This is a genomic window from Brevinematales bacterium, assembly GCA_026415355.1.
Lineage (GTDB): Bacteria > Spirochaetota > Brevinematia > DTOW01 > DTOW01 > SKYB106.
In genome coordinates this window covers 1-85824 of sequence record JAOAHF010000010.1, presented here as the reverse complement: position 1 = coordinate 85824, position 85824 = coordinate 1, and the positions used below count along the sequence as shown (strand labels likewise).

Here is an 85824-nt window from a genome sequence, read left to right as displayed (position 1 = left end):
GTATCTATCATCTCACGATGAAGTAGCCAATGGTAAAAGGAGACCTGCTGCAGACTTAAAACATAGAGGTTGGGGTAATGGTGAATATGATGCTCAATACCAAACACTCACAGGACTTGCGACTGCTATCTTTGCAAGAGGAATACCTATGATATTTATGGGCGATGAGATACTTGAAGGTTATTATTCTGGAGACCAAGAGTGGTTTAGAGATGATGTTCCGATAAACTGGTCTAAGATAGGGAACCCAAGAGTCACAAATACTTTGAGAGCGGTTAGAGACTTAATAAAGATAAGAAAAGAACGCGTAAATAAACCTTGGTATGTCCCTATAACAATACATCATAACCCGGGCAACAAAGTAATAGGTTTCTCTAGGACACCTGGTGGTAGTGATGATATTTATGTGATAATCAACTATGACAAACAAAACTATTCTTCTTATGATATTCCATTCCCAAGTTCTGGAACTTGGAATTTAATCTATGCATCACCTAGTAGTGCTTATGGAGATATTGAGGATGATATTTATTTGACAGGAAGTGTAAGCTATTCCGGTGGAAATGCTAATATAAAAATACCTCGATACGGTGTTTTGATATACAAAAAGGAGTAATTCTTAAAAACCCTAGTTGAATAACTAAAAGTTTGTTATCCAAAATACTAAAGTGCCAATACTAAGGAAAAATGAAGTAAAAGACTATAATAATAAGGAACCCTTTGTAATATACGACGAAGGAAATTATTACGGAATATTCAAAAAAAAAGAAGGCAAACTAAATAGTAAAAGTATAGTTTCAATACCTGAAAATGTTTTACCTTATGATCTCAGATGGAACTACAAATTGATCTATGATATCCTATCATTTAAAACAAACTACAAATTAAAATTCACTTTTCTAGAAGTAAAAAATAGTAATGGTAAAATTTCTTATGAAGGGGTCTGTTTCATAAATGCAAACATTAGCAAGATAACTTCATCCATAGAAATAGATCTAGAAAAAACCATTTTCAACACAAAAACAATTAGTAATATATCAAGAAAAACACTTAAACACTCAATACTAGGAATAATTCCTCAAGAAATCCAGAAAGTTATAAGAAACACTCAAACACTATACTTACGTACCCACGAAGAAATATCTTATATACCTTTTGAAATACTCTTTGACATTTTCGGAATACTTGTAAAGAGGGTTTTCTCAATAAATAAAAACAGAATAAGTTCAGGTTATAAGAATAAGTTTCTTATTCTATTCAAGGAAGACAAAAGATTTAAATACATACAAGAAGAATCAAATGAAATATACAAAAAGCTCAAAAATAACTTTACTGTTGAAATTTCGAGTGATATAAAAAGTGTAGAAGACCTTGGTGTACTATTTGGTAGTAACGATGTTGTATTTATTTCAGCCCATACTAACAATAGCGGAATTGAAATTGGCGATATTATATTAAACAAAAAAAGTATAAAACATATACATACTCCACCTAAATTTGCTTTTTTTAACAACTGTCACTTTGGAGAAATAGAAGATGTAGTAAGTCACCTAATAAATAGTGGTAGCATAGAGATAATTTACCCTGCTTTCAAAGTACCAGACTCTTGGCAAACTAAGTATTTCTCAACTACTTTTTTTGGAATAATCTCAGAAACCTACGACTTCGACTTATCGTTCTATATAACATCTTTAATATCGAAAAATAAAAACTACTACAATCACCTTCTATACAGGATAGCCTGCTAGAGATATAACAAAAACTACTTTACAATCTTGGATATTATCTTTCTTATTTTAGATGCTTTTTCGAAATTTTCTTTAACAACTTCAATCATCATCTTGTTAGATAGGTAATCTTTGAATTTTTCTTTTATATATATTTTTCTAAAAACTTTAGGTACCCTACCTTCAAAAGTTGCTGGTTTTCGTTTAATTTTATTTCCGAAGAAATCGATACAGTGAATACATCCCATATGTTGGCTTCCAATAACATCTTCAAGTGATGTATTACAATGCGGACACAACATATTGTTTTTCTTCATATTATTTTGCTTCTCAGGTTTATTATCGTTATGCTTCTCAGGTTTATTAGAGGCTATCATATCTATTATGTTTTCAAATGAAAGTATTTCTTCCTCAAATTCTTCGATATCTTCATTATTTCCTCCAAGATTTCTTATAATATTTTTGTTTATCAGGTCGATAATTCCACTTATAAGATTATCAACATTCTCTATATCTAGGCCAAACTTGTTTATACAATATTTACACAAGTGAACATTAACCTTATTTCCATTATTGTGAAGGTTTATACTTATCATACTTTCATTAACACCACATATAGAACACAGCATAAGTCGCCTCACTATATAAATAATAATACATAGTTCAGTAATTTACAACTGTTTTTACTATCAAAGCACAAGGTTACAAAACTCTACTACTAACACTTTCAGCACCTAGCTTTTAGCTATCTTTGTATTAAAGCAAAGTTCCCCATTTCTGCAAGTAGAGAAGCACCGGACTAAAACTTAAGGACTTTTATTGAATATTCACTGTAGTTTTTTTAAAATAAACCAAAAGTGAGGAGGACAATAATGGGAAGGTTATACCTAGCAATCATGATAACATTGGTTACATTTAGTTTCATATATGGGCAGGATGTTTCTGAAGTTATAACTATATCAGATAACGACAATAAATGGTGGACAACCCCTATTAAACATGATAAATTACCAACTTGGCATAATTCAGTAGGTTATGAGATATTCGTTAGGAGTTTTTATGATAGTAATGGGGACGGTATAGGAGATTTTAACGGTATTATCCAAAAGCTTGACTACCTCAAATCTCTAGGTGTAGACTACATTTGGCTCATGCCAATACACCCTTCGAAAGAGTATCATGGATATGATGTAATTGATTACTATGATGTAAATCCCCAGTTTGGAACAATGGCTGATTTTGAAAATCTGATCAAAGAAGCCAAAAAAAGAGGTATAAAAATCATACTTGACTTTGTTTACAACCATACATCAAGACACCACCCTTGGTTTATTGATTCAGCTACAAACGAAAACTCAAAATACAAAGATTGGTATGTTTGGAGCAAAGAGCAACCTGCGGGAGATTGGCCTAATCCAACAGGACAATCAAAACAAAATGTCTGGAATAAATTTGACTTCATAACAAATGCATACAGATACGGATGGTATTTTTACTCAGCATTTAATTTTGGCATACCTGATCTAAATCTTGAAAACACAAATGTTGTAGCTGAACTGAAAAAAATTGCTAAGTTTTGGATCGACAAAGGAGTTGATGGATTTAGATTAGACGCAGCTAGATTTGCAATAGCAAAAGGCCCAGACAAACAGGCAGATACTCAAGAAACAATAGAGTTTTGGAAAGACTTTATGGCATACCTAAAGAAAATCAAACCAGACATATATGTTGTATCAGAGATATTTGCAGGACCTAGTATAGTTGAAAAATACTATCAAAGTGGCAAAACCTTCGATAACGCTTTCAATTTCGAATTCGCAACATCATTCGCTTTACCACCATTAGTTGCTTCAAAATCAAAAGCAGCAATCAACGCGCTAAACGGGTGGTATAATAATAAACAAATACCTATAACATTTCTATCACCATTTTTGTCAAACCACGATACAGGAAGGTTTGGTAGTAAGATAAGGAACGATGATGCAATAAAGATGGCTTTGGCTATGCTATTAACAACACCCGGCGGAATGCCGTTCCTGTACTACGGAGATGAAATAGGTCTACCAGATGATACTAAAGTACTAATAGGTGACGGAGATAGAAGAAGTATAATGCTCTGGGATGACACTAAATTTGGAGGATTTACAACAGGTCCCAGAATATGGCATGCAAGATATAATCCAATCGAAACAAATTACTCAGTAAAAATTCAAGAACAAAATTCCAACTCAATTCTAAATTTCACAAAATCTCTGATTAATCTAAAAAAGAACAAAACAAAAGCATTTTACTCATTCGCTGATTTCAAAGCACTGTCAACCAGTAAAGACACAATATTAGCATACGCCAGGAAATATGATAACGACTACGCAATAGTAGTATACAACCTTAGTAAAAGAGACGAAATACAAACATCATTAGATATACCTTCATTGCCTAACAATATTCGTTTTACTGAAGGATTAAGCTCCCAAGGTAGTGATTTAAAACCAATAGGAGAAACATTATCTCAATCAAAGAAAGTAGATATCAAACTAAAACCTAGAGAAGTAATCGTATTGCTATTCACAATACCTCAGCAGAAAACTCGCTAAAGTTGATACCTATAAAACCATGTTATAATGCTTTACATTACGAATTTAACACTTCCGAAAATAAGCCTTATGAGTAAGTTTTTAGATATACTAAAGTATATGGTTCTATTCATGTTATTCACTAATTTTCATAGTTTTAGCCAAATAGGTATACAATCAAAATACATAGAAGTAGTGATGGATAGTTCAAGCGGGAGATTTTATATATCAACTCTCACGGGAGATCCAGATAATCCAAATGATGACAAAAAAAAGATACTTTTTGATAAAATACCACCTACTACCTACCCATCGCTAATCGTTGATGGAGAGGGATTCGCTGTAGGTATAGACAATGGCTATTTTGAAAACAAACCTGGAATAGCAAAAAACAAACTTACATGGACATGGAGACCAAAAAAGTTTGATAAGATAAAATTAATACAAGTACTAGAAATCGTCACAAACCCATTTACAATGAGAGACGACATGGTAAGAATAAGCTATATTTTAGTAAACGAAGATAATAAAGAAAGAAAAGTTAATGTGAAACTACTCCTAGACACAGTTTTGGGAGAAGGAGATGTCGAACCATTTTATATACCATTTTATGGAAAGATTGACAATGAGACAGTCTTCTATGAAGCTAATATGCCTTATATATGGTACTCTTTTGACTCAATAAAAACACCAAAGGTTAGAACAATGGGAATCGTAAGTGGAATAGGAAATGTCTCAACCCCATCCATGTTAGTATTTGCTAACTGGAGAAAGCTAGATAGAGAAAAAGGGTACTACACACCAGAAGTAGGAAGTAGCCTAGGAGGTGGATTACTCGGAGGAAGAGATTCAGCAGTATGTATATATTTCAAAGAAACGATCATTAAACCACAAGAGTTAATATTATACTCAACTATGTACGGAATGTATGGAGATACATTAAAGAGATTCGACAATTTTTCGGCTTCACTAACAGCACCAGAAGAAGTCTCAAAATTTCCTTTCAATACATCACTATTAATAGAAAATACATCTGGGGTAGATATAAGAAACCTTAAAGTAGAAATTCACTTAAACACCAACTATTTCTATACCACAAACTCTACAACCTTCTTTATAACAAACTTCAAACAAGGAGAATCAATTACTTTTTGTTGGGAAATATTTAAGAAAGATAATGTCACCGATGGAGAATATGAAATAAAAGCAAAAATATCAGGTTTAGCAATATCAACAAACATAGAAGGTGAAATATTTAGAAAGTTCAAAATAGTTGAACACACTAATATCCAGCAAATTGATACAAAAGAACTTGGAATAAAGCAAACTAATATATCTACCAACTTTTTGCAAACAAATGTATTATTAGTAACTAACTTTTTTACAAACTACATAACCAATACAACATACATAACAAACATCTACAATTACGTACCTCTCGATAGTATAGAAAATGTAAAGAATATAATCTATAAACTCAATAAAGAATTAGACTATCTCATAACAACATACTACATATCCACAGATCCCGAAGAAAGAGAAAAAATCAGAGATAGAATAAACCTAATAAGGCAACAAATAGAAGTAGAAAAAGAAAAACTAAAATCTCTAACAGAACTTCGGCGATAACTATATAGCAACATCTTTATAAACTAAACACAAAATTTAAACCTTAAACTTCTTAGTTTAACTTGAAAAGAAGACAATTTCATATTTAAAATGAGTTGAACTTTAGAGAGGATTTTATGGCTAGGTCGGTTAAAAAAGGTCCTTTTGTTGATAAACATCTATACAAGAAAGTTTTGGAGATGATAGAGAGGAAGGATAAAACTCCTATAAAAACTTGGTCAAGAAGGTCAACTATAATACCTGAAATGGTAGGGTTAACAATATCGGTTTACAATGGTAAAACATTCATACCTGTCTATATAACTGATCAAATGGTAGGACATAAACTTGGTGAGTTTTCTCCAACTAGAATATTCAGAGCACACGGTGGTAAAAAAGCAGAATTACAAACCAAATAGGAGGAATCTATGGAAGGTATATGTAGGGCAAAGTATCTAAAGATATCACAAAAAAAGATGGTTAGGTTTATAAGCGTAGTCAGAGGTAGAAGATTAGATTTAGTTTTAGCGTACCTTGAGATGTTACCACACAAAGGAGCTAAGTTTCTTTATAATGCTATAAAGTCTGCATATGCTAACATGGTCTACAAAGGATCAAAAGCTACCTTGAAAGATGCTTTTGTTAAAGATATAAAAGTAAATCAATCATTCAGCATAAAAAGAGTAATACCTAGAGCAAGAGGATCAGCAGATATTATAAAAAGAAGATTTAGTAGTATATATGTAGTAGTATCTGACGAAGTTACAAAGGAGGAATAATATGGGACAAAAAGTTCATCCATTTGGTTTAAGAGTAGGAATATCAGAAAAATGGCTTTCTAATTGGATTGCATCAAGCAGAGAAGAGCAGGTTGAAAATGTGCTACAGGATGCTAAATTGAGAGAATTCATATTGAAGAGGTACAGGTTGTCTGGTATTTCAAAAATAGAAATATCAAGATTCGCATCAAGAATCGATGTTATAATATACACATCTCAACCAGGTATCATAATAGGAAAGAGAGGAACAGAAATAAAATTACTCGAAGAAGAAATACAAAAAAACGTACTCAAAAACTCAGATAAAGAACTAAATGTATCCGTTGTTGAAATAAGAAGACCCGACACAGATGCACAAATAGTTGCAGAAACTATAGCTAAGCAAATTGAGATGAGAATACCTTACAAGAGAGCAATGAGAAGAGCATTACAAAGAGCAGTTGACGCTGGAGTAAAAGGAATAAGAATAAGATGTTCAGGTAGATTAGGTGGGGTCGATGTCGCAAGATCAGAAGAACTAAAATTTGGTACCGTACCACTTAGTACCTTAACCGCAAAAGTCAGGTATGGCTTCGCAGAAGCAAATAGTACTGTAGGAATAGTAGGTGTAAAAGTATGGATATATGAGTAAAGGAGGTGTATTATGCCATTATTAAGTCCTGCAAATCCAAAATGGAGAAAACCACATACTTCTAAATTAAGCGGCGTAGCAACTGATACTCTATTATCTTTTGGTGAATATGGCGTTATAGCACTCGAACCAACCTTCCTAACAGATAAACAAATAGAAACAGTAAGAGTATTACTATCAAGGCAAATGCCAAAAGGTGGTAAATACTGGATAAGAGTATTTCCAGACAGATCTTACACCAAAAGACCACTAGAAACAAGAATGGGTAAGGGTAAAGCAGATGTCGATCATTGGGAAGCAGTAGTCAAAAGAGGTAAAGTTATATTTGAATGGATAGGAACAACAGAAGAAATTTCTAAAAAATTAGCAAAAAGTATTTCTGCTAAAATAGGTATAAAAGTTAAATTAGTTAAAAGAACAGAAATAATATAGGAGAGAGGTCTATGGCTTTCACAAAAAAAATAAAGCAATTATATGTTAACATGTCTATTGAAGAACTAAAAAAAGAGCTTGAAAAATTTGCATCTGAATATAACTCCATGATCATAAACAAATCAATAAAATTACCAGACAACCCTATGAAAATAAGAAGAACTAGAAGACTTATAGCACTCATAAACACAATAATAAGAGAGAAAGAGCTCGGAATAAGGAAGTAATGATAGAATTAGTCGAAATCTCAAAATCTTATTTTGTCAACAAAAAAGCCAAAATACTTTTCCAGGATGTTTCATTTGAAATAAAAGAAGGTGACTTTATATCCCTTACTGGAGAGTCAGGTTGCGGTAAAACAACTCTACTCAAAATAATAGCCGGGGTTGAAAATCCCACATCCGGCTATATAGTTTACGATAACCACAGGCCTAGAATATTCAAAGATTTCTTTATATCCAAGTTTAGAAGTAAAAACATAGGCTTTGTGTTTCAAACATTTGAATTAGTTGATCAAGTATCTGTACTAGATAACGTCTTACTACCTATATACATTTCAAATGAATCTAGGTCAAAATATATCGATAAAGCAAAAGAAATACTTAAGTATGTAGGCATGGAAGAATATATAAACAGCGACGTAAGAATACTATCAGGAGGGCAAAAACAAAGAGTATCTCTAGCAAGAGCACTCATAAAATCACCTAAATACATATTAGCAGATGAACCAACAGCAAATCTTGATGAAAAAAATTCTTTGGAAATAATATCTCTACTTGAGAAAATAAATCAAGAACAAAATATAGGAGTAGTATTTATAACACATAGACAAGATGTTATGAATTACTCCAACAAAATAATATCAATAGTAGATTCAAAAGCAATTATTAAAGAAAATAATAAGCATGAACCTAACAAAAACAATATTTCAAAGGTAAATAGAAAGATTAAACGAAAACAGTTAAATAAACAAATTTAAATTTTTTGATCCAAAGTCCAAGAGCACAAAAATTAAATTATCTTAAACACTTCAAATCACAACAATCTCAGAAAAAAAACCTAAACTATGTAAGTAGCAGATTTTCTTACTCTATTCATTATTGAGTATCCAATACCTTTTTCTTCTAACCTCTCAACAAGTATCAATATAGTATTTTCTTTATCAAATATCCTATAAGCAAAAAATAAATTTCTAGCACAGTCTATTATATCGTTTTTACACCATTCCAATTCTACTATATCCTTAATCCCCCAATATTCAAGTAATTTTCTGAGTTTACTTAAGAATTTAGGGCGTCCTAATAATCCTATTTTACCATTTTTATATTCTTTCACAACCTCATAAACTTTGTTTATATCGTTAACCAAAACAACATGACACTTTGGAGAATAGTGTTTATATTTTTGTCCTGGTGATATAGGTTTATCAACATCACGTTCATCAACATATAGTACCTCAACTGGCTTTTTAAATTGAGCTGATGTTACAAATTCTTCAAGATCTTCTTTTGTTACAAATCCAGGTCTAACAATTAGTATAGTAAATTTCTCCGGAGCTTCTTCAACCTTGACTACAGTTGACTCAATACCTATATGAGTTCTACCACCATCTACAATATATGGTATTTTCCCTGAAAACTCCTCTATAACCGTATTTGGATCAGTAGCACTTGGTTTACCAGATATGTTAGCACTAGGTGCTGCTACAGGTACTTCAGAAAGCTCTATCAGTTTTCTAGCTATTGGGTTATAGGGAATTCTAATACCAACAGTGTCAAGACCAGCAGTAGATATAGCAGATATTACTTCTTTTTTCTTAAGAACTACCGTTATAGGCCCTGGAGTAAAGGTATCCAAAATCTTCTCTTCCACTTCATTAGATACACTTGCATACTTATACACTTCATCCTTCGAATGTAAATGCACTATAAGAGGATTATCATACGGCCTACCTTTTAACTCAAATATTTTCTTAACAGCTTCTGACATAGTAGCGTTAGCTCCAAGTCCATAAACTGTCTCTGTAGGAAAAGCAACTACATCCCCCATTTTTAAGCTATTTGCTGGTTTTCGAAGTAAATACAAATCTTTATCAATTTCGTCAACACTAATTCTTACTATCCTAGTTTCCATAACTACCCTTCCCTACCATTAGAATATTTAGGTAATAAATAATTAGAAACCAAATATAAATTAAAAAACAAGGTAAGAGGAATAAATACCATAACCCAAAAAACACCTAAAAGATATCCAACTAAAACTACTACCCCAAAAAGATAATTCAAAATTATACTTAAAACTCTTGATTTCTTTATCAACATCTTTGTACTCTTTGAAGCCTTTATAAGCATAAAAGGTATAATAATACTCCTAGTTGAAGATAAAATAGTATTATTCTTGCCAAAAAATAAACTGAAATATGGCATTTTCATAAGACCTATATCCTTAGGAGAAATCTCTACAAAACTATCCATCACTGACTCATTCTCATCCGAAAACATCCTAGCAAAATCCTGAAACGAAGCTTTAGGTATATTATAGAATATATGAAACTTTTCAAGAAAGAATTTTCTTTGTTCATCAGGAGCATTTAAAAAATCATTAAAATCTATAGCAGAAAACTTAGTTGTATCAACATTCACTATACCAAAAAGCTTATCCAAATCTTTCAACGACATTTCCGTTAAAATGTAAAATCTTGTATTACTCTGTTCTATTTCATTAGTACTGTAACTATATTCCCTAAATAACACCAAAACATACGGATAAAAACTTTGACTTCCTTCTTTTCTAAGTATAACTAGACCATTTCCACTGTTTACTCCAATAATTCTACCAAATTCACTAACATAAGAAGATAAATCCAAAATCCCAAAAACAACATCATTATATCTAAACCTAATAGTTGACAATTCTCGAAGTGAGTTTGAAATACTTACATCTTCTATTTCGTAATTCCTTATAGTTTTAGTATCTAAACCTAGAGATGTAAGATCATTTATAATTGGATTTAGAATCACTTTAATTCCCACATCCTTAGATTTTTGATAAACTGTTCCCACTACCAGAAACGTATCTAATATTTCTTGTGGTAGCTCCGATTGCCTGTACAACACTTTATCAAAACTCAAAATCTTGTTCTTTGAAACTATGTAATAACTTACCTTATTAAAATCAAAGGAAGATAGATCAACTTTAATTATCATTTTCTTTATCTCATTTATCTCAGAAATTCTGCTACTACTAGGTAAAAATACACCATCATTATACAACTTCTTTGTTATCAAATACCTTATGTAATTTAAGATAATATCAAAATTCCTATTTGATATAACATAAAGCACACCCCAAAAAATTGAAAGAGATACCCAAAACTCCTTATAAACGTAGAGTATCAATAGAGAAACTAACACCGATAACAACATTGAAAAAATAGTAGACTTAACATTAAACCTATCCTGCACAGCAGGATAATCAAATATGTTGTTAGGGGAACTCTTATTTATTACAATACCCTTTCCAGAACCTTTGACTATTATTGAATTAGAGAATATAATGTTAGAAAGTTCATATATTTTGAATTCTTTTTTAGGCAAAGTTACGGCACTCTTACCTACTCTCCTTTGCTCACCAAATACCTTGCTTTCATCAACAACTAAGCTATTAGATTCTATAACTCTCAAATCAAAAGGTACTACATCATCTTTTGAAACTAAAACAGTATCTCCTATATTAACATCAGATTCATAAACAACACACACCTTATTATTTTTTACAACTTTCACCATAGGCGAATGGATCCTTCTAAGAGTTATATCAAACTCTATAAATCTTTTAATTATAAAGTAGTACATAGATACAAACACTAGCAATATTAATACACCAACAATAGTAGCTACTCTATCAACTATAAAAGACAATAAGAAAATACTAACTACAAATCCCCAAAACTCAACCCCCAAAGACAATATTAACCTATAAAGAAAGTAAAAACCAACAGAGCCAGTACTCTTAATTTCAAAATGTTTTTTATGTTGTTCAAGATAATCGTAAAGCTCAGAAATCTTAAGTTGAGAAACTAGCAAATAATTGATATTCATAAATTACATGATTAATAGTATTCATTATCATACCATTATTTCAAATTTAGCAGAAGTTACAAAAAAGCTTAAAAAATATCAATAATTTAACCACAATCATACCATTTTTTAGCAACAAATAAGTTTTTAACAAAATCCAGTAAAGCCTAATAATCTAGTATCATAACACCAACAATAATGAAAGTAATACCTAAATTACTTAATAATTTTAGACTTGTCAGAGGATAAAATATGGATTTATCTCTCATAAAAAAGGGTGTTGTAGAAATAATATCAGAAGAAGAACTGATCAAAAAGATAGAAACAAAAGGTAAATTGAGAGTAAAGTTTGGCGCAGATCCTTCAGCACCAGATTTACATCTAGGACATACTGTACCTCTTATTAAATTAAGACAATTTCAAGAGCTAGGACACACTGTAGTTTTCATAATTGGAGACTTCACAGCAATGGTAGGTGATCCATCTGGAAGAAGTACTACCAGAAAAAGACTTTCAAGAACAGAAGTAATAGAAAATGCTAAAACATATCAAGAACAACTATTTAAAATACTAGATAAATCAAAAACAGAAGTAGTATATAACAGTGAATGGTTTGACAAAATAACATTTGAAGAAATATTAAATCTAACAAGTAGATATACCGTCGCAAGAATGCTCGAAAGAGATGATTTCGAAAAAAGATACAAAAGTGGTATTCCTATATCTATTATGGAATTTTTATATCCTCTCATGCAGGGATATGACTCTATCATGGTAAAAGCAGATGTTGAAATAGGAGGTACTGATCAGAAGTTTAACCTTCTTGTGGGTAGAGAATTACAAGTTGAATATGGATACGAACCACAAGTTGTCATAACGTTACCACTACTAGAAGGAACAGATGGCATAAGAAAAATGAGTAAAAGCTTTGGTAATTATATAGCCATTAACGACAACCCACTTGATATGTTTGGTAAAATTATGTCAATACCAGATACTCTAATATTTAAATATTTTGAACTGCTAACAGATTTACCACCAGAAGAAATTGAAAGGCTCAAAAAACTCATGTCAGAGGGAATGAATCCAAGAGATATAAAAGCAATGCTCGCAAAAAAGATTGTATCCTTCTTCTACGGAAATAAAGTAGCTGAAAATGCCAGTATAGAATTTGATAAAATATTCAAGTACAAAGAAATACCAACTGAAATACAAGAAGAATACATACCTAAAGGTAAATACAAAATAGTTGACCTTGTAGTACAACTTAAACTAGCTCCGTCTAAAAGTGAGGTTAGAAGATTAATACAAGGTGGTGGCCTCTACATCAATAACGAAAGAGTAAAAGACAATGAATATGTATTGGAAGTATCATCAGAGGAAATAATAATCAAAGTAGGTAAAAGAAGATTTGTTAAAATCATACCAAACTAGAATATTGTTTCATCAAAACATATTTTGTTGAAGCGGAAGTATCTATCATTCATATTTCATTATGTTTGTATAGAATCACTCAAAGTCATATTAGTCATATGAAATATGAAGAAATAGATGACATAATAGTTATACAATTACCTAACGCCATGAATATTTCAGAATCAAAAGATTTTAGTAATCTGATGGAGTTTTTGATACAAAAAGGTTTTTCTAAATTTGTAATTGACTTCAGCAAAACAGGATTCATTTCAAGTGCATTTCTAAGCATAATAGTCTCAAATAAAAAAAGACTTTTCGAAACTAACGGTAACATAGTTCTCGCAAATATATCTCAAAACGTAGAAAAAATACTAGAGATAACAGAGTTAATATCATTCTTTAACATATACCCAACTGTCGATGAAGCAATAAATTACTTCAAGACGGCAATTTAACGCATCATACCTAATTATATCTCTAGATTATAGAGAGAAGATCTTTACAAGTTCCGATTATATTACCTTTCCTTTCTTCTTGTAGACTATCGAGAGTATATTAGCAACAATAGAGTAGTATTCAGGAGGTATTTCATCACCTATATCAACTGATGCATAGAGTGCTCGTGCCAACGGTCTATTTTCAACAATCTCAACCCCATTTTCTTCAGCTATCTTTCTTATTCTCAATGCTAGTGAATCAACACCTTTAGCAACAACGGTAGGTGCGTTCATATATGATGGTTCATACTTTAAGGCAACAGCATAATGCGTCGGGTTTGTTATCACTACATCCGCTGTAGGTACTTCACTTAGCGATCTTCTCTGAAGAACCTGTTGTTCTAACTCTCTTATTCTTGCTCTTATCTGTGGATCACCTTCAAATTCCTTTATTTCTTGTTTTAGTTCCCTAGGAGTCATATACAAAGATCTTCTAAAACTCCATCTCTGATATAGGTAATCAAAAATACTGAAAATTAAAAGAGCAACAACAGAAATATTAGCAACCTTAAACGAAAAACCTGCTATATAGAAAAAACCCTGCATTGGTTCATTAAACATTATCTTTTTAAAGTTCTCTATTTCGGAAACTATAACAAAATACAAAGCAACAGAAAGAATAAATATTTTGACAACTGACTTAAATAAATTAAAAAGTGCATCTCTTGAGAAAAAAACTCTCTTGAAATTAGCAGGTATATCAAAAACTCTCCTTAAATTTGGGACAAGCTTCTTCCAAGATAAATTAAATCTAGTTTGCAATCCATGACTTAATATACTTGCCAAAACTGCTAAAAACATAAGCGGTAACAAAAAACCTAAGACTACCCTGACAGAGATAAATAACATATTGTTGAAATTACTTATACTTATTTCTTTCGAACCTATAGTCTCAATGGCAACATTGAATACTTCATATACTCCCCTAAATATATTCATTGCCATAAACGATATAGCCCAGAACATAAGAAGCAAAACTATACCACTAGCTAAATCTTGTGATTGAGGAATGTTCCCTTCTTCTCTTGCTTTTCTCAAGCGATATTCAGTTGGCTCCAGCGTTCTACCTTCATCTTCTTCAGCAAATATCTGAAGATCAATAAATTCTAACCTTCTATAAGTAACATCCATTAATCAATTCCCCTCCCATCTAATTAAATTATCTAATAACTCAAAAGCTCTTTCAAATAAATCTCTATATCTAATAAATGCTCTACTGTACTCTACATCATAAATAGCTAAAATCACACAATTTTTTGATAAGCAGGTAATATTCAATGAATTTATTATACGAATCTATCTGCAAACCAAATTACATCTTTACAAGTAAACAACATCGTATCTAAGGATATAATAGTTTTATTGATTATTATCTCTTCAAATTGAAACATTGAAATAAAATCTTTGATAATCCTAGCGAGTTAGGAGGTTGTTATGCCAAAAGAACATGTGATAGACGAAAAGAATATAAATACTGTTTTAGCAGAAGACATATCTTTTAAAGGTGTTTTGAAGTTTTCAACGTCTCTTATGATAAAAGGTACTTTTGAAGGTGAAATCGATGCTACAGGACATCTAGTTATTGGACCGAAAGCACTTGTAAAAGCACAAATAAAAGCAGCCACAATCACAAATTATGGTGAAATAATAGGCAACGTTGAAGCAACAGAGAAACTTGAAATGATAAGTGGTGCAAAGTTAACTGGAGATATAAAAACACCAGATCTCTACATTGAGTCAGGCTGTATCTTCAACGGTAACTGTTCTATGCCTTCAAAAGCTGCAAATCCCCACCCCAATAAAGTATAAATCACCATGGATTTTAAGAAAAACGCAGTCTTAGTACTTAAAGACGGAACTGTATTCTATGGAAGATTTGTAGGATATGTAGGTACAACCTGGGGGGAAGTTGTATTCAACACCGGAATGACAGGATACCAAGAAATTCTTACTGATCCTTCTTACCATAAGCAAATTGTTGTAATGACATACCCTCATATAGGTAATTATGGAGTTAACGATGAAGATGTCGAATCTGACACTCCAAAAGTAGCTGGGTTCGTAATGAGAGAAATTAGCGAATATCCCAGTAATTCCGAAGCAAAAAAGTCACTAAGAGATTACCTAATAGAACATAAAGTAGTAGCAATTGATAGAGTTGATACAAGGAAATTAACAAGGCACATAAGAAACCATGGTGCTATGATGGCTATAATTTCTGATAAAATAGATCAAATAGACAAACTAAAAGAAGAAGTCAAAAAATTACCTGACATGGTTGGACTCGATCTAACAATACACGTATCAACCAAACAACAGAAAACACTCATAGAGCTACCTTCGTATGATTATAACATAGTAGCACTGGATTATGGAATGAAGTGGAATATTGCAAGACTTTTCGCAGAAAGAAAAGCAAAAGTTACATTCTTACCTTATACTGTTTCTGCTAAAGACGTACTTTCGCTTAAACCTGATGGAATATTTGTATCAAATGGTCCAGGAGATCCAGCAGCAATAACTCATGCAATCAAACTTATAAAAGAACTAATTGGGAAGAAACCAATGTTTGGTATATGTCTAGGACATCAGTTAATATCTCTGGCCTTAGGTGCTAAAACATATAAGCTAAAATTCGGGCATCATGCGATAAATCATCCAGTAAAAAACTTAAAAACAGGTAAGGTTGAAATAACATCTCAAAACCACGGTTTTGCAGTTGATCCTAATACCTTACCAAAAAATGTAGAAGTATCTCATATAAATTTGAACGATCATTCTGTAGAAGGTATTCTATGTGAATCTCAGAACCTAATGGCAGTTCAATACCATCCTGAAGCAGGTCCTGGTCCTCACGATTCAAGATACTTATTCGACGAGTTTTTAAGTATGATACAATAACTATTCTCTACCTATATATTCAAACCTTTCGGTATCTATGTATACGTAATCTCCATTCTTTATAAAACCAGGTACCATTATCTCAATTCCTCCTTCTATTATAGCAGGTTTCCAAACACTTTTATCTGTACCAGAAGAAACATCTCCTGTCTGTTCTACTTTTACTTTTATCTTATCAGGTTTATTAACTGATAAAGCTCTACCTTCATATACGACAACTTCAACCTCATCATTCTCCTTCAAGAAATTACCAAATTTACCTAAAGAAGAAGCACTAACCTCATACTGCTCATAACTCTCCTGATCCATAAAATAAAATGTATCCTGATCTCTATAAGAAAACACACATTTGACTATATGTACATCAGGTATTTCAACTTTATCTGAGGGATTAAACCTTTTATCGTGGTAACTACCTGTTGATAAAACAACATATTTAACATGAACTATAGAACCAAACTGCCCCCCACCACTCTTCTTATCAATCTCAACTACTCTACATACTTCATTATCTACCTTTATGAAATCTCCCTTGTGAACATCTACGATACCCTTTGTATCCAAAGCCATATTCTCCTCCCTTATGCTTAATTAAGTTTATAAAAGATATAACCAATTTTCAACTGACGATGAAATACTTTACCTTAAAAAGTCATATCCCTTTAACATAAAAAGCTACAACTAATATAGAAATTCAACTATTTCTAGAAAACATAAGCTTACATACATAAAAATAAATCCTCAGAAAGGAGGTTTGATATGAAAAGATTGATTTTATTTGCAGCGGTAATTTTAGCCAGTAGCAGTGCATTCGCTTGTTTTGACACATATTTATTCTTCAAAAAGTACTCAATGGTTTATCCTAAGGGTAAGTTTGTAACCGATGCTCTCTTAGAGTATTCTGCTAACACAATAACTTCTCCCGAAAACGATACATTTTTTGCAAACTTAAACTTCTTTTATGGTATTTCCGAAAAATTATCCATTCAATTAGGAATAGGAAGCAAGGAAATCACAAGAAATGAAGTCTTCGAGATAGAAGAAATTGGAATAAGAGGTGTATTCAATATTATCTCCGAACCTTTGTTTAAATCCTCTGACAACTTTACACTAGACATTATACTTGAACATCACCAGGGGATATTCGGTACAGACATGAGCTTTGAGTTTTCACTACCTGGGATAATCTACATTGGAAACTTAATAGGAGTAATACACCCCGTTTTTTCTCTAGAAGATATTGTGAATGAATCGATTGAGTATACCATGGGTGGACACATTGGTCTGTTTTACCTTATAAATAACACAGCACTAGTTGGAATTGGAGCAGAATACCGAAGTTCACAAAACGGTTCAACTTTTGGTTCCAGAATTATTGAAGGAGAGATAGGAGTAAGCTTATTCCTTGGAGCAAAACTTGGTGATAACATGTATCTACAAAACGAATTTGCTAAAGGGCTCGCAAATTCAAGAGATTTCGGATTAGCAGTTACCTTAAAGATTATTCCTTAGATCAAAAAACTAAATAACAAGGGGACCTAAGTCCCCTTGCTAACCCAACTTAAAGACCTAACGACTTTCTCACCTCTTGTAAGCTCTTCTTTGGTAATGGATAGAAACCAACTTTTTCTACAAGATCTTGTCCCTCTTTTGATAGAATCCAAGATATGTATGCTTTAACTTCAGGTCTATTGAGTTGTTCATCAGTTAGATAAATGTACAAATATCTAGAAATTGGATAAAGTCCTTTTAAAGCATTATCCATACTAGGTTCATAAGCTTTTTCACCAGATTTTGGAGAAATACTTAATGCTTTAGCTCCTTTTAGATATCCTATACCACCATAACCTATACCATACTTATCTCTTTTGACTGCATTTAAAACAGAAGCAGTACCTGGCATTTGCTGCGCTAGAGGATCAAAATCTTCGTTACCAAGGACGTGTTCCTTAAAGTAAACATAAGTTCCTGAATTGTTCTCTCTTGAGTAGAGTTTTATAGTTTTGTTTTCCCATCCTAATTCAGACCAATTCTTTATCTTACCAGTAAATATATTCTTAACAGTAGCCATATCCAACTCTTTTATGGGATTAGCACTGTTAACATAAACTGCTATAGCATCTATCGCTACAGGAACTTCAACTAGTTTGCCACCAGCAGATTCAATCTGTTGTTTCTCCTTATCTTTTATTGGTCTTGAAGAATTAGCAAGGTCTGTTGTTCTATTTATCAACGCTGCTATACCGGTACCAGAACCACCACCAGTAACCTGAATAACAACATCCTTATTCTTCTTCATATAAACCTCAGCCCACCTTTGACCAAGGATAACCATAGTATCTGATCCTTTCACAGTTATTGTTTTGCTTTGAGAAAAAACAATAGGTGAAGTAATCAGCATCGCAACAACTAAAATTGATATAAACTTTAAAATTTTCATAGCATCCTCCTTTAAAGTTATATATAATCTTAAAGATTGTTTGTAAAATTAACGTAAAACCGAATTTATGAAAACGTAAAAGCCGATAATTTATTCTTATTTTGTTTTTCTGAAAAAATTCCGAAAATTTAGTTTGACGAGGTGCCATAATGAGTAGAGCCATACTTTACTCCCTATTAGTCATCATATCCATAGCTGCAGTATTTGGTGGTTTGTTCTTGTATTATACATACAAAGAGAACAAAGATTACCAAATAATTAAAAATAGATTTGAGTTTGAGTTATATGAAGACGTGATAAGAGAAGGAACAAAATTCTTAGCAGACTATCCTAGAAGTAAATACTTCAACAATGTTGAATATTTCGTTGCATTTAGTTCTTTGAAAATAGGTAAATCAGAAAGTGCTAAAAGAAGAGTACTAAGCCTTATATCAAGGTTTTTCAATGAAAACAAAAACGATGAAATACTTACAAAATCCATTGAACTCCTAGTTGATATACTAAGAGAAAGAAATGAAAGCATGAATCCAGAAATTGAAGAATACTTAAGAATCTCCCTTCTAAAGGCCACAGACCAAAATGTAAAAAATAACATTCTAACTCAATTGGGATATATATACTTTTACAGGAAGGATTATAACAATGCGCTTATGTACTTTGAAAGAGCAAAAACAGAACTAGCAGAGTTAGGAAAAGCAAGAGTTTATGTTGAACAAGGAGACTACGAATCAGCATTCTATATATACGAAAACTTCATAAAATACAATCCCAACAGTAAATACTACAAATCTGTTTATGATGCTTACATGAAACAGCTTTATGGATACGCATATAAGCTTATGAAAGATAAGGAATACAACCTTTCAGTAAGATATTTTGAAAAAGTACTGAACACATTTCCAAATACTATATACGAAGACTCAAGCCTATATTGGCTTGGCGAAATCAACGCTATACAAAAAAAGTATGATGAGTCAATAAAATTTTTTGACAGAGCAATGAATAACGAACCCAAAAACAAAGATGAAGATGCTTTATTCAAAAAAGGTGTAGTATTGTACTATGCTGGAAAACTTATTGATGCAGTAGCAAACTTCAAAAAGTTTCTTCTAGAATACCCAAACTCTAGACTAGCAGGCGAAGCAAAAAGATGGATCGAAGTCTTAACAAGAGAAATACAATATTCCTACCAAATTGAAGATGATGTTGAATAAACTAACCATATCGGAAAAACTTAGAAAGATACTACTAAATAATGGGAACATAAATAGAATAGAGTTCATAAAGTCAAAATCAGGGCACGAAACCATTAAAAAAAATAATGTGCTAATCCATAGTGCCTATGATCCAGTAAAAGAAGCATATAATATCATACAAAATCTTAGCCTTGATAAATCATCAAAGTATCTGTTTGTAATACTAGGAGTAGGACTTGGATACCATTTAGAAATACTAAAACAAGAATTTCCTGACAGTTTCTTTCTTCCAATAGAACTTGACGACGACATTGCTTTGACATTCACACAAAAACATAACACATTTTTAATCACAAATCATAACAAAAATGATATATATACATTTTTAAACCTTATTGATTTTATGGATGTAAAGGATGTTAAATTCATAAAGTTACCAAGTGTATATAGAATCTACAAAGATGAATACGACAAAACAGGAGAAAATATTGCTAAAATTGTAAAGGCAAAATTTGCAGATTTACTCACAAGAGTGAACTTTGATAAACTATGGGTCAAAAATGTTCTCTTTAACATTCCTAACCTAATCAAGTGGGGTAGTATATCCTACGATATTCTAATGTCAGATCTGTTAGACTTTGTAGGTAAACCTTTTGTAGTAGTAGGAGCAGGCTATTCAGGATTACATCTGTTTAAAGAAATAAAAAAGCATAGAAATAAATTTATTCTAGGAACTGTCGATACTGCACTCAAATCACTCTTAAGCTTTGAAATAATACCAGATATTGTATTTTCACTTGATTCTCAACATGCCAACATAAAAGACTTCTTTGGAGTAAAAACTCAGAACCTAACATTATTTGCTGACATAACAGTATCACCAGAACTCATAAGAAACTTCAAAGGTAGAATATTTTTTACAAAGACATCACACATAGAATACATAGGTGGGCTACATTTAGAAATATCAAACAATATAGTATCTTGGGTTGAAGATACACTTGGTTATCAAATACTTGGACTCGAAAGTGGAGGATCCGTAAGCACAAACTTATTTCACTTAGCTCTACTATTAGATAGTAAACCGATATTCCTAATAGGCGTTGACTTAGGATTTCCTTATATAGTTTCGCACAATATAGGCTCACCTCATCATGAATATTCAGTACTAAAAGGAAACATATTCCATCCAAGTGATACATTTTTTGTTTCATCTGCCTTAAAAGATTATATAAAACTTGAAGGAATAAAAGACGAAGAATGCATAACTCACAAGATAATGGAAACCTACAAACTCTGGTTTGACAGTGCAAGTGACACATCAAATTTTGAAAATGTATTCAATATATCAGATGGACTAAAACTCAAAGGAATTACAAACATGTCAACCAAGGAAGGACAAAAATTCTTCGATTCTTTCTTTCACAATAAACAAAATATAGATACGCAAGTAAATAACTCAAAAACATCACCAATATCAATCAAAAAAGATAAGCTCTACGATAAACTTTACAATCTCCTAAATAAAATTAGCAATCTACTAAGTAATTTTTCAAAACAAGAATTTGAAAATATTACAAATGAATACAGTTTTGTGAAAAACGTAGTAAGCAAATCTATGTTTCCTTTTTACAGAGGACAAAAATCATACGAGGAAGTAGAACAAAGTGTAATAGAAGACATAAAGTACTTAAAAAACATATTAAAATCCCTATTACGAAATTTCCACCTTAATACCTAAAGTATTAAATCACCTTAAACAAAAAAGAGTTAATTTCAATAAATTCTAACTTCTAACTTAAGATTCTCATTCATCATGAAACCAAAATCCTATCCTATTAAAGAGATAAATTCCTACAATGATATCAATGCCAAAAAGGATAAAATAACAATGTTCAAATTTTATCTTCATAAAGAAACACTGAATAAACCTTTTAGATGTATATTACTATATTCTCATTGGATAGGCTAAAATAGATTTAAATCGATGTAGTACAAGCACTTTAGGATATATTTATATACATCTATATCAGCTACTGACAACTCAATTCTTGATTAAGCATATTGATAAATTCTGACATTCTTCTACTACCTATTTCTCCTTTATCTCTCGATCTAACGGATACAGTTTCTTCTTCTTGTTCTTTTTGTCCTACAATAAGCATGTATGGTATTTTTTCATTTTGAGCACGCCTTATTTTAAAACCTAGTTTTTCGTTGTCAATATCTATTTTTACTCTAAAACCTTCACTTTCAAGTAATTCTTTGACTTTTATCCCATATCCAACAAACTTTTCAGAAACTGGCAATATAATAACTTGAATTGGAGCAAACCACAGAGGAAATTTCCCTGCATAATGTTCTATAAGTATCCCAATAAATCTTTCCAAACTACCATAAATTGCTCTGTGTATCATAACTACTCTATGCGGTTTACCATCCTCACCTATATAATTTACATCAAATCTTTCTGGCAAAGCCATATCAAGCTGTATAGTTCCACACTGATGAGTTCTACCTATTGCATCTTTAAGATGAAAATCGATTTTCGGACCGTAAAAAGCACCTTCTCCTTCTCGTATTTCATATTTGACACCTACTTCATCCAGTGCTTCTCTTAAACCCTTGGTTGATACTTCCCACATTTCATCAGTTCCAATATACTTTTCTGGCTTAGTTGAAAGCTCAACAGCATATTCAAAATCAAATTTTTTATACACAACATCAACTAATCTTATAACATTTATAGTCTCAGATTTTATCTGTTGTGGTGTTAAGAATATATGTGCATCATCCTGAGTAAACCCCCTTACTCTAAGAAGCCCATGCAAAACCCCTGCCCTTTCATATCTATGCACATTACCGAATTCAAGAAACTTTAAAGGTAAATCCCTATAAGATCGAACTTCCGATTTAAACACTAAAATACTTCCTGGACAACTCATGGGTTTAACAGCCCAATCAGGTTCTCCATTAAATTCTTCATCTCCAGCAAAAGCAACATACATATTCTCCCTATAATTTTGCCAATGTCCCGATCTTTCCCAAAGTTCTCTTCTCATAATCATAGGAGTCTGAATTTCAACATAACCATTTTTGTAAAGTAAGTTACGCATATATGAAATAAGAGTGTTTTTTATAAACATCCCATTAGGTAACCAAAAAGGTATTGCAGGAGATTCATCAAAAAACATGAATAGCTTAAGTTCTTTACCTAGTTTTCTATGATCTCTTTTTTTTGCTTCTTCAAGCTGCCATATATATCTTTCAAGTTCTTCTTTTGTTCTAAATAAAACTCCATAAACCCTTTGAAGCATTTTATTTCTTTCATCCCCGCGCCAATATGCCCCAGCAACACTTGTTAATTTGAAACTATCTAAAGGTACTAATCCTGTTCTTTCAACATGAGGGCCCCTACACAAATCAATAAACTCCCCTTGCTTGTAAACAGAAACCATATCTTCTTCTATCTCATTTATAAGTTCTACTTTGTAATCTTGTCCCAAACTTGAAAACAATTCTAAAGCATCACGTTTTGAAACAATTTCTCGTTGTAGTTCAAGATCTTCTTTTATTATATTCTTCATCTCCTCTTCAATTTTTGGTAAATCATCATCAGATAATTTTGCATCCATATCTATATCATAATAGAAACCATTTTCTACAGTGGGACCTATTCCTAGCTTTACCTTCCCTCCATACAATCTCTGTATTGCTTGAGCCATGATATGTGCAGTTGTATGTCTAACGAATTCGTAGTAATCTTCAGAAGTTTCATAAATAGGTTCAATACCATCAGTATTATCTATATCAGTTAATAAATCTATATATATACCACCTCTCTTAAAACCAACTATCCTAGAAGAGTCACTAAACTTTGATAACAACTCCTTAGCTTTCATAAATCCTCCCTGAAAGATTAACCACCATGTTATACTTCACTTTATTTTACAACTACATACTAACAAATTAACATTAAACTAAGTTATTAATATTGATAATAGGAATATCTGTCTTTCAAATTATCCTTATGACATCGCTGAAGAAACTAATCTTTCTGACCGAGTACATTTTTTTCATAATACTAAAACAGATTACACTACTCCTAGGATTCAAGTATAGTATAATACTAGGCAGGATTTTAGGAAGATTAGCCTTCAAAGTTGTAAAAAACCTACGAGATGCTAGTTTAAAAAACGCAAACGTAATCTATGGAAGTAACGATAAGAATGTAATTAAAACTCTAAAAAAAGCTTTCGAAAACATAGGTATATTCATTGTCCATTCATTTTTTGTAAATAAAATAAATGAAAATAATTATCACAAATTCGTAGAATTTGAAGGATATAAACATATAGAAGAAGGGCTAAACTATGGTAATGGAGTAATAGTAGTAACAGGACATTTCGGAAACTGGGAATTTCTAGCAGGAGTTCCATCAAGACTTGGATGGGTAAAGCTTGCTGTAGTTATGAATAGACAGATAAACCCCTATACTGAAAGGATGATAGTAGAAACACGGAAAAAAGCAAATATAGAAACAATATACAATCAACCTGAGGAAGTAAAAAAGATAATAACATTTCTTAAATCTGGTTGGATAGTAGGTATGGTAGTTGATCAAGCATACTACTTTGATCCTATATACGTTAAATTTTTTGGTAAGGAAGCACCTACAGCTAGAGGACCTGCTGTCTTTCATCTAAAACTAAAGTCTCCAATAGTAATGGCTAGAAGCATATTTATGAAAGATGGCAAATATATCCTCAAATTCTATCCACCTTTGTTTTTTGATCTGCCTTATAACAATGAAAGTATAAAACAAATAATGGGATACATAAATCAAAAGTTTGAGGAATGGATAAAAGAAGATCCAACACAATGGTTTTCTTGGACACATCCGCGATGGGACGTTGAAGGAATAGTAATAAGAAAGAAAGAAAAATACTAATCAGGTATTAAACTAACTTCACCAAATGAAAACTTTCTAATAGTGTTATTATCCTCAACTATTATTTCTCCAGACCTAGAAACATCAACAAACCTACAACTTATTTCTGTTCCTTCATACTTAAGTATTACTTTTTTACCTATATATCCCATATTCTCCCGCCATCTCATGTATAATTCTTCATAAGACAGCTTTATGTTAGCATCCAAGTTATACAGTATTTTCGATATAATTGAGGTTCTTCTAACCTCGAAACCTAATATTTCATAGATTGAAATCGCATTCGGAATATATCTAGAAGGATTACTGTTAACATTAAGTCCTATACCTATAACCAAAACCTCAACTAATCCTGTTGTATACTCAATTGTACTTTCAGTAAGTATACCGCATAGCTTTTTATCTTCATACATTATGTCATTAGGCCACTTAATGAAAGCATTCCCAATATCAAAATCTTTTAAAGCATCCAAAACCGCAAGCGACGAAGAAATAGTATACTTTATAATTTTCTCAACAGGAATGTTAGGTTTGAAAACTATACTCATAGTAACATCTTTACATTTCTCAGAAAACCATTCTCTATCAAATCTTCCTCTACCTTTTGTTTGATGATCTGATATAATAACTGTTTTATCCTGGATACTATCAGCATTCCTCAAAGCATAGGTATTCGTAGAATCTAGTTCGTCAAACACAACTATTGAAAAACTACTACCTAGCTTAGATTTGATAATTGAAGGATATATCACATCGGGATAAGAATTAAGTTTATACCCTAAATGCTTCATTATTTGTATATCAAAACCTTCATTAACAAGTTTTTTTATATACCTGTTAACCATGACTCTGCTAATTCCGAGCTTAGTTGATATAACATTACCTGAAACAACATCACCCGAAAGCAGCAATTCAACTACTCTATCCTTTAAGTTTTGCCTCACCTGAATAAGTATATTATTCAGAATTACTATTTTTCTACTTGTTATCGACAAAAAACGTATACAAAGAATACAAACACTCATGATTAAGAATAACTAAAACAAAAAATTTTTACCCCTATCTTTCTCAAACATTATAAAATCTAATATGCCTACCACCAAACTCATATCTACCTCACCCCACTTCTCTTGAAATGACTTATAACCTGCTCAAACCTGTAATTCCTCTCATACTCTTATCACACCTTCTAACAATCTCTGTCAACTCAACAACCCTTGACTTACTCCTCTTTAATCACTACTATCACAACAACCTTGATGTATCCTTTGACCTTCCTAATCTCCATTTTCCCTAGCACCTTCATCTTAATCAGTATGTTATACTCAATACCTGTCCCAAATTATCACCTCACACCAGCCTACATCAAAAAACTCATCCCTATCCAAAGTATCTTCTCATTAATCACATCTCTAACTCCCCCAATCTCTTCAAACGGCAGTGTATGTTCGAGATGTTGATGTCTATCCCAAGCTTTATCTATAACCTACCTTGCTCGCATATACAAAAACCTCCACAGTGTCATAAAAACAAAACAATCAAAGAATCCTCATCTCAAACCATTCTTTCTATCTCGCTTTATATTCGCTTGGTACTCTCCAGAAAAAATATCATTTCTGACCCCAAGATACATCATCTTAAATATGCTTTCACAAACTCATTCCCCATACCTAATCTCTAAAAACATACAGAATCCTCCAAACACCCTCATTATACAGATTGACAAATGGCATGCGATTTATTTATTTTATATTATGTTATGGATGAAAACATCATAGAAGTTGAAATAGAAGACATAGTAATGACAAATGCAGGATTTGCAATGATATTTTACGATAAAACTAGCAACAGAGTTTTACCCATATTCATAGGCCCATTTGAAGCAAATGGAATAATAATGAAACTTCAAGGTGCAAAATTTCCAAGACCTCTAACTTATGATTTGATAAAGAATATGCTAGATAGTTTAGGGGCATACGTCGAAAAAGTTATCATAAATGACTTAAGAGATAGAACATTTTATGCAACACTTTACATAAATTTTCAAGGAAACATAATAGAACTAGACTCAAGACCAAGCGATGCCGTTGCAATAGCAGTAAGATACAACTCTCCTATATATGTAGCGCAACATGTTATGGATATCTCTTCAGTAAGTAGATCTGAATACATGAATCAAGGATATGAGAACACAATTTCCCAAGAACTCATGACTCCAAAAACAACAAATGAATCAACCACAAGTAAAACCATAAAATCCCAAAAGAAAGACAAAAAAGAAGTACTACTTGAAGAATTACAAAAAGAATTAGAAAAAGCAGTCGCTGAAGAAAGGTATGAAGATGCGGCAAGAATAAGAGATGAAATAAACAAACTAAACCAAAGCACAGAAAACGAATAACCTACGTTTTTATTTCAATAAAAAATTCTGTTCCTTTACCTAACTCAGAATTAAAGTACAATCTCCCATTGTGGTTTATAACTATCGTTTCAACTATAGAAAGTCCAAGACCACTACCCGACTTCTTAGTAGTTATATAAGGTTTGAGAATTTTATCCTTCATATCATCTGGTATTCCAACACCATAATCTCTAACACTTATGATAAATCTATCAGCTTCTCTTAAAAACTTAACTGTTATTTTATTAGATATTCCCTCAGATGCTTCAATACCATTCTTTATAAGATTTATAAGACATTGTTTAAGTTGATCAAAATCGGCGTAAATATTATCATCACCTTCTATTACATACTCTATCTCTACACCTTGGTTAGAGAATAGACTTTTAACATTCTCAATAAGAGATACAAACCTAAAAGCAACAGGAGCAGGTTGAGGTATTTTAGCAAAATTTGATAATTGTGTTATCAAATTATCAATCCTATCAACCTCCTCAAGTATGATCAGTAAACTAGCTACAACTCTATCCTTGAAATCATCTACATCTTGATTCGCAAGAATTCGCTGAATTGAAAGTTTTATAGGTGTTAACGGATTCTTTATTTCATGAGCAACTTTTCTAGCAATATCCTTCCACAATTCCATTTTCTCAATTTTGCTAACTCTATACTGAGCTTCAAGTAGTCTCAAACTCATTTTGTTAAACTCCTTTATCAAATCCTTTATCTCATCGAAAGCCCATCTATCAGAAACTTTATACTCTAGATTACCTTCAGAAATTTTATTCATACCTTCAATTAAGTTTGATATACCTATGGTTATATACTCCGCAAACAAATAGGCAACAAGAACTGAAACAAAAAGAGAAGGTATATTCAAAAGAAGTAGTATAATAAAAAAGTAATTTCGAAATATATCATAAAACAAAAATTCACTATTACTTGAAATCTGTAGTATTTTGGATAATCCCCTTTTTAAGCTATATATCTCTTTATCGACCTCTTCGTAAGAGATAATATAATAATCACCATCTCTGGAAAACACAAAAGCATATTCCTTATCATCAATAACAACTACACTCTTACCAGTTTGTGGGGAAGATTTTTTTAAATCTTCCACTATAGCATTTACAACATTATCATCTGATTTCTCAGCAATACTAATTCTCAATACTTTAGTATTCATAAAAGATCTTCGTTCTCGTAATGAAATATCAAGCCTGTTAAATATATCCTTATAAAACACAGAAATCTCCGTAAGTAATCTTCTAGATATTTCAGAAATCCTTTCACCCTCCCTTGATTCATTAATAGTTTTCAAAGCATCTATTATAGATATAAAAATGCTAGATAGTATTATACTGGATATAGCACTAGCTATTATGAATAGAAAGATAATTCTTAATCTTATTCTTGAACCAAGTTTTGACTTCAAGTAATCCCTAAACGACTTACCAAGAAGTATCAGTGATACCAAAGAAGAAAAAACAATTGCTCCAACAACCAAGAAATTCGAAACCCTATTAACAGAACCAAACGACAAGTTATAAGTCCAATCAGAAATAAGCACAGTGAGGAAAGTACCTACTAACAAAAACGATGTAAAAAATATAATTTTTTGCACCATACGTCACCTTATTTTGAAAGTTTCAGAATTAGCCACAGGAGTTTCATAATTACCCAACCCAACTATTGATGTTATTATATTAAGTGGAGGTTTTAAGTTAAGATATATAATCTTTGCCCTAAGAGATATAAAAAACTCCGTATCATCATACACTTGACTAAAATCTGGATTATCCTTAAGGCTGTTAAGATCTATTCTAACAAGCAATGGAAAAAACATATCAACTAACTCGTCAAGATTTGCGTAAGATTTAAAAATGAAAGGGTTAGAAATAGTATACCTTCCACTCACAATATCGTAAGATACCTTATACCGTGTAATTATATTCGTAATCACTGTCTGTATGTTAAGAATCCTAAAATCCTTCCTAACAAACTTAACTTCAAAAACAAGATCAATGTCTAAGTTTCTCTTCAGAACACGCTCAATACTCTTAGGAAGGCCACCCTCTATGAATATCAAAGTAAAAATACCTTGAGAAGTATCATCAAAAACTACTTTAGGCTTTGAAAGCTCAAAACCTACTGCATAAAAGCATTGAAGTATTAAAACTACTAGAAGACATAAAAGTCTCATCTAAGATGAGATATAATTGATTTCGAAAACTTAATTCAAATTTACCAAACTTTCTCAACAAAACTCATAATTCACAAACAAACTCTTTCAAAACCCCAACCTTCTTAGTTTGCTATTTACGCTATTATAATATACTCTAAAGCTGAAAAAACTTCGTAGAAATAGTAAGGATTTCTAATTCTCCTTAATAGTTAAAAATTCAAACACAAAGAAGCTTGAGTATTCAAACTTTCTGAATAAACTCATATTTTTTCTACTTATTCCGAAGTTTAGATTTGGTGGTACATTATGGCTATATTATCAAGCTTTCATGGAATTGAGGTTGGTAGGAAGAGTCTTTTAGCACACTCAGATGCTCTCAAAACTACAGGTCATAATATTTCAAACTTAAACAATCCTGAATACTCAAGACAAATTATACATCTCAAAGCTTTTCACCCGATATATGATCCATCCTGGAATAGAGAAACTACCCCAGGGCAACTAGGAACAGGAGTTGCAGTTGAAGATATAGTAAGAGCTCGAGATCAATTTTTGGATGATAGGATAATGTTTGAGAATGGGGGCTTGGGGTTTTGGGAGGCCAGAAGAAAATTCTTGTATCAACTACAACTAATTTACAACGAACCCGAAGGCCCTAACATAAGAACAACACTTGATGAGTATTGGGATGCTTTACAAAAAGTCGCTATGGATCCTACAGAGGTATCATCAAGAGTTGTCTTAGTTGAAAAAGCAAAATCACTAGCAAGCCAAATAAGACACGAATATAACTCAATAATAAAACTCAGAGAGCAAGCAAACGACCTCATAAAACAAAAGATAAACGAAATAAATGGATATGCAAAAGAAATAGCAACCTTAAATAACCAAATACAAAAATTAGAAGCATTAGGTGATAATCCTAACGATCTTTACGATAGAAGAGATGCTCTCGTTGAAAAACTTTCAAAAATAATGAATATAAAAGTAGGTAGAAGTGACAAGAATGAATTTATGATTATGGTAGGTAGCGAAATACTAATACAAGGGGAAAATTATCACGAACTAATAGGTATTCCAAATGCCCAAAATAAAGGATTCGTTGACATATATATTGGTTCACCTGATAGAAGATTGAAGATATCAGATGGAGAATTGTTTGGGCTGGTATTTGCAAGAGACATAGATTTAGTTTCAGACATGAAAAGACTAAATGCCTTTACTATAAACTTAATAGAATCTGTGAATGAAATACATAAAGATGGTTTTGGACTTGACGGAACTACCGGACTTGATTTTTGGATTAAGGCACCCATAACTCCTGACATAAGAGGCAACTACGATTCAAACGAAGACGGCATATTTGATAAAACTGCTATATTTAAAATAACAGGTACAAACAAACTTAATCCAGATGACTTTATAAACTCAGCTGGTGTTATTAACTTCGGACCAAACACATCTGGAGGGCCTAACATTACTGTTGAATATAACGAAAACGACACTGTAAAAAGCATCATAGAAAAGATAAACAACTCAGGAGCACATGTAGTAGCATATTTGAATCACAGAGGTGAACTTACAATCAAGGCAAGAATGTCTGAAGATACTGAATATCCAGATTTTGTTATAAGATACATAAGTGACAGTGGTAACTTCCTAGTTGGTTTTGCAGGGATATTACACCAAAGCGGGGAACTAGGAGCATATGACTGGAATAATATCGAACAAATAGCTCAAATAAGAGGAGACATAAATTATTATTCAGTAGCACCTTTAGATGAGCCAGCTCTTTGGATAGATGTAAATCCATTAATATACAAAGACCCTAGATTAGTAGGAGCAGCAAGTGGAAAAGATCTAAATGGAGATAGGATACTAGATACAACAAACGGACCTGGAGATAATTCTAACATACTCCTAATAGCAAGCCTAAGAGATAAAAAAGTAATGCTTGAAAGAGATTCAACTTTTCTTGAATACCTTAAATTCGTGGTCGGAGACATTGGAACAAGAAGTAAAATATCCGAAGTTGCTACTAAAAAACAATCACTAGTAATAGAAAATTTACAAAAACTAAGAGAAGCAGTATCTGGAGTCAACCTAGATGAAGAACTTACAAAACTAATATCCTACCAAAGAGCATATGAAGCAAGTGCTAGATACATAACATACTTAGATTCTATGTTAGACACTATAATAAATAGAATGGGAATTGTTAGGTAAATCCTTAAGAATTTATTTTCTCTTTTATCTTTTTACCTAACTCTGCAACCTCATTTTTCATTTTCTCTGGCAAGAAATCATAATATGCTAGAGTCATAGTAAATCTACCCACTCCTTTTGTTATAGAACTCAAGGCAGAAGCATATCTTATCATTTCAGACATAGGCACAAACGCGCTTATTATAACAGTACCATCTTCTTTTCTATCAATGCTACTTATCCTACCCCTTCTAGAGTTAAGATCTTCTGTTATAGCTCCCATATAACTTTCTTCGACAATTATTTTAGCATCCATTATAGGTTCAAGTATAGCAGGATTACCATTTTCAAGAGCAATCTTCATAGCATGCCAACCCGCTATCTGAAAAGAAATATCAGAAGAATCAACTTCGTGATAGGAGCCTTCGTAAAGTATAACTCTCACATCAACAACAGGATATTTACCTAAAACTCCTTCTTCCATAGCACTTAAGACACCCTTTTCAACTGAAGGTATAAACTGTTTTGGAATGTGTCCACCTCTTATCTGATCAACAAACTCAAATCCTTTACCTCTTTCCAAAGGCTCAACTCTTATGAATACTTCACCATATTGACCATGTCCACCTGTCTGTTTTTTATGCTTATAATGAGCTTCAACAGTTTTTGTAATAGTCTCTCTATAGGGTATTTTAGGAGTATCTAAACTAAAATCTATTTTATATCGTTCCTTGAGTATTTCAACATATATATTAAACTGATTTTCCCCCTGACAATGCACCTCTAGCTCCTTCGAAAAATCATTAAACTTGACAATAAATGATGGATCCTCTTCAGAAAACCTACCCAAAAGCTCAGCCAATTTATCCTCATCACCTCTATTTTTACCTATTACAGAAGTGAAGAATATAGGGTTAGGCAGAGCAAGATGTTTTAACTTCACATCAATCTTGTCAGAAACCAAAGTATAACCAATTTTCACTCCTTCAATTTTTGGAACTGCAAATATGTCACCAGCTCTAACCTCACTAATTTCCTCAAGAGACTTACCAAAACATAGGTAGATATGTTGAAATTTTACACTAGAAGATGTTTCAGAAATATAAAATTCACTGCCTCCTTTAACGCTACCAGTCCATACCTTGAAATAAACTATCTTTCCAGTATAGGGATCAATCCTAATTTTAAAAGGTGTAAGAATTGTAGTATTTTCTGTAGAGATATCTTGATTCATCTCTTTACCGTTTTTAATCACAACAAGTTCTTTATGTATATCAGGGGAAGGAAATTCTTCAACAACTATATCAAGTATGTTTAAAACACCAATATTATTAAGAGCAGAACAAGCAAATATCGGTATAATTTTCCCTTTTGAAATACAATCTCTAAGTCCACTTATTATCTCATCCTCAGACAATTCTTCACCAGACAAATATTTTTCCATAAATGCTTCATCTATGTCTGAAATATCTTCAAATATTTCATCACGATACTTACTGACAATCTCTTCATATTCCTTAGGTATATCTTGCTTTTTAAAGTTTCTACCATCATCGGTATATACAAGTAAATGCTTATGAATAACATCTATAGTACCTACAAAATTACCACCTTCAAAGTACGGTATCTCAACAGGAACAGCAATTTTACCTATCTTTGCTTTTATCTTATTTACTATATCATCGAAGTTACCAGTCATAGTATCAACCTTGTTTATTACTACAGATTTTGCCACATGTAACTCATCCACAGAATGCCATATTCTGTCAGTTTCAATAGTTATTCCTCTTTCAGCATCAACTACAAGTACTACATTCTCAACTACTTCAAGAGCCATCTCCATCTCACCTATGAAATCCACAAACCCCGGTGTATCAATAAAGTTTACTTTCTTACCTTTATATTCAACATATGAATATATACTCCTTATAGTCATCTTTCTCTTTATCTCCTCAGGATCAAAATCCATAACCGACGTACCTTTGTCCACACTACCTTTCTCACTAGTTTTACCTGTAACATAAAAAACACTATCAAGAAATGTAGTTTTACCACTCCTATGTTCACCTATGACTGCTATGTTTATAATATCCTTGGTATCATATACCTTCATACACTCCTCCTCCAAACCTAAACCATTATAAAAACAGTTCCTAACATTTTCAATAAATGTTTTACTGAATTTTGGTCAGCGTTTAATATTCCTTGAGAAGAGTATTCTAAATACTTTATCCCCATACCATAACCTCCTTCTCAACATCCAACTCTTCCAACAACCCCCTTACAAACTGATACCTTTCCACCAGCTCATTTTCTTCCCCTTCCTGTTGCTGGAATAAATCCCAGATATCCTCAAAATCCTAGACAAAATGATTGAAAGTACTATTTTTGTTATCTTTTCCAGATCTTAGGTGAAATGTCAAATAGAAAATCCAGGATAACTAAACACTCTTTATGGCATCAATAGGTTTCATATTAGACGCATGCCTTGAAGGTATCAAAGAAATCACTGCAGACACAAAAACTCCAAGCACTATAGCTCCAAGAATACTACTTCCTGTTATCATCCATTTGATAACATTATCCATAGGAAAATTCATATTCGAAAGAGATGAACTAAAATCAATACCCCATATTGATAAAGGTACATTTATGAGTACACCCACAATAACTCCACCTAAAGTACCAATAGTACCTAAAATAGTACCCTCAAGAGTAAATAGAGCAAGTATTTCAATTTTCTTGAAACCCATAGCTTTAAGAATACCTATCTCTCGCCTCCTCTCAAGGATTACCATCATCATTATACTCATTATAATAAAGGCTCCTAAAAGCGTAATAATAAAGTATATAATGTTGTATATACCTAGAACCTGATCTAACATTCCAGCCATACTACCGGAACTCTTCCAATCAACTGCTCTGAGATAACTAAACTCTTCATTCTTTGAGAAGAAATTATTCATCCTATCTGCAACTTCCTTAGCACGATTGTAGTTTTTAAGTATTACAATTATCTCCTGAACCATATCGTAAGCACCCAAAACATCTTTAGCATCCTCAAGAGAAATCATAAAAATGTTGCTATCTAAAGCATTAAGACCAGTACTAAATATACCAACAACCCTAAATCTAGGAATCCTTATACCTAAATCACTTCCCTGAAGCATTAAAGAAAAACTATCACCAACTTTTATCCCTAAAACCTCAGCCATCTTTTTACCAATTATTATTTCTCTATACTTAATACCATTCTCCTCAACAACCTTACCACTCAAATACCTACCATCAACAATACTCTTATGCAACATAATAAGGTCTTTTTCTTTCTGAATATCTCCAGCAAAACATATCCCAACTTTGTTATTACCATTAAACTCTATTAGAACAGGAAATCTAAACCTACCAGTAGCAATAACCAAATCTTCACCAACAATACTAGACACTAAATCCATTACCTTATCAGGGTTATTAATAGTATAATAAACTGGCATATAATCTAAATTTTCAAAATATTCCTTAGCAGCAATCCTAATATGACCAGTATCATTTTTAGTAGAATTTTTTATAATATTATCCATCATACCATCAATAAGCCCCTGTAAAACTACAACAGCCATAATAGCAATACCAACAGATAAACACGCTAAAATAGATCTACGACTGTTTCTCCTAATATTCCTAAAAGCCATCTTCAAAATCATACCTAACCCCCAAGTACAATAGCTATCCTAGTTTATATTATAAACTAGTTTACTTCTAAAACAAAAACTAAAATGAGTTACAAGTATATACTACCAAGCTATTTTGATTTAAAAGTTGAGAAACAAAAATGAAAGATTAATACTTTCTATTATGGTTATTAAGATTGCTTTTAGGAATGCATTAAAACACATTAAGAGGAATTTACTTATAATAGTAACAATAGTAGTAGGAGTAGTTGTATACATAACTATGGACTCTTTGTATAATGGTATTGATAGAATGTTTGTTGAAGGAGTTGTAAACTTTTCTGACAGTTCAATAACAATATACCCTGAAGAATATGACAAAAACCGGAAAGGTTTTCCAATAAGCAAAGGAGTAAAAAGTTTTAGTGAAGTAGAAAATATTATCAGAAATGAACTTAGGTTAAAAGAAATAACTTACAGAACTCAATTCTTGTGCGAAGTTATATTTGGTAATAAATCTAAATACATCGTTGGTATTGCCATAGAACCTGAAAAAGATAAAAAAGTCTTCAAGATAATTGAAAAGATCAAAGGCGAATATTTAAAAAACAAAAGAGAAATACTCATAGGAGGGTTTCTTGCAAAGTCACTAGGTGTCGGAATAGGTGATTACGTAACAATTTCCACTAAGACAGTTGAGGGTATATACAATGCTATGGAATTCAAGATTGTAGGAATAGTCGAAACGGGAAACGCACTAGTAGATGAATCTAGTGTTTTGATATCATACGAATCCGCTAATGAACTACTTAATCTGGGAGACATTAAAACCTCATTACATGTAAAAGTCGAATGGCATAAAGGAGAATGGATATCATCGTACACTCAAAAAGTAGAAAAAATAGCAAGTAAACTGAGAACAAAACTTAAAGGATACACAGTGTATACATTCAAAGATCTTCATGGATACTTTCTTGAGTTAATGAAACAAGGGGGAGTAGATCACTATTTTTTAATGGCTATAATACTCATAATAGCTGGCGTTGGAATTTCAAACACTATAATTATGTCAATATACGAAAGAAACAAAGAAATAGGTATATTGATGACAATAGGAATAAATCCTCGTAAGATAAGATCTATTTTTGTGACAGAAGGTATAATAATAGGTACTATTGGCGGTGTAATAGGTCTGATTTTTGGAGTATTGTTTAACTTGCTACTAGTTAATTACGGACTTGATCTTTCAATATTTGGAGGAAGCGGAACAGAATGGGGGATACCTACATGGGGGGTCATATATGGTGTCTGGAATACCTGGAGTTTGGTAATATGCTTTGTATTTGTATTACTAATATCTCTCATATCATCATACCTACCATCAAGACACATATCTAAACTAAAAGTTGTAGAATGTCTCAAATTTCAATAGGGCAATCATACAAACTTCAAACAATCTATAACCTTTAGTTTGGAAGCATACCTTGAAGGAATATAAGAAGAAATAATAGCCACAAGAAAAGAAAATAGAAAACCAATAACAAAAGCCCATATATTCCATTCACCATATAATACTCCCCAAACCGGCATACCTAGATTAGAAGGATCTAAATCTCTATACATTGAAGATACATCCCAACCTATATATATCATAAAGACATCAGCTACAAAACCTAATACAAGCCCCAAAAAACCACCCAAAATCCCAATCATAGTACCCTCTAACAGAAAGAGTCTTCTTACCATCTTAGGTTTCATACCCATAGCCATCAACATACCTATTTCTTTAACTCTTTCATAAACCGACATTAAAACACCATTAGCAATACCAACTCCAGCAATTACAAGAACCAAAAACGTTATTAAGTAAGACGTTATCCTCTTCTGCTCCATAAGAAGTAAAAAATCTCCATAAATATCCTTAATTGTATAAACTCTGTATTCACCTATTTTACTTTTTATTTCTTTCGAAACCATATCAAGCTTATTCAAATAAGAAGCAACACTTTCCCCTTTGTTCCAATTAACTTTCACATGTAACGATGTTTTACTGTTCCTAAGATTCAGTAGCTTATTAGCAGAACTATATGAAATAATAATTCCAGATTCATTTAAAGTAGTACTAGGAGAATTAACTAATCCAACAACCTTAAAATCCAAAGCATTATAACCCCCTCCAACTGTCTTAGCACTTATAGTTAAGTAGTCTCCAATTTTAATTCCTAGTTTTTTGGCAAGTATGCTACCCATCAAAACTTCTCCCTCAACATTGGAAAGATAATTGCCTATTATGTGTTTATTTATTTCAAAAACCTGTGTATCAATAAAAGGATTTACCACAGTACCCACTACATACTTAGACTTACTACCAAAAATTATCTCTCCAAGAAATTGTGTCCTATACACTACTCCCTCAACTCCTTCAACAGATAAAATAACGTCTTCTATACTATCATAATCCTTTATACCTTTATCAATAGGATATCCCCTACGATTCTCATCATATTCCTTAGAATACACGACTATTGAACTATCAGAAAACTTTACTATACTTTCAACTAACAATCTATCTATACCATTAAAAAGAGAATCCATTACTATATAAAACATGATTCCAACAGCAACAGTAACAACACTAATCAAAGTTCTTCTTTTATGTCTTAAAATATTCCTAAAAGCCATTTTTAAAATCATCTTCACCTCCTTTCATCAGAAACAATCTGTCCATCTTTCAGTAATATAACTCTCTTTGCGTGCCTTTCAATTTTTGGATCATGCGTTGAAAATATAAAAGTCGTACCTTCGATTTCATTCATCCTCTTCATAATTTCAATTATCTCCTCAGCAGTAACAGAATCTAAGTTAGCTGTTGGCTCATCAGCAAGCACAACTAAGGGTTTCTTAATCAAAGCTCTTGCTATTGCAACTCTCTGTTCCTGCCCACCAGAAATCTCTCTAGGATACCTATTTCCCATACCCCTTAATCCTACCATATCTATGAGTTTCATAACTCTTTCCTCCTTTTCAGACGGGGACAAACTATTGTCAATAGTCAAAGGTAACTCAATATTTTCCTTAACTGTTAATACAGGAATAAGGTTGTAAGATTGAAATACAAAACCGATGTTCTTCTTTCTATATTCTGAAAGAAAGTTTTCATCTGCTTTTGTAAGCACAGTACCATTGAAAATAACTTCACCACTAGTAGGAGTATCTAAACATCCTACAATATTAAGAAGAGTAGTCTTACCACTACCCGAAGGCCCCATAATAGCAATAAATTCTCCTCTTTCTATTTCAAGATTTATGTTCCTAAGAGCTAAGATTTTAACACTATCTTTACCATCACCTTTATGATATTCCTTTACTACATCTTTAAGCACTATTAAACTCATAATACACCTCCTCTATCTCACAAAAATTCAAACATAAAAATCATAAACTCTTAACCTCTTTATAGACTTTTACTATCCTCTCCACATTATCCAAGTAATTCTCTAACGCTCTCTTGCCTCTATCAGTAATAACTATTTCAGTTTTTGGCTTAGAGTTATCAAAAAATTTCTTAACATTAATATACCCTACTTCCTCTAAGTTCCTTATCTGTACAGATAAATTACCAGAAGAAAGTTTAGTAATATCCTTAAGCTCATTAAACGACAACTTTTTTTCAGGACTGACCGCTAAAGCAATCATAATAACAAGTCTTGCCTTCTCGTGTATGTTCTTGTCTAAATCAAAATTCATCTAACCCCCTTCCTCTTTGCCCTAACTGTAGTAAGAAGAAAAAATAAAATAAAACCCCAACCAAAAACAATCCCAACCCATAAGAAAACCTCAATATTTCTGTATACAATAAAAAAGGTACTCACAGCACTAGTAAGAATGATATAATAAGATATCAACTCTAGCTCTAGATTATAAAAAACAACACCATAAACCAAATAAAGAAGTCCAATTCCAACTCCAATAACAGGTAAAAGATACTGAGATAATCCATTTAAACTGAAGTATAACGAGAAAAAAACAATCAAAATAAAAATAATCACAAAAAATTTCAAAACCCCTACCCCTAAGATCCTATAAAAAAACGACGTAGGAGAAAAATTAGGATCCGCAACCTTCCAACTAAAAATCTTTACAATCCCTGCAATCAAAGAAATAAAAACTAAACCTAAAACTACTGAATACGTTACAACATTATCATCCAACTCTAAACCACTAACTTTAATTAAGTAAATACCCCAAAACACCAACAAAATCAACACACCAAAAACCAACGACAAATACCTCACAGCCTTAGATAACACAAACCTATCAACAACTTCCTTATCTCTATAAACCATATCCTTTATAATCCGTAACTCCTCCATTATGTCTCTTATATCCTTGTCCTCCATAACATCAATTCCCTCCAGTTTATATTATAAACTGGTTTATAACAGAAATACAACATCCTGAGTTCGTTTAAGAGCTAAGCGTCCTCTGTAAAACATCATCTGAATATTTTGTACTCAGATCTATCCAAACAAATCCAAAAGTTCACTACAAAAGAATATCTCATAAAACATGAAGGTATATGCCCGAAAGGTTAAATTCCTGTCACAAGATAAGGTATAGAACGTGTGAGGCTCTACAACTCTACTCCTACCTTCAGAGACACATACGGATAGGAGCTAAAGAGTTGGCTTAGTCCAAAAAAATACCCACCCTCAATAGACAGATCCACTTCCTTCCAATACAATGAAATTCTAGGTGACAGCGTGATCCCCGAGACACATGAAAATAAAACCTCTCTGTAATTACCAAATATTCCACCCAAGGACACAGGAATATTGAAAGTTATTATAGGGGTTGTTGGAACAGAGACAGATGCAGCTATTGAAAAATCCACAGAGATCCCTCTGAAGTCGTATGATACACACATCCTAGGAGAAACAGTTATCAAGTCTGTAGAGCTAAAGTAATAAAATAGCACCCTTACCTCATCGTACATTTCCACTCCGTCCCATAGAGTGTTTCTCAACTCCAATGAAAAGTTATCAACATCAAAATATCCTCCAACTTCAATACCAATCCTTTCGCTGTAGAGTAGTCTTCCAAAATTAACACCAACACCATAGTAATTTATTATCCTCGCTTCCAACCCAAAGCTATTTACCTTTTCGCCCACTACGACCTCCGTCTTAACCCTTGACATAGAGCTATCATTTATGAACCTATCATAATATCTATCCATCAGTGACAACGAGATGTAACCATCTAGTCCAAATCCTACATTAAGTGGCAGCACTACTACTACAAGGTAAGCCAAAACCCTATGCATAAGCTACCTTCCTTTTTTCATCTTTTCCTTGACAACCTCACTGAACCTTCTAAATCCTTCCGGTACCTCAAATTCCCTATCACTCAGTTTCTGCTTTTGTATAGCCATTATCTCTACATTCACCAATCTTTCTCCCCTCTGGTTATACACCACTATTTTCAAAGGAGCGATAGAACTTTTGTAAAGGTAATGGGCAGAAGCAGACACTAGAAAGCCTTCATTTCCGATCCTCTGAACTCCGATGAAAGGATTAAGAGCTATTTTTAAATCTCTGGTACCTATTGCTTCTACTCTAAAGTCCTTATCACTATATACAAACCTCTTAGCATCGAAACCAAGATACTTTTCGTCACCACCTTCACTGAGTAATATTGGTTTTTCTTCTACGTTCTTTATCATTACATCCAACGGCATTTCCATGTAGTATTTCTCGTCAACGAACACAAAAATACTCCTTCTGGCACTGAAATCAACTATTGGATACCCATTCGTGCCAGAGATCTGTTTCTCAGGTACCATTTTCATCTTACTGCCCTTTATGAATATCTTCACAGTATTGTCCATATCTTTCGAGAGAAATCTGCCAACCGCTATCCCCTCAAACTCTTCCGAAAACACGAGTGACACAGCAGTAAACAAGAGAAACAAACTAGCCAAAAACCTCCTCATATTACACCTCCCTATATTTTCCTATCTCTTATTTTCTTACCTAAAAGAACAAAACTAGTTATAAAGAATACAATAAAGAACACTGATAGAACCACAATCTCAACTACCATATCAGAAACGCCCAATTGTTTGAGAACACCTAGGCGATATACTCTGGTTCCGTAGTAAGGTGGGAAAATATATACCACTGGTCTTAGCCACGAAGGCATCGCTTCCATGGGTATGATAACATTACCGAATAGTATAGGCAAAACCGAAATCACTACTCCTGCCCTTATACCTTCATAGTCCTTCGAAGCAATACCTATCAATATCCCTATAGACACTGAAGCCAAGAGAAAAATCAGGGTTCCAGGCAATACAGTCCATATTCCATCATTTACGTTTATCTTGAAAAGAGGAACTGAAACCGAATACATAAGAACCATACTTATGAAAACAGCTAGCGTAAAAACAGCAAGATACGAAACTACTATCTCCAAGGAACTATACTTACCGAAGGTTATCTTTTGCCTGTTTGTGATAATCACCATAGCAACACCTACAACCGACATTATGAATGTCAAAACGGTTATAATACCTGAGACAATGTAATCCCCAAAGACAATATTTTCTATTCCCACAGCAGTTGTTATTTCAACAGGTAGGGGAGAACTCTCACTCTGTTTTGCGATCCCCATAAAAGTATTCATCAGCGTTGACACTACAACCCCAGAGACTATCATACTACTCTTGTCTAGCTTTATCCTTATCTTCTCGGAAATCTGATAAGAAGGGTCATCCACCTTTACAAGCATTTCCTTTGTGAAGTTTTCGGGGAAAACTATAACTCCCAAAACCTCCCCTTTCCTAACCATTTCCATAGCCTCTTCCTCAGTATCAACTTTAACTATCCTGATAATATTCCTATCTATCTTATCCAAGAATTGTTGAGACACTGAAACCTCACCCATGAAAGGTAGTTCCATACCAGTATCTTTATCCACCACAGCCAACGGTACATCCCTCACTCCATCCCCAAATATCAGGCCAATTATACCTATAACCACCGCCGGTACCAAAACCAGCACAACCAAAAACTTCCTGTTCTTCTCAAAAATCTCCCTCAAAAATTTCATACAACCTCCCCCATAATCTCAGAATATATACTACTCCTTTTCATATTCCTCCTCTAAAACTTCATCTCTAACCCTAAAGACGAGTATATAAGATTATAACCAATAATACCAAAAAAACCACCGATGTCTTTGTAGAAGAACCTAACGTCAAGGTAGAAGTCTACATTCTGGAACAGATTCTTCGTGACACCAAGGTAGGCTATAAATCCCTCTTTCTCGATATTTTCGATCAAAGATAAGCTAGCACTAGTCACAATATCATGTAGATAGGACAATTGTAACATCAAATACTGTCTTGAAACAAAAGGATAGGTTTTATGCCTAGTCAGCAAAATAGGTAAGACTCCTTCTGTATCAAGAGAGTTGAAATAATATTCACACCGGGTAACCAACCTTTCAAAGAACGAATAATCCAGCCCTAAAGCAAACTCAAAGTATCTATTTTTAGGTTCTTCATGATAGTTATACAAAAACTCACCATATATTCCTAACCCAATATCACCCTTAAACGATAACCCACTTCTTATTTCGTTATTTAAGCCAAAGTATCCAAGCACTCCCTCCATGTCGAACCCTGCCAACATGAATGAAGTCCTCAGTAAAGCATCAGAGTTTGTTACTATAGCTCTTGGCACAACTACTAGACTAATATCCCCCATATCACTCAAAAACACTCTGATCCTTAAACAATCCGAACCAACTCTTGAAAAGTTAATATCCGATATATCAAGTCTGTCGAAAAAATTAATAGGTGAAAAAACAACCCCTTGACCAAACCTAAGTAACTGCCGTCCAACTATAATATCACCCCAACCAAATCTAACCATAAGATAAAGCTTCCTCAGATCCACCAAAAGAAGAGCACTATCCCCCAACAAAATCGCATTAGTTTGAGAAAGGAGCACATTATAATATCTCCCTAACACTATGTTGAAGTCAATACTTCCATCTACTTTACCATAAGTAGTGTCATTGTTAACAAATTCTATTCTCAGCGTATTCTTACCGAGATAGTAGTAACTTTCTAGTCGATTATTTGATACCACAGTAGATATTCCAACATCTGTCCTGAAACGCCCAGACAAACTAATCCCGGCATCTTCCTGGGCAAAAACCATCCCCAGACACAAAAACAAAACAAGAACTAGAGAAAACCCTCTCATGCCCCTCACCTCTAGAAACAACAGCTACCTTTCAAGATACCTTTTGGTGAAAATACTATCCGAAATACCAACATCAAAGCTAGCATCTTGTATCTGAATCACAGTTTTTGTACTTTCCTTCAGCTTATCAGAAACTACAGTCTTTGTTGGATAATACTTATTATCAAACGTTCTAACCTCTTCAACCTCAGCAACCTTAAGAAGCCTACCACTCTGGGCAAATATCTCCTCTTTCCAAGGTATGAAAAACTCCTTGTCAACCCACATCTTTCTCTGATAGTAAGAAACATTCTCAACCTTAGCCCTTAGAGAAACAATATAACAGTCTCTTCCCTTTACTTTTCCCTCACCCTCAAGAGTAATACTATACTTTGTGTATATATCTTCCGATTCAAGTATATCCTCATAAGATACATCACTCCCCATCATTCCCTGCTTTAGTAAATGCCCTGATATCAGAAAAGTATTATTTTCAGACTTGTCATAAACCCACAACTGCCTACCAATCTTAAGATACCTTATGTTCCTATCCTCCTTATTAATGAACTCAACATAAGCTTTCTCTTCCCCAACCACCCACACCTTAAAAACCTTTACTCTAGGTGGTTGTCCCGGCAAATGTATCTCCATCCTCGCAGTCATAATAGCACTTTTGAAATCCAAGTTGCCATCTATCTTCCTCAAAATTTCCTCTCCACTCAACCCAAAACCATAACCACCACATACAAAAACAAATAACACCCAAAAAACCATAAAACCAGCACAACAACCCAATCTGGACATACCAACCTCCCCAAGGTTCAATTTATATTGTAAACTAGTTTACACAAAAAAGTAAAAATAAATGACTTTATTCAAGCTGGTAAAGGTTAAAAACCCTAAATCCACTTAGCCTTTTGAAAAAAAAAAAAAAGTAGAATACTTTCTTACACCAATTCTTACAAAACCTTTCTAAAAACTTCAATACTGTTGGAATACAATCAACAACATTTCACTCCACTTGAATTTAAATGACAATCTTTTTAATAATAGACTCATGAAGGTATATCTCAATGGACTTGTAGTTGTTAAGATAGGTGACATAACTGAAGAAGACACCGATGTTATAGTAAACGCTGCAAACTCTTCACTTATGGGCGGAGGTGGAGTTGACGGTGCAATACATCGTAAAGGAGGACCCAAAATTCTAGAAGAATGTAAGAAAATAAGACAAACTCAATATCCTGATGGATTACCTACCGGAGAGGCAGTATACACAACAGCAGGAAACCTAAAAGCAAAGTATGTAATACATACTGTAGGACCTGTTTGGAGAGGAGGGAATAACAATGAAAAACAACTACTTCAAAATGCTTACAGAAATAGCCTTAAATTAGCTGAAGAACTCGGTTGTAAAACAATAGCGTTCCCAGCCATATCAACAGGAGTTTATGGATACCCAAAAGAAGAAGCTGCCAAAGTAGTATGCGAAATCTTGAAAGAATATTCAAAGACCCCTAATACTATAGGGGAGATAAGATTAGTCTTCTTCTCTCAACAGGATTTTGATTTATTCACCAGCATAGCAGACAAAGAGTTTTAAAATGGTAGAGAAAATAACATACTATCTACTTGTAGCACTGTTATCTGGAACTATAATATACTTTTTAGGATCTATTTTGACTTTTATTGGAATAAAAACAAAAAGAATAAAGAGTATTCTAACAAATATTTCCATAGCTTCCATAGCTTACGGAGGAGGAAGCTTTTTAATCTACCTGTTTAGAAATCACGATATTGCATTTGTAATAGCAGGAAGTATTTACATCCTCAAATTTCTAACAGAAACAGATATGGCAAATAAAACTCTATACTCCCAGAAAAATTACAAACCCTATTACCTTACTACGATTGTCATACTTTTATTTCTCTTTATGATGATTATAACCAGAATTGGTAATAATTCAATTTACTCTACCGTTTTAGTGATGATAAACACCATCATTGGTACTGGATGGTTCCTAGACAAGAATTTTAGAATACTATCTTTAACTAACATCGTGTCAATACTATTCTTAGTGTTTCTAAGAGAATATCCAGCAACATCATTGCTATTTTCACTCATACCATACGGTATGAATTCAATTTACATAACTTCAAAAGATTATATTCAAACACTGAGATCCCTTGAGATCTTAACGAACAAAAGAGAAACCATAGTAGAACACCAAATTAGACAATTCAAAGAGTTTTTATTCTTACTCATAAAGAAGATAGAAGGAAGATACTCCTTTAGGAAAATGCATTCTTTTAACGTCTCGACAATATCCGAAGGAATAGCGAGAGAGTTAGGCCTAGAAGAAAAAGTAGTTAACTTGATAAAAGATGCAAGTATGATACACGACATAGGATTTATAGGTATAGATCATAGAAAATTAACAAAAGGTTCTGATTATGAGAAAGAAGCAGAAATTATAAAACATATATCGGTAGGTAGAAAAATAATTGAGAATAGCAATATTTTTATAAAATATCTACCTATAGTGTTATACCATCACGAAAAAGTAGACAGTAGCGGCCCTGAGAGATTAAGCGGTAATATGATACCTTTACCCGTGAGAATAGTTGCTGTAGCAGACAAATTCGAAAGAATGATAAATGGGAGAGAAAGTAAAAAGTTTTCAATCAAAGAAGCACTAGAATTCCTTCAAAAGAATACAAATCTCTACGATCAAGTTGTAGTCAAAGCTTTAGAAAGGTATGTATTGAAAAACTTCAACTATTGACTTTCATAACTTCAAAAAAAGCTTCTTGAGGAATACTCACATTACCTATCATTTTAAGTCGCTTTTTACCTTCTTTTTGTTTCTCAAGTAGCTTTCTTTTTCTTGTAACGTCTCCTCCATAACATTTTGCAGTTACATCTTTCCTGAGTGCTGATATATCTTCTCTCGCTATGACCTTGCTACCTATTGCTGCTTGTATTGCTATTGGGAATAAATGCTTAGGTATAAGTTTTTGCAATTTTTTAACAAGCTCTCTAGCACGATATTGTGCCACATCTCTATGAACAAGAAAGGATAAAGCATCAACAGGTTTACCATTCACTAGTATATCAAGTTTGACTATATCTGATTCTCTGTATCCTACAAGTTCATAATCCATAGAAGCATAACCTGAACTAACACTTTTAAGCTTATCAAAAAAACCATATATTACTTCAGCAAGTGGCATCTCATATTTAAGTTCAACTCTTTTCGAATCTATGTAATGGATACTTTTTTGTTCACCTCTCTTTTCCTTGACTATATTCATAATACTACCTATATACTCTTCTGGAGTAATTATAGAAACTACTGTATATGGCTCTTCAATGCTATCTATCTTTGCTAGATCTGGCATTTCCATAGGATTTTCAACGAAAATTGAAGTACCATCTCTCAAGTTAACCTTATATTTAACAGTAGGAACAGTACTAACAACAGAAACATCAAACTCTGTATCAAGTCGTTCCATTACAATTTGCATATGTAAAAGTCCTAAAAAACCACATTTAAATCCCATACCCATAGAAACTGAATTTACTGGTTCAAATGTTATTGAAGCATCAGTTAATTTAAGTTTATACATAACTTCTTTAAGGTCATTGAAATCCTCGTTTTCAGTTGGGAATATACAAGCATAAACCATAGGTTTAGGTTCTCTATAACCTGGTAGAGGTTCAGATGTCGGATTTGAAGATAACGTTATTGTATCTCCAACAGTAAAGTCAGATATGGATTTTATATTACCAATTAAGTATCCAACTTCTCCTGCGTTTAGTTCATCTTTTTTGATAAACTTTAGAGCCATAATTCCTACTTCTTCAACTTTATACTTCTTTTGTCCCCCCATAAAGAGTATCTCATCACCAGGCCTGACACTACCTTCAAAAACTCTTATTTTAGCTACTACACCTTTGTAGTTATCGTAGAAAGAGTCAAAAACTAACGCCTTAAGTGGAGCATTAGGATCACCTTTAGGTGGTGGTATTCTTTTTACTATTTCTTCCATTAGTTTATCAATACCTATACCCTCTTTAGCACTTATGAGTACTGCATCATCTGAGGGAATACCTAATTCCTTCTCTATCTCTCTTTTTGTAGCTTCAACATCAGCACTAGGTAGATCTATTTTGTTTATAACTGGTAATATCTCAAGTCCCTCTTCAAACGCAAGTAGAAAGTTTGTAAGTGTTTGAGCTTGAACACCTTGAGTAGCATCTACAAGTAACAGTACACCTTCACAAGCTTTAAGTGATCTTTTTACCTCAAAGTTAAAATCAACATGCCCAGGAGTATCTATAAGGTTGAAGATGTATGTATCTCCATCTTTAGATCTATACTCAAACGTCGCTGACTGTGCCTTGACAGTTATACCATGCTGTCTCTCAACAGGCATAAAATCTAAAGCAGGACCTTCATCATTCCCCTTTTCCTTAACCCCACCTATCTCAAGTAATCTATCAGCAAGAGTTGACTTACCGTGATCAATATGAGCTATTATCGAAAAATTTCTAATCTTCCTAATATCAACCATATTTTAATTTTATATGTTTGACCAAAACTCTATCAAAAAAGGTAGGAGAATATTATCAAACCAAAGTAGTAAATCAAGTATTTTAAAATGCATACAAAAATACTCTTTGTAGAAAAAACTACTACGCATGCTTTATCATTACTAAAATAGGTTATGATCGAACTTAAGGGTATTTCTGTATCAAAAGGATTAGTAAAAGGTAGAGCATACTTAATAGAACCAAGTTTAAGTGAGTTTAAAATCCAAACCATAAACCCTGAAAACATCGATTCAGAAATAGAAATATTAAAAAAAGCAATTGAAAAAACAAAGTCCGAATTAAAAAATATATACTCAAATGCCAAAGGCTCAGTTGAAGAAATAGGTTTATTCTTCTCAAACATACTAGAAGATAGCACAATAAACTCAGAATTAGTTGAGCTAATAACAAAAGAAAAAATAAGTGCTAAGTCTTCAATATACAGAATGATCAACAACCTTGAATACAAATTCAAATCAATGACTTCACATTCTCAAGAAAAAGTCTATGACATAATATCCGTATTTTATAGAATCATCAAGAACATAGATATAATCAAACAAGGTCCTTCACACTCAACGAAATCCAACAAAGAAAATATAGGAAATGATGATTACATACTAGTAGGAGTAGATATAGACCCAACGCAACTTCTTGAGATACTTCAAACCAGAAATATAGCAGGCATTGCTCTTGAAAGAGGTGGTAGCGCATCTCATGCATCAATAATCGCACATCAACACAATATTCCAGCAATTTTCGCAGTAAAAGATCTAACAAAAAACGTCAATGAAGATGATACCATCATACTAAACGCCAACGAAGGAAAAATAATAGTAAATCCTGATACAAAAACCCTCTCATCATTTGATGTCGAATCTGTTAAATTTGATCAGTACAGAAAACATCTTCTCGACGTCCTAGAGAAACCAACTAGAACGATAGATAGAAAAACCTGTACCATGATGTTAAACATATCTGATGAGTATGAGGTAAGTTATGAAAACACAAGATACTATGACGGAGTAGGACTTTTTAGAACTGAGTTTGTTTTCCTAAAAAAGAATAGGTTTCTATCAGAAGAAGAGCAATTTGAAATCTACAGTCTTACAGCAGAAAAATTTATCGATAAGCCAGTTATAATAAGGTTACTTGATATAGGCGGAGACAAAGTTTTTGAAAAAAATCTTCAAGAGAGTAAACCAGCATTGGGTTGGAGATCCATTAGAATACTATTCAGTAGAAAAGAAGAATTACTAAAACAATTAAGAGCAATAATAAGAAGTAACATATACGGTAATCTAAAAATATTAATTCCTATGGTATCATCACTTGAAGAGGTAAGAAAAATAAAATACTACTTTAACATAGCAGTACAACAATTAATTGAAGAAAATAAAAACGTTAACGGCAACATACCTATAGGTATAATGGTAGAAATACCTTCAGTTGCGATTATGATAAAAGAGTTCTTAAATGAAGTAGACTTCATAAGCATAGGAACAAACGATTTAACTCAATACACACTAGCAGTAGATAGAAATAACGAAGTAATAGCAGAGTACTACGAACCGTTAAATCCATCAGTATTAAGGTTAGTATACAGATCCATTCGTCTAGCAAATAAGATGAATAAATTTGTCTCAGTATGCGGCGAAATAGCAGGTAATCCTAAGTATACAAGATTACTTCTTGCGATGGGACTTAAAAACTTCAGTATGCCTCAAGAATCAGTCCCCTTTGTAAAAAATGTAATAGTAAATACTCACTCAGCAGAACTCAAGAAACTTCTTGAAGAAGTAAATAGAGCACTCACTCCATCTGAAGTCAAAAAAATAATAGAAAATGATTTCCATGAATTTCAACAGAGAATAGGTATGACTATGCCAATGTTGTAACTATAAACTATGTAGAAAACTAAAACATAATCAAATCACAATTCAGATTGCTTCTTGGCTTCTTCTTTCTTGTACAAGTCTTGATAGTAGTACCCTTTCTTGCTTAACTCTTCTTTTAATTTATCAGGGAAAGGAACTTTGAACCAAAAAATTCTTCTTATTTCTTTCTCTAACTTTTGTATTCCTTCACTTTCTTTAACTAACCAAAGATAGTAATCGTATATAAACTTTGATCTCAAGTCCCCCTTCCATTTCAAAGACTCGTGATACTGATAATAATCTCCTGTTAATCCTTCCTCCATCCAGTGATATCCTGCTAATTCTTTTGCCATATTCCATCTAAAGTCTCCCATTGCTATGACTATACTTTCTTTAGGATTCTTCGAGAAAATTGGTATTGCTATTCTACCTTTACTTGAAATTTTGTTAAACTTATTGAAAGGTTCCCAACATATACCATAGTTACCATAACCTATTGTCAGGATAAAGTATGGAACTATTTTTAGCACAGAAGATCTAGTTTTCCGGTTATATATCTCAGGATCCAAAGCCCAAAGTTGCTTAATATACTCCGCCGCATTTTCCCTAAAATTAGGCTTAAGATGAGACCTAGGTAACATAGATGATGTTAGTATAGGAAAATGATTACCTTGTCTTCCTACACACATTTTTATCATTTGGCGAATAGTTTGTATCTCTGTTTTTATAGATGACGCATCTACTTCATATTCCTCTTCTACATCTTCAGGTAACGTTGATTCTATTTTGTTTATGTCTTCAACAAGTTTATCAATCTTCTGCTGGATGATACTTATCTCTTTATTTACTTTCAAAACATCTCTAACATTTTCCAAAACTTTTTGTAATGTATCTTCTTCAGATTGTGTGTAAGCAACAGAATAATTATCTTCCCTTACATCATCAAACATTCTTGAAAAATCATAAACCCTCTTAACACTATTAACAATAGTCTCCTCCAATAGTTGCCTTCTTCTTAATAACTCCCTAAGTCCCGACATCTCTGCTTCTAGTAATCCCTTTTTTCTTTCATATCTCTCTCTATCAACATCACTTATACCACCAGCAGATTTCTTTTTCTTCCTAGGTACTTCATCAGTAGCACTTGGTTCTATCTTACCTTTGCCTATCTCTTCAATCCACTCGTCTATGTAGTATATCGATCTATATACATCATCATCACTTTCCCTTTTTTTCACAGGAACAGATTTTATCATCTCTTGATCCTCAACAGATAAATATCTAAGATCTAGTATTCCAAACCTAATGAACATTCTCTTAGGAGTAGGTGTCTTATCAAACCATTGAGTACCTATCTTGAATAGAATCTCACTATATAACTCCCAAAATGCGGAAGTCAATCGTTCTTTGTAAACTGTCTTTTTATCTTTATCTTGCTCGTTTTCAAAAAGTCTTTTTTGTTCTAAAAGTTTCTCAACAATTTCCTCATTTTCACCTTCTAAAACGGATTTCAAGAAACTGTTAGGTAGGTTACTATATAATCTTCCCATACAATCTAACTCCTATTCTTAATAGTAAATTTGAATAGTTAAACTTTCAATATTCGAAATAAAGGTATTTGAAAAATTTCTGAATCCCTTAGAAGATCAGATTTGAAGAAAAGAAATCTTGTAAAAGTATATCAAATAATGCTTCCGGAAAGTCATATATGATATTTTTCTTGAAAATCATCAAACAAATATACAACAAGATACAAGGGATAACTAGCAAAGATTACTACAAAAGGCAAAAAGAAGAAACATAAGTACTGTTTGATTGTCTTGAAAAGTTGAGTGATACTTGACAGGAGTGAAATGCTTTGATGAAAGGAAGCATGCGAGGGTATTGTGCGCTGCTAGAGGTAAAATAGATAATGAGACTAAGCATTCTTTGAGAAAGGTGTAAGAAAGATTTAAGAATTACAGGTATCAATATGATAGGAATAGATATAGGGTTGAGCAGGTGATAAGCAATTTCAAGAGAAATGAGATGAGACGATTAGAAGCGAAAGATGTAGAGATGGCTAGGAGTTTAGTAGTGATAGTTGTATTAGGTCTTGTAATGCTTGTGGAGAAAGAGAGTAAAAATTTTTCACATTTTTACAACACTTGCGAAGATGTAAACATCGGGAATTACAAGTATTCATGAGCATTATGGACAATTTTTTGAAAACTCTCGTTGGAATTTGAAACAGTATCCAATTATTTTTCAAAATTAGAATTCGTTTTCGGAGGACAGTATGGAAATAGAAGTTTTGGGACTTGATGGAACAGTTAAAAAGAAAATAAAAGTAGATGACAGCATATTCGGACTTGAATATAACAATGATTTAGTTTACAAGGCATTAGTTGCAGAACTAGCAAATAGAAGGCAAGGAACAGCATCAACAAAAACAAGAGGAGAAGTAAGCGGTGGTGGTAGAAAACCTTGGAGGCAAAAAGGTACAGGTAGGGCAAGACATGGATCTATTAGGTCTCCTATATGGGTAGGTGGTGGTATAGCACATGGACCTAAACCAAGAGATTATACTACTAAAATCCCAAAACAAATGAAGAGAAAAGCTTATTTCACGATATTGTCTGAAAAGATAAGAGAAAAAAGCTTAGTAGTCGTGGAAGATTTTTCAATTAATGTAATAAAGACAAAAGAATTTGTAAGCAAATTCTCTAAGGTGATGTCACTAATAAACACAGGATATGGGCTCTTGATTATTCCATCATATGACGAAAAAATAATACTCTCTGCTAGGAACTTACCAAATCTCAAAGTGTTAGTCTATAACAACTTAAATATCAAAGATCTATTCTACTCAAACAAAGTATTCTTCCTAGAAAGTTCTATACAGAAATATCAAGAACTCTATTTACAGAAAGTCTAAGATAAATCTTCATTGCAAAACGTTATTTTACCCAAATATAGGTTACTGGCTTAATGCTTTGGATTGATAGGTGCATGATATAAGTTATAGAATCTGAATGTAATCAGCTAGAGAAAATTTACATTCTTATCAGGATTTTCGAAGATCTAATTTCTTTGAAAGGGTATAAACAAATTTTTTAGAATTCTGATTGTTGGGGAGCAATATTATGAAGTTTGAGATATCTTCAAAAGTATTTGAGAAAATAGTAAGACCTGTTGTTAAAGCAACATCCTCCAACAAAACCCTCCAAATACTTAACCATATATACTTTGATGTTTCTAGAGATGATATAAATATAATCGGAGCAAATCAACAATATACAGTTAGAGTTAAAGAAAAAGCAGATGTACATTCCGAAGGCAAATTTCTAGTTCTGGGAGAAAAGTTTTTGCAAATACTGAAAACACTACCAGATACCACAATCACGATAAAAGATGAAGGAAACCTCATATCAATAGAAACAGACAGCATAAATTTCTCTCTTCAAACCATACCTATTGAAGAATATCCTAAACAAATACTTGAAGTTATAGAAACTTCTTACAAATTTGATTTATCTCAAGCAGATATGAAAAAAGTAACAAAAAAGATAGTAAAATTCTGCTCATCTGATAACACATTACAGGCTATATTCACTGGAGTACTATTTGACCTTAGAGAAAGTGGAGATATAACTTTCGTAGCGACAGATACAAAAAGAATGGGTATATTTAAATCATCATACAAATCAGAAACTGACACTACTAATACGAAGTTTGTAGTCCCAGCAGAAACTCTTGAGATATTAGAAGATATGCTTGGTGATGAAGGCCCCATTAATGTAGGTGTTAACTATGATGAAGATAATCAAGTCAGGAATGTCGTATTTTCTTTACCAACTGTGACTATATCATCATCCGTAATATCAGGCAACTTTCCAAACTATGAAGCAGTCATACCAACAGGATTAAGTAACTATGCCATAATAAACAAGAAGTCACTAGAAGAAGCAATAAAAAGAGTATCAACAATAGTCGATAAAGAAACAAACAGAGTATCATTTAACTTTGATGCAGAAAGACTTAAAATTGAAGTTGAAAATAGCATAATAGGTTATGCTAAAGAAGTTATACCCTGTAAATATTTTGGAAATCCTGACTATTTGCATTTTAACTACACATTTATACTTGACTACTTATCGTCTCTTGAAGCAAACGAAGTTTACTGGGGATTCACAAATTACGAATCTGCCAACAAACTATGGTCTGAAGACGAAAAAGAATTTATATACGTTGTTATGCCCCTAAGGAGGAGCTAATGGCAGGAGTTGAAGCAGCATCCTTGAGAAGAAACAACATAGTTTTCATCGATGGTAAATACTATCTTGTTGTCGACAATCAACATATAAAATTAGGTAGAGGTGGTGCAAATTCTAGGTTAAAACTCAAGTCTATTGAAACTGGCAACCTTATTGAAAAAACTTTTGGCTCAGACACAATAATAGAAAAACCAGATGTTGAGATAAAAGAAATGAGTATAATCTACATTGACGATACTAATGTCGGAATCATGGATAACGAAACATATGAACAATATGAAATATTAAAAAACACGCTTGGAGATACTTTGCTATACATAAAAGAAAATGTGAATGTTATGGGATATATCCACGAAGGTAGAGTTATAACTATATTACCACCAGATTTCATAGAACTCGAAGTCACTGAAACCGATCCTGGTCTGAGGGGAGATACCGTTAGCGGAGGATCCAAACCAGCAAAACTTGAAACTGGACTTGTAGTACAAGTACCACTATTTGTTCAAATAGGAGATAAAATAAAAGTTGATACAAGGGAAAATAGATACGTAGAGAGAGTTAAATGATAGTCAAAAAAGTCGTACTTTTTATAGCAACAAGGTATATAAATCTATCTGGAAAGGATGTAATATCTAAAATAGCTTTAGTTGCTTTTCTGTCAATAACGGTAGGTGTAGCAACATCAGTAGTAGTGCTATCCATCACAAACGGTTTTAGAGAAGACTTGAAAGAAAAAATGATAGGCAAAGAATCTCATATATCTGTTATAGGTAGAGGATTAGGAATAAAAGATTATGATTTCTTTGCGAATGAAATAAAAAAAATTTTTCCCTGGGTTGTAGACGCCGATCCATACTACGAAGGACAAGGATTACTCAGAAAATGGGGGGACAACATACACGGAACATTAATCATGGGTATAACTACCAATACTATAAAAAGATACCAAAAACACTTTAAACTACTCAAAGGAAGTTATGAACTCAAAAGAGGGGAAATATTACTAGCTGAAACAATCGCCTATAATTTAAGAGCAACAGTAGGATCTGAAATCGAAGTCATAGTAAAACCACCATTAGAGGGAGAACTACCCAGAATTAGAACTTTCATCGTCAAAGGTATATTCTCAACAGGATACGGTGATTATGATAACATATTATCTGCTGTGCTAATAGAAGATGCTCAGTCTATTTTTAAGGTAGGTAAACTTGCTTACGGAATAAGCGTAATGGTTGATGATGTTGAAAAAGTCAAAGAATATAAATACCAAATTCTAAATAAATTCTCAGGAGAGTTTATTGTATTAACTTGGCAAGACACAAATCGAAACCTGTTTGAGGCTATGTACAATCAAAAAACTGTCATGATGTTAATATTATTTCTCTTCTTTACTGTCGTGTCATTTGGTATAATAGGAACTATGATGTCACTAGCACTCGACAAAAAATCAGAAATAGCTATACTAAAAGCAATTGGTATGAGAAATATAGATATACTAAATATATTCGTAATAGCAGGAGCTCTACTCGGAGTATTCGGAAGCATTGTAGGACTTTTAATCGGAGTCTTAATCTCAATAAATCTAGAAGCAATAACTTTAGGAATAGAAAACTTCGTAAATTTCATAATCTTTAATCTCTCCTATCCTGTAGCAAAAATGATAAATCCTTACGTAAGTTATCCCGAAAAATTTGAGTTTTTCAAAAGTAACGTCTATTACATAAAATCATTCCCAACTAAAGTAGAATTTCTAGATCTATTCCTAATTTCAGTTTTTGCAACCAGTGTATCCATACTAGCAGGGTTATTCCCAGCACTACGAGCTTCAAAACTCAAACCTTCAGAAATATTGAGGAATGAATAATTAATCCATAAAAACTATCAAAATATATAACAAGCTAAGCTATATACTAAAAACAAATCCAAAAGCTAATTTTTGTTTTCACAAAATTCATAAGTAATTACATAGTTAATTCATATTTGAGATAACAAATCAAAGGATACCCGTATGATCAAAACAAAAATGTGTCAGAATTTAGTCAAAAGTACTACAGAAAAAACCATCAACCCATCATCTCTAAAAAAGAATCCTTCTGTAGTTTTAGCCTTTATAGAGACATTGTCTTGACTTATCTCCAAAAGCTTTGAAATGTTTTCTCTAATTTTAGGTACATATGGTTGTAATTTAGGTTTGTTTGCTATTATGGTTGAATCCAAATTGACTATCGAATAACCTTTTGACTTGACCATATCCACTATCTTTAAAAGTATAATACTACTACCAATATCCTTCGTTTTTGGCGATGTATCTGGAAAATGATAACCTATATCTCTTTCACCTATTGCTCCAAGAAGAGCATCTGTGATGGAATGAAGTAAAACATCTCCATCGGAATGTGCTAAAGAACCTTTATCATTAGGAATTTCAACCCCTCCTAAAATCAGTCTCTTACCTTCAACTAGTTTGTGTATATCAAATCCTTGCCCTACCCTATACATAAATCAACCTCCTTATCCAATACACTACTGTTTAAATTACAACAATCATTATAACCTAATTAAATACAAAACTAAAAACAAAAAACGTGTATTCCTTAGTTTAACTAATCTACAACTACCAATCAAACCTGATAGAATAGTCTGTGTTTCTATTTCTACAAAAGAATTTTCATATTATTTCTCCTAATCTACAATGTTGACTGAATGAATTTCTGTAGTTTTTCCAATGCTTTACCAGAAGATATCGATTTTTTAGCCATTTCAACTGCTTGAGAAAGATTTTTAGCCAAACCTGATACAAGTATACCTAATGAAGCATTCATTATTATGGCACTTTTCTGCGGTATATCTTTATCACTGAGAATATCAATGCAAATTTTCTTATTGTACTCAATATCCCCACCAAACATTTCACTAATAGGTATGGGATCAAAACCAAAATCTTGAGGCTTTATTCTGAAATATTTTACATTTCCATTTGATAAATATGCTACCCTGGTAGGAACAGAAGGTGAAACCTCATCAAGGCCGTCTTCACTATGCACTACGAAAGCTCTTTCTACACCTAACTTTGCTAAAACTTCTGGTAGAATTTTCAACAACTTTTCATCAAAGACACCAATTAACTGATATTTAGGTCTTGCAGGATTGACTATAGGGCCAAGGATATTGAATATAGTTCTAATTCCCAACTCTTTTCTCACAGGTGCAACATTTTTCATACTTGGATGATAAATAGGAGCAAAAAGAAAACCAACACCTATGTCATTTATAATTTTTTCCATTTTGTCCGGCGGTATATCTATTTTAGCTCCGAGACCTTCAAGTAAATCAGCACTTCCAACCTTACTCGAAACTGCTCTATTACCGTGCTTTGGAACTTTTATATCACCAGCACCTGCTATGACAAAAGAAGATATAGTTGATATATTAATAGTATGCTTACCATCTCCTCCAGTACCACAGTTATCAATAGAAACACCATCTATGTTTATCTTAATAGCATTATCAAGCATACTTTTAGCAAAACCGTAAATTTCACTAACACTTTCGCCTTTTACCCTCATACCGAGTAAAATAGCAGAAGTTACAGTAGGAGATATTTCTCCCTTTATTATTCTATCTGAAACTATACTAGCTTCTTCATCAGAGAGATCCTGTCTTGAACTGATCTTATTTATAAACAAAGAAATGTTTATGGTAGGTTTTATAATATCAATGAAATTCTTTATCATCTTCATTCCATACTCTGTTGCTATTGACTCAGGATGAAACTGAACACCAAATACAGGGTAGGTTTTGTGCTTCACTCCCATTATTTCCTCATCTTCACTCTTCGAGATAACTTCTAATTCCTCGGGCAAAGAAGAAGGATCTATAACAAGAGAATGGTATCTCGTAGCCTTTAATGGAACAGGAAGATCCTTAAATATATCCTTTTGGTTATGAACTATGACTGATGTTTTACCATGCATAATTCTTTTGGCATGAATTATTCTACCACCGAACACCTCACCTATTGCCTGATGTCCAAGACAAACACCAAGTATTGGTACCTTGTCATAAAACTCTCTTATAAGTTCTTCAGATATACCTGCATCCTTTGGCCAACCAGGCCCTGGAGAAATTATTATACCAGAAGGTGACATTCTCTTTATATCTTCAACACTAATTTCATCATTTCTAAAAACTTTCACATTAGGATATATCGCACCTACATATTGAACAAGGTTATACACAAATGAGTCATAATTATCTATAAACACTATCATAGTAGCAAATTATACTAAAATATTGTTGTTATTTCAAATTATCTCACCAAATACAGTAATTTACACTAAACAAAATTTCAACAATTCGACAATAGGAAGAAATATAAAGCTTCTACACGAAGTAGAAAATACAAATCTCTAATAGAAAATCACTCCTGAAAAACTCTTAGACCTTATTAAAATTTCTTGAAATCAGGAGAATTCAAAAATTATCATTCATTGTCATGATAGAACTAAAGGTAAAAATCCTAAGAAAAAACTCAACTCTTCCAAAGTATCAAACAGAAAGCTCAGCAGGTCTTGATCTATATGCCTGTATAGATGAAGACATTGTTATAAACCCTGGAGAAATAAAAAGTATACCAACAGGAATATCAATAGAACTACCAGATGGATATGAAGCACAAATAAGGCCAAGAAGTGGACTAGCACTAAACTATGGACTAACGCTACCAAATACACCTGGAACCATCGATCCAGACTATAGAGGTGAAATCATAGTAATACTTATGAACTTAGGAAAAGAACCTTTTATAGTCAAAAACGGAATGAGAATAGCACAGATGGTTATATCAAAATTTGAAAGGGTCAGTATAAAAGTCGTAGATGAATTATCACAAACGTCTAGAGGTACAGGTGGTTTCGGATCTACGGGGATTTAAATGATATCATTAATAAACAAAACAATAAACAAAATAAAGTCCGATAGATTCTATTTCGATTCTGCAGTACTAACATTCTTCACAGTCTTAGGAAACTTGGTAGCATTCCTTGTAAACATAATCTACACAAGAACTCTACCACCAGGCCAATATGGAGCTGTAATGTCAATAAACTCTTTCATAAATATACTCTCAACAATAGCAATAGCATTCCGAATGTTCAATGTAAGAGAAACATCAGAACTTATATCAAAAGGGCAAGTTAAAAAAGCAGTAAACATATCTTACAAATTTGCACTCTATTCCTTTATTTTACTATCTCTCTTATTCCTATCAGCATACCCATTCTATCAGTACATAACAGCATTTATGAACATTGATTTCTTACCATTCATCATGGCCACAATGGTAATTATACTTTCTTATCTAAATAGTATAACATCATCCCTATTTCAATCCTTAAAGATATTTCTTCTTCTAGGAATAGTATCTTTTCTATATCCTTTCACCAGATTCATACTGACTTACCCATACATACTAGTCTGGAATGGATACACAGGAGCAACTGCATCTATGCTTGTAGGATCTGTATTATCATTCATTGCATCATCTCTGATACTCATCCTAAACAAAGAATATAGAGAAATATCTACTGATAACGGTCAATTCAGAATAAAATTATCCTACTTTATACCACTCATACCAATAGTACTTATAAATATGTTTTATAGCATCTTAAATTTTGGAGATGTTATATTCTCGAGAAGGTACTTTAATGAAGCAGATACCGACATATTCGCAATAGCATCAACAATAGCAAAAGCAAATTTATTTGTGATAATACCAATTTCTTATGTTGTACTCCCTAGAATGATAGAAGACCTTAACACAAAAGGCTACAAAGCAAGTATTATGGCTTTATTCAAAGGCATAATTCTATCTCTTCTCGCAAGTATACTATATCTTATTTTCATAGCACTATTTGGAGATATAATACTCAAGATATTCGGCGAAAGATACCTAGAAGCAAAAAGCATATTAACTCTATTCACATTAGCTGTCATACCTCTCGGAATTTCATTTCTGTTGATAAACTATAGCATTGTATTCAAAAACTGGTATTTCTTAATACCACTTGCTATAACTGATTTTATACTAATAACAGGATTTATAATGTTTCACAACACATTCATAGAGATAATAATAGTTGACCTTGTAGCAGGAACTTTCTTAATGGTATCATTATCAATTATGTTACTACTATCAAAAGAACCAAAAACCTCAGCTTCTAAAGAAGAAGCAATACTAGAAGAAAATACACAAATTTGAAAAGCCTAATCAAAAATACATAGAATAACTACGCAAAACAAGGAGTACAAATCTATGACAGATAAAGATAAGATATCAGCGATAACTAAAATATTAAAACAAAACAACACTATAACTTTAACAACTAAAAACAGCAAAGGCAATGTATGGTCAACTAAGGTCTACTATGGCGAAAAAAATGGCAATATATACGTCATACTAGAAAAAGATGGACATACTTTCAAAAACATAATTGAGAACCCAGAAGTATTTTTTGTGATTGAAAAAAATGATCCATCAGCATTCATACAAGGGATAGGGATAGCAGAAATTTTAGGAGACACTGACAAAACACCTGAAAGAAGTATAATAACCAGCAAAAATTTTTCCATAGTGCCGTTTCTAAAATCTAATCCTAATACAGCAGTAGTCAAGATAAAATTAAGCAAACTTTATGTAAGCTATTTTCAAGAAGGATGGAAACCTAGATTTGAAGTAGATGTCGACGATTATACAAGAGAAAAAATAGCAAAAGAAATGTCAAGTGAACCTAAATTAAAATATGTAATACAATCAACCAGACCATGGTCTTTGGTAGCAACTATAAGTGCAGTCGTAATGGGAACACTACTTGCTCCTGTAATCGATATAATAAAGTTTTCTCTAACACTCATAAGTGCTATGCTAGTTCACTTAGGCGTCAACGCTATATCTGATTACTTTGATTATAAGAAAGGTGCTGATAACTGGAAAACCCTAGGATCAAGTAGAGTATTAGTTGAAGGACTACTCAAACCTAAAGAAGTATTACTAGTAGGGATAACACTTATATTTTCTGCTTTAGTTATAGGTAGTATAATATGGTATCTCATAGGATTCAACACTACATTTTTATACCTAGTCTTAATAGGTGGAATACTAGGATTATTCTATACATTCATAGGATTTGGATTTAAATACGTCGGACTCGGAGATATAGCAGTATTTATAGCTTGGAGCGGTATATTTTTCGGATCATATTTCGTACAAACTACCATACTAAACCTTTCAGTAATAGTAAGTTTCTTACCAATATCTTTACTAGTAGTAGCAATACTTCATGGTAACAATATGAGAGACATACAAGATGACTTAAATTCAGGATATAGAACATTTGCGGGAATACTAGGACAAGAATTATCAAAATACTACTATGCATTTTTAGTAATATCATCTTACCTCTCTCTGTTAATTGCTATAATACTGGGATTCTTACCCATATGGACATTAATAGGACTATTCTCATTACCACTAGCCATAAACAACATTAAATGGGCTTTTAGAGATAATTATATCCAAAAGGGCATGCTTGACCTTTTAACAGCAAACCTTGTGAAAATTAACTCAATCTTAATTATCGCAGGAATAGTAATATACAGAATAATGAAAGTATAAACTAAACCAACCGTCAAATAACAAAAATCTAAACAAAGCTATATCTTCACTATAGGTGAGTTTTCTATCACATAAATCAAGTTATCTAAACAACTTCAATGTAGGCCAAAACCTCCACATGATGTGTCTGTGGAAACATATCAAATGGTACAACTTTCTTAACTCTAAATCCATACTCATATAGCTTTCTTATATCTCTAACCTGCGTTTCATAATTACAAGACGAGTACAATATCTTTCTAGGTTTACCCTTTTGCTTGTAGTATGATATTATAAAATTCATAGTGTCACTATCAATACCCTCCCTAGAGGGATCAACTATGATAAATTCCGGAATCAAGTTAACTATTGGAATTACCTTACTTACTTCTCCTCTTATAATCTCTACATTCTTTATATTGTTAAGAGTTATATTGAAAATTGCATCCTCAACAGCTCGCTTACTAATTTCAACACCTATAACTCTGTCGAATAAATCACTTACAAAAAAAGTTATCAGACCAACTCCACAGTACAAATCAAGTACCAAACTCCTATCCTCCAAGTTCTCTAAAACTAACTCTCTAATCTTCTTAAGCCAAATAGGTATAACATAGTTATTAACCTGGAAGAAACTTTCTCTAGAAATTCTAAACTTGTAAGACAAACCATCAACAATAACAGTTTCAAAAACATCTCTATCCTCAAAATTCTGTGTTTTTATTTGATTTACAACAATATCTCCATCCGAAGTTGATCTAACTTTAAACACATGCGGCGGAAAATTTTCCTGTTGCCTTATTTTTTTAAGAGCATAGTTGATTTCCTCAGAAGCAATTTTACACTCATCAATATCAACTACTATGTTGGTATCTCTTCTAAGAAAACCTATTTTTTTATGTTTAGGATTTACTCTAAACATAACGCTGTTTCTATAATTATACTCCTTAGGTGATGGAACCACATCCTCTATGATTTCAATATTAAAGTATGGAAGAGTCGAAAATTCTTTAATAAGAAGAGACTTTTTATACTCAAGCTGTTTCTGGTATGGGAGCATTTGTAAATCACACCCACCACAATTTCCAAAAAATTTACATCCTGGATCCACTCTTTCCTCAGACGGCTTTAATATACTTACAATATCCCCATATATAGGAGAAAACTTAAAAATCTTTACATTAACAATTTCACCGGGTATAGCATACCTTGTAAAAACCTCAACATCTTTATCAGAAACACCTCTACATAAACCTTCTTTTTCTATATCTAATATTTTGATTGTAATAACATCTCCCCTATCCATACTTTTGTCTAATAATATTAAAAAATTAAACATCAAACGATAAAATTTATATCACTCATCAAAACAACAGTTACAAAAAATTGGATAAAAACTTCAGAAATTGTTATAATTAACTTATGATAATACTAAAAGAAAAAAGCAGTTTCTTACAGATTCTAGAAAAGTATTATAGCTGGAACTTTGAAAAATTGTTTGAAGATGTATCATACGATGATGTTGAAAAAGCTTTAACAAAAGAATATTTAAATGACAACGACCTAATTGCCCTATTATCACCTAAAGCACATAAATACATAGAACTTTTGGCAAGAAAGTCCTACAAAATAACAAGACAGTTTTTTGGAAATGTAATTTTCATATACGCTCCACTGTACGTATCAGATCATTGTGTAAACGCATGTTTGTATTGCGGTTTTAGCGTACTTGAAAAATTCAAAAGGACAACCCTACCTTTAGATAAAGTCAGAGAAGAAGCCAAAATCTTAAGAAGTAAAGGTATAAGACACGTGCTACTACTTACAGGTGAATCTAAATTAGTCGGCGTAGAATACATAACAAGTGTTATAAGGGTTTTAAAGGAGTACTTTGATGAAGTTTCTATTGAAATATACCCAATGGATGAAGAAGATTATAAAAAGGTAATAGAAAGTGGAGCAGAGGGTCTAATAGTATATCAAGAAGTATATAACAAAGAAATCTACGACAAACTCCATTTGTTTGGTCCTAAGAAAAACTACACATACAGATTGGAAACACCAGATAGGGGATGCAGATCTGGATTTAGAGAGATAAATATAGGAGCTTTACTAGGATTAGCACCTGTAAGAAGAGAAGTATTTTTCGTACTCAAACATGCAGAATATCTCTTTGAAACATATCCCAATGTCGAAATAGGTATTTCATTTCCTAGAATGAGACCTATACACAATAGTAGTAATTTCAAATTCGACCTATATCCTGTCAGCGATATAGATTTGGTACAATTTATAACAGTTGCAAGAATATTCCTAAAAAGAGTATCCATAAACATCTCGACTAGAGAATCTAGTACATTTAGAGACAATATAGCACTTCTAGGTCCTACTAGAATGTCAGCAGAATCATCAACCGCAGTAGGTGGCTACTCACAAAATATAAAATCATCACAATTTGATATCTCCGACGAAAGAACCATACAAGAGTTTACAGAAATGCTAAAATCTAAAGGATTACTACCTACCTTTGTAAACTGGATTAAAGAATTCCATGTTTCTTGAAGATACATTAGATGAGAACATAGAAAACATAGTAATATCAATAAACGCCGGTATAACATTTGTTTCATGGTTTATATATTTATCTCTAATACTATCAAATTTTTCGATTCTTAAACAGAAAAACTTAAGGTACTTATACTATAACCAAAGACACTTTCTCACAAACTTCCTAACAAACTCCCTTATATTTTTGTTTCTATTTAACTATATTTTCGAAAACGTATATGGTTATACAACATTTCGCCTTCTAAAAGATCTTTCACTCACGGCATTTATCTTCGTATCACCATTGATAGTAAGAATAACAACCAATAGACACGATACAATAAGTAAATCCTACTTAACTATATACGGTATTGTAACTTTTATTACTTCAATATTTCTAATACTTGGTTCCCTATACGACATACCATCTGTTAAGCTGTTGATAATAACAATACCAATATCAGTTTCTGTAATCGAAAGTGTTAATTTCTTCGGAATATACAACAAAGAATTAAATAATATCAAAAAAATCAGTATATTCATAACCATTTTGCTACCATCTCTTCTAGCAATTTCAGTAGCAAACGAACTTACAAAAGAAGAAAACAAAAACATCATAAACACAATCATTTCGTTATCCGTAATAACATTATTCAACCTTACCACAATAATAAACATGATAAGAACTACAATAGAAAAATACAAAAACTACAAAACCCTACTAGAAGAACTCTCAAAAGAATACAAAAACGAGGAAACCATATTTAGATGGTTTACAGTTATGTTAATATCGATTCTTGAAGAAAGAGATTACTACACTAAAGGTCATTCTGAAAGAGTAGCAAAATATTCTTATAATCTTGCCAAGATTATATATAAAAATACGCATATGCCAAACTTCATAGAACTAGGTGCTTTGTTACACGATATAGGAAAATTAGGAGTAAGAGATGAGGTTTTGTTACATCCATCAAAACTACCACCTGACATGATGGAAGAAATGAAAACACATACTGTTATAGGTAAGGAATTACTTTCCTCTGTTAGTTTATTTAGAGATCTAAGTGATATAGCATACCTACACCACGAAAAAGTTAATGGAGAGGGATACCCTTTAAGACTAAATGGCAAACTCATACCAGATTATGTAAAAATAACCACAATTGCTGATGTATTTGATGCCCTTAATTCCTCAAGAGTTTATAGAGAGAAATTAGATATAGAAAGCATAAAACAGCTGTTTCGTGAAAATCTTGGACAACATTTTGATGAAAAAATAGGTACTATATTTCTAAAAAATCTATCCAAAATAGTATAAAAACTACTTTTCAACAATCTAAAACCAAAGATCTAATAAGGAAATTATTCAAGGTTCTTGTTGCTAAATTATAACAACATATACCACATTTTACAGAAATCTTTAATGTAGTGATAATTATCTTCTACTCTGAAAGTAAATGTTTAATAACTAGGTCACCTACTTCAGTAGTTGAATATCCCATTTGTCCTGCGTTCATACTTTTCATCATTTTCACGGTTTTCTTAACTGCTTCTTGTATAGCCTTTGCAGCTTCTTCTTCCCCTAGAAACTGTACCATAAGCCTTCCTGCTTCGATTGCTGCTATTGGATTTATAACATTTTTACCTGTATATTTAGGAGCAGAACCACCCATAGGTTCAAACATAGATACACCTTCTGGGTTTATATTACCACCAGCAGCAACTCCAAGTCCTCCCTGTATTATCGCTGCAAGATCGGTTATTATATCACCAAACATATTATCTGTAACAATAATATCAAACCATTCAGGATTCTTCACCATCCACATACAAGTAGCATCAACATGCGCATAGTCTGTTTTAACATCAGGATACTCTTTCGAAACTTCATCAAAAACCCTAGCCCACAAATCATGAGCATAATTTAAAACATTAGTCTTACCAACCATGGTTAGTTTCTTTTCTCTACCATACCTTCTAGCATAATCAAAAGCAAACCTTATTATCCTTTCAGTACCATGTCTAGTACATATCATTTCCTGAACTGCTACTTCTCTTGGAGTACCTTTGTACAAAAATCCTCCTGCACCAACGTATAACCCCTCAGTATTCTCCCTTATAACAGTAAAGTTTATCTCATTAGGCCCTTTATCTTTCAAAGGTGTCCAAACTCCTTCGTACAGATGTGCAGGTCTTAAATTAACATATAAATCAAGGTCAAACCTTAACTTAAGTAATATACCTCTCTCTAGAATCCCTGGTTTAACCCTAGGATCTCCTACCGCACCCAAATATATAGCATCAAAATCCTTGAATTCCTGTATAGCACTGTCAGGTAAAACTTCTCCTGTCTTAAGATAGTGTTCTCCTCCATAAGGGTAATTAACAAACTTAAATTCAATACCATATTTGGATCCAACAGCCTTAAGCACCTTAACACCTTCGTTTATAACCTCAGGTCCAGTACCATCTCCAGGTATCAAAGCAATATCATACTGTTTAGACATTATAAACCTCCTAGATAGGATTTAAGTATAACTAATACAAAAAAGTATTTTCAAAAAATCCATTATAAAGTTGTTAAATTCCAAGATTTTAAGTATCACTTATATTACTTAATTATGTACAATACTTACTTACTTCCTTTTGCCTTAACAGATACTAAGCAAACAATTTTCTCTAAAATACAATAAACTTCTAGTAAAAGAAATCGGTACTTTCTTAAGCGATAGTTTTGTTTTACATAAATACTTCCTTTATCCCAACCTTATCAAAGACTTTTCTATTATCCTTACATGGTGGTAATCCAAGAATTATGTAGTACAAAGTTATTGTTTTTGATCTTGTTCTCTTCTTTGAGTATCTGATATCAAGAGTTAATTGAAATTTAAGGTTTTCCATATGACCTCCAAACATATTTTGAAATCTTCTATTCTGTAAAGTTTAGACTCTGTATTTCAGAGCAAACAAAAATTTACTTTGAAAAACATTTGCTCCTAGTCAAAGTAATACTGTCTTAAATCTCCAACTCTCTTAGATAATTCAATTGGATTCATTATCTTAATTATCTTATACTCATCATACTCAGCTAGATCTACTAACTTATGTTCTTCAATTTTGTTTAGAGATTCATTAAAAACTAGTTTTACAACTTGTTTTGATCTATCTTTCGGACTCACATCCTTAACAAAACCAATCATACCATTCGAAATTTGAATCCAACTACCTATAGGATAAGTAGAAGTTGCTCTTACGAAAGCAAAAATTACATCTTTATCATATTTTCCAATCTCATTTTTGAGAATGTAACCTAAAGCAACAGCAGGAGAAATAGGTCTCTCTATAAAAGGATTCTCGAGCACCAATTCGCTAAATTTCTCAGCAAAAGCTATTATAGGTGAGTATTTTGACATGTACCTCTTTAATCCTTTTGGATACCCACTACCATCAAGAAATTCATGATGCTCGTAAACAGCTCGCTGAACACTGACATCTAAGCTAAGCTTCTGAACAAAAAAACTGGATTCACTAGGATGAAGCTCTATCTTTGATATATTAGTAGATGGAATCTTGTAAGATGGAGGTATAACACCAAAATTCTTTCTAATACCTACATCATGAAGCAAAGCAGCAAGACCAATATTTATCAAATCATCTAAATCAAACGTTTTCAGAGAAATAAGCTTCAAACTTCTAGGATCAATCTTGCTATTTTGATTTGACGATATCTTTTCATAAACTATATTCGTGAGTTCCTTAGCTATCATTATGGACAAAGCCATAACAAATATAGAGTGAGCAACTACATAATCATCATTATCTGAATATTGGAGCATAGAGCTAAGCACTATACCACTATTATCATCTCCAAACGAATTTATAAACTTCAAAATAACACTCTTTGCGGAACTTACAAAAGAAACCTTATCTGTAACAACCAAATCTAAAAAATAATTTGAAATACTTTTATTCGAAAGATTCAAAGACACCACTTCTTTTTTTGCCTTTATTGGAATAACATTCTTCAATGATACAGCATCAACAAAACTCTGAGATATCTCCCTTATGGTCTTTCGAACATCAAGTAGCATAGTTTGAGATACTATTTGATCTTTTTGAACAGCATCAGATATTAGCGCAGTAGTTTTATCCACTTTGTCTTCGTAATCTTTACCTCTTATATTCAGAATAGTATTTCTTATAGCTTCTGATATTTTTTTATTAATTTTTTCATCGCTAAAACCCATTTTAACATCATAGTCTGTAAAACTATTTACAGTTTCAGCTACTCTAACATCAAAATCATCAGTAAAATGAATACTTGAACTACCTTTTTTCTCTACCCCAAAAGCATCGACAAGACTTTTATATCTCAATACTCTGACATCTTTAATCTGATCCAGTTTCTGAATTACTCCTATAGTATTACTATCAAGCACTAGACCCTTCTTTAAGTTATCATAGTAAAGTATGTCTTCATCAAGTATGTCACCTTCAAGGATAAAAAACTTGGATACTTTCAAAGGAACCCTAATCTCATCAAACCCTTGTCTAAAATCCTGCATACCAAAAGTATTTTAAAAAATTCTATATCAATATTCAACTACCCACTATTCCCTATAAATAGAAGGATATCTTTATAACTTTTACTAAACTTATAACAATTACTTTACGAATATAGAAGTTGTTACAACACCACCTATAGGAAATTCCTCAAACACTTCATCTTCAACCATGAAAGGTATCAAATTCTTTGATTTAGGATTCAAGGTAAATACAGTTGTAAGGTAGTTAGGCAAAAGATTATACACATAACCACTACTAGCATAACTCGACGATGGTATCTCTAAATACAATACAAGTTTATCAGTTCTCAAGTCATGCGATATGAAATTATATAATTTTTCATAAGTGTCAAATACTATCATCTCAGGAAATGAGTTTACCTTCTGAATAGTTCTCAAGGCTTTATTTGACGCACCTATATTTATTTTTGTTCCACTTTGTACCCAAGTTGGTATCCTTAACTTAAACTCTCTAACTTTTATATCATCTCTAAACTTCTTTATACCTACCGAAACCTTCAGCTCTTCTCCTGGAGATACAACAAGCTTCGAAGGTACCACAAAAGCTATAAATCCAACATCTATAGGCTTAGTATTTATATCAATTCTAATACTGTCTATCTCAACTTTGAAAATTGGATTGTATATTAGGAAATCTAATATTGAATTAACATCAGAAATAGATATCCCATAACCATATCCAATCTGATAAACAGGTATTATATCAGTAAAGTCAATTACAAATTTTCTCTGTACTCCATCAAATCTAAACACAATACTTGTATTCAACTCAACATTTCCCTCACCAAATATTCCTCTACTTCTCAAAACAGATTCTGTCACAACAGCAGATATAAGTGAAGATAATATTCCACCGGTTTTTGCTATTTCATAGTTATACCTGTACTGATTATCAACTTGAACTGAAACACTTATTGTAGGTGCATTTTTACCTACTAAAGCAAAAATACCACTACTACCATCAAACTCCATACTCCCTACTATCCTTTTAGGAACACCTATTTTGAAAGATAGATTATCTCTTGGTACTATTGTCACTATTTCAACCTCTGAAATAGGTATAGACATTTTACCACCTAGAAAAGCAGGATGCCCTAGAGCAAATACTTTATTACTATCAACATAAGTCACAGTCCCTATAGCTGTAACCTCCATATCCCCAGAAACTAAATTTATACCTATACCATCACCAGGTCTAAATCCTTCAAAATCAGTATCTCTACTTATTTGAAAAGAAGAAAAACTATCCAAAAAAACAAAATTATCATTCTTAAAGGCATTTTGAATTATTTCTCTAGTAGTTTTTGACACCCCACTCATAATTATTGGAGTTACATACTTCATCTCACTCGGAAGTGAAACATAATTTTTCAAATACTTTTCAAGTGGTAAAATATCCTGAATAGGTGTTATACCAACTATAGGTTCTTTTAGGAACGTCCAAGTAAAGGCTACAGCACCAACTAACTTGTTACTTATATACACAGGACTACCACTCATCCCAGCAACTACACCACTCTTCAATATTTCTTCATCATTTATCCTAGCAATTATAACTCCAGATTGGGGATTGTTTTTCAAAACTCCTAAAACTTCAACTTCAAACTCCTTTAATCTATTGTCACTCCATCTAGTTACACCCATACCCTTTTGCCCTTTCTGAATATCAGATAACTCAACAAAACCCTGAGATAAACCTAACTCTATTTTTAAAAACACAAAAACTGCTACGCAAGCAACAACAATCATAAGAAATCTCATTTTCATACAAAATATAATAAAAAACTTTTAATCAAAAATCCACTAGATGAAATTGAAGTTTTGTCTATATTTTGGTACTTCTTCGTAGAAGAGTATTCTGATCTTAGAAGATATAAAAATATAAAATCTCCATAATACTTCGCCCTACCTTAACTCCTCTATACTTCCATCACTCTCCATAAACTCTAAATCAGTATCAAAAACCATTGGTTATATATATCACCTCTCCTTGTAGATAACTAAATTAACCTTATACTCCTTCCCATTTAATCTCATACTCTAATATTCCATACTACAACCTCCTTTACAACACCTACCTCATCTAACAATACTCTCAAAATCCATACCTGCATTCCTATCTTTAATCTCCCACCATCGAAAGAGAGCTTAGACATCCTAAAACTCTTAGATAAAGTTATCAAAAGAATTTTACTATCTTCTTCCTAGGCTTGAGTAAAATGCAAAACATAAAGCTTTTGACAAAGTGATTTATAGTTTTCTGTTAGTCATTTTTCTTCATCACTAATCTTTACTAAACCACTATACAAATCTCAAATTGTTTTCTCTTGAAAGAAGAAGATCACTAAACATAAACTATTTCAAAAACTTATGAAAAAGAAAACATTTACTCTAGGGTTATTGATCATATCTTTGAAATTATACGGACTACAAATAACAGAAATATTAATAAACTATCCGTATGAGTCAAATTATTGTCAGTACATAGAAATATTTAACAACAGCCCCAATCCAATTGATCTGAGAGATTTTAAACTCTCTGTACAAGGATACGAGATCAAGATAACTAATCTATACCTTTCTGACTTTGAAACAGAAGGAATCACAAATAGTTTTATCCTTAACTCATCAAACATTGCTGTAATACTACCATATTCTTACTCTTATTCATCTAAACCATTCTACTTTCCATCAAATACTCTAATACTAACAACGTCAACAAAATATCTAGCAAAAGAAATACCATTAAATTATAATATTGTCTCTACAGTTAAACTAATATCAAACACTACTACCATAGATCAAGTTAATACAGGGAGCTTAACATTAAATTCAATATCCCTTGAACGAAATGGAACACTATTTTATTCAACGGGTAACCCCTCTCCAGGTTATATAGACAAAGACAAACGAATTTGGTTTTCAAAATACCTTTACAATCCAAACGAAATAGTTGAAGTATTTTTAAATTTTCAAACCAACTCCGATAGGTTAAACGTAAAACTCATAGGTAAAGGAGATATTGTTGTAAGTAAAATTGGACAAAATCTATACAAAGGATACATAACAGGATTCAACAACGGTGAAAGAATAGTAGCTAAGTACGATAACTTAAATTCTACTAGCAAGATACTAAACTTATTTGATACCAACTCTTCTATCTATGAAAAACTCTTGGTAAACGAGGTTTGTTTTGCACCCAGTAAAACATGGTATAGTATATTACAAGGCGATACACCACAAGAAATTGGAAGAGAAATTGACAAATATTTTGAAATAGTAAACCTACATTCAAATATTATCTACATAACAAATTTATACATTCACTGTATATCAAGAGACATGGAGGTTTATTACAATCTGGCAGAAAGAGCATATTTTTCATCAAAAAGGGGTTTTTTAACTAATCCTGTTTACATAGAACCCTACGAATATCTTATATCAAGTACTCCAAAAATCACCAGTAATATGGTTTTCACAATAAAGGATAACCATCCTTATAAAGGTGGTAAAATAATCAGCTTTATCGAAGAGAAAAACTTAAAACTAATACCCTACAGTCATTCAAACGAATACATGTACCTTGGCTACAGGACAGCTAGTTTATTACCTAATGCTCTAAGTATAGAATTAGGTGGTAAATATAGAAGTTGGTCAGAAACAATAGCAAGGTATAATGGATATCAAGAACCCTCTATATTTGTAGATAGTAAGTACAAAAAAATCGGAACTACTGTAAGGATAATCATAGTTGACGAAGTTTGGAATAACTACTTAACCTTGAAACTAATATCAAGAAATTTTGGAACTACTAGAATCTTAAATATTACAAACCAAGGCCTATACTACCTAGGTGAATATAAAATATCAAAAGAACCTTTTGACGGAATTTATGCAACTGAAGAAGATGAAATTATAATTGAGTACCACAAAGACGGTATAACTTACCGTGAAAATTTTCTAGCAATACCACAAAACGTAAAAGATATAATTCCCAAAGAAACTCCTTTTCTTGAAAAAACTATACTCAAGTATGGGGACAAAATAAGAGTACTAAACTCATCAAGAGGAGATAAAATAACATTATATGACAAAAGCGGTAATTTCATACTCTCCCTAAACATTGACAGAAATAATTCATTTGAAATAAGTTCTACTTTCATGTCAAAAAACAATTTGTATATAGTACTCATTGAAAGAGATAACAAAAAGTATATTCATAAGCTATTCATTCTTGAGTGATAACCTTATTACACCACTCTATTATCTCACTCCTAAGCTTCCTAAAATCTTCTAAAGATATTTCAAAACGCAAGAAATTAAACGTATCTTCATCAAGCCTAATACCTTCAACAATTCTATAGTAATCTTCAATTTCTATTAAATATCTAATATATTCAGAAATAGGTATGTCAACTTTTAATCTCTCTTTTATAAACTCTACAAAATTAGGCAAAGCATACCCAATAGGAATATCATCGAACTCCATATAGTTTTTAAAGTATATCTTGTCCAAAACCAACTCAATTTCCAACAAATTTCCTCTCCCTTTCTTTATATCATCCGTATTTTCGAACGCTTTTATGACCTTCGTCACATAGTTATCATATTCTTTAAAGTTAAGATTTTGTATACTATGCTTAAGTTTGGCTACAACAATATCCTTAACCTCTTCAGACAGCATAGGATTTGAAGATATAGGTCTTGATTTCAAGTATGCTATAGTTTGCCATATTTCAAATTGAGAATTTCTTAAGGTATCAAGCGATAGAATAAAACTACCTTTATGAGAACCTTCAACCAGCCTAGTATCAATATTAAACACTAAGTTTAGATTATTGTGAATATTCAATGTCTTGTCCCTCACCTCATAAAACTCATCTGAAGACGAACTATAAGGTATTACATATATGAGGTCAACATCTGAAAAGAAATTTATCCTTCTACTAGCAAGTCTTCCTAAAGCAAGTATACACAATTTACCATCAAGAACCTCAGAAAAACCTGAGAATATCTTATCATACATTTTTGCGATATAATCTTTTATAGTTTGATGTGGAAAAATCTCATTTACTCTTATAAGCGCTAGAGAAGTCATAAATACTTCCCATACTTCCTGAATAACATTTCTGTAATTTGGATTATTGAAATCAACTCTTCCCAAAAAAGGTCCTAGAAGATAGTCTCTAAATGCTTGAATATCCATCATACCATCCCATATCCAACTACGTTTTCTAAGTGTGTTTATAAACATATCTTTTAGAATTGATGCATTCAATATAAAACGAACATTTCGCTCATCAGTAAAAAACTGTATTGATATAGGAAGGTTTTGTGTTGCATCAAGTATGTAATATATATTCGATAGAGACCTATCCGGCATAGGTGATAAAGAAACTGCTCTAAGTAAATTTCTCAACCCTATACTCGTTTCTACTCCACCACGAAACGATTTTGAAACCATACTCTCAAGAAACGAAAACGCCCTTGATACCTCTGTCAATCCATAATTGGCAAGTAATTTTCTAACCTCTTCCTCATCAGAATTGTAAAGGAAAAATATACTTTCTTCTCCTACTCTAACGTCTAAGAATTTCTCAAATATGTACTTCTTTACCTTTATCACATCCTGCTTAAGCCTATTAACAAGTTTTAGTAATTCTGTATTCTCGTTTCCTATAACTCTGTCAGACGAAAAATGCAAAAGTCTATATAAACCTATCATCCTATCATTACTACCTACAGGTATTGAAAAATCTTGCAAGTTTGAGTAAAGCTGTATGTAATTCTCCAACCTTCTTAAGTTTCTGTACCCATCCTCAAGTACTCTTCTAGTCTCATTATCAATTATTTTAAGTTCCTCTAACGTATAGATTGCTTTCAGAGTGTTTGTCGATCTTAATTTACTTTCCTTTGTACCAAATATGAGTTGAAGCAATTGAACTATAAACTCAATATCTCTGATACCACCCGTTGACTTTTTCAAATCGTTTTCTGCTCCTTTTATTTTTTGTTTTATACCTAGTATATCAGCTATTTCAGCATCTGAAAGAGGCGTAGAAAACACTATTTTCTTGATATTCGATATAAATCTATCACCAAGTTCATGACTACCTGCCGAAAATCGTGCTTTAATAAGCATCTGTTTTTCCCAAGTTTGGGCTCTTTCTTCATAATACGCATAATAACTACTTTCACTTCTCACAAGTGCTCCAAACTCGCCATCGGGTCTAAGTCTAGTATCAACTCTATACAAAAATTCACCTCCAACCGAAGATGAAATATCACTAACTATATTCCTAGCAAGCTTATCAAAAAATTCCGAATTATCTATATACTTAGTAGTATTACCATCAAAACCGTAAACAAATATCACATCTATGTCTGAGCTATAATTAAGTTCTAATCCCCCAAGTTTACCTAAAGATATTATACAAAAATCAGACGATGGAACACCATAACTCTCTACAAGTTGCCTATATTCAAAGTCTAACACAGCACCTACAACAACATCAGAAAGAAGCGAAAGCTGATAAACAGTTTCTTCAAACTCCAATATCCCTAGTATTTCCTGCAAAACAATCCTTATAAATTCTCTTTTCTTGAGATAGTTCAAGTTCTTCAAAAAAATAGTTTTTTCTCTTTCTCTCAAAATTTCATTTATTTCCAGTTTTAAATCATCAAAGTTAACCTTATAGTATATATTGTTTTTCAACCATACTAGTAGAGATTTATCCTCTAAAAGTATATTTCGTAAATATACACTATACCCCAAAGCCTTAGTTAAAAGAATCGTATTATCATCGCCTGAAAGTAAATCTTTTAAAAACTCTTTATCCTGACTATTTCTATTCACAAGTAAATTAATGTTATCAAAACAATAACTAGGTATAGGTGAGTACTTTTCGATAATTTCTACTGCTTTGTGAGCAATATCAAAAGATATAATTTCCATCATCGCATTCAAAAGCTTCTTACTAGCTTCCATAGAAGGAATTATTTAACAAACGCCAATTAAACTTCATCTACAATTTCTAAAATGCAATAATTAACAGCAAATCCTTAAAACTCTGGAATTTAGAAAGAATTTAGTAACAAATCAAAAATCTCTCCTTCATTTTTCGATAGAAGAGTCAATCAAAAATAACTCCAAGAACATCGAATCATTGAAGTACCAAATCTTTAGCTATGTTTTTGTTGTTTGCTGAAAATTTCTATAAAGATCTGCTGCCAGTTTTATTAGGGTTTCCTTTTCGTTTTTCGAAGGATCTTCGATAACTATTTGGAGTAGCCCATTTAGTATTCTACCAACCATAGGACCAGGAGGTATGTTAAGAGCACTCATAATATCATACCCATCAACCTTCAGATCTTTGAGACTTATAGCATTTTCTTGTTCTATTATCATGAGTATTCTATCTTTGAGTTTCTGTAAGGATACACTACCTGGCTTTCTCTTACCACTACCTATCCTATCAGCCTCTCTTAGGATGAATAAATCATCCAACAAATCAAGTCCCACATTCCTCATAAATCTTCTAACTGCACTATCAGTCCACTCATCAGTATAATAGAACATATGATGCCTGACAAGTCTAGTTATATAATCAATATCATCATTACTAAATCTTAACCTTTTCAAAATTCTTTTTGTCATTCCTGCACCAACAACTTCATGATTATAGAATGTTGAGACATCAATTCCATTTTCTATAACTTCTTGTTTTGTAACAGGTTTAGCTATATCGTGAAAAAGCCCAGCTAGTTTGAGTCTGTATATTCTTTTTTGATCATTTACTCCTTCAATGAAATCTGATATCTTATCGCAAGTCAATAACGAATGATAATATACATCATATTTATGATATACATTTTGACTAACACCATAGCAATCTTGGAGTTCAGGTAATATATAACTAAGTAATCCTGTCTCTCGCATATACTCTATTCCTATTGATGGTTTGTATGAAAGCATTATTTTTATTATTTCATCTCTGACTCTTTCAGCAGATATCTTGGTTATGTTCTCAGCCTTGTTTTTTATTGCTAAAAGTGTCTTTTCCTCTATCCTAAAATTAAGCTTAGAAGCAAATCTACATGCTCTTAACATTCTAAGCGCATCTTCCTCGAATCTAACCTCAGGATCTCCAACGGCTCTTATTATACCATTTTTTAAATCTTCCATACCCCCAAACTCATCAATTATCTCACCCTTAATAAGATCAAGAGCCATAGCATTTATGGTAAAATCTCTACGAGCAAGATCTTCCCTTATATTCCTAGTAAATACAACCTCAGAAGGATGTCTATAATCATAATAATTTTTATCTATCCTAAAAGTTGTTATTTGATAATTCTTACCATTATGAAATACAGTAACAGTACCATGTTTTATACCTGTCGGTATAACAAGCAGTTTCTTCCTCTGGAATATCCTTGTAACCTCATCTGGCTCAGCAGACGTCGCAAAATCCCAATCCGCATCTTCAGGTATTGATTTGTAGAGAATAAAATCTCTAACTATTCCACCAACAACATAACATTCATAACCATTATCAGCAAGTGTTTTAGATATAAACATCGGCATCTCCAGTGGATTGTTTTTTATTTCTTCAGTTATACTCATAAGTCTTAAATTATAAATATAAAAGCTCCATCCTATAAAGAAAAACAAATAACCAAGTAACAATAAAAAACATACTTCCCCATACAGGATACAAAAAGTATTGTATAAATAACAAGATCAAGTTACTCCCTTTAAATATTAAACCTTTCAAAGTTAATTACAAAGACATAAATACCTTCATTTAAAATATCCGACAGTTTTTAGATAATTACCCCAATAAAAGAGGTATTTTATGGAAAGATTATCAAAATACATTAATCTTCTTGTTTCAAAGCCATTCATAAAAAAGCTTTCTACAATATTACTTTCAACCATAATGTTCCTATTGATAATTTCAACAACATCATTCTCAAACATAGGTGAAATCGAAGGGTACAAAATAAACAAGATAATAATAACAGGCCTAAGTAAACAAGCAGAAAGCATTATAAGAGACAATATAAATCTTAGAGAGGGAGATGAAATCGATACTGACAAAGTTATAAAAACAACAAAAGATATCTACAACCTAAACGTGGTATACGAGTTCACATTAGAGTATGAGATAATAGATAAGTCAAGAAAACTAATAAACATATACGTAAACGGTAAAGAACTTGATATTGTAAAAGATATCAAGATAAAAGGTAATAAAAGTATTAACACTGATGATCTCAAAGAACTTATATTCATAAAGAAGGATGACTATGTTAGTGAATACAAAATAATATCCTCAGTTTATGCTATAAAGCAGAAATATAGAGAAGAAGGATTACTCGATGTCTTAGTTAGACATTACTTTTCAAGTGAAGATAATAAACTTATCCTTAATTTTGATATAGAAGAAGGTCCAAGAAGTATTGTCAAAAAAATAACGTTTGTGGGGATTTCAAACATCAATGATGGAGATCTCAAAGGTATAATGGATACTAAGGAAGAAGTAAAGTTCATAGGAATACCTATAACAAGGGGCTACTTTGATCCAGATAAATTTTCAAAAGACATAGAAAAAGTCAAGTACTTCTATTCAAGTAAAGGATTTATAGATGCAGCTATAATTTCAACAAACATCGCTGTTTCAAACTACTATGACAATCAAACAAACCTAGTTGAAAAACATATATACATATCAATAACAGTCGAAGAAGGGCAAAAATACTATTTCGGAGATGTTGAAATTAAAGGAGATATAAAAGTATTTACCAAAAATGAACTAATTAAGAAATTTCCACTCCTAAAAGGTGATGTATTTGCCCAGGATCAAATAGATAGATGGTTGTATAACATTAACAGAATGTACTGGGATAGGGGATATATCTTCGCAAGGATTGATAAAAAAGTTGATAAAAACAAAGAAACTAGGTTTATAAATCTAGAAGTTGACATAACAGAAGGAGACATAGGACATATTGGTAGCATACTAGTGGTTGGTAATACATATACAAAAACTCATGTCATAGAAAGAGAACTTGAAATCAAAGAAGGAGAAATATTCACAGTCTACAAACTTCAGAGAAGTGTTGAAAAACTAAATATGACGCAATACTTTGAGAAGGTTGAATGGGAAGTTAGAGAAGGAGAAGCCGAAGGGATAATGGATCTAATATTCAAAGTTAAAGAAGGTAGAACAGGACTTATATCTCTATCAGCAGGATATGGCTCTGTAAGTGGATTTACAATGGGGGGAAGCATATCACATATAAATCTCTTTGGAACTGGTAAGAAAATACAAGGTAGAATTGACATAGGTCAATACCAACAAGGTATAAACCTATCATTTACAGAACCATATCTTTTTGATTCCTTTTATTCACTATCAACATCAATATACTTCTACAACACATTAGTGAGAGACATAATAGTTGACGATAACTCCGATGGAACTCCGGAAAATACCAACGGCAGCTACTGGCAAACTAAAGTAGGTATAGGACTCAATATAGGTAGAAGATTAGGTAGTTACTACACTTTAGGAGTTGGATATTCTATCTATTCAACCATAACTCATGACAAAAACTTCAATACTCCATACGATAGTAATGTAGCAAGAGAATTGTCGTTAACATACGTCGACAATTGGTGGGAGGTATACAGAGGAAAACTAAAAAGCACTCTTAGTCTAAGTTTATCATTCGACAGTAGAAATAATCCTTTGGTACCAACAAAAGGGTTAAATGGAGGGATTTACATAGATTATGTAGGACATCTTATAGGTGGATTTTTTGAGTTTATAAAGCTAAGCGGTAACTTTTCTTTCTACCAAGCAATACCTATAACAGAAGATTACAACATAGTATGGGTTCTATACACAGTCCAAGGTATTATGCTACCACAAATTAATGGAAGATTAGAATACGAAATACTTGATCTATTCTGGTTTGATGGATATTATGAGCTTAGAGGATGGAGTGGATATGGTATAAGAGGTAAAGCAAAAGCCTTCTATTCAACCGAACTCAGAGCACCCATAGTAGGGAATGAATTATGGGCTACAATATTCGGAGATCTAGGTAATGCATTCCAAGATTCTTCATTATACACAACAGATATAAATAGTTATTATGGTAGCTTTGGAATAGGAGCAATGATAAACATTCCGGGATTTCCAATAAGATTGTACCTAGCAAGACAGTTTACCATAAAAGACAATAAACCCCAACTATACACAAGTGATCAATTCTTCAACAACTGGCAGTTTGTCTTTGCTATCCAAGGACTATTCTAAATAAAACCTAAAACCAGCAAGTAAAAAACAATACTCAAATTTCGTTAAACTAAAAATCTAGTATACGAATATATCATAATTTCAACATGAGAAAAGTTGTATTTTTACTTGTTATATCAATATCTGCTTTTTATTCAATCTTAACAATATGGTTTGCGTATAGCTTTGGGAATAAAATGCTAGAAAATCTCAATTTTACTCGCATATCAAAAGATATTGAAAGAATAACGACTCACATAAATAAAGAAAACATTAAAGAAGCTAAAGAAGAATTACTATCACTCGACAAAAGAATTAATTTCTTAATAGTCTCACAAGAAGAGATATTAAGGAATTCAATGAACATGGTAATAAAAACATCAGGAGCAACATTTTTATTCTTCGTATCACTCTCAATTGTTCTTTCATTTCTCGTTACAAGACAATTAAAGGTATTAGTAGATTTTTTATCAAGCTTTAAACTACCAATAAACACTGAAATTAACATACCTAAAACTATCTTCAAAGATATAAACAGTATATCTATATCTTTTCAAAACCTAATATTAAGATTAGTAGAATATGAAAAACGAGTTACAGAACTTGAGAGATTTGAAGGGTGGAAAGACATAAGCAAAGTCATAGTTCATGAAGTAGGAAATATGCTAACACCTATATATACCGAAGTCAAAAACTCTATACAAAATCACAAAGAACTAAACTTTGAAACCTTAGTCAGAATTGACAAAATGCTAAATAATATAAATGATTTTTTATCCAAAATCAGAGAAATCTCATCTCTTCCGAAACCAATTCTAACAAAACAGAATATCATAGATATCTTAGAAGAACTCAGATTATTTTTCACTTTTGACCTTGAAACTAGCAGTAAAAATATCTTAGTTATGGTCGACAGAGTTTTAATCATGAACGCATTCGCTAACATACTCAAGAACAGTTTTGAAGCAATAAAAGACAATGGCAAAGTAAAGGTTAACGTTAAAACTGAAGAAGAAATAGTAATAATAACTTTCTGGGATAATGGAGGTGGAATACCAACAGAGGTTATTGAAAAAATCTTCGACTTTGGAATCTCCTACAAAAAAGGGGGCAAAGGTATAGGACTAGCAATCACAAAAAAAATAATACTTGATAATAAGGGTACCGTAAATGTAAAAACAAACCTATCTGAAGGAACAACAGAAATCATAGTTAAACTACCCATCCTTGCAGATTCTTAAATTATCTGACAAAACTCAAAAGCAAAATCTAAAACCTTACAGGTTCTATTTTAAAAACAAAACAATCTCTAAGTGACTATAATCTATACTTCAAAGTAATGTTTAACCTTCTACCCCATACCGCTCTTGATTGATCTAAATCTTTAAACTCATAATATTCGAAAAATGGTTCAGCATTTATGTTGACCAAAACTTCTTCCCCCAATAACTCATCTCTTGGCAAAGAGATTATAAAATGTGCTAATAACTTTTCAGCTTCATCTATACTGTTAACTGAAACAGTCGAGATTTTATTATTATTCTGAAAGTAAACAACAAACTTATTTTTTGAAATGTCATATATTACTTTGTTAGTAATCCACCAATTAAATGATACCCTAGACACTGAGAAGGACACACCAACTATAAAACCTGATGGAATACCTTTCTCAACAAGCTTCTTAAACTTACTATTGAAGGCGTTTTTGAGACTAAACGAAAATTCAAAATTACCCTTGGACGTTTCATAAAATCTAGGATTTTCTACACCTACCTCAGTTGTTGATAAAACCGAGATACCTATCAAAATACCGATAATTCTAATTCCTTCCACAAATGGATAAAATATGCTACCAATAAACCTTATTAGATCTATCATAATTAATTTCAAAAGAGTGGTAACCCACCCTTAAGATTTAAGATATTACAATCTTTCAGTTCTACCACCAAAGGTTACAGTCAAATCTAGTTTAAAATTATGATCTCCAAATTTAGGCTCTCCTACAACAGTAGTATTATCAGTTGCAAGCATAAAGATATAACTAAGTTTCAAAAGTAACCCAATAGTACCATGAGATCTAAATCTGGTATTATCGGATATTTGAACAATATTTTCAGAAACTATAAGTTGACCATGTGTAAGTATACCTAACTCAAAGCAAGTTCCTCCATAAGATATATAGTTATTGTGAGAATATGGATTTTTGGCTATTGTGTCAAAATCTACTACCTCAGACTTTGTCTTAAAACTAATAACATAACTACCACCACCAAAACCTAAAATCGGTACTATTGAAATATTAGGACTCTTTAATAAAGCATATCCCAACTCAAAGAAACCAAAACCTCCCGACACTCCTACAACAATATTGGTACCATTAAGATTATTCTCTACTGAAGATGATCTAACTGAAAAACCTACTCCACCCATCAAAACATTTCCTGAGTAACCAAAACCTTGTCCTCCTATCACAAAAATTACATCATTAAGTTTTTTAGAATATCCTAAACTATGTAGTCTATCATTCAAGCTATTTATACTTGGAGAATAAATAGCACCAAAAGTCACACCTCCAAACCCTTCTCCATAAAACATACTATCAGATATCACCTTAATATTACTCTCCTCAGCATTAACCCGGAGTCCAGCCAACACAAGAAACATAATCAAAATTAAAAAAATCGCTTTCCTTGTAACATCTTTCATAAATACCTCCTTAACATGGAATATCTATACAATTAGCATGCCAAAACATTGTATCACTGTACTAACATTCCGGAAAGTATTCATTCAATATAGTAATTTCAAATTCCAAGAATACATGAATATATATAGATTAATGTAAAAATTTCAAAAATTTAACAAAAACAATATAAAATCAGGAAAATCAAACAGAAATCTTAAATTCAAAGTAATTTTTATATCAAAACCGATATATCATTTTCGATAATTCATGCAAATTCATTTACATCTCGTATTTAAAAACTCCATAAACTACACAAACCCAAATATCATCATATATTTACATGAGTAACATAAATACCACAAAAAGATTCAAGCCACTAACAGTTACGGAATTATTAAACTTTATTGGGACAAATTAAATCATTGAGAATCTATGGTGTATGACTTATGTTATATTTTCCTTACTTATCCTGGTAGGACTAACTATATCATACCTACTTGTAAAATTCCTAAGAAAAGCTACAGAAATGGTAATGAGTCACGAAACTAAAGACAAAGCAGAAATGAGGAGACTATTATCTTCAATAAGTTTTTGGATAATCCTATTACTTTTTACAGTTTATGTCAATATGCTGATAATCTTCATGTTAGAAATACCAAAGCAAAATCTAGATATTATATCTAAAGTTTTCATCTCCCTTTATGTTTTCGTTGGATCTATAATCTTAGGAAAGATCGTAAGTAGTATAGTATTTCCTACCATAGCAGAGAGAGTGAGAAAAATAACAGGAACTACAGATATATCTTTCTCTGTTACCATAATGTCAAATATAATAGGCTTAGTTTTTGTAGTAATTGGAATTGGAGTACTCCTAGCACTTTGGAACATTTCATTAATACCATTGATTACAACATTAGGCATAGGAGGTTTGGCAGTTGCAATTGCTCTTCAAGATACTCTTGCAAATTTTTTTGCAGGAATACAAGTACTCCTAGTACATCAAGTTAGAGTTGGAGACTATGTAAAACTAGAAGGTGGAGATGAGGGTTTTGTAGTAGACGTAAATTGGAGGAATACAACCGTAAGAGACTTATTCAATAACATAATTATAATCCCAAATTCAAAACTTATAAGTAGTATAGTGAAAAATTTTTATCTACCAGACCAAAGTATGTCAATACTTGTACCAGTTGAAGTATCTATCGAAAACGATCTGAAATTTGTAGAAGACATTACTCTTAAAGTAGCAAAGGAAGTTCAACAAACTGTTGAAGGTGCTGATAGAAATTGGATTCCTCTAATTAGATACACATCTTTCACAGATTACTCTGTCAAATTTAACGTAGTTTTGCGAGTAGTAGAATACACATACCAGTTTCCTTTAAAACACGAATTTTTGAAAAAATTACACTCAGTATACAAATCAGAAAGAATTAGGTTCTCTGTACCCATGCTCAACATAAAAAACTAGTGCAAAATTTAAAGTCTTATCAGCTCTAAGCACAAATTATCTAAAACTATCTATAAATATCTTTATACCTAAAACTCCCAAAATTAACCCAAATATCCTTGAAAGTATCCTAGAATCAACTTTTTGTGCTACCGAGGCACCTATAAGTGCTCCAAACAGCATTCCGACAAACATAACTACTGAATATTCAATTTTAACATTACCATTCTTGTAATATGTTATTGCTCCAAACAAGAAAGAAGGTAAAGTAAACGCCAAAAGTGTGGTACCTTGGGCTAATTTTTGATCAAAACCAAATACATAAACAAGAAAAGGTATAAGAAATGTCGCTCCTCCTATACCAACAAGCCCACTAAACACTCCTGTAAACCCTGAAAACACAAGTAAAAGTAGCATCTTCAGTATATCCATTTTATTCCCCTATAACCTTTATTATAACTCTTTTTCTTCTTTGACCATCAAACTCAGCATAAAAAACTTCCTGCCAAGGTCCTAAATCAAGTTCCCCATTTGTTATAGGCAATATAACCTCATGGCCAACTAATATGCTTCTCAAATGTGCATAACCATTATCCTCACCTGTGTGATGATGATGATAATTCGCATTCATTGGCGCAAGGTTTTCCAACAATTCACTTAAGTCTCTTTGAAACCCACTTTCATTATCGTTCACAAACACACCAGCAGTAATATGCATAGCAGAAACCAAAACAAATCCTTCCTTAACTCCACTCTTCTTAACAACTTCTCTAACAGTATCGGTTATCCTTATATATTCAACTCGATTCTTAGTATTAAACCAAATATACTCTGTATAGGCCTTCATAAGCAAATATTTTATATGTTTAACACTAAACCTATCCAATAAATTTGAAAAAAAAAAAAAAAAAAAAA

At 32.3% G+C, this 85824-nt stretch carries 75 protein-coding genes; 38 read left to right on the top strand and 37 right to left on the bottom strand.

Annotated features, from left to right (window positions below; genetic code table 11):
* Together N2712_05230 and N2712_05225 are read left to right on the top strand one after the other, a co-directional pair.
* Positions 1-616 (top strand): alpha amylase C-terminal domain-containing protein (locus N2712_05230; GenBank protein MCX8029383.1); only part of this gene is annotated, 616 nt, incomplete at its 5' end.
* A gap of 52 nt (positions 617-668) precedes the next feature.
* Complete coding sequence (locus tag N2712_05225) at positions 669-1748, top strand: hypothetical protein (GenBank protein ID MCX8029382.1); 1080 nt, start codon at positions 669-671, stop codon at positions 1746-1748.
* A gap of 14 nt (positions 1749-1762) precedes the next feature.
* On the opposite strand, the gene N2712_05220 is transcribed toward N2712_05225, so the two are convergent.
* A complete protein-coding gene (locus tag N2712_05220) occupies positions 1763-2356 on the bottom strand; it encodes a hypothetical protein (protein ID MCX8029381.1) in 594 nt (197 codons plus the stop codon).
* A 243-nt stretch (positions 2357-2599) separates the two neighbouring features.
* On the opposite strand from N2712_05220, the gene N2712_05215 reads away from it, so the two are divergent.
* The 8 genes from N2712_05215 (at position 2600) to N2712_05180 (ending at position 8729) form a co-directional block, all read left to right on the top strand.
* On the top strand, positions 2600-4321 hold the full coding sequence (locus N2712_05215; protein MCX8029380.1) for an alpha-amylase family glycosyl hydrolase: 1722 nt from the start codon (positions 2600-2602) through the stop codon (positions 4319-4321).
* Positions 4322-4390: 69 nt separating this feature from the next.
* Positions 4391-5929, top strand: a complete 1539-nt coding sequence (locus N2712_05210; protein ID MCX8029379.1) for a hypothetical protein — start codon at positions 4391-4393, stop codon at positions 5927-5929.
* 116 nt (positions 5930-6045) lie between these two features.
* Positions 6046-6327, top strand: a complete 282-nt coding sequence (gene rpsS / locus N2712_05205) for a 30S ribosomal protein S19 (GenBank protein MCX8029378.1) — start codon at positions 6046-6048, stop codon at positions 6325-6327.
* Positions 6328-6336: 9 nt separating this feature from the next.
* Positions 6337-6687 carry an uL22 family ribosomal protein gene (locus tag N2712_05200; GenBank protein MCX8029377.1) on the top strand — a complete coding sequence of 117 codons (351 nt, stop codon included), beginning with the start codon at positions 6337-6339 and terminating at the stop codon, positions 6685-6687.
* A 1-nt stretch (position 6688) separates the two neighbouring features.
* Positions 6689-7318, top strand: a complete 630-nt coding sequence (rpsC, locus tag N2712_05195) for a 30S ribosomal protein S3 (GenBank protein MCX8029376.1) — start codon at positions 6689-6691, stop codon at positions 7316-7318.
* 12 nt (positions 7319-7330) lie between these two features.
* The gene (rplP, locus tag N2712_05190) at positions 7331-7750 is read left to right on the top strand and encodes a 50S ribosomal protein L16 (protein ID MCX8029375.1); all 420 of its coding nucleotides are present in this window, start codon (positions 7331-7333) and stop codon (positions 7748-7750) included.
* Between the two features lie 11 nt (positions 7751-7761).
* Positions 7762-7977, top strand: coding sequence for a 50S ribosomal protein L29 (rpmC, locus tag N2712_05185; GenBank protein ID MCX8029374.1), 216 nt, complete (start codon positions 7762-7764; stop codon positions 7975-7977).
* Complete coding sequence (locus N2712_05180) at positions 7977-8729, top strand: ABC transporter ATP-binding protein (GenBank protein MCX8029373.1); 753 nt, start codon at positions 7977-7979, stop codon at positions 8727-8729. Before rpmC ends, N2712_05180 begins: the two co-directional genes overlap by 1 nt.
* 80 nt (positions 8730-8809) lie before the next feature.
* Here N2712_05180 and N2712_05175 read toward each other — a convergent pair whose 3' ends face one another.
* Both N2712_05175 and N2712_05170 read right to left on the bottom strand, forming a co-directional pair.
* On the bottom strand, positions 8810-9883 hold the full coding sequence (locus tag N2712_05175) for an L-threonylcarbamoyladenylate synthase (protein ID MCX8029372.1): 1074 nt from the start codon (positions 9881-9883) through the stop codon (positions 8810-8812).
* Between the two features lie 2 nt (positions 9884-9885).
* Positions 9886-11850: a hypothetical protein gene (locus N2712_05170; GenBank protein MCX8029371.1), complete on the bottom strand. Its 1965-nt coding sequence runs from the start codon at positions 11848-11850 to the stop codon at positions 9886-9888.
* A 231-nt stretch (positions 11851-12081) separates the two neighbouring features.
* Between N2712_05170 and tyrS the strand changes: the two genes are divergently transcribed.
* Together tyrS and N2712_05160 are read left to right on the top strand one after the other, a co-directional pair.
* A complete protein-coding gene (tyrS, locus tag N2712_05165; protein ID MCX8029370.1) occupies positions 12082-13263 on the top strand; it encodes a tyrosine--tRNA ligase in 1182 nt (393 codons plus the stop codon).
* A 98-nt stretch (positions 13264-13361) separates the two neighbouring features.
* Positions 13362-13700 (top strand): STAS domain-containing protein, encoded by a 339-nt coding sequence (locus N2712_05160; protein MCX8029369.1) that lies wholly within the window; start codon positions 13362-13364, stop codon positions 13698-13700.
* A 57-nt stretch (positions 13701-13757) separates the two neighbouring features.
* Here N2712_05160 and flhB read toward each other — a convergent pair whose 3' ends face one another.
* The gene (gene flhB, locus N2712_05155) at positions 13758-14873 is read right to left on the bottom strand and encodes a flagellar biosynthesis protein FlhB (GenBank protein ID MCX8029368.1); all 1116 of its coding nucleotides are present in this window, start codon (positions 14871-14873) and stop codon (positions 13758-13760) included.
* A gap of 303 nt (positions 14874-15176) precedes the next feature.
* Here flhB and N2712_05150 point away from each other — a divergent pair, with 303 nt between their 5' ends.
* On the top strand, positions 15177-15551 hold the full coding sequence (locus N2712_05150) for a polymer-forming cytoskeletal protein (GenBank protein ID MCX8029367.1): 375 nt from the start codon (positions 15177-15179) through the stop codon (positions 15549-15551).
* Positions 15552-15557: 6 nt separating this feature from the next.
* Positions 15558-16643: a glutamine-hydrolyzing carbamoyl-phosphate synthase small subunit gene (carA, locus tag N2712_05145; GenBank protein ID MCX8029366.1), complete on the top strand. Its 1086-nt coding sequence runs from the start codon at positions 15558-15560 to the stop codon at positions 16641-16643.
* Here carA and N2712_05140 read toward each other — a convergent pair whose 3' ends face one another.
* Positions 16644-17213 (bottom strand): hypothetical protein, encoded by a 570-nt coding sequence (locus tag N2712_05140; protein ID MCX8029365.1) that lies wholly within the window; start codon positions 17211-17213, stop codon positions 16644-16646.
* Between the two features lie 189 nt (positions 17214-17402).
* On the opposite strand from N2712_05140, the gene N2712_05135 reads away from it, so the two are divergent.
* Positions 17403-18155, top strand: a complete 753-nt coding sequence (locus N2712_05135; GenBank protein MCX8029364.1) for a hypothetical protein — start codon at positions 17403-17405, stop codon at positions 18153-18155.
* A gap of 49 nt (positions 18156-18204) precedes the next feature.
* Here the strand turns inward: N2712_05135 and N2712_05130 are convergent, their stop codons facing one another.
* Entirely contained in the window at positions 18205-19083 is an 879-nt protein-coding gene (locus N2712_05130) for a PstS family phosphate ABC transporter substrate-binding protein (GenBank protein ID MCX8029363.1), read from the bottom strand.
* A 149-nt stretch (positions 19084-19232) separates the two neighbouring features.
* Between N2712_05130 and N2712_05125 the strand changes: the two genes are divergently transcribed.
* Together N2712_05125 and N2712_05120 are read left to right on the top strand one after the other, a co-directional pair.
* On the top strand, positions 19233-20297 hold the full coding sequence (locus tag N2712_05125; protein MCX8029362.1) for a tetratricopeptide repeat protein: 1065 nt from the start codon (positions 19233-19235) through the stop codon (positions 20295-20297).
* Complete coding sequence (locus N2712_05120; GenBank protein MCX8029361.1) at positions 20284-22020, top strand: DUF115 domain-containing protein; 1737 nt, start codon at positions 20284-20286, stop codon at positions 22018-22020. The genes N2712_05125 and N2712_05120 overlap by 14 nt, the downstream gene beginning before the upstream one ends.
* Positions 22021-22312: 292 nt before the next feature.
* On the opposite strand, the gene thrS is transcribed toward N2712_05120, so the two are convergent.
* Positions 22313-24181, bottom strand: a complete 1869-nt coding sequence (thrS, locus tag N2712_05115; protein MCX8029360.1) for a threonine--tRNA ligase — start codon at positions 24179-24181, stop codon at positions 22313-22315.
* A gap of 128 nt (positions 24182-24309) precedes the next feature.
* On the opposite strand from thrS, the gene N2712_05110 reads away from it, so the two are divergent.
* On the top strand, positions 24310-25230 hold the full coding sequence (locus N2712_05110; protein ID MCX8029359.1) for a lysophospholipid acyltransferase family protein: 921 nt from the start codon (positions 24310-24312) through the stop codon (positions 25228-25230).
* Here the strand turns inward: N2712_05110 and N2712_05105 are convergent.
* Positions 25227-26174, bottom strand: coding sequence for a biotin--[acetyl-CoA-carboxylase] ligase (locus N2712_05105; protein MCX8029358.1), 948 nt, complete (start codon positions 26172-26174; stop codon positions 25227-25229). The genes N2712_05110 and N2712_05105 overlap by 4 nt on opposite strands.
* An 815-nt stretch (positions 26175-26989) precedes the next feature.
* On the opposite strand from N2712_05105, the gene N2712_05100 reads away from it, so the two are divergent.
* A complete protein-coding gene (locus tag N2712_05100; protein MCX8029357.1) occupies positions 26990-27631 on the top strand; it encodes a bifunctional nuclease family protein in 642 nt (213 codons plus the stop codon).
* Between the two features lies 1 nt (position 27632).
* Here N2712_05100 and N2712_05095 read toward each other — a convergent pair whose 3' ends face one another.
* Together N2712_05095 and N2712_05090 are read right to left on the bottom strand one after the other, a co-directional pair.
* Complete coding sequence (locus N2712_05095) at positions 27633-29258, bottom strand: HAMP domain-containing histidine kinase (GenBank protein MCX8029356.1); 1626 nt, start codon at positions 29256-29258, stop codon at positions 27633-27635.
* A 3-nt stretch (positions 29259-29261) separates the two neighbouring features.
* On the bottom strand, positions 29262-29834 hold the full coding sequence (locus N2712_05090) for a DUF4390 domain-containing protein (protein ID MCX8029355.1): 573 nt from the start codon (positions 29832-29834) through the stop codon (positions 29262-29264).
* 288 nt (positions 29835-30122) lie between these two features.
* Here N2712_05090 and flgK point away from each other — a divergent pair, with 288 nt between their 5' ends.
* Positions 30123-32042: a flagellar hook-associated protein FlgK gene (flgK, locus tag N2712_05085; GenBank protein MCX8029354.1), complete on the top strand. Its 1920-nt coding sequence runs from the start codon at positions 30123-30125 to the stop codon at positions 32040-32042.
* Positions 32043-32046: 4 nt separating this feature from the next.
* Here flgK and fusA read toward each other — a convergent pair whose 3' ends face one another.
* Together fusA and N2712_05075 are read right to left on the bottom strand one after the other, a co-directional pair.
* Positions 32047-34134, bottom strand: a complete 2088-nt coding sequence (gene fusA, locus N2712_05080; GenBank protein ID MCX8029353.1) for an elongation factor G — start codon at positions 34132-34134, stop codon at positions 32047-32049.
* 328 nt (positions 34135-34462) lie between these two features.
* Positions 34463-35725, bottom strand: a complete 1263-nt coding sequence (locus N2712_05075) for an ABC transporter permease (protein MCX8029352.1) — start codon at positions 35723-35725, stop codon at positions 34463-34465.
* Positions 35726-35876: 151 nt separating this feature from the next.
* Between N2712_05075 and N2712_05070 the strand changes: the two genes are divergently transcribed.
* Positions 35877-37124, top strand: coding sequence for an FtsX-like permease family protein (locus N2712_05070; GenBank protein MCX8029351.1), 1248 nt, complete (start codon positions 35877-35879; stop codon positions 37122-37124).
* Positions 37125-37129: 5 nt separating this feature from the next.
* Here N2712_05070 and N2712_05065 read toward each other — a convergent pair whose 3' ends face one another.
* From N2712_05065 to N2712_05025, 9 genes are all read right to left on the bottom strand, one after another.
* Complete coding sequence (locus N2712_05065; GenBank protein MCX8029350.1) at positions 37130-38386, bottom strand: ABC transporter permease; 1257 nt, start codon at positions 38384-38386, stop codon at positions 37130-37132.
* Positions 38387-38388: 2 nt separating this feature from the next.
* A complete protein-coding gene (locus N2712_05060; protein MCX8029349.1) occupies positions 38389-39087 on the bottom strand; it encodes an ABC transporter ATP-binding protein in 699 nt (232 codons plus the stop codon).
* 40 nt (positions 39088-39127) lie between these two features.
* On the bottom strand, positions 39128-39439 hold the full coding sequence (locus tag N2712_05055) for a transcriptional regulator (protein MCX8029348.1): 312 nt from the start codon (positions 39437-39439) through the stop codon (positions 39128-39130).
* On the bottom strand, positions 39436-40092 hold the full coding sequence (locus tag N2712_05050; protein ID MCX8029347.1) for a hypothetical protein: 657 nt from the start codon (positions 40090-40092) through the stop codon (positions 39436-39438). The genes N2712_05055 and N2712_05050 overlap by 4 nt, the downstream gene beginning before the upstream one ends.
* Before the next feature lie 233 nt (positions 40093-40325).
* Positions 40326-41018, bottom strand: a complete 693-nt coding sequence (locus tag N2712_05045) for a hypothetical protein (protein MCX8029346.1) — start codon at positions 41016-41018, stop codon at positions 40326-40328.
* Between the two features lie 3 nt (positions 41019-41021).
* Positions 41022-41687, bottom strand: coding sequence for a DUF4412 domain-containing protein (locus N2712_05040; protein MCX8029345.1), 666 nt, complete (start codon positions 41685-41687; stop codon positions 41022-41024).
* 11 nt (positions 41688-41698) lie between these two features.
* The gene (locus N2712_05035; GenBank protein ID MCX8029344.1) at positions 41699-42805 is read right to left on the bottom strand and encodes an ABC transporter permease; all 1107 of its coding nucleotides are present in this window, start codon (positions 42803-42805) and stop codon (positions 41699-41701) included.
* Positions 42806-42858: 53 nt separating this feature from the next.
* Positions 42859-43968, bottom strand: a complete 1110-nt coding sequence (locus N2712_05030; GenBank protein ID MCX8029343.1) for a hypothetical protein — start codon at positions 43966-43968, stop codon at positions 42859-42861.
* A gap of 24 nt (positions 43969-43992) precedes the next feature.
* Positions 43993-44751, bottom strand: a complete 759-nt coding sequence (locus N2712_05025; protein ID MCX8029342.1) for an outer membrane lipoprotein-sorting protein — start codon at positions 44749-44751, stop codon at positions 43993-43995.
* A gap of 253 nt (positions 44752-45004) precedes the next feature.
* Here N2712_05025 and N2712_05020 point away from each other — a divergent pair, with 253 nt between their 5' ends.
* Together N2712_05020 and N2712_05015 are read left to right on the top strand one after the other, a co-directional pair.
* Positions 45005-45550 (top strand): O-acetyl-ADP-ribose deacetylase, encoded by a 546-nt coding sequence (locus tag N2712_05020; protein ID MCX8029341.1) that lies wholly within the window; start codon positions 45005-45007, stop codon positions 45548-45550.
* Position 45551: 1 nt separating this feature from the next.
* A complete protein-coding gene (locus N2712_05015; protein MCX8029340.1) occupies positions 45552-46733 on the top strand; it encodes an HD domain-containing protein in 1182 nt (393 codons plus the stop codon).
* On the opposite strand, the gene lepA is transcribed toward N2712_05015, so the two are convergent.
* Positions 46723-48525 carry a translation elongation factor 4 gene (gene lepA, locus N2712_05010; protein ID MCX8029339.1) on the bottom strand — a complete coding sequence of 601 codons (1803 nt, stop codon included), beginning with the start codon at positions 48523-48525 and terminating at the stop codon, positions 46723-46725. The genes N2712_05015 and lepA overlap by 11 nt on opposite strands.
* 153 nt (positions 48526-48678) lie before the next feature.
* Between lepA and ptsP the strand changes: the two genes are divergently transcribed.
* Positions 48679-50442, top strand: coding sequence for a phosphoenolpyruvate--protein phosphotransferase (ptsP, locus tag N2712_05005; protein ID MCX8029338.1), 1764 nt, complete (start codon positions 48679-48681; stop codon positions 50440-50442).
* A 35-nt stretch (positions 50443-50477) separates the two neighbouring features.
* Here ptsP and N2712_05000 read toward each other — a convergent pair whose 3' ends face one another.
* Positions 50478-51971: a hypothetical protein gene (locus N2712_05000; protein ID MCX8029337.1), complete on the bottom strand. Its 1494-nt coding sequence runs from the start codon at positions 51969-51971 to the stop codon at positions 50478-50480.
* A 478-nt stretch (positions 51972-52449) separates the two neighbouring features.
* Here N2712_05000 and N2712_04995 point away from each other — a divergent pair, with 478 nt between their 5' ends.
* The 5 genes from N2712_04995 (at position 52450) to N2712_04975 (ending at position 56541) form a co-directional block, all read left to right on the top strand.
* The gene (locus N2712_04995; protein MCX8029336.1) at positions 52450-52608 is read left to right on the top strand and encodes a hypothetical protein; all 159 of its coding nucleotides are present in this window, start codon (positions 52450-52452) and stop codon (positions 52606-52608) included.
* Between the two features lie 91 nt (positions 52609-52699).
* A complete protein-coding gene (rplD, locus tag N2712_04990; GenBank protein MCX8029335.1) occupies positions 52700-53338 on the top strand; it encodes a 50S ribosomal protein L4 in 639 nt (212 codons plus the stop codon).
* A gap of 208 nt (positions 53339-53546) precedes the next feature.
* Positions 53547-54677, top strand: a complete 1131-nt coding sequence (gene dnaN, locus N2712_04985; GenBank protein ID MCX8029334.1) for a DNA polymerase III subunit beta — start codon at positions 53547-53549, stop codon at positions 54675-54677.
* The gene (efp, locus tag N2712_04980; GenBank protein ID MCX8029333.1) at positions 54677-55243 is read left to right on the top strand and encodes an elongation factor P; all 567 of its coding nucleotides are present in this window, start codon (positions 54677-54679) and stop codon (positions 55241-55243) included. The genes dnaN and efp overlap by 1 nt, the downstream gene beginning before the upstream one ends.
* Positions 55240-56541, top strand: coding sequence for an ABC transporter permease (locus N2712_04975; protein MCX8029332.1), 1302 nt, complete (start codon positions 55240-55242; stop codon positions 56539-56541). The genes efp and N2712_04975 overlap by 4 nt, the downstream gene beginning before the upstream one ends.
* Positions 56542-56705: 164 nt before the next feature.
* On the opposite strand, the gene ispF is transcribed toward N2712_04975, so the two are convergent.
* Entirely contained in the window at positions 56706-57176 is a 471-nt protein-coding gene (gene ispF / locus N2712_04970; GenBank protein ID MCX8029331.1) for a 2-C-methyl-D-erythritol 2,4-cyclodiphosphate synthase, read from the bottom strand.
* A gap of 188 nt (positions 57177-57364) precedes the next feature.
* Positions 57365-58948: a bifunctional anthranilate synthase component II/anthranilate phosphoribosyltransferase gene (locus N2712_04965; protein MCX8029330.1), complete on the bottom strand. Its 1584-nt coding sequence runs from the start codon at positions 58946-58948 to the stop codon at positions 57365-57367.
* 224 nt (positions 58949-59172) lie between these two features.
* Between N2712_04965 and dut the strand changes: the two genes are divergently transcribed.
* The 3 genes from dut to N2712_04950 are packed head-to-tail and all read left to right on the top strand — an operon-like array spanning position 59173 to position 62352.
* The gene (gene dut, locus N2712_04960) at positions 59173-59610 is read left to right on the top strand and encodes a dUTP diphosphatase (GenBank protein ID MCX8029329.1); all 438 of its coding nucleotides are present in this window, start codon (positions 59173-59175) and stop codon (positions 59608-59610) included.
* The gene (locus tag N2712_04955; protein MCX8029328.1) at positions 59611-60939 is read left to right on the top strand and encodes an oligosaccharide flippase family protein; all 1329 of its coding nucleotides are present in this window, start codon (positions 59611-59613) and stop codon (positions 60937-60939) included. It abuts the gene before it with no gap.
* A gap of 54 nt (positions 60940-60993) precedes the next feature.
* Positions 60994-62352 (top strand): UbiA family prenyltransferase, encoded by a 1359-nt coding sequence (locus tag N2712_04950; GenBank protein MCX8029327.1) that lies wholly within the window; start codon positions 60994-60996, stop codon positions 62350-62352.
* An 85-nt stretch (positions 62353-62437) separates the two neighbouring features.
* On the opposite strand, the gene N2712_04945 is transcribed toward N2712_04950, so the two are convergent.
* The gene (locus N2712_04945) at positions 62438-63637 is read right to left on the bottom strand and encodes a class I SAM-dependent RNA methyltransferase (protein MCX8029326.1); all 1200 of its coding nucleotides are present in this window, start codon (positions 63635-63637) and stop codon (positions 62438-62440) included.
* A gap of 116 nt (positions 63638-63753) precedes the next feature.
* Here N2712_04945 and thiH point away from each other — a divergent pair, with 116 nt between their 5' ends.
* Together thiH and N2712_04935 are read left to right on the top strand one after the other, a co-directional pair.
* The gene (thiH, locus tag N2712_04940; GenBank protein ID MCX8029325.1) at positions 63754-64893 is read left to right on the top strand and encodes a 2-iminoacetate synthase ThiH; all 1140 of its coding nucleotides are present in this window, start codon (positions 63754-63756) and stop codon (positions 64891-64893) included.
* Entirely contained in the window at positions 64883-66196 is a 1314-nt protein-coding gene (locus N2712_04935; GenBank protein ID MCX8029324.1) for an HD domain-containing protein, read from the top strand. Before thiH ends, N2712_04935 begins: the two co-directional genes overlap by 11 nt.
* A gap of 124 nt (positions 66197-66320) precedes the next feature.
* Here N2712_04935 and N2712_04930 read toward each other — a convergent pair whose 3' ends face one another.
* From N2712_04930 to N2712_04910, 5 genes are all read right to left on the bottom strand, one after another.
* The gene (locus tag N2712_04930; GenBank protein MCX8029323.1) at positions 66321-67385 is read right to left on the bottom strand and encodes a 3-isopropylmalate dehydrogenase; all 1065 of its coding nucleotides are present in this window, start codon (positions 67383-67385) and stop codon (positions 66321-66323) included.
* 232 nt (positions 67386-67617) lie between these two features.
* Complete coding sequence (locus N2712_04925; protein MCX8029322.1) at positions 67618-67779, bottom strand: hypothetical protein; 162 nt, start codon at positions 67777-67779, stop codon at positions 67618-67620.
* Between the two features lie 95 nt (positions 67780-67874).
* Positions 67875-69443, bottom strand: coding sequence for an HD domain-containing protein (locus N2712_04920; GenBank protein MCX8029321.1), 1569 nt, complete (start codon positions 69441-69443; stop codon positions 67875-67877).
* Between the two features lie 99 nt (positions 69444-69542).
* Entirely contained in the window at positions 69543-71231 is a 1689-nt protein-coding gene (locus N2712_04915; protein ID MCX8029320.1) for a hypothetical protein, read from the bottom strand.
* Positions 71232-71497: 266 nt separating this feature from the next.
* Complete coding sequence (locus tag N2712_04910; protein ID MCX8029319.1) at positions 71498-71620, bottom strand: hypothetical protein; 123 nt, start codon at positions 71618-71620, stop codon at positions 71498-71500.
* 214 nt (positions 71621-71834) lie between these two features.
* Here N2712_04910 and N2712_04905 point away from each other — a divergent pair, with 214 nt between their 5' ends.
* Positions 71835-73706, top strand: coding sequence for a lamin tail domain-containing protein (locus tag N2712_04905; protein ID MCX8029318.1), 1872 nt, complete (start codon positions 71835-71837; stop codon positions 73704-73706).
* Here the strand turns inward: N2712_04905 and N2712_04900 are convergent.
* Together N2712_04900 and N2712_04895 are read right to left on the bottom strand one after the other, a co-directional pair.
* Positions 73693-76452, bottom strand: coding sequence for a hypothetical protein (locus N2712_04900; protein MCX8029317.1), 2760 nt, complete (start codon positions 76450-76452; stop codon positions 73693-73695). The genes N2712_04905 and N2712_04900 overlap by 14 nt on opposite strands.
* Before the next feature lie 198 nt (positions 76453-76650).
* Positions 76651-78090: an HD domain-containing protein gene (locus N2712_04895; GenBank protein ID MCX8029316.1), complete on the bottom strand. Its 1440-nt coding sequence runs from the start codon at positions 78088-78090 to the stop codon at positions 76651-76653.
* Between the two features lie 232 nt (positions 78091-78322).
* Between N2712_04895 and bamA the strand changes: the two genes are divergently transcribed.
* Entirely contained in the window at positions 78323-80794 is a 2472-nt protein-coding gene (bamA, locus tag N2712_04890) for an outer membrane protein assembly factor BamA (GenBank protein MCX8029315.1), read from the top strand.
* Positions 80795-80880: 86 nt separating this feature from the next.
* Positions 80881-82014: an ATP-binding protein gene (locus tag N2712_04885; GenBank protein MCX8029314.1), complete on the top strand. Its 1134-nt coding sequence runs from the start codon at positions 80881-80883 to the stop codon at positions 82012-82014.
* 76 nt (positions 82015-82090) lie between these two features.
* Here N2712_04885 and N2712_04880 read toward each other — a convergent pair whose 3' ends face one another.
* Together N2712_04880 and N2712_04875 are read right to left on the bottom strand one after the other, a co-directional pair.
* Positions 82091-82651, bottom strand: a complete 561-nt coding sequence (locus tag N2712_04880) for a hypothetical protein (protein ID MCX8029313.1) — start codon at positions 82649-82651, stop codon at positions 82091-82093.
* Between the two features lie 45 nt (positions 82652-82696).
* Entirely contained in the window at positions 82697-83479 is a 783-nt protein-coding gene (locus tag N2712_04875; protein MCX8029312.1) for a hypothetical protein, read from the bottom strand.
* A 419-nt stretch (positions 83480-83898) separates the two neighbouring features.
* On the opposite strand from N2712_04875, the gene N2712_04870 reads away from it, so the two are divergent.
* Positions 83899-84930: a mechanosensitive ion channel family protein gene (locus tag N2712_04870; protein ID MCX8029311.1), complete on the top strand. Its 1032-nt coding sequence runs from the start codon at positions 83899-83901 to the stop codon at positions 84928-84930.
* 36 nt (positions 84931-84966) lie between these two features.
* Here the strand turns inward: N2712_04870 and N2712_04865 are convergent, their stop codons facing one another.
* Together N2712_04865 and N2712_04860 are read right to left on the bottom strand one after the other, a co-directional pair.
* Entirely contained in the window at positions 84967-85341 is a 375-nt protein-coding gene (locus N2712_04865; GenBank protein ID MCX8029310.1) for a sulfite exporter TauE/SafE family protein, read from the bottom strand.
* Between the two features lies 1 nt (position 85342).
* Positions 85343-85756 carry a secondary thiamine-phosphate synthase enzyme YjbQ gene (locus N2712_04860; GenBank protein ID MCX8029309.1) on the bottom strand — a complete coding sequence of 138 codons (414 nt, stop codon included), beginning with the start codon at positions 85754-85756 and terminating at the stop codon, positions 85343-85345.
* Between the last annotated feature and the right edge of the window lie 68 nt (positions 85757-85824).

Bases quoted from the DNA above. Each gene is read 5' to 3' on its own strand.
- N2712_05220 (MCX8029381.1), bottom strand. From the start codon at position 2,356: ATGCTGTGTTCTATATGTGGTGTTAATGAAAGTATGATAAGTATAAAC.
- N2712_05215 (MCX8029380.1), top strand. From the start codon at position 2,600: ATGGGAAGGTTATACCTAGCAATCATGATAACATTGGTTACATTTAGT.
- N2712_05210 (MCX8029379.1), top strand. From the start codon at position 4,391: ATGAGTAAGTTTTTAGATATACTAAAGTATATGGTTCTATTCATGTTA.
- rpsS (MCX8029378.1), top strand. From the start codon at position 6,046: ATGGCTAGGTCGGTTAAAAAAGGTCCTTTTGTTGATAAACATCTATAC.
- N2712_05200 (MCX8029377.1), top strand. From the start codon at position 6,337: ATGGAAGGTATATGTAGGGCAAAGTATCTAAAGATATCACAAAAAAAG.
- rpsC (MCX8029376.1), top strand. From the start codon at position 6,689: ATGGGACAAAAAGTTCATCCATTTGGTTTAAGAGTAGGAATATCAGAA.
- rplP (MCX8029375.1), top strand. From the start codon at position 7,331: ATGCCATTATTAAGTCCTGCAAATCCAAAATGGAGAAAACCACATACT.
- rpmC (MCX8029374.1), top strand. From the start codon at position 7,762: ATGGCTTTCACAAAAAAAATAAAGCAATTATATGTTAACATGTCTATT.
- N2712_05180 (MCX8029373.1), top strand. From the start codon at position 7,977: ATGATAGAATTAGTCGAAATCTCAAAATCTTATTTTGTCAACAAAAAA.
- N2712_05175 (MCX8029372.1), bottom strand. From the start codon at position 9,883: ATGGAAACTAGGATAGTAAGAATTAGTGTTGACGAAATTGATAAAGAT.
- N2712_05170 (MCX8029371.1), bottom strand. From the start codon at position 11,850: ATGAATATCAATTATTTGCTAGTTTCTCAACTTAAGATTTCTGAGCTT.
- tyrS (MCX8029370.1), top strand. From the start codon at position 12,082: ATGGATTTATCTCTCATAAAAAAGGGTGTTGTAGAAATAATATCAGAA.
- N2712_05160 (MCX8029369.1), top strand. From the start codon at position 13,362: ATGAAATATGAAGAAATAGATGACATAATAGTTATACAATTACCTAAC.
- flhB (MCX8029368.1), bottom strand. From the start codon at position 14,873: ATGGATGTTACTTATAGAAGGTTAGAATTTATTGATCTTCAGATATTT.
- N2712_05150 (MCX8029367.1), top strand. From the start codon at position 15,177: ATGCCAAAAGAACATGTGATAGACGAAAAGAATATAAATACTGTTTTA.
- carA (MCX8029366.1), top strand. From the start codon at position 15,558: ATGGATTTTAAGAAAAACGCAGTCTTAGTACTTAAAGACGGAACTGTA.
- N2712_05140 (MCX8029365.1), bottom strand. From the start codon at position 17,213: ATGGCTTTGGATACAAAGGGTATCGTAGATGTTCACAAGGGAGATTTC.
- N2712_05135 (MCX8029364.1), top strand. From the start codon at position 17,403: ATGAAAAGATTGATTTTATTTGCAGCGGTAATTTTAGCCAGTAGCAGT.
- N2712_05130 (MCX8029363.1), bottom strand. From the start codon at position 19,083: ATGAAAATTTTAAAGTTTATATCAATTTTAGTTGTTGCGATGCTGATT.
- N2712_05125 (MCX8029362.1), top strand. From the start codon at position 19,233: ATGAGTAGAGCCATACTTTACTCCCTATTAGTCATCATATCCATAGCT.
- N2712_05120 (MCX8029361.1), top strand. From the start codon at position 20,284: ATGATGTTGAATAAACTAACCATATCGGAAAAACTTAGAAAGATACTA.
- thrS (MCX8029360.1), bottom strand. From the start codon at position 24,181: ATGAAAGCTAAGGAGTTGTTATCAAAGTTTAGTGACTCTTCTAGGATA.
- N2712_05110 (MCX8029359.1), top strand. From the start codon at position 24,310: ATGACATCGCTGAAGAAACTAATCTTTCTGACCGAGTACATTTTTTTC.
- N2712_05100 (MCX8029357.1), top strand. From the start codon at position 26,990: ATGGATGAAAACATCATAGAAGTTGAAATAGAAGACATAGTAATGACA.
- N2712_05095 (MCX8029356.1), bottom strand. From the start codon at position 29,258: ATGGTGCAAAAAATTATATTTTTTACATCGTTTTTGTTAGTAGGTACT.
- N2712_05090 (MCX8029355.1), bottom strand. From the start codon at position 29,834: ATGAGACTTTTATGTCTTCTAGTAGTTTTAATACTTCAATGCTTTTAT.
- flgK (MCX8029354.1), top strand. From the start codon at position 30,123: ATGGCTATATTATCAAGCTTTCATGGAATTGAGGTTGGTAGGAAGAGT.
- fusA (MCX8029353.1), bottom strand. From the start codon at position 34,134: ATGAAGGTATATGATACCAAGGATATTATAAACATAGCAGTCATAGGT.
- N2712_05075 (MCX8029352.1), bottom strand. From the start codon at position 35,725: ATGATTTTGAAGATGGCTTTTAGGAATATTAGGAGAAACAGTCGTAGA.
- N2712_05070 (MCX8029351.1), top strand. From the start codon at position 35,877: ATGGTTATTAAGATTGCTTTTAGGAATGCATTAAAACACATTAAGAGG.
- N2712_05065 (MCX8029350.1), bottom strand. From the start codon at position 38,386: ATGATTTTAAAAATGGCTTTTAGGAATATTTTAAGACATAAAAGAAGA.
- N2712_05060 (MCX8029349.1), bottom strand. From the start codon at position 39,087: ATGAGTTTAATAGTGCTTAAAGATGTAGTAAAGGAATATCATAAAGGT.
- N2712_05055 (MCX8029348.1), bottom strand. From the start codon at position 39,439: ATGAATTTTGATTTAGACAAGAACATACACGAGAAGGCAAGACTTGTT.
- N2712_05050 (MCX8029347.1), bottom strand. From the start codon at position 40,092: ATGGAGGACAAGGATATAAGAGACATAATGGAGGAGTTACGGATTATA.
- N2712_05045 (MCX8029346.1), bottom strand. From the start codon at position 41,018: ATGCATAGGGTTTTGGCTTACCTTGTAGTAGTAGTGCTGCCACTTAAT.
- N2712_05040 (MCX8029345.1), bottom strand. From the start codon at position 41,687: ATGAGGAGGTTTTTGGCTAGTTTGTTTCTCTTGTTTACTGCTGTGTCA.
- N2712_05035 (MCX8029344.1), bottom strand. From the start codon at position 42,805: ATGAAATTTTTGAGGGAGATTTTTGAGAAGAACAGGAAGTTTTTGGTT.
- N2712_05030 (MCX8029343.1), bottom strand. From the start codon at position 43,968: ATGAGAGGGTTTTCTCTAGTTCTTGTTTTGTTTTTGTGTCTGGGGATG.
- N2712_05025 (MCX8029342.1), bottom strand. From the start codon at position 44,751: ATGTCCAGATTGGGTTGTTGTGCTGGTTTTATGGTTTTTTGGGTGTTA.
- N2712_05020 (MCX8029341.1), top strand. From the start codon at position 45,005: ATGAAGGTATATCTCAATGGACTTGTAGTTGTTAAGATAGGTGACATA.
- N2712_05015 (MCX8029340.1), top strand. From the start codon at position 45,552: ATGGTAGAGAAAATAACATACTATCTACTTGTAGCACTGTTATCTGGA.
- lepA (MCX8029339.1), bottom strand. From the start codon at position 48,525: ATGGTTGATATTAGGAAGATTAGAAATTTTTCGATAATAGCTCATATT.
- ptsP (MCX8029338.1), top strand. From the start codon at position 48,679: ATGATCGAACTTAAGGGTATTTCTGTATCAAAAGGATTAGTAAAAGGT.
- N2712_05000 (MCX8029337.1), bottom strand. From the start codon at position 51,971: ATGGGAAGATTATATAGTAACCTACCTAACAGTTTCTTGAAATCCGTT.
- N2712_04995 (MCX8029336.1), top strand. From the start codon at position 52,450: ATGAGACGATTAGAAGCGAAAGATGTAGAGATGGCTAGGAGTTTAGTA.
- rplD (MCX8029335.1), top strand. From the start codon at position 52,700: ATGGAAATAGAAGTTTTGGGACTTGATGGAACAGTTAAAAAGAAAATA.
- dnaN (MCX8029334.1), top strand. From the start codon at position 53,547: ATGAAGTTTGAGATATCTTCAAAAGTATTTGAGAAAATAGTAAGACCT.
- efp (MCX8029333.1), top strand. From the start codon at position 54,677: ATGGCAGGAGTTGAAGCAGCATCCTTGAGAAGAAACAACATAGTTTTC.
- N2712_04975 (MCX8029332.1), top strand. From the start codon at position 55,240: ATGATAGTCAAAAAAGTCGTACTTTTTATAGCAACAAGGTATATAAAT.
- ispF (MCX8029331.1), bottom strand. From the start codon at position 57,176: ATGTATAGGGTAGGGCAAGGATTTGATATACACAAACTAGTTGAAGGT.
- N2712_04965 (MCX8029330.1), bottom strand. From the start codon at position 58,948: ATGATAGTGTTTATAGATAATTATGACTCATTTGTGTATAACCTTGTT.
- dut (MCX8029329.1), top strand. From the start codon at position 59,173: ATGATAGAACTAAAGGTAAAAATCCTAAGAAAAAACTCAACTCTTCCA.
- N2712_04955 (MCX8029328.1), top strand. From the start codon at position 59,611: ATGATATCATTAATAAACAAAACAATAAACAAAATAAAGTCCGATAGA.
- N2712_04950 (MCX8029327.1), top strand. From the start codon at position 60,994: ATGACAGATAAAGATAAGATATCAGCGATAACTAAAATATTAAAACAA.
- N2712_04945 (MCX8029326.1), bottom strand. From the start codon at position 63,637: ATGGATAGGGGAGATGTTATTACAATCAAAATATTAGATATAGAAAAA.
- thiH (MCX8029325.1), top strand. From the start codon at position 63,754: ATGATAATACTAAAAGAAAAAAGCAGTTTCTTACAGATTCTAGAAAAG.
- N2712_04935 (MCX8029324.1), top strand. From the start codon at position 64,883: ATGTTTCTTGAAGATACATTAGATGAGAACATAGAAAACATAGTAATA.
- N2712_04930 (MCX8029323.1), bottom strand. From the start codon at position 67,385: ATGTCTAAACAGTATGATATTGCTTTGATACCTGGAGATGGTACTGGA.
- N2712_04925 (MCX8029322.1), bottom strand. From the start codon at position 67,779: ATGGAAAACCTTAAATTTCAATTAACTCTTGATATCAGATACTCAAAG.
- N2712_04920 (MCX8029321.1), bottom strand. From the start codon at position 69,443: ATGCAGGATTTTAGACAAGGGTTTGATGAGATTAGGGTTCCTTTGAAA.
- N2712_04915 (MCX8029320.1), bottom strand. From the start codon at position 71,231: ATGAAAATGAGATTTCTTATGATTGTTGTTGCTTGCGTAGCAGTTTTT.
- N2712_04910 (MCX8029319.1), bottom strand. From the start codon at position 71,620: ATGTCTAAGCTCTCTTTCGATGGTGGGAGATTAAAGATAGGAATGCAG.
- N2712_04905 (MCX8029318.1), top strand. From the start codon at position 71,835: ATGAAAAAGAAAACATTTACTCTAGGGTTATTGATCATATCTTTGAAA.
- N2712_04900 (MCX8029317.1), bottom strand. From the start codon at position 76,452: ATGGAAGCTAGTAAGAAGCTTTTGAATGCGATGATGGAAATTATATCT.
- N2712_04895 (MCX8029316.1), bottom strand. From the start codon at position 78,090: ATGAGTATAACTGAAGAAATAAAAAACAATCCACTGGAGATGCCGATG.
- bamA (MCX8029315.1), top strand. From the start codon at position 78,323: ATGGAAAGATTATCAAAATACATTAATCTTCTTGTTTCAAAGCCATTC.
- N2712_04885 (MCX8029314.1), top strand. From the start codon at position 80,881: ATGAGAAAAGTTGTATTTTTACTTGTTATATCAATATCTGCTTTTTAT.
- N2712_04880 (MCX8029313.1), bottom strand. From the start codon at position 82,651: ATGATAGATCTAATAAGGTTTATTGGTAGCATATTTTATCCATTTGTG.
- N2712_04875 (MCX8029312.1), bottom strand. From the start codon at position 83,479: ATGAAAGATGTTACAAGGAAAGCGATTTTTTTAATTTTGATTATGTTT.
- N2712_04870 (MCX8029311.1), top strand. From the start codon at position 83,899: ATGACTTATGTTATATTTTCCTTACTTATCCTGGTAGGACTAACTATA.
- N2712_04865 (MCX8029310.1), bottom strand. From the start codon at position 85,341: ATGGATATACTGAAGATGCTACTTTTACTTGTGTTTTCAGGGTTTACA.
- N2712_04860 (MCX8029309.1), bottom strand. From the start codon at position 85,756: ATGAAGGCCTATACAGAGTATATTTGGTTTAATACTAAGAATCGAGTT.